Source organism: Rhodopseudomonas palustris (genome assembly GCF_003591005.1).
Classification (GTDB): Bacteria; Pseudomonadota; Alphaproteobacteria; order Rhizobiales; family Xanthobacteraceae; genus Rhodopseudomonas; species Rhodopseudomonas palustris_K.
Window position 1 is genome coordinate 1 of the sequence record NZ_QYYD01000011.1, and the last position, 115,343, is coordinate 115,343.

The 115,343-nt window shown below is 65.5% G+C and carries 98 protein-coding genes and 1 pseudogene (1 of these 99 running past the window's edge); 55 read left to right on the forward strand and 44 right to left on the reverse strand.

Annotated elements, in window-relative coordinates:
- Positions 1-236: 236 nt before the first annotated feature.
- Together D4Q52_RS12015 and D4Q52_RS12020 are read right to left on the reverse strand one after the other, a co-directional pair.
- Entirely contained in the window at positions 237-1,376 is a 1,140-nt protein-coding gene (locus D4Q52_RS12015; RefSeq protein WP_119856808.1) for a thiolase C-terminal domain-containing protein, read from the reverse strand.
- Positions 1,377-1,381: 5 nt separating this feature from the next.
- A complete protein-coding gene (locus D4Q52_RS12020; protein ID WP_119856809.1) occupies positions 1,382-1,789 on the reverse strand; it encodes a Zn-ribbon domain-containing OB-fold protein in 408 nt (135 codons plus the stop codon).
- Between the two features lie 247 nt (positions 1,790-2,036).
- Here D4Q52_RS12020 and D4Q52_RS12025 point away from each other — a divergent pair, with 247 nt between their 5' ends.
- Positions 2,037-3,386 carry an amidase gene (locus D4Q52_RS12025; RefSeq protein WP_119856810.1) on the forward strand — a complete coding sequence of 450 codons (1,350 nt, stop codon included), beginning with the start codon at positions 2,037-2,039 and terminating at the stop codon, positions 3,384-3,386.
- A gap of 326 nt (positions 3,387-3,712) precedes the next feature.
- Here the strand turns inward: D4Q52_RS12025 and pobA are convergent, their stop codons facing one another.
- Positions 3,713-4,882, reverse strand: coding sequence for a 4-hydroxybenzoate 3-monooxygenase (gene pobA, locus D4Q52_RS12030; protein WP_119856811.1), 1,170 nt, complete (start codon positions 4,880-4,882; stop codon positions 3,713-3,715).
- A 186-nt stretch (positions 4,883-5,068) separates the two neighbouring features.
- Here pobA and D4Q52_RS12035 point away from each other — a divergent pair, with 186 nt between their 5' ends.
- From D4Q52_RS12035 to D4Q52_RS12080, 9 genes are all read left to right on the forward strand, one after another.
- Positions 5,069-6,094: a TRAP transporter substrate-binding protein gene (locus D4Q52_RS12035; protein WP_119856812.1), complete on the forward strand. Its 1,026-nt coding sequence runs from the start codon at positions 5,069-5,071 to the stop codon at positions 6,092-6,094.
- 290 nt (positions 6,095-6,384) lie between these two features.
- Entirely contained in the window at positions 6,385-6,879 is a 495-nt protein-coding gene (locus D4Q52_RS12040) for a TRAP transporter small permease (protein WP_119856950.1), read from the forward strand.
- 6 nt (positions 6,880-6,885) lie between these two features.
- Positions 6,886-8,190 (forward strand): TRAP transporter large permease, encoded by a 1,305-nt coding sequence (locus tag D4Q52_RS12045; RefSeq protein WP_119856813.1) that lies wholly within the window; start codon positions 6,886-6,888, stop codon positions 8,188-8,190.
- A 125-nt stretch (positions 8,191-8,315) separates the two neighbouring features.
- Entirely contained in the window at positions 8,316-8,777 is a 462-nt protein-coding gene (locus tag D4Q52_RS12050) for a DUF3237 domain-containing protein (protein ID WP_119856814.1), read from the forward strand.
- A 512-nt stretch (positions 8,778-9,289) separates the two neighbouring features.
- Complete coding sequence (locus D4Q52_RS12060; RefSeq protein ID WP_119856816.1) at positions 9,290-10,096, forward strand: crotonase/enoyl-CoA hydratase family protein; 807 nt, start codon at positions 9,290-9,292, stop codon at positions 10,094-10,096.
- 13 nt (positions 10,097-10,109) lie between these two features.
- Positions 10,110-11,993: a feruloyl-CoA synthase gene (locus D4Q52_RS12065; protein WP_119856951.1), complete on the forward strand. Its 1,884-nt coding sequence runs from the start codon at positions 10,110-10,112 to the stop codon at positions 11,991-11,993.
- A gap of 321 nt (positions 11,994-12,314) precedes the next feature.
- Positions 12,315-12,734, forward strand: a complete 420-nt coding sequence (locus tag D4Q52_RS12070) for an acyl-CoA thioesterase (RefSeq protein WP_119856817.1) — start codon at positions 12,315-12,317, stop codon at positions 12,732-12,734.
- Positions 12,735-12,811: 77 nt separating this feature from the next.
- On the forward strand, positions 12,812-13,969 hold the full coding sequence (locus D4Q52_RS12075) for an ABC transporter substrate-binding protein (RefSeq protein WP_119856818.1): 1,158 nt from the start codon (positions 12,812-12,814) through the stop codon (positions 13,967-13,969).
- Between the two features lie 309 nt (positions 13,970-14,278).
- Positions 14,279-15,064: a GGDEF domain-containing protein gene (locus tag D4Q52_RS12080; protein ID WP_119856819.1), complete on the forward strand. Its 786-nt coding sequence runs from the start codon at positions 14,279-14,281 to the stop codon at positions 15,062-15,064.
- A 14-nt stretch (positions 15,065-15,078) separates the two neighbouring features.
- Here D4Q52_RS12080 and D4Q52_RS12085 read toward each other — a convergent pair whose 3' ends face one another.
- The 3 genes from D4Q52_RS12085 to D4Q52_RS12095 are packed head-to-tail and all read right to left on the reverse strand — an operon-like array spanning position 15,079 to position 18,607.
- Complete coding sequence (locus tag D4Q52_RS12085; RefSeq protein ID WP_119856820.1) at positions 15,079-15,795, reverse strand: ABC transporter ATP-binding protein; 717 nt, start codon at positions 15,793-15,795, stop codon at positions 15,079-15,081.
- The gene (locus tag D4Q52_RS12090) at positions 15,792-17,561 is read right to left on the reverse strand and encodes an ABC transporter permease subunit (RefSeq protein WP_119856821.1); all 1,770 of its coding nucleotides are present in this window, start codon (positions 17,559-17,561) and stop codon (positions 15,792-15,794) included. Before D4Q52_RS12090 ends, D4Q52_RS12085 begins: the two co-directional genes overlap by 4 nt.
- 5 nt (positions 17,562-17,566) lie before the next feature.
- Positions 17,567-18,607: a branched-chain amino acid ABC transporter permease gene (locus D4Q52_RS12095; protein WP_182915296.1), complete on the reverse strand. Its 1,041-nt coding sequence runs from the start codon at positions 18,605-18,607 to the stop codon at positions 17,567-17,569.
- Between the two features lie 161 nt (positions 18,608-18,768).
- Between D4Q52_RS12095 and D4Q52_RS12100 the strand changes: the two genes are divergently transcribed.
- Positions 18,769-19,281, forward strand: coding sequence for a MarR family winged helix-turn-helix transcriptional regulator (locus D4Q52_RS12100; protein WP_119856822.1), 513 nt, complete (start codon positions 18,769-18,771; stop codon positions 19,279-19,281).
- 179 nt (positions 19,282-19,460) lie between these two features.
- The gene (locus tag D4Q52_RS12105) at positions 19,461-21,878 is read left to right on the forward strand and encodes a bifunctional diguanylate cyclase/phosphodiesterase (RefSeq protein ID WP_119856823.1); all 2,418 of its coding nucleotides are present in this window, start codon (positions 19,461-19,463) and stop codon (positions 21,876-21,878) included.
- A 228-nt stretch (positions 21,879-22,106) separates the two neighbouring features.
- Here the strand turns inward: D4Q52_RS12105 and D4Q52_RS12110 are convergent, their stop codons facing one another.
- From D4Q52_RS12110 to D4Q52_RS12130, 5 genes are all read right to left on the reverse strand, one after another.
- Entirely contained in the window at positions 22,107-23,831 is a 1,725-nt protein-coding gene (locus D4Q52_RS12110) for a cation:proton antiporter (protein WP_119856824.1), read from the reverse strand.
- 262 nt (positions 23,832-24,093) lie between these two features.
- Positions 24,094-25,371: a glycerate kinase type-2 family protein gene (locus tag D4Q52_RS12115; RefSeq protein ID WP_119856825.1), complete on the reverse strand. Its 1,278-nt coding sequence runs from the start codon at positions 25,369-25,371 to the stop codon at positions 24,094-24,096.
- Positions 25,372-25,672: 301 nt separating this feature from the next.
- Complete coding sequence (locus D4Q52_RS12120) at positions 25,673-26,908, reverse strand: ABC transporter substrate-binding protein (protein ID WP_119856826.1); 1,236 nt, start codon at positions 26,906-26,908, stop codon at positions 25,673-25,675.
- Positions 26,909-27,110: 202 nt separating this feature from the next.
- On the reverse strand, positions 27,111-28,616 hold the full coding sequence (locus D4Q52_RS12125) for a UdgX family uracil-DNA binding protein (protein WP_119856827.1): 1,506 nt from the start codon (positions 28,614-28,616) through the stop codon (positions 27,111-27,113).
- A 167-nt stretch (positions 28,617-28,783) separates the two neighbouring features.
- Positions 28,784-30,034 (reverse strand): putative DNA modification/repair radical SAM protein, encoded by a 1,251-nt coding sequence (locus D4Q52_RS12130; RefSeq protein ID WP_119856828.1) that lies wholly within the window; start codon positions 30,032-30,034, stop codon positions 28,784-28,786.
- 167 nt (positions 30,035-30,201) lie between these two features.
- On the opposite strand from D4Q52_RS12130, the gene D4Q52_RS12135 reads away from it, so the two are divergent.
- The 9 genes from D4Q52_RS12135 to D4Q52_RS12175 all read left to right on the forward strand — a co-directional run bounded on the left by D4Q52_RS12135 (position 30,202) and on the right by D4Q52_RS12175 (position 40,734).
- Positions 30,202-30,987 (forward strand): ImuA family protein, encoded by a 786-nt coding sequence (locus D4Q52_RS12135; protein WP_119856829.1) that lies wholly within the window; start codon positions 30,202-30,204, stop codon positions 30,985-30,987.
- Positions 30,875-32,473: a Y-family DNA polymerase gene (locus tag D4Q52_RS12140; RefSeq protein ID WP_119856830.1), complete on the forward strand. Its 1,599-nt coding sequence runs from the start codon at positions 30,875-30,877 to the stop codon at positions 32,471-32,473. Before D4Q52_RS12135 ends, D4Q52_RS12140 begins: the two co-directional genes overlap by 113 nt.
- Positions 32,474-32,592: 119 nt before the next feature.
- Positions 32,593-36,129, forward strand: a complete 3,537-nt coding sequence (locus D4Q52_RS12145) for an error-prone DNA polymerase (RefSeq protein ID WP_119856831.1) — start codon at positions 32,593-32,595, stop codon at positions 36,127-36,129.
- A 180-nt stretch (positions 36,130-36,309) separates the two neighbouring features.
- Entirely contained in the window at positions 36,310-36,918 is a 609-nt protein-coding gene (locus D4Q52_RS12150) for a TetR/AcrR family transcriptional regulator (RefSeq protein ID WP_119856832.1), read from the forward strand.
- A 172-nt stretch (positions 36,919-37,090) separates the two neighbouring features.
- Complete coding sequence (locus tag D4Q52_RS12155) at positions 37,091-37,759, forward strand: L,D-transpeptidase (RefSeq protein ID WP_234831180.1); 669 nt, start codon at positions 37,091-37,093, stop codon at positions 37,757-37,759.
- A gap of 104 nt (positions 37,760-37,863) precedes the next feature.
- Positions 37,864-38,688, forward strand: coding sequence for an oxidoreductase (locus D4Q52_RS12160; RefSeq protein ID WP_119856834.1), 825 nt, complete (start codon positions 37,864-37,866; stop codon positions 38,686-38,688).
- A 53-nt stretch (positions 38,689-38,741) separates the two neighbouring features.
- Positions 38,742-39,590, forward strand: a complete 849-nt coding sequence (locus D4Q52_RS12165; protein ID WP_119856953.1) for an alpha/beta fold hydrolase — start codon at positions 38,742-38,744, stop codon at positions 39,588-39,590.
- A gap of 106 nt (positions 39,591-39,696) precedes the next feature.
- Positions 39,697-40,227 carry a VOC family protein gene (locus D4Q52_RS12170; RefSeq protein ID WP_119856835.1) on the forward strand — a complete coding sequence of 177 codons (531 nt, stop codon included), beginning with the start codon at positions 39,697-39,699 and terminating at the stop codon, positions 40,225-40,227.
- Positions 40,228-40,449: 222 nt separating this feature from the next.
- Positions 40,450-40,734 (forward strand): hypothetical protein, encoded by a 285-nt coding sequence (locus D4Q52_RS12175; protein WP_119856836.1) that lies wholly within the window; start codon positions 40,450-40,452, stop codon positions 40,732-40,734.
- Between the two features lie 368 nt (positions 40,735-41,102).
- Here D4Q52_RS12175 and D4Q52_RS12180 read toward each other — a convergent pair whose 3' ends face one another.
- Both D4Q52_RS12180 and D4Q52_RS12185 read right to left on the reverse strand, forming a co-directional pair.
- Entirely contained in the window at positions 41,103-42,020 is a 918-nt protein-coding gene (locus tag D4Q52_RS12180; RefSeq protein ID WP_119856837.1) for a hypothetical protein, read from the reverse strand.
- A 139-nt stretch (positions 42,021-42,159) separates the two neighbouring features.
- Complete coding sequence (locus D4Q52_RS12185; protein ID WP_119856838.1) at positions 42,160-42,669, reverse strand: GIY-YIG nuclease family protein; 510 nt, start codon at positions 42,667-42,669, stop codon at positions 42,160-42,162.
- 265 nt (positions 42,670-42,934) lie between these two features.
- Between D4Q52_RS12185 and D4Q52_RS12190 the strand changes: the two genes are divergently transcribed.
- Positions 42,935-43,690 carry a response regulator gene (locus D4Q52_RS12190; protein ID WP_119856839.1) on the forward strand — a complete coding sequence of 252 codons (756 nt, stop codon included), beginning with the start codon at positions 42,935-42,937 and terminating at the stop codon, positions 43,688-43,690.
- Between the two features lie 827 nt (positions 43,691-44,517).
- A complete protein-coding gene (locus D4Q52_RS12195) occupies positions 44,518-45,915 on the forward strand; it encodes a CoA transferase (RefSeq protein WP_119856954.1) in 1,398 nt (465 codons plus the stop codon).
- A gap of 97 nt (positions 45,916-46,012) precedes the next feature.
- Here D4Q52_RS12195 and D4Q52_RS27000 read toward each other — a convergent pair.
- Positions 46,013-46,255 (reverse strand): annotated as a pseudogene (locus D4Q52_RS27000) (PilZ domain-containing protein); the annotation flags it as partial.
- 398 nt (positions 46,256-46,653) lie between these two features.
- Between D4Q52_RS27000 and D4Q52_RS12205 the strand changes: the two are divergent.
- From D4Q52_RS12205 to D4Q52_RS12215, 3 genes are all read left to right on the forward strand, one after another.
- The gene (locus tag D4Q52_RS12205) at positions 46,654-47,796 is read left to right on the forward strand and encodes an efflux RND transporter periplasmic adaptor subunit (protein WP_425328483.1); all 1,143 of its coding nucleotides are present in this window, start codon (positions 46,654-46,656) and stop codon (positions 47,794-47,796) included.
- A gap of 199 nt (positions 47,797-47,995) precedes the next feature.
- A complete protein-coding gene (locus D4Q52_RS12210) occupies positions 47,996-51,118 on the forward strand; it encodes an efflux RND transporter permease subunit (protein ID WP_119856842.1) in 3,123 nt (1,040 codons plus the stop codon).
- A 227-nt stretch (positions 51,119-51,345) separates the two neighbouring features.
- Positions 51,346-51,624: a hypothetical protein gene (locus D4Q52_RS12215; RefSeq protein ID WP_234831162.1), complete on the forward strand. Its 279-nt coding sequence runs from the start codon at positions 51,346-51,348 to the stop codon at positions 51,622-51,624.
- 124 nt (positions 51,625-51,748) lie between these two features.
- Here the strand turns inward: D4Q52_RS12215 and D4Q52_RS12220 are convergent, their stop codons facing one another.
- From D4Q52_RS12220 to D4Q52_RS12230, 3 genes are all read right to left on the reverse strand, one after another.
- Complete coding sequence (locus tag D4Q52_RS12220) at positions 51,749-53,191, reverse strand: TolC family outer membrane protein (protein WP_234831163.1); 1,443 nt, start codon at positions 53,189-53,191, stop codon at positions 51,749-51,751.
- A 174-nt stretch (positions 53,192-53,365) separates the two neighbouring features.
- Positions 53,366-54,145, reverse strand: coding sequence for an enoyl-CoA hydratase (locus tag D4Q52_RS12225; protein WP_119856844.1), 780 nt, complete (start codon positions 54,143-54,145; stop codon positions 53,366-53,368).
- 76 nt (positions 54,146-54,221) lie between these two features.
- Positions 54,222-54,899, reverse strand: coding sequence for a hypothetical protein (locus D4Q52_RS12230; protein WP_234831164.1), 678 nt, complete (start codon positions 54,897-54,899; stop codon positions 54,222-54,224).
- A gap of 305 nt (positions 54,900-55,204) precedes the next feature.
- Between D4Q52_RS12230 and D4Q52_RS12235 the strand changes: the two genes are divergently transcribed.
- Genes D4Q52_RS12235 through D4Q52_RS12245 form a run of 3 tightly spaced genes read left to right on the forward strand, consistent with a single transcriptional unit; the run spans position 55,205 to position 60,101 of the window.
- Positions 55,205-55,582: a DUF2946 family protein gene (locus D4Q52_RS12235; protein WP_119856846.1), complete on the forward strand. Its 378-nt coding sequence runs from the start codon at positions 55,205-55,207 to the stop codon at positions 55,580-55,582.
- Between the two features lie 59 nt (positions 55,583-55,641).
- Complete coding sequence (locus D4Q52_RS12240) at positions 55,642-57,873, forward strand: TonB-dependent receptor family protein (protein ID WP_119856847.1); 2,232 nt, start codon at positions 55,642-55,644, stop codon at positions 57,871-57,873.
- Positions 57,873-60,101, forward strand: coding sequence for a TonB-dependent receptor family protein (locus D4Q52_RS12245; RefSeq protein WP_119856848.1), 2,229 nt, complete (start codon positions 57,873-57,875; stop codon positions 60,099-60,101). Before D4Q52_RS12240 ends, D4Q52_RS12245 begins: the two co-directional genes overlap by 1 nt.
- A 32-nt stretch (positions 60,102-60,133) precedes the next feature.
- On the opposite strand, the gene D4Q52_RS12250 is transcribed toward D4Q52_RS12245, so the two are convergent.
- Both D4Q52_RS12250 and D4Q52_RS12255 read right to left on the reverse strand, forming a co-directional pair.
- Complete coding sequence (locus tag D4Q52_RS12250; protein WP_119856849.1) at positions 60,134-61,249, reverse strand: DUF2336 domain-containing protein; 1,116 nt, start codon at positions 61,247-61,249, stop codon at positions 60,134-60,136.
- Between the two features lie 35 nt (positions 61,250-61,284).
- Entirely contained in the window at positions 61,285-62,430 is a 1,146-nt protein-coding gene (locus tag D4Q52_RS12255) for a GGDEF domain-containing protein (protein WP_119856850.1), read from the reverse strand.
- 415 nt (positions 62,431-62,845) lie between these two features.
- Here D4Q52_RS12255 and D4Q52_RS12260 point away from each other — a divergent pair, with 415 nt between their 5' ends.
- The 3 genes from D4Q52_RS12260 (at position 62,846) to D4Q52_RS12270 (ending at position 65,510) form a co-directional block, all read left to right on the forward strand.
- A complete protein-coding gene (locus D4Q52_RS12260; RefSeq protein WP_119856851.1) occupies positions 62,846-63,415 on the forward strand; it encodes a sigma-70 family RNA polymerase sigma factor in 570 nt (189 codons plus the stop codon).
- Entirely contained in the window at positions 63,412-64,284 is an 873-nt protein-coding gene (locus tag D4Q52_RS12265; protein ID WP_119856852.1) for a hypothetical protein, read from the forward strand. The genes D4Q52_RS12260 and D4Q52_RS12265 overlap by 4 nt, the downstream gene beginning before the upstream one ends.
- Positions 64,285-64,931: 647 nt before the next feature.
- Positions 64,932-65,510 (forward strand): TIGR03809 family protein, encoded by a 579-nt coding sequence (locus D4Q52_RS12270; protein ID WP_119856956.1) that lies wholly within the window; start codon positions 64,932-64,934, stop codon positions 65,508-65,510.
- Positions 65,511-65,518: 8 nt separating this feature from the next.
- On the opposite strand, the gene D4Q52_RS12275 is transcribed toward D4Q52_RS12270, so the two are convergent.
- Positions 65,519-66,523 carry an alpha/beta fold hydrolase gene (locus D4Q52_RS12275; protein WP_119856853.1) on the reverse strand — a complete coding sequence of 335 codons (1,005 nt, stop codon included), beginning with the start codon at positions 66,521-66,523 and terminating at the stop codon, positions 65,519-65,521.
- 482 nt (positions 66,524-67,005) lie between these two features.
- On the opposite strand from D4Q52_RS12275, the gene D4Q52_RS12280 reads away from it, so the two are divergent.
- The 5 genes from D4Q52_RS12280 (at position 67,006) to D4Q52_RS26225 (ending at position 74,628) form a co-directional block, all read left to right on the forward strand.
- Positions 67,006-69,069, forward strand: coding sequence for a methyl-accepting chemotaxis protein (locus D4Q52_RS12280; protein ID WP_119856854.1), 2,064 nt, complete (start codon positions 67,006-67,008; stop codon positions 69,067-69,069).
- 187 nt (positions 69,070-69,256) lie between these two features.
- Positions 69,257-70,201 (forward strand): endonuclease domain-containing protein, encoded by a 945-nt coding sequence (locus tag D4Q52_RS12285; RefSeq protein ID WP_234831167.1) that lies wholly within the window; start codon positions 69,257-69,259, stop codon positions 70,199-70,201.
- A gap of 2 nt (positions 70,202-70,203) precedes the next feature.
- Positions 70,204-70,887 (forward strand): hypothetical protein, encoded by a 684-nt coding sequence (locus tag D4Q52_RS12290; RefSeq protein ID WP_119856856.1) that lies wholly within the window; start codon positions 70,204-70,206, stop codon positions 70,885-70,887.
- Entirely contained in the window at positions 70,884-74,084 is a 3,201-nt protein-coding gene (locus D4Q52_RS26905) for a helicase HerA domain-containing protein (protein ID WP_119856857.1), read from the forward strand. The genes D4Q52_RS12290 and D4Q52_RS26905 overlap by 4 nt, the downstream gene beginning before the upstream one ends.
- A gap of 193 nt (positions 74,085-74,277) precedes the next feature.
- Positions 74,278-74,628, forward strand: a complete 351-nt coding sequence (locus tag D4Q52_RS26225; RefSeq protein WP_147407783.1) for a hypothetical protein — start codon at positions 74,278-74,280, stop codon at positions 74,626-74,628.
- Between the two features lie 7 nt (positions 74,629-74,635).
- Here D4Q52_RS26225 and D4Q52_RS12300 read toward each other — a convergent pair whose 3' ends face one another.
- From D4Q52_RS12300 to folP, 13 genes are all read right to left on the reverse strand, one after another.
- Complete coding sequence (locus tag D4Q52_RS12300; protein WP_119856858.1) at positions 74,636-75,991, reverse strand: TIGR03808 family TAT-translocated repetitive protein; 1,356 nt, start codon at positions 75,989-75,991, stop codon at positions 74,636-74,638.
- 105 nt (positions 75,992-76,096) lie between these two features.
- Positions 76,097-76,354, reverse strand: coding sequence for a hypothetical protein (locus tag D4Q52_RS12305; RefSeq protein ID WP_119856859.1), 258 nt, complete (start codon positions 76,352-76,354; stop codon positions 76,097-76,099).
- A 66-nt stretch (positions 76,355-76,420) separates the two neighbouring features.
- On the reverse strand, positions 76,421-77,167 hold the full coding sequence (locus tag D4Q52_RS12310) for a pyroglutamyl-peptidase I (protein ID WP_425328480.1): 747 nt from the start codon (positions 77,165-77,167) through the stop codon (positions 76,421-76,423).
- A gap of 138 nt (positions 77,168-77,305) precedes the next feature.
- Positions 77,306-78,298, reverse strand: coding sequence for a methylmalonyl Co-A mutase-associated GTPase MeaB (meaB, locus tag D4Q52_RS12315; RefSeq protein WP_119856957.1), 993 nt, complete (start codon positions 78,296-78,298; stop codon positions 77,306-77,308).
- Positions 78,282-79,025 (reverse strand): DUF3298 and DUF4163 domain-containing protein, encoded by a 744-nt coding sequence (locus tag D4Q52_RS12320; protein ID WP_234831168.1) that lies wholly within the window; start codon positions 79,023-79,025, stop codon positions 78,282-78,284. Before D4Q52_RS12320 ends, meaB begins: the two co-directional genes overlap by 17 nt.
- Before the next feature lie 58 nt (positions 79,026-79,083).
- The gene (locus D4Q52_RS12325; RefSeq protein ID WP_119856862.1) at positions 79,084-79,428 is read right to left on the reverse strand and encodes a HepT-like ribonuclease domain-containing protein; all 345 of its coding nucleotides are present in this window, start codon (positions 79,426-79,428) and stop codon (positions 79,084-79,086) included.
- Entirely contained in the window at positions 79,428-79,745 is a 318-nt protein-coding gene (locus D4Q52_RS12330; RefSeq protein ID WP_119856958.1) for a nucleotidyltransferase family protein, read from the reverse strand. Before D4Q52_RS12330 ends, D4Q52_RS12325 begins: the two co-directional genes overlap by 1 nt.
- Before the next feature lie 35 nt (positions 79,746-79,780).
- Complete coding sequence (scpA, locus tag D4Q52_RS12335; protein WP_119856863.1) at positions 79,781-81,940, reverse strand: methylmalonyl-CoA mutase; 2,160 nt, start codon at positions 81,938-81,940, stop codon at positions 79,781-79,783.
- Positions 81,941-82,000: 60 nt separating this feature from the next.
- Positions 82,001-82,465 carry a GFA family protein gene (locus D4Q52_RS12340; RefSeq protein ID WP_119856864.1) on the reverse strand — a complete coding sequence of 155 codons (465 nt, stop codon included), beginning with the start codon at positions 82,463-82,465 and terminating at the stop codon, positions 82,001-82,003.
- On the reverse strand, positions 82,462-84,333 hold the full coding sequence (locus tag D4Q52_RS12345) for a methylmalonyl-CoA mutase subunit beta (protein ID WP_119856865.1): 1,872 nt from the start codon (positions 84,331-84,333) through the stop codon (positions 82,462-82,464). The genes D4Q52_RS12340 and D4Q52_RS12345 overlap by 4 nt, the downstream gene beginning before the upstream one ends.
- A gap of 105 nt (positions 84,334-84,438) precedes the next feature.
- Complete coding sequence (gene folK / locus D4Q52_RS12350; RefSeq protein WP_119856866.1) at positions 84,439-84,942, reverse strand: 2-amino-4-hydroxy-6-hydroxymethyldihydropteridine diphosphokinase; 504 nt, start codon at positions 84,940-84,942, stop codon at positions 84,439-84,441.
- Positions 84,935-85,312, reverse strand: coding sequence for a dihydroneopterin aldolase (folB, locus tag D4Q52_RS12355; RefSeq protein WP_119856867.1), 378 nt, complete (start codon positions 85,310-85,312; stop codon positions 84,935-84,937). Before folB ends, folK begins: the two co-directional genes overlap by 8 nt.
- On the reverse strand, positions 85,309-86,178 hold the full coding sequence (folP, locus tag D4Q52_RS12360) for a dihydropteroate synthase (RefSeq protein ID WP_119856868.1): 870 nt from the start codon (positions 86,176-86,178) through the stop codon (positions 85,309-85,311). The genes folB and folP overlap by 4 nt, the downstream gene beginning before the upstream one ends.
- A 182-nt stretch (positions 86,179-86,360) precedes the next feature.
- Here folP and D4Q52_RS12365 point away from each other — a divergent pair, with 182 nt between their 5' ends.
- Together D4Q52_RS12365 and D4Q52_RS12370 are read left to right on the forward strand one after the other, a co-directional pair.
- Entirely contained in the window at positions 86,361-87,620 is a 1,260-nt protein-coding gene (locus tag D4Q52_RS12365) for an MFS transporter (RefSeq protein ID WP_234831169.1), read from the forward strand.
- 187 nt (positions 87,621-87,807) lie between these two features.
- A complete protein-coding gene (locus D4Q52_RS12370; protein ID WP_119856870.1) occupies positions 87,808-88,056 on the forward strand; it encodes a hypothetical protein in 249 nt (82 codons plus the stop codon).
- A gap of 165 nt (positions 88,057-88,221) precedes the next feature.
- On the opposite strand, the gene D4Q52_RS12375 is transcribed toward D4Q52_RS12370, so the two are convergent.
- Complete coding sequence (locus tag D4Q52_RS12375) at positions 88,222-88,629, reverse strand: DUF4332 domain-containing protein (RefSeq protein ID WP_119856871.1); 408 nt, start codon at positions 88,627-88,629, stop codon at positions 88,222-88,224.
- A gap of 19 nt (positions 88,630-88,648) precedes the next feature.
- Positions 88,649-89,017, reverse strand: coding sequence for a DUF2267 domain-containing protein (locus tag D4Q52_RS12380; protein WP_119856872.1), 369 nt, complete (start codon positions 89,015-89,017; stop codon positions 88,649-88,651).
- Positions 89,018-89,332: 315 nt separating this feature from the next.
- Between D4Q52_RS12380 and D4Q52_RS12385 the strand changes: the two genes are divergently transcribed.
- The 7 genes from D4Q52_RS12385 (at position 89,333) to D4Q52_RS12415 (ending at position 98,378) form a co-directional block, all read left to right on the forward strand.
- Complete coding sequence (locus tag D4Q52_RS12385; RefSeq protein ID WP_119856959.1) at positions 89,333-90,940, forward strand: helicase HerA-like domain-containing protein; 1,608 nt, start codon at positions 89,333-89,335, stop codon at positions 90,938-90,940.
- Between the two features lie 232 nt (positions 90,941-91,172).
- Positions 91,173-92,579 (forward strand): M20/M25/M40 family metallo-hydrolase, encoded by a 1,407-nt coding sequence (locus D4Q52_RS12390; RefSeq protein WP_119856873.1) that lies wholly within the window; start codon positions 91,173-91,175, stop codon positions 92,577-92,579.
- 325 nt (positions 92,580-92,904) lie between these two features.
- Complete coding sequence (locus D4Q52_RS12395; protein ID WP_119856960.1) at positions 92,905-95,217, forward strand: TonB-dependent receptor; 2,313 nt, start codon at positions 92,905-92,907, stop codon at positions 95,215-95,217.
- A gap of 23 nt (positions 95,218-95,240) precedes the next feature.
- Complete coding sequence (locus tag D4Q52_RS12400) at positions 95,241-95,963, forward strand: cobalt ABC transporter substrate-binding protein (RefSeq protein WP_119856874.1); 723 nt, start codon at positions 95,241-95,243, stop codon at positions 95,961-95,963.
- Complete coding sequence (locus D4Q52_RS12405) at positions 95,960-96,241, forward strand: DUF3649 domain-containing protein (protein ID WP_119856875.1); 282 nt, start codon at positions 95,960-95,962, stop codon at positions 96,239-96,241. The genes D4Q52_RS12400 and D4Q52_RS12405 overlap by 4 nt, the downstream gene beginning before the upstream one ends.
- Before the next feature lie 272 nt (positions 96,242-96,513).
- Complete coding sequence (locus D4Q52_RS12410; protein WP_119856961.1) at positions 96,514-98,085, forward strand: PepSY-associated TM helix domain-containing protein; 1,572 nt, start codon at positions 96,514-96,516, stop codon at positions 98,083-98,085.
- Positions 98,082-98,378 carry a DUF3325 domain-containing protein gene (locus D4Q52_RS12415; RefSeq protein WP_119856876.1) on the forward strand — a complete coding sequence of 99 codons (297 nt, stop codon included), beginning with the start codon at positions 98,082-98,084 and terminating at the stop codon, positions 98,376-98,378. The genes D4Q52_RS12410 and D4Q52_RS12415 overlap by 4 nt, the downstream gene beginning before the upstream one ends.
- Before the next feature lie 248 nt (positions 98,379-98,626).
- Here D4Q52_RS12415 and D4Q52_RS12420 read toward each other — a convergent pair whose 3' ends face one another.
- Positions 98,627-99,406 carry a class II aldolase/adducin family protein gene (locus D4Q52_RS12420; RefSeq protein ID WP_119856877.1) on the reverse strand — a complete coding sequence of 260 codons (780 nt, stop codon included), beginning with the start codon at positions 99,404-99,406 and terminating at the stop codon, positions 98,627-98,629.
- Positions 99,407-99,661: 255 nt separating this feature from the next.
- Between D4Q52_RS12420 and D4Q52_RS12425 the strand changes: the two genes are divergently transcribed.
- The 3 genes from D4Q52_RS12425 (at position 99,662) to D4Q52_RS12435 (ending at position 101,964) form a co-directional block, all read left to right on the forward strand.
- Positions 99,662-100,522, forward strand: a complete 861-nt coding sequence (locus D4Q52_RS12425) for a hypothetical protein (RefSeq protein ID WP_119856878.1) — start codon at positions 99,662-99,664, stop codon at positions 100,520-100,522.
- 165 nt (positions 100,523-100,687) lie between these two features.
- The gene (locus D4Q52_RS12430; protein WP_119856879.1) at positions 100,688-101,107 is read left to right on the forward strand and encodes a MucR family transcriptional regulator; all 420 of its coding nucleotides are present in this window, start codon (positions 100,688-100,690) and stop codon (positions 101,105-101,107) included.
- Positions 101,108-101,367: 260 nt separating this feature from the next.
- Positions 101,368-101,964 carry a DUF6456 domain-containing protein gene (locus D4Q52_RS12435; protein ID WP_119856880.1) on the forward strand — a complete coding sequence of 199 codons (597 nt, stop codon included), beginning with the start codon at positions 101,368-101,370 and terminating at the stop codon, positions 101,962-101,964.
- Between the two features lie 134 nt (positions 101,965-102,098).
- On the opposite strand, the gene D4Q52_RS12440 is transcribed toward D4Q52_RS12435, so the two are convergent.
- Both D4Q52_RS12440 and D4Q52_RS12445 read right to left on the reverse strand, forming a co-directional pair.
- Positions 102,099-102,527 (reverse strand): SufE family protein, encoded by a 429-nt coding sequence (locus D4Q52_RS12440; protein WP_119856881.1) that lies wholly within the window; start codon positions 102,525-102,527, stop codon positions 102,099-102,101.
- Positions 102,528-102,647: 120 nt separating this feature from the next.
- Positions 102,648-103,049, reverse strand: coding sequence for a DUF5330 domain-containing protein (locus D4Q52_RS12445; protein ID WP_119856882.1), 402 nt, complete (start codon positions 103,047-103,049; stop codon positions 102,648-102,650).
- A 401-nt stretch (positions 103,050-103,450) separates the two neighbouring features.
- On the opposite strand from D4Q52_RS12445, the gene D4Q52_RS12450 reads away from it, so the two are divergent.
- Genes D4Q52_RS12450 through D4Q52_RS12460 form a run of 3 tightly spaced genes read left to right on the forward strand, consistent with a single transcriptional unit; the run spans position 103,451 to position 106,460 of the window.
- Positions 103,451-105,268, forward strand: coding sequence for a sensor histidine kinase (locus D4Q52_RS12450; protein WP_119856883.1), 1,818 nt, complete (start codon positions 103,451-103,453; stop codon positions 105,266-105,268).
- Positions 105,261-106,079: a peptidoglycan-binding domain-containing protein gene (locus tag D4Q52_RS12455; protein ID WP_234831170.1), complete on the forward strand. Its 819-nt coding sequence runs from the start codon at positions 105,261-105,263 to the stop codon at positions 106,077-106,079. The genes D4Q52_RS12450 and D4Q52_RS12455 overlap by 8 nt, the downstream gene beginning before the upstream one ends.
- Before the next feature lie 33 nt (positions 106,080-106,112).
- On the forward strand, positions 106,113-106,460 hold the full coding sequence (locus D4Q52_RS12460; RefSeq protein WP_119856884.1) for a DUF1491 family protein: 348 nt from the start codon (positions 106,113-106,115) through the stop codon (positions 106,458-106,460).
- 444 nt (positions 106,461-106,904) lie between these two features.
- On the opposite strand, the gene D4Q52_RS12465 is transcribed toward D4Q52_RS12460, so the two are convergent.
- The 3 genes from D4Q52_RS12465 to D4Q52_RS12475 all read right to left on the reverse strand — a co-directional run bounded on the left by D4Q52_RS12465 (position 106,905) and on the right by D4Q52_RS12475 (position 109,660).
- Positions 106,905-107,873, reverse strand: coding sequence for a DUF2336 domain-containing protein (locus tag D4Q52_RS12465; RefSeq protein ID WP_119856885.1), 969 nt, complete (start codon positions 107,871-107,873; stop codon positions 106,905-106,907).
- A 145-nt stretch (positions 107,874-108,018) separates the two neighbouring features.
- Positions 108,019-109,068 (reverse strand): polysaccharide deacetylase family protein, encoded by a 1,050-nt coding sequence (locus D4Q52_RS12470; protein WP_119856886.1) that lies wholly within the window; start codon positions 109,066-109,068, stop codon positions 108,019-108,021.
- A 79-nt stretch (positions 109,069-109,147) separates the two neighbouring features.
- Positions 109,148-109,660 (reverse strand): hypothetical protein, encoded by a 513-nt coding sequence (locus D4Q52_RS12475; protein ID WP_119856887.1) that lies wholly within the window; start codon positions 109,658-109,660, stop codon positions 109,148-109,150.
- 172 nt (positions 109,661-109,832) lie between these two features.
- Here D4Q52_RS12475 and D4Q52_RS26750 point away from each other — a divergent pair, with 172 nt between their 5' ends.
- Both D4Q52_RS26750 and D4Q52_RS12485 read left to right on the forward strand, forming a co-directional pair.
- On the forward strand, positions 109,833-110,033 hold the full coding sequence (locus D4Q52_RS26750) for a hypothetical protein (protein ID WP_119856888.1): 201 nt from the start codon (positions 109,833-109,835) through the stop codon (positions 110,031-110,033).
- Positions 110,034-110,046: 13 nt separating this feature from the next.
- On the forward strand, positions 110,047-110,823 hold the full coding sequence (locus D4Q52_RS12485) for a hypothetical protein (RefSeq protein ID WP_182915297.1): 777 nt from the start codon (positions 110,047-110,049) through the stop codon (positions 110,821-110,823).
- Between the two features lie 350 nt (positions 110,824-111,173).
- Here the strand turns inward: D4Q52_RS12485 and D4Q52_RS12490 are convergent, their stop codons facing one another.
- Genes D4Q52_RS12490 through D4Q52_RS12500 form a run of 3 tightly spaced genes read right to left on the reverse strand, consistent with a single transcriptional unit; the run spans position 111,174 to position 114,575 of the window.
- Positions 111,174-111,719, reverse strand: coding sequence for a DUF1254 domain-containing protein (locus D4Q52_RS12490; protein WP_119856890.1), 546 nt, complete (start codon positions 111,717-111,719; stop codon positions 111,174-111,176).
- Positions 111,716-112,294 (reverse strand): DUF1214 domain-containing protein, encoded by a 579-nt coding sequence (locus tag D4Q52_RS12495; RefSeq protein ID WP_119856963.1) that lies wholly within the window; start codon positions 112,292-112,294, stop codon positions 111,716-111,718. Before D4Q52_RS12495 ends, D4Q52_RS12490 begins: the two co-directional genes overlap by 4 nt.
- A 31-nt stretch (positions 112,295-112,325) precedes the next feature.
- Positions 112,326-114,575, reverse strand: coding sequence for a transglycosylase domain-containing protein (locus D4Q52_RS12500; protein ID WP_119856891.1), 2,250 nt, complete (start codon positions 114,573-114,575; stop codon positions 112,326-112,328).
- Between the two features lie 273 nt (positions 114,576-114,848).
- Between D4Q52_RS12500 and D4Q52_RS12505 the strand changes: the two genes are divergently transcribed.
- A protein-coding gene (locus D4Q52_RS12505; protein ID WP_119856892.1) for a YcgN family cysteine cluster protein crosses the window boundary here: on the forward strand, positions 114,849-115,343 show its 5' portion. Its footprint extends 18 nt past the window's final position; 495 of the gene's 513 nt are visible here — the first part of the coding sequence; the start codon lies at positions 114,849-114,851; its stop codon lies beyond the right edge, outside the window.

Genomic DNA, 115,343 nt, shown 5'->3' on the forward strand with positions numbered 1-115,343 from the left:
GCGCGCCCCCGCGCCGCGGCGCGCCGCGGGGCGGGGCGCCCCCCCCCCCCCCCGCCGCCCGCCCCCCCCCCGCCCCCCCCCCCCCCCCCCCCCCCCCCCCCCCCCCCCCCCCCCCCCCCCCCCCCCCCCGTCTCCACGTCGCCGAGCCTCTCGGCCTCGTAGAGGCGCCCCCTCACCCCAGCCCTCTCCCCGCAGGCGGGGAGAGGGAGTGCGCCTCGCGGCGCGGAGAGGTTGAACTACTTCTCGTTCGTGAAAATGATCGTGCCCGACGCGGCGAACATGCCGCCGACGCCGTGGCAGACCGAGATCTTGGCGCCTTCCACCTGCGCGGGCGCGATGCCGCGCATCTGGCGGACGCTCTCCTGCAGCGCGTACATGCCGTACATGCCGGAGTGCATGTAGCTAAGGCCGCCGCCATTGGTGTTGAGCGGCAGCTTGCCGCCGGGGCGGGTGTTACCGTCGGCGATGAACTTGCCGGTCTCCTCATAGGGCATGAAGCCGAGGTCGCCGAGGCCGAACAGCGGCAGATGCGCGAACGCGTCGTAGATCATCAGGTGATCGACGTCGCTGTGGCTGATACCAGCCTCGCGGAACGCGGTCGGGCCCGCCACCTTGAAGGCGCGCGAGGAGTTGAAGCTCTCCATCTGGCTGACCATCGGCGTCTCGACGCTCTCGCCGGTGCCGAGCACATAGACCGGCTTGTGCGGGAAGTCCTTGGCGCGATCGGCCGAGGTCATGATCAGCGCGCCGCCGCCGTCGGTGACAAGGCAGCACTGCAACAGCCGGAACGGATAGGCGATCATCCGCGAGTTGAGCACGTCCGCGACGGTGATCGGGTCCTTCATCATAGCGCGCGGATTCTTCGCCGCCCACTCGCGCTGCACCACCGCCACGGAGGCGATCTGCTCGTGGGTGATGCCGTGGGTCTTCATGAAGCGCAGCACCGGAATCGGAAACTGGCTCGGCGGCCCGTAGATGCCGTAGGGCGCTTCGAACTGGCCCTGCAGGCTGTCGGCGGGAATCGAGCGCGGCAGCTTGCCGATCATCGACTTGCCGCTCTCGGCGTGGGTGATCAGCACGGTCTTGCACAGCCCGGCCTCGATCGCCGCGGCGGCGTGGCGAACGTGCAGCATGAACGAGCAGCCGCCGACCGAGGTGCCGTCGACCCAGGTCGGGGTGATGCCGAGATAGTGGGCGATCTGCTGCGGCGTCTCCACCGCGGTGGCGATGCCGTCGATGTCCGACAGCTTCAGCCCGGCGTCGGCGATGGCGTTGAGCGCGGCATCGGCGTGCAGCTGGATCTGCGACATGTCGGGAATGACGCCGAGCTTGGTGGTCTCGGCGGCGCCGACGATAGCAACCTGATTGCGACGCATGGTGCTTACCCCTTCGCCGGACGGAATTGCGGAAGGGTGAGGTTGTCGTCGATCTGCTGAAAGGTGACTTCCAGCTTCATGTCGAGCTCGAGCGCCTCAGGGGTCTGCGGACACTCCAGGATGTTACTCATCATCCGCGGGCCCTCTTCGAGCTCGACCACGGCGATCGCGTAGGGTTCGGTGAAGCCGGCCGCCAGCGGGCGGTGATTGATCACGTAGGAATACAGCGTGCCGTTGCCGGAGGCCTTGAACACGCTGACCTCGCGCGAGCCGCATTTCGGGCAGAACGGGCGGGGCGGGAAGTACGCATGGGCGCAGGAATCGCAGCGCTGCAGCCGCAATTCGCCCTGCTTGGCGCCGTCCCAGTAATGCTGGGTTTCGGGAGTGATCTTGGGACGTGCGCGTTCAGCCATGTGTTGGTTTTCTCCCTGAGCTGGCTCGGTGGCCCATTGGTTGTGTGTCTTGATGCGATATCGCCCGGCCAGCGTCAACACGCGGCCGGCGCGTGGGGATGTGCGCCAAACGTATTCCGGCGGGCGAACAATCAGCAGCGTCCGCATGGTCAAACGCCGCCTTGCGCGCTACAGGAGACGCCGATCCTCAATTCAGCGATCGGCGCTCCGACTGCGCGCCGATCGCCCCTCCAGCGGAACGAACGCCATGACCCATCAACCTACGCTTGCCGCGCTCGCGGCGGATCTCGACGCCGGCCGCACCACGGCGCGCAAGCTCGTCGAACAGTGCCTGGCGCGGATCGACGATGCGGCCGGCGAGGGCGCGCGCGCCTTCATCCGTGTCGACCGGGAGGCGGCGCTGAAGGCCGCGGACGCCATGGACGCGCTGCGCGCCATCAAGGCGGCGCCGTCGCCTTATGCGGGCATTCCGGTGTCGATCAAGGATCTGTTCGACATCAAGGGCCAGGTCACCCGCGCCGGCTCGCGCGCGCTCGACGACAATCCGCCGGCGGAGAGCGACGCGCCCACGGTCGAGCGGCTGCGGCGCGCCGGCTTCGTGGTGATCGGCCGCACCAATATGACCGAATTCGCCTATTCGGGCATCGGCATCAATCCGCATTACGGCACGCCGAAATCGGTCTATGGCCGCGATGTCGGCTACGTCCCCGGCGGCTCGTCTTCGGGCGCCGCGGTGTCGGTGGTCGACGGCATGGCGCATGTCGGGCTCGGCACCGACACTGGTGGCTCGTGCCGCATCCCGGCGGCGTTCAACGGCATCGTCGGCTACAAGCCGTCGCAGAAGCGCGTGCCGCGCGACGGCGCGGTGCCGCTGTCGTTCTCGCTGGATTCGATCGGCCCGCTGGCGCGCAGCGTCGCCTGCTGCGCGGTGGTCGACGCCGTGCTGGCCGACGAAGAGGTCGTACCGCTGACGCCGCGCCCGGTGAAGGGCCTGCGCATCGCGGTGCCGACCACGGTGGCGCTCGACGAGCTGGACGAAACGGTGCGCACCGCGTTCGAACGCGCGCTGAAGACGCTGGCGAGCCACGGCGCCATCGTCGAGAAGATCGAGGTGCCGGAATTCAACGACGTCGCGCCGCTCGGCGCCAAGGGCGGCCTGACCGCGGCGGAGAGCTATGCCTGGCATCGCTATCTGATCGTTGCGCAGGGCGACGTCTACGATCCGCGGGTGCGCGAGCGCATCCTGCGCGGCGAAACCCAGAGCGCGGCGGAATACATCGACACGGTCGATGCCCGCAAATCGCTGATTACCCGCGCCACCGCGCGGCTCGCGCCCTACGACGCCGTGGCGCTGCCGACCGCCGCGATCACCCCACCGAAGATCGCCGACTTGGCCGATGACAAGGCGTTCACCAAAGCGAACCTACTGGCGCTGCGCAACTGCACGCTGATCAACATGATCGACGGCTGCGCCATCTCGCTGCCGTGCCACCAGGCCGGCGAAGCGCCGGTCGGCCTGATGCTGGCGGGCGTCAACGGTGCCGACCGCAAGCTGTTCGAGGTGGCCGCGGGCGTGGAGGCTGTGATCTGCGGCTGAACTAACTTCGCCCTGCCTCTGTTCCTCATGGTGCGGAGGCGCGCAGCGCCGTCTTGAACCATAAGGCGACGGGCGCCAGCCGCGTGCGTCGCGCGGCCCATCCTTCGAGACGTCCGGCTTTGCTCTTCGAGCTACGCCGGGCTCCTCAGGATGAGGGTGTGCAGGTGGAAAAGTCTGATTCGGCGCTGGAAAGACAAACTCTCCCCGTCATTGCGAGGAGCGAAGCGACGAAGCAATCCAGCTCAGTGCACGGCGCTCTGGATTGCTTCGCTGCGCTCGCAATGACGGGGCAGATTCATCACAGCCAAACAGCTGCTACACGTAGTTCAGTACGGCAACCCCACATAGTTCTCCGCCAGCGAGGTCATCGCGGCTTGCGAGCTGATCAAATAGTCGAGCTCGGCGGTCTGGATGCGTTGGGAGAAGGCGTCGCTGTCGGGGAAGCGGTGCAGCATCGAGGTCATCCACCACGAGAACCGCTCGGCCTTCCACACCCCGCGCAGCGCGTTGGCCGAATAGGCGTCGATGCCGGCCTTCGATTTTTCGCCGTAATACTCGCGTAGCGCACGCGACAAATAATAGATGTCGCTGGCGGCGAGGTTGAGCCCCTTGGCGCCGGTCGGCGGCACGATATGGGCGGCGTCGCCGGCGAGGAACAGCCGGCCGAACCGCATCGGCTCCGCCACGAAGGAGCGCAGCGGCGCGATGCTCTTTTCGATCGACGGGCCGGTGACCAGCTTATGGGCGGTCTCCGGATCGAGCCGGCTCTTCAACTCGTCCCAGAACCGCTGATCGCTCCATTCGGAAACGTCGTCGCTGAGCGGGCACTGCACGTAATAGCGGCTGCGATGCGCCGAGCGCATCGAGCACAGCGCGAAGCCGCGGTCGTGGTTGACGTAGATCAGCTCATGCGACACCGGCGGGGTATCGGACAGCACGCCGAGCCAGCCGAACGGATATACCCGCTCGAAAGTTTTGACCGCGCCCGCTGCGCTCTGCCGCGACACGCCGTGGAAGCCGTCGCAGCCGGCGATGTAATCGCAGGTCAGTTCGTGGCTGGTGCCGTCCTTGGTCCAGCGCACCTTCGGCGCCTCGCCGTCGAAATCGTGCAGCGTGACGTCGGCGGCGTCGTAGATCGTGGTCAGTCCCGCGCTGGTGCGCGCCTCCATCAGGTCGCGAGTCACCTCGGTCTGGCCGTAGACGGTGACGACCTTGCCACCGGTCGAGCCCTTGAGGTCGATGCGGTTGCGCTGGCCCGAGAACGCGATCTCGAAGCCGTCATGCACCAGCGCTTCCTGATGCAGCCGCGTCGCGACGCCGGCCTCTTCGAGCAGGCCGACCATGCCCTGTTCCAGCACGCCGGCGCGGATGCGCGACAGCACGTAGTCAGGGTCCTTGCGCTCGAGGATCACCGCGTCGATGCCGTAGCTGTGCAGCAACTGGCCGAGCAGCAGGCCCGAAGGCCCGGCACCGATAATGGCAACTTGAGTGCGCATGGGCTTTCCCCCGGCAGATTGGTGTGCAGGCTGGTTTGGGGGACTCGTTACGAGACGCGGCCGTCGCCGTCCAGTTGCGGTCCGCCGTCTACCAGCTATTACACAGCCGTCACTTGCTTTAATGGTTATGTTCTATAACAATACAACCAAAGGCCGCTTGAAGCCATCCACCAGGGAGAGACCTCGATGAGGAAAACGATGCTCGCGCTGCTGCTCGCAGCCAGCGTGACGCCCGCTTGCGTGACCGCCGCGTCGGCGCAGGACAAGACCGTCAATTGGAAGGTCTCGCTGTGGGTGCCGCCGGCGCATCCGCTGGTGCCCGCCACCAAGGAGTGGGCGGCCGACATCGAGAAGGCCTCGGGCGGCACCATCAAGATGGCCGTCTTCCCCTCCGAGCAACTCGGCAAAGCGTTCGACCATTACGACATGGCGCGCGACGGCATCGCCGACGTCACCTATGTCAATCCCGGCTATCAGCCCGGCCGTTTCCCGATCGTCTCTGCCGGCCAGCTGCCGTTCACCTTCAAGGACGGCAAGAAGGGCACGCAGGCGTTCAACGAGTGGTACCACAAATACGCGCCGACCGAGATGAAGGACACCAAGCTGTGCTTCGCCTTCATCCACGATCCGGGGGCGCTGCACGGCAAGAAGAAGGTGGTGCTGCCGGCCGACATGAAGGGCCTCAAGGTGCGCCCGGCGCAGTCGACCATCGGCGAAATGGTCAAGCTGTTCGGCGGCACCAACGTGCAGGCCTCGGCGCCGGAATCGCGTGACGCGCTGGAGCGCGGCGTCGCCGACGAGATCACCTTCCCATGGGGTTCGATCTTCCTGTTCGGCATCGACAAGGTGGTCAAGTATCACATGGACGTGCCGCTGTACTCGACCGTGTTCACCTACAATATCGGCCTCAAGGCCTACAACGCGCTGTCGCCGAACCAGAAGAAGGTCATCGACGATCACTGCACGCCGGAATGGGCCTCCAAGGTCACCGATCCGTGGGTCGACTTCGAAGCCAACGGGCGCACCAAAATGAAGGCGCTGGAAGGCCACGAGGTGTATCCGCTCACCGACGAGCAACTCGCCGAATGGAAGAAGGCCACCCAGCCGCTGCGCGACTCCTGGGCCGAAGGCGTCAAGAAGGCCGGCGGCGACGCGGCTGCGATCGACGCCGAACTGAAAGCCGCGCTGAAGAAGTACGACGCGGGGCTTTAATCAGTGCCTCGTCATTCCGGGATGCACCGCGGCGGGCGAAGCCCGACGGGGTGCAGGCCCGGAATCCATATCCCCTGCAGGGCTTATGGATTCCGGGCTCGCGCGGAGCCTGTCATCGGGCCGGCCGAAGGCCGGACCCGGTGGCGCGCCCCGGAATGACGATACGTTTATGGTGATGACGGTACCAACTCTCCAAGCCAGAACCTCCAGGCCCCATGACCTCCGACCTCGACAAGCTGGCCGATCGGCTGCCCGGTGCGCTGGAGACCAAGCGCGTCGCCAAGAACCGGATGGATCGGTTCATCGACGTGATCGAATGGATCGCGGCGTTCTTCGTCGGCATCGTCGCGCTCAACACCTTCCTCGCGGTGTTCATGCGAAAATTCTTCGCGGTGACGATCCCGGACTACTACAATTTCGGTCAGTTCATGCTCGGCGTGCTGATCTTCTGGGGCATCGCGGCGACCTCGTATCGCGGCTCGCACATCACAGTCGATCTGGTGTGGGCCGCAGCGTCGCCGCGCTGGCAGCGCATCATCGACATCTTCGCGACGCTTGTGCTGCTGTTTGTCGTTTCGGTGCAGACCTACACGCTGTTCGACAAGGTGGTGACCACCCGCGCCGACCACATCGTCACCATGGACCTGCAGGTGCCGATCTGGCCGTTCTATCTGGTGTCGTGGATCGGCGACGTCTCCGCCGTGCTGCTGATCGCAATTCGAACCTTCCGGCTGATCTTCCATCCGGAGCAGATGCGCGAGCAGCGCATGAAGCCGGTGGAGTAGGCCGCGATGTCCAACGAAATGGTTGCGCTGATCGGCTTCATCAGCCTGTTCGTGCTGATGCTGCTGCGGGTGCCGGTCGGCATGGCGATGGGCCTCGTCGGCGCCACCGGCTTCGGCTATCTCACCGGGCTTGATCCGGCGCTCAAGCTGGTCGGCCAGACCACGATGCGCACCGTCACCGACTACTCGTTCGGCGTGATCCCGATGTTCCTCTTGATGGGCGCCTTCGTGTCGGCGTCGGGCATCAGCCGCGAGCTGTTCCGCGCCGGCAACACCTTTGTCGGGCACTGGAAGGGCGGGCTCGGCATCGCCACGATCGGCGCCTGTGGCGGCTTTGCGGCGATCTCCGGCTCGTCGGTCGCGACCGCCGCGACGTTCTCGGCGGTGGCCTATCCGGAGATGCGGCGGTTCGGCTATCCGCAGTCGTTCTCGACCGGCGTGATCGCGGTCGGCGGCACGCTTGGCGCGATGCTGCCGCCATCGACGGTGCTGGCCGTCTACGGCATCATCACCCAGCAGGACATCGGCAAACTGTTTATCGCCGGCATCGTGCCGGGCCTGCTGGCGATCGTGATGCACATGATCACCATCTGGATCATCGGCGTCGCCAAGCCGGGCTTCCTGCCAGCCGGCCCGAAGGCGTCGTGGAGCGAGCGCCTGTCGGCGTTTCGCGACGTGTGGTCGCCGCTGCTGCTGTTCGTGTTCGTCATCGGCGGTCTCTACGGCGGCTTCTTCATTCCGACCGAGGCCGGCGCGGTCGGCGCCGTCGGGGCGTTCCTGATCGGCGTCCTGCGCGGCAAGCTGACCCGCGACGGCATCCTGCAGTCGCTGCTCCAGGCGACCCGCACCGCCGCGGCTGTGTTCACCGTGCTGATCGGCGCGCTGTGCTTCGGCTATTTTCTCACCATCACCCAGACGCCGCAGCTGATCACCGAATTCCTCACCGGCCTCGGCATCGGCCCCTACGGCGTGCTGGCGCTGATCCTCTTGATGTATCTGGTGCTCGGCTGCCTGATGGACGCGATGGCGATGGTGATCCTCACCGTGCCGATCGTGTTCCCGGTGATCATGGCGCTCGGCTTCGATCCGATCTGGTTCGGCATCATCATCGTCATGACGGTCGAACTCGGTCTGATCCATCCGCCGGTCGGCATGAACGTGTTCGTCATCAAGAGCGTGATCAAGGACGTCAGCATGGCGACGATCTTCAAGGGCGTGCTGCCGTTCGTCGCCACCGACCTGATCCGCCTCGCCATCCTGGTCGCCTTCCCGGTGATCGCCACCTGGCTGCCGATGCGGATGATCGGGTGACCAGCTAACAAAGCCCGTCATGCCCGGGCTCGTCCCGGGCATCCACGCCTTGCTGACGTAAACGCAGGAAAGGCGTGGATGGCCGGGACAAGCCCGGCCATGACGAAGGACAGAGGACTTCGCTCATGACACCCACACTCGAGACCCGCTACGTCTTCACCATCACGGCGCATATCGGCGAGGTGATCTCGGCGGGCGACACCGGGGCCGGCGTACGCCGCGTGATTCCCGTGATCGGCGGCACCGTGAAAGGCGAGGGAGTGAACGGCCGGATACTGCCGTCCGGTGCCGACTTCCAGATTATCCGGCCGAATGAACTGATCGAGCTCGAAGCCAAATACGCGTTCGAGACCGACGACGGCGCGGTGGTCTATGTCGAGAATTTCGGTATCCGGTTCGGGCCGATCGAACTGCTGCAGAAGCTGAAGCGCGGCGAGCCGGTCGATCCCAAGCTGATCTACTTCCGCACCCGCCCACGCTTCGAGACCGGGCATCGCAACTATCAGTGGCTGACCCAATATCTGTTCATCGGCTCCGCCGCCCGCCACGCCGATCGCGTCGTCGTCGACGTGCATCAGGTGTTGTAGGCCGAGCAAAGCCGCCGCCTTCACCTCTCCCCGCGCGCGGGGAGAGGTCGGCTTGCATCGCCAGATGCAAGCCGGGTGAGGGGGCGCCTCCGCGAAGCCGAGACTCAGTGCCCGCGGCGCCCCTCACCCCAACCCTCTCCCCGCAAGAGCGGGGCGAGGGAGCGCGCTGTGCTCGCAGTGAGGCTGTCGTTGAGAGACGCTTCTCCACGGGCACAGCGCAACCCTCTCCCCTCGTGGGAGAGAGTGGCTTCGCGCGGCGAAGCCCGGTGAGGGGGCGCCTCCGCGCGGCCGCGAGTCAGTGCTCGGGGCTCCCTCACCCCAACCCTCTCCCGCAAGCGGGAGAGGGAGCGCGCCGTGCTAGCGGAGACTCCGACGTTACAAAGCGCCTTGCCACGCGCACAGCGCCACCGTCTCCCACGAGAAGGGAAGAAGTTCGCCGGCGGTCGCAACAGCCGCATTGACTCCCGCCGCATTCGTTATAGTCTATAACTATTCTGCACAGGACCTAATAAGTGCTCACAGGAAACGCCTCTGCCGCGACGCTCGCGGACTCATCGACCCTCGTGGTCGAAACCGTTGGCTCGGTGCTGACGATCGGCCTCAATCGTCCGAAGAAGCGCAACGCGCTGAACGACGGGCTGATGGCGGCGCTGAAAGACTGCTTCACCGATATCCCAGACGACATCCGCGCGGTGGTAATTCATGGCATCGGCGATCACTTCTCCGCCGGCCTCGATCTGTCCGAACTGCGCGAACGCGACGCCACCGAAGGGCTGGTGCATTCGCAGACCTGGCACCGGGTGTTCGACAAGGTTCAGTATTGCCGGGTGCCGGTGATCGCGGCGCTGAAGGGCGCGGTGATCGGCGGCGGGCTCGAGCTCGCCTGCGCGGCGCATATCCGCGTCGCCGAGAGCTCCGCTTACTACGCGTTGCCGGAAGGCAGCCGCGGCATCTTCGTCGGGGGCGGCGGCTCGGTGCGGCTGCCGCGGCTGATCGGCGTGGCGCGGATGGCCGACATGATGCTGACCGGCCGGGTGTACTCGGCGGCGGACGGCGTGGTGCACGGCTTCTCGCAATATCTCGTCGAGGGCGGTTCGGCCTACGACAAGGCGCTCGAACTCGGCAACCGCGTCGCGCAGAACGCGCCACTGACCAATTTCGCCGTGCTGCAGGCGCTGCCGATGATCGCCGAGGCCAATCCGCAGACCGGCCTGTTGATGGAATCGCTGATGGCCACCGTCGCGCAGAGCGATCAGGAAGCCAAGAACCGGATCCGCGCCTTCCTCGATCACAAGACCGCCAAGGTCAAACCCACCTGAGGTGGATGTCATGATGAACGCGACTGCACGCGCCGACACGGCCGGGAGCGACGGCGGGCTGCATCCGCTGCGCGACATCTCGTTCGGCCAGATCGGCATTACCACCGATCGCGCCGCGGACGGCACGATCTATGTGCGCTCGACCACGACCCTGGCCGACTATCCGGTGCGCATCACCGACCGCCTGCATCATTTCGCCGAACAGAGCCCCGACCGGGTGTTCATGGCGGAGCGCGACAAGACCGGCGGCTGGCGTACGATCAGCTACGCGCAGATGCTGAGCGCGGCGCAGAAGATCGCCTCGGCGCTGCTGGCGCGCAGGCTGTCGGCCGAACGGCCGGTGATGATCCTGTCGGGCAATTCGATCGACCACGCCCAAGTGATGTTCGGTGCGCTGTATGCCGGCATCGCGATGTGTCCGGTGTCGCCGCCGTATTCGCTGGTGTCGAAGGATTTCGGCAAGCTGCGCTACATCGTCGGGCTGCTGACGCCCGGCCTGATCTTCGCCGACGACGTCACGCCGTTCGCGCCGGCGATCCTCGCCACCGTGGCGGAGGGCGTCGAGATCGCCGCGAGCCGCGGCGAGGTGGCGGGCCGCAAGGTGACGTCACTCGATGAGCTCTTGAACGCCCCCGAGCATCCCGAGCTGTCGGCCAGGCACGACGCGATCGGCCACGACACCATCGCGAAGTTCCTGCTGACTTCCGGTTCGACCGGCAATCCCAAGGCGGTGATCAACACCCAGCGGATGATCTGCGCCAATCAGGTGATGATCCGCGAGGCGATGGCGTTCCTCAAGGACGAGCCGCCGGTGATCGTCGACTGGCTGCCGTGGAATCACACGTTTGGCGGCAATCACAATATCGGCCTGACGCTGTTCAACGGCGGCTCGATGTATATCGACGACGGCAAGCCGACGCCGGCCGGCATCGCGGCGACCATCCGCAATCTGCGCGAGATCGCTCCCACGGTGTATTTCAACGTGCCGAAGGGTTACGAGTCGCTGCTGCCGGTGCTGCGCGAGGATACAGCGTTGCGGAAGCTGTTCTTCAGCAAGCTGCACGCGATGTTCTTCTCCGGGGCAAGTCTCGCGCGCCATGTCTGGGACGGGCTCGACGAGGTCGCCGTGCAGGAGACCGGCGCGCGCGTGCCGATGCTCACCGGCCTCGGCGCCACCGAGACCGCGCCGTTCTTCATGTCGGTGACGCCGCAGACCTCGCGCTCGGGTCACGTCGGCCTGCCGGTGCCCGGCAACGAAGCCAAGCTGGTGCCGAACAACGGCAAGCTCGAAGTTCGCGCCAAGGGCCCGAATATCACGCCGGGCTACTGGCGCGCGCCCGAACTCACCGCGAAGGCGTTCGACGAGGAGGGCTACTACAAGCTTAACGATGCGCTGAAGCCGGTCGATCCGAACAATCTGTCTGCCGGCTTCGATTTCGACGGCCGCATCTCCGAGGATTTCAAGCTGGCATCGGGCACCTGGGTCAGCGTCGGCCCGCTGCGCGCCAGGTTCATCGCCGCCTGCGCGCCGCTGGTGCGCGACGTGGTGATCGCCGGGCTCGACCGCGACAGCGTGTCGGCGGTGGTGATCCTCGATGGCGACGGTTGCAAGCTGGTCAATCCGGCGCTGGCGCTCGACGATCTCGCCGCCATGGCGAAAGACGAGGGCATCCGCGACACGCTCCGCGAGCGTCTGCGCAAGCTGCTGGAGCAGGCGACCGGCTCGTCCAACCGCATCACCCGCGCCGTGCTGCTCGGCGAGCCGCTGTCGATCGACGCCGGCGAAGTCACCGACAAGGGCTCGGTCAACCAGCGCGCCGTGCTCGAACATCGCGCCGCCCTGATCGCCGACCTCTACACCGACCCGCCGCCGCCGCACGTCATCGCGGTGGATTAGGCCATGTCTTCGCGATCGTCATTCCGGGGCGCGCGTAGCGCGAGCCCGGAATCCATAACCACCGTCGGGGAATATGGATTCCGGGCCCGCGCCAAGAGGCGCGTCCCGGAATGACGAACTTGAATGTTTTCGGATTGGATTAGCGCCTATGCTCACCAACTGCCGCGCCGTGCACAGTCTTAACGTTCGTCATTCCGGGGCGCCGCGTAGCGGCGAGCCCGGAATCCATAACCACCGCCAGGGGATATGGATTCCGGGCCCGCGCCAAGGGGCGCGTCCCGGAATGACGAACTTTGATGTAGCCATACTGGATTAGCCTCGATGCTTACCAACCGCCGTGACGTGCAGATCCAGTGGGGCGATTGCGATCCCGCCAATATTGTTTACTACCCGCGCTATTTCGCGATGTTCGACGACTCCACCTCGGCGCTGTTCGCCGCAGCGGGGTGCTCCAAGCAAGATCTCGTGAGGGTCTACGGACTGGTCGGCATCCCGATGGTCGACACCCGTGCCAAGTTCTACATCCCCTCGACCTACGGCGACGTGATCACGATCGAGAGCCGGATCGAGAAATTCAATCGTTCGAGCTTCGAGGTGAGCCACCGCGTGCTGAAGGGCGAGGCGCTGGCGATCGAGGCCTCCGAGACGCGGGTGCTGGTCGGCCGCGATCCGGCCGACCCGGACAAGTTGAAGTCGACGCCGGTCCCGGCGGAGATCGTCGAGAAGTTTAAGCGGGGCTGACTTGCGGCCGCGCATGACGTAAGAACACGACACCACAATCAGGCCGAACGGCCGCCAGCATTACGAGGGAGGAGCAGATGAGACACTTCAAGCTGTCCGTTACCGCGATGGCCGTGGCGATCGCACTGCCGGCGTTGTCCGGCGCCGCGCTTGCGGAAACCAATGAAATCACGGTGGGCATCAGCATCACCACGACCGGTCCGGCCGCCGCGCTCGGCATTCCGGAGCGCAACGCGCTGGAGTTCGTGTCGAAGGAGATCGCCGGTCACCCGATCAAGATGATCGTGCTCGACGACGGCGGCGACCCGACGGCCGCGACCACCAATGCGCGTCGTTTCGTCACGGAATCGAAGGCCGATGTGATCATGGGTTCGTCGGTGACGCCGCCGAGCGTGGCGATCTCCAATGTCGCCAACGAGGCCCAGGTGCCGCACTTCGCGCTGTCGCCGCTGCCGATCACGCCGGAGCGCGCCAAATGGTCGGTGGCGATGCCGCAGCCGATCCCGATCATGGGCAAGGTGCTGTACGAGCACATGAAGAAGAACAACATCAAGACCGTCGGCTACATCGGTTACTCCGACAGCTATGGCGATCTATGGTTCAACGATCTGAAGAAGCAGGGCGAGGCGATGGGCCTCAAGATCGTGGCCGAGGAACGCTTCGCGCGTCCCGACACCTCGGTCGCCGGCCAGGTGCTGAAGCTGGTCGCCGCCAATCCGGACGCCATCCTGGTCGGCGCCTCGGGCACCGCCGCGGCGTTGCCGCAGACGGCGCTGCGCGAGCGCGGTTACGCCGGCCTGATCTACCAGACCCATGGCGCCGCCTCGATGGACTTCATCCGCATCGCCGGCAAGTCGGCCGAAGGCGTGCTGATGGCGTCGGGACCGGTGATGGATCCGGAAGGTCAGGACGACAGCGTGCTGACCAAGAAGCCGGGCCTCGAACTCAACACCGCCTATGAGGCCAAGTACGGCCCGAACAGCCGCAGCCAGTTTGCCGGGCATTCGTTCGATGCCTTCAAGGTGCTGGAGCGCGTGGTTCCGGTCGCGCTGAAGACCGCCAAGCCCGGCACGCAGGAGTTCCGCGAAGCGATCCGCAAGGCGCTGATGACCGAGAAGGACATCGCCGCCAGCCAGGGTGTCTACAGCTTCACCGAAACCGATCGCTACGGTCTCGACGACCGCTCGCGCATTCTGCTGACGGTGAAGGGCGGCAAGTACGTCATGGTGAAGTAAGCACCGCGGGGCGGACGCCCCGCATCGCGCCGCCTAGTCTATGCCGGCCTCGCTGATGCGGGGCCGGCCTTTTTCTTGGACGCCAGCGTAGCAGCGCACACGGGGAGAGCCATTGGTTCCGCCGCGGCCGCGCCGATCGTTCAATTGCGTTATCAATCCGTTAAGTCTGATCAAGCGGATTGATCGAATTTAACGTGTTTGCAGAGCCGAGGCTGGTAATACTACGCGCATTCGAACAACTCGCCGACGAGCGAGGGGGGAGCGGCTCCTCAATTCGAGGCAAGCCGTTGCTCCGAAAGATTGCAGAGCATGCCGCATTCAATCGTCACGCGTCGCGACGTGATCCGCTACACCGCAGGCCGGGTGGCCATTGCCGGTGGTTTGACGGGTTTGGTGACGATGGCGTTCCTGGTCTCCGATCTCGGCACCAATGAAAGCGCGCTGGTGCCGGTCGGCACCGTGACGCACGCCTCGATGATCCTGGCGCTGTCGGTCTCGATCCTGCTGTCGGGGGTGATGAGCTATCGCTCGGCCAGACTGATGCAACAGCTCGCGCTCACGCGCGCCGAGCTGCTGCGGGTATCGCGGACCGACCCGCTCACCGGCCTGCTCAACCGCCGCGGCTTCGACGAAGCCGCCACCGCGCTGCTGGCGCAGGCCGCTGCGGCCGGGCAGCGCGTCGTGGGGTTGATGTGCGACATCGATCGCTTCAAGGCGATCAACGATCGTTACGGCCACGACGCCGGCGACCGCGTGCTGGCGCGGATCGGCGATATTCTCCGGGATTTCGGCGCGCGCAACGACGTGCTGATCGCCCGCCACGGCGGCGAGGAGTTCACCGGACTGATGATCGACGTCGGCGACGAGCAGGCGACGCGTGCGATGCAGACGCTGTGCCGGCTGTGTTCGACCAAGGTCAGCGGCGGCGGCGTCGATGTGCCGGTGACGATGAGCTTCGGGCTTGCAACTCACAACGCCGGCTGCGATCTGCCGTCGCTGATGCGGCGAGCCGATCAGGCGCTGTATCGCGCCAAGGATCTTGGCCGCAATTGCGTGGTGCAGATCAACGACCTCGAAGTCGCGATCGCCTGCTGATCGCGGTCCCGCGCTCAGGCGTGCGAAAAGCCCAGATAGCTCGCCACCACCTGCTCGTTCTCCGCGACCTCCGACGCCTTGCCGTCGAGCACGAACTCGCCGAGCTCCATGACGTAAGCGCGGTCGGCGATCGCCAGCGCCGCCTTGGCGTTCTGCTCGACCAGCAGCACCGAGACGCCGGCCTCGCGCAGTTCGCCGACGATGCGGAAGATATCGGCGACGATAATCGGGGCGAGGCCGAGGCTCGGCTCGTCGAGCATCAACAGTTTCGGCGCGCCCATTAGCGCCCGCCCCATCGCCAGCATCTGCTGCTCGCCGCCCGATAGTGTGCCGGCGAGCTGCTTGCGCCGTTCCTTGAGCCGCGGAAACAGCCCGTAGACGCGCTCCTGGGATTGCGCCGCGACCGACTTGGCGATGCGGAAGGCACCGAGTTCGAGATTGTCCTCCACCGTCATGGTGGCGAACAGCTCGCGATGCTCGGGCACCAGCGACAGACCGACGGCGACGCGGTCCTCGATGTCGAGGCGGGAGATGTCGACGCCGTCGAACATGACGCGGCCCTTGAGCGGGAAGATGCCCATGGTGGCGCTCAGCAGCGTGGTCTTGCCGGCGCCGTTGGCGCCGACCACGGTCACGATCTCGCGCGAGCGCACCTCGAGATTGACGGAGCGGACCGCCTCGACTTTGCCGTACGACACCGACACGTCGGAGATCTGCAGCAGCGCGCTCATGCCGACGCTCCGAGATAGGCCTTGATCACTTCGGGATTGGTCTTGATCGTCTCCGGCGTGCCCTCGGCGATCCGTGTGCCGAAATCCAGCACGACGATGCGGTCGGCCAGATCCATCACGAAGCCCATGTCGTGTTCGACCAGCAGCACCGACATGCCGCCGTCGCGCAGTTGCCGCAGCAGCGCGGCGAGGCGCTGCTTTTCCATATGGCGCAGGCCCGCCGCGGGCTCGTCCAGCAGCAGCAGCACCGGATCGGCGCACAGCGCACGCGCGATCTCGACGATGCGCTGTTGGCCAAGCGAGAGCGAGCCCGCGAGCTGATCGATCTCGGCGCCGAGCCCGACGCGCTCGATCTGCCGGGTCGCCTCGGCGAGGATCTTGGTTTCCTCGGCGCGGTCGAACCGCAGCATGCTGCTGATAGCGCCGGCGGTGCCGCGAAGATGCGCGCCGATCGCGACGTTCTCCAGTACGGTCATATCCGGCACCAGCTTGACGTGCTGGAAGGTGCGGGCGATGCCGAGTTGCACCACGTCCTGCGGCGGCGCGTTGTCGATCGGCTTGCCGTGCAGTTCGATGCGCCCGCCCGTAGTGGTGAGGATGCCGGTGATCAGGTTGAAGGTGGTCGACTTGCCGGCGCCGTTCGGGCCGATCAGCGCGACGATCTCGCGGGCGTGGACCTCGAACGACACGTCGTTGACCGCGACCACGCCGCCGAATTGTTTGCGCGCGCGTTCGACCTTGAGCAGCGTGCCGGTCTCGGCCAGCGTGCGTTCGCGCGGCGGCGGCGCGGCGCCCGGATCGATCCGCGCGCGGCGCGTCTTGATCGGAACGAGATTGCTCAGCCACGGCCAGACGCCGCCCGGCGCGAGCTGCAGCAGGATCACCAAGAGGATGCCGAACACGATGATCTCGAGCTGGCCCTGGCCGCCGAACAGCAGCGGCAGATAGCTCTGCAGAACTTCCTTCAGCACGATCACGATCGCCGCGCCGAGCACGCCGCCCCAGACATATCCGGCGCCGCCGACTACGGCGATGAACAGATATTCGATGCCGGCCTGCGGACCGAACGGCGTCGGGTTCACGTTGCGCTGGAAGTGCGCGTAGAGCCAGCCGGACAGGCCCGCCAGCACCGCGGCGTAGATGAAGACGAGCAGCTTCGCCCGCGCGGTGCGCACGCCGAACGCTTCGGCGGCGATGTGGCCGCGGCGCAGCGCGCGGATGGCTCGGCCGGTGCGGCTGTCGAGCAGGTTCATGGTGAGGAGGGCGCTGATCAGCACCATCGCCCAGATCACGAAATAGATCGACTGCGGCGACCACATCTCCAGCGAGCCGACCGACAGCGGCGGTATTCGCGAGATGCCGTCGTTGCGGCCGAGGAAGTCGAGCTTGCTGAACAGATAGAACAGCGCAATGCCCCAGGCGATAGTGCCGAGCGGCAGATAATGGCCGCTGAGCCGCACCGTCATCAGCCCCAGGATCACCGCGGCGCCGCCCGCGACCAGCAGCGACAGCGGCAGGGTCAGCCACGGCGACAGGCCGTACACCGTGGTCAGATAGGCGGTGGTGTAGGCGCCGAAGCCGCAGAACGCGGCTTGGCCGAACGAGGTGAGGCCGCCGACGCCGGTCAGCAGCACCAGGCCCATCGCCACCAGCGCGGCGAGGCCGATATTGTCGAGCAGCACGATCCAGAACGGCGGCATGCCGGGGATCAGCGGCAGCGCCGCCATCACGATGCCGAACACCAGAACAGGGAGCCAACGCGGCATCGCGCTCAATCCTTCTCTTCTTCGACCGCGGGAGCCGCGAGCGAGCGCAGCACCAGCACCGGCAGGATCAGCGTGAAGACGATGACCTCCTTGTAGTTCGAGGCGTAGAACGAGGAGAACGCCTCGACCACGCCGACCACGATCGCCGCCACCGCGGTGAGCGGATAACTGATCAGGCCGCCGATGATCGCGGCGACGAAGCCCTTGAGACCGATCAGGAAACCGGTGTCGTAATAGAGCGTAGTGATCGGCACGATCAGGATGCCGGAGATCGCGCCGATGACGGAGGCGAGCAGGAAGGCGAGCTGGCCCGACAACGAGGTGCGGATGCCGACCAGTCGGGCGCCGAGACGGTTGACCGCGGTGGCGCGCAGCGCCTTGCCGTAGCGGGTGTAGCCGAAGAACAGCCACAAACCGATCATCACCACGATGGTGATGGCGTAGACGGCGAGGCTCTGGCCGGTGAAGCGCAGCGGCCCGAGCGTCACCGCCGCATCCGACAGCGGCGGACCGCGCAGGCCTTCGGCGCCAAAGAACACCAGACCAAAGCCTTGCAGCGCCAGATGGGTGCCGACCGAGGCGATCAGCAGCACCAGTACGGATGTATGCGCCAGCGGCTGGAAGGCGATGCGATACAGAAACAGCCCGATCGCGGCGACGATCAGCAGCGACAGCGCGATGTTCACCGCGACGCCGGGCTTGGTGGCGGGCAGGGCCATCGTCAGCCCGAGCACGATCGCCGGAAACACCAGATAAATCAGCAAGGCGCGGACCACTTTGCCGGCCTGCAGCGACTTGCGGATGCCGAACATTTCGAACGCGAAGGCGACGACGCCCATCACCATCGCCAGATACGCCGTGCCGGGCGAGCCGCCGGTCGACAACGTCGCGTAGGTCAGTGCGCCGAAGGTGATGAATTCGCCCTGTGGGATCAGGATCACCCGCGTCACCGCGAAGACCAGCACCAGCGCCAACCCGAGCAGCGCGTAGATCGCGCCGTTGGTGATGCCGTCCTGCAGCAGAAATAGCAGAATCGTGGTGTTCAAGCGGACGCTCCCCTCCCGCGGAGTGCGGCCCCCGCCGCGACCCGCCGGCTGCCAGTTGAATTCTGCGCAGCCAATTTGATATGATGCATAACAATTATCGATTATAAGCTCAAGGCCCCGCGCGAGGGTCGCACAATCGATCAGCACCAGGGGCCGAGGCAATGACCGTTTCTAAACCTGCCGCCGGCAAGTCGATCTCAGACCGCAAACAGCATCCCGCCGGCGTCGTCCACGAGTCCGGCGAACTGGCGATGGGCGAGCTCGCCGGGCTGCTCGGCTACGCGCTGAAGCGGGCGCAGCTGCGCGTGTTCGAAGACTTCCTGCACTGCGTCGCGCCGGTGCAGCTGACCCCGGCGCAATTCTCGGTGCTGCTGCTGCTCGACGCCAATCCCGGCCGCAACCAGACCGAGATCGCCACCACGCTCGGCATCCTGCGACCGAACTTCGTGGCGATGCTCGACGCGCTGGAGGGGCGCGGCTTGTGCGTGCGCACCCGCTCGCCGAACGATCGCCGCTCGCACATCCTGATGCTGACCGACAAGGGCCGCGCGACGCTGGCCCGTGCCAAGAAGCTGGTCGAGACCCAGCACGAAGCGCGGTTGATCGAGCTGATCGGCGAGGACAACCGCACGGCGCTGCTGGCGATGCTGGCGAAGATCGCGCGCGAGTTCTGATTGCGCGATCGGATCATTTGATGTCGCGCTGTGCGGTTAGTTGGCCGCGTGACGGTTTCCCCGAGTTCCCGTTCATGTCCCGCTAACGCTGAATCCAGCCCCAGCGACCGGTTACCCTGACGTTAAAGCCTGAGTTAGCTGTGGGCGGTACGCAAGTGCCGTCGCTCAGCAGGTTTGGAATGTTCAGGGTTTGGAATTGTCTCGAAACGCAGCATGACTGGAGACTTGTTCTCGTTGCTGGCGTCGTCTGCTTTCTCACCAGCCTTGCGGCCGTCAACCTGTATCAGCGCGCGCGCGTCGGTGACGAGCGCGCCGGCACATTCTGGTTGCTGACTGCCGGCGCGGTCACAGGCGGCGGCATCTGGGCCACGCACTTCATCGCGATGCTGGCCTACACGCCGGGTGTGGAGGTCGATTACGATCTGAAGCTGACCGTGGCGTCGTTGATCCTCGCGACAGTGATGACGACGCTCGGCTTCGTGGCCGCCGCACATGGCGGCCGGCGGTGGAGCGTTGTGGCCGGCGGCGGTTTGATCGGCATCGGCATCGCAGCGATGCACTACACCGGCATGGCCTCGCTCAATCTGATGCTGGTCTGGAACAACAGCATCGTCGTCACCTCGATCCTGTTCGGCATCCTTCTGGCGATCGGCGCTGTCGCGCTGGCCCAGGGCGGTGACTCGAAGTGGAAGCTGACAGGCGCCGGCGTGCTGCTGACGCTGGCGATCACCTCGCACCATTTCATCGCCATGGGCGCGATCGAACTGCTGCCCGCCGTCCAGGTCGATCCGCTGTCGCCGCGGTTGTCGCCGCTGGCGCTGTGTTTCACGGTCGCGCTCGCCACCTGCGCGATCGTCGGCGCCGGTCTGTTCGCGGCACTGATCGATCGCAGCAGCCATCGGCGCGTCACCGAACGCAGCCTGCAGCTCGACGCCGCTCTCAACAACATGGGCCAGGGCCTGTGCATGTATGATGCGGACGGCAAGCTGCAGCTCTGCAACGCCCAGTATCTCGAGCTGTATCGCCTGACGGATGGAGACGTCGTTTACGGCCGCGACTACAGCTATCAGCTGCAGTTGAAGGCGGCCGCAGGCACGATGTTCGCCGATGTCGACACCCATCGCAGCAAGCTGGCCGCAGCGATCGCGGATCGCAAGGCGACGGACTGGATGGCATCGCTGACCGATGGCCGCGACATCCACATCACCTATCAGCCGATGCCGAATGGCGGCTGGGTGATCACCTACGAAGACTACACCGAGCGCATGCAGAGCCGCGCGCGGATCGAGTTTCTGGCGCATCACGATGCGCTGACGCAGCTGCCGAACCGCATCACCTTCGACAAGCAGCTCGCCGACTTGACCGCGCGCGCGAGCGCCGGCGAGACCAGCTTCGCGGCGATTTGCGTCGACCTCGATCACTTCAAGGAAATCAACGACGTCTACGGCCATGCCGCCGGTGATGAGTTCCTGCGCGAAGTGGCGCGGCGGCTGACCGAGGCGGGGACCGGCGCGTTCGTCGCCCGGATCGGCGGTGATGAGTTCGTGGTCCTGACCAAAGAGGGCACTCAGCCCGAAGATGCGGAGACGTTGTGCGAGCGCATTGTCGCCGCGTTTGCGCGCGACTTCCAGCTCAAGGGCGGAGCGATCCGCGCCAGCTGCTCGATGGGCGTGGCGATGTTTCCGGATAACGGTCGCACCGCTGAAGAATTGCTCGTCAACGCTGACGCGGCCCTGTACCGGGTCAAGGGCGACCAGCGCGGCTCGTTCCGGTTTTTCGAGACCTCGCTCGACAACAGCCTGCGCGAGAAGCGCACCTTGCATCGCGACCTGCTCGAGGCGGTCGAGAGGAAATCGTTCGAGCCGTACTTCCAACCGCAGGTCTCCGCGTCCGGCGAGATCATCGGCTTCGAGGTGCTCGGCCGCTGGCGGCATCCAACGCGCGGCCTGGTGCCTCCGGCGGTTTTCATTCCACTGGCCGAGGAGACCGGCCTGATCAGCGAGATCGATGAACAGATCCTGCGCGCCGCGTGCCGCGAGGCCGCCGGCTGGGACAAGCCGCTGTCGATCGCCGTCAATCTGTCGCCGATCGATTTCAAGCGTGGCGACGTCCCGTCGATGCTGCTGTCGATCCTGTTCGAGACCGGGCTGCAGCCCGACCGGCTGCACATCGAGATCACCGAAGGCGTGCTGATGCAGGACGACGGCCGCGCCATCGGCCAGCTCCGCCGCATCAAGGATCTCGGCGCGCATCTGGCGATGGACGATTTCGGTACCGGCTATTCGTCGCTGTCCTATCTGCAGTCGTTCCCGTTCGACAAGATCAAGATCGACCGCGGCTTCGTCGCGCAGCTGATGTCGAATCCGCAGTCGCGCGCCATCGTCAACGCCATCATAGGCCTCGGCCACAGCCTCGGCCTGTCGGTGATCGCCGAAGGCGTCGAGCAGGACGATCAGCTCGACTTTCTGATCCAGCAGGGCTGCGACGAGTTTCAGGGCTTCCTCACCGGGCGGCCTCAACCGGCCGATCAGTATCGCGCCTGGACCGGGGGCTCGATGATTGCGGCAGGGCGGGAAACGGCTGCCGGCGCGAAGTGATCGGCGTGATCTAGAACTGAGTGCCACAAGGCTGGCCGAAATTGCGTCCAGAGTTCAGGCTAATCCTCTCCACACGTCATGCCCGGGCTCGTCCCGGGCATCCACGCCTCGCGGAAGTAGTAACAAGAAAAGGGCGTAGATGGCCGGGACAAGCCTGGCCATGACGAAGGCATGGTGCGCACGACAGGCTTGAGCGGAAGCGGTGTCGAGACGCTTTGCCTTTAGGGTCTACGGCAGCACTTCTTTGCGCGTCGCCAGCAACGCATCGAGCGCTGCGCGCTTCTCGCCGAGCAGCCCGTTGTCGGCGGCTTCGATCACGCTGTACAGCTGCTCGGCTTCGCTGAGCCTTGGGACGGTGACGTAGTCGGCGCCGGCGGCGTACATCGCCTGGACGTCGGCGAGCAGATCCGCGGTTGCGACGATCTTGGCGGTCGGGTTAAGGCCGCGGACGTGGCGCACCAGGCGCTCGTTGGTTGCCCCCTTGAGCAGCGAGTCCGGAATGCTGAGGATGATGATCTCGGCGTTGCCGACGCCGGCGTGCAGCAGCGTGTCGACGTTGCTGATGTCGCCATAGACGACGTGCATGCCGCGCTCCGCGAGTGCGCGATACACATTGGGATTGAAGTCGATCACGGTGATCTGCTGCAGCAGATCCTTGTTGCGGCGCTCGATCTCGCTGACCAGCGCACTGGCGGCGCGAAAGAAGCCCAGGATGACGATGCGCCGCGCGGCGCCGTGGCCGCCGCCGTGCTCGGCGGCTTCGGCTTGCTGATCGAGGTCGCGCAGCCCGAGCCGCTTGAGCAAAGGTATTGCGCGCCGGGTAATCTGGTCGCTACGGACCATCACGAAGGTCGACAGCACCGCCAGCAGAACGAAGGCGAACGACGCCGCGCTCGACGTCTCGGTGCGCAGATGGCCTGCCGGGATGCCGGTCTGGATCACCACCAGCGAGAACTCGCTGATCTGCGCCAGGTTGAGCGCCGGCAGCAGACTGGCGCGCAATCCCTGGCGCATCAGATACAGCGGCACGAAGGTGGTCAGCACGCGGCTGACGACGGTGAACACCGCGATCGCCAGCGCCATCGAGATGATCGAGCCGTTCGGGATCGGAATGGTCATGCCGAGGCCGACGAAGAACAGCGTGATGAAGAAGTCGCGCAGCGTCGTCACCTTGGCGGTGACGTCGAGCGCGTAAGGGAAGGTCGACAGCGACACGCCGGCCACCAGCGAGCCCATCTCGCGCGACAGATGCAGGCGCTCGGCGATCTCGCCGATCAGGAAACACCACGCCAGCGCGCCGAGCAGCACCAGCTCTGGCGTGCGGGCGATGTGGTGAAACAGCCAGGGCAGCACATAGCGCGACAGCACCAGAGCGGTCGCGACCAGTGCTCCGACTCGGGCGATCGAGAGCACCAGCACGCCGATTTGCAGATCGGCCAGGCTGGGCTGCACGGCGAGAAACAGGATCGCGAAGATGTCCTGCAGCACCAGAATGCCGAGCGTGATGCGGCCGGGCAGGGTGTCGAGCTCACGCTTCTCGTACAGCACCTTGACGATGATCACGGTTGAGGACAGCGCGCAGGCGACCATCAGATACACGGCGTCGAACTGGCCGCCGCCGATCGCCAGCCCGATGGTGGCGAAGAAGGCAATGCCGAGCAGGCAGCCGCCGATCAGCTGCACGCCGGCGGCGACAAGGATCACGCTGCCGGCGCGGATGATCTTCTTCAGGTCGATCTCCAGCCCGATCATGAACAGCATGAAGATCAGGCCGAGCTCGGAAATCACCGCAATCGAGTCTTTCGACTGCACCAGACCGAGGCCGAATGGGCCGATCACGAAGCCGGCGACGAGATAAGCGAGGATCAGCGGCTGACGGAAAAAATGCGCCGAGAGGCCGAGCATCCAGGCGAACAGGATACACAGCGTGATGTCGCGGATCAGTTCGTGCATGCCCTCGGCCGCCGTTGGATGAGTTGTCGCACAATAAGGGTAATGCCATGCGACCGGAAGACATAACTCGGAGCGACAGCCGGACTGCCCAAATCGGCGGCGGCTCCCGATTTGCGCTAGCGATCGCCTGGTTGCTGCTCGCGGCGGTCCCGGCCGGCGCGCAGAGCGGGACGCAGCCGCCGAGCCTCAAGCAGAGCTTTGCGGCGTCGCTGACGGCATTGCCCGCCGAGCCGCTGCCGACCGCGGGACGGAGCCCTAACATTCACACCAGGATTACCCGGACATCGTTGACGTTGGTCAGCGTCGGGCCGGTCAGCAGCAGGTCGCCGGTCTGTTCGAAAAACGTGGTGGCGTCGTTAGCGGCGAGCGTCGCGGCGGGGTCGAGCTTCAGTTCGTCGATCTTGGCGAAGGTGCGGACATCGATCAGCGCGCCGGCCGGGTCGTCGGGGTTGCCGGCGCCGCCATCGGCGCCGTCGGTGTCGCCGGCGAGCGCGGCGATGTCCGGCAGATCCTTCAGATGCTGCGCCAACGCCAGCGCGTATTCCTGATTGGGCCCGCCGCGGCCATTGCCGCGCACCGTGACGGTGAGTTCGCCGCCGGACAAGATCGCCAGCTTCTTGCCCGCCGCCCGGGCTTCGCGCGCCAGCTTGGCATGGGCGGCGGCGACCTCGCGGGCTTCGCCTTCGAGATCGCCGAGATCGACCACCTCGTAGCCGGCATCGCGCGCGACCTTGATGGCGGCATCGAGTGATTGCCGCGGCGTCGCGATGATCTCGAAACGGGCGCGGGCGAACGCGCCATCGCCGGCCTTGACGCTCTCGTTGCGCGGATCGTTCAGCGCCGCGCCGACGGCGTCGTCGAGCTCGAGCTGATAGCGCGCGACGATCGCCCGCGCGGCGGCCAGCGTGGTCGGATCCGGCACGGTGGGTCCCGACGCAATCGCGGACGGCTCGTCGCGCGGCACATCGGAGATCGCCAGCGTGACGATCTCGGCGGCGGCCTGGCCGGCGCGGGCGAGGCGGCCACCCTTGATCCGCGACAGATGCTTGCGCACCGCATTGACCTCGCCGATCGGCGCGCCGGAGCGCAGCAGCGCGCGGGTCGTCTGCTGCTTCTGCGCCAGCGTGATGTCCTCGGCGGGCAGGATCCAGTTCGCCGAGCCGCCCCCAGATAGCAGCACGAGCAGCAGATCATCGGGCGTTGCAGTGGCGGCCAGCGCCAGGCTGGCTTCGGCGCCGCGCAGGCCTTCGGCGTCCGGCATCGGATGCCCGGCCTCGATCACTTCGATCACGCGGGTCGGCACGCGATGGCCGTGGCGCGTGGTGGCGATGCCGACGAGCTTCGTCGGATCGAGCCCGAGCGCGTCGAGATAATGCCGCTCGGCGGCAGCAGCCATTGCGGCCGCGCCTTTGCCTGCGGCCAGGCAGATGATCCGGCCTCGCGGCGCGGGGGGCAGATGGGCGGCGAGGATGCTGTCGGGATGGGCCGCCGCGACAGCGGCGTCGAAGATGGCGTGAAGCAGCGGACGATGGTCGGTCATGCCGCCGTTGTGGCAGGCGCCAGGCGAGGCGGCAAGAGCGGGAGGCACGGCACTGCGAGCCTCTCCCCTTGTGGGAGAGGGTGCCGTCGGGCAGCGACGGCGGGTGAGGGGGCGCGGCGCGGAACGACCTGTCTTTGCAGCACGAGCGCCTGCCGCGTGGCGCCCCCTCATCCGGCATGGACTTACGTCCGTGCCACCTTCTCCCACGAGGGGGGAAGGAAAGAGCGGCGGCATGCGCTCAACGAAAAGGCCCTCCGCGGGGATCGCGGAGGGCCTTTTGCCGGAGAGGTCGGGCAGCGAACTAGCCGCCGGTCGGCGCGGCGACTTCGCCTTCGATGACGTCGCCGAACAGCTTCCAGTTCTCGCCTTCAAACTTCATCATCTGCAGCTGCTCGATCGGCGCGAAGTCGGTGGCCGAGGTGTTCAGCGTCACGCCCGGCAGCAGGCCGCCGAGTTGCACGGCCTTGAGGCTCGCCGCCTGCTTCATGACGTTCTCGCGGGTGAGGTCGTCACCGCACTGCTTGATCAGCACCGCGACGGTTTCGGCGATGTTGTAGCCGGTCATGAACGAGCTATCGGCGCGGCTGGCGTCCGGCGCGTACTTCGCCATGAACTCGTAATACGCCTTCATGCCGGGATCCTCCGCCCACTGCTTGTCGGTGGCGTCCTTGGCGTAGGAGGCGGAGATGATGCCCTGCGCGTTCTCGAAGCCGGCCGGCTTCATCACGCTGCCGGTCGAGGCCGAGACGTTCGGCACGATCATCATTGGTTTCCACGCCAGCTCGGCGACCTTTTTGATGGTCTGCGCGGCGAATTTCGGCGTCGCGAAGATCACCAGCACGTCCGGATTGGCCGCCTTGATCTTGACGATATGCGAGTCGACGGTCGGCTCGGTCAGCTCGTAGCTGTCCTCGACCACGACCTGCGAGGCCTTGGCGCCGAGGCCGTCCTTGAGGCCCTTGAGATAGTCCTTGCCGAAATCGTCGCCCTGATACAGCACGGCGATCTTGGCGTCCGGCTTCTCCTTCATCAGGTACTTGGCGTAGATCCGGCCTTCGCTCTGGTAGCTCGGCAGCCAGCCCATCGTCCACGGAAACTTCTTCGGATCGTTCCACTTGGTGGCGCCCGACGCCAGGAAAAGATGCGGCACCTTCTTGGCATTGAGATACTTCTGGATCGCGGTGTTCGACGGCGTGCCGAGCGGCGAGAACATGAACAGCACTTCGTCGCTCTCAACCAGCTTGCGGGTCTGCTCGACCGCCTTCGGCGGTGAATAGGCGTCGTCGTAAGAGATGTAGACAATCTTGCGGCCGTTGATGCCGCCCTTGTCGTTGATCATCTTGAAATAGGCGTCCTGCGCGCGGCCGACGCTGCCATAGGCCGAGGCCGGGCCGGAATACGGCACGATGTTGCCGATCTTGACTTCGGTATCGCTGGCGCCGGGGCCGTATTTCTTCTGCGCCATGGCCTGGCCGCCAGCGGCGGACAGCACGGCGGCGGTCGCCAGGGTGGCGATCGTGCGGGAAAGAACGGACATCAAATTCCTCGCGATTGTTGTTGTTGGTCTTGCTGCAGGCGCTGCTCTGCAGTGCAGCAGTGGGCGCAGCGTTAGCCGGTTCGGCGGGGCGGCTCAACCCGTGGCCCGGCATGGCGGCGCGAATTTGGAAAAAACGAAAGTGCCAAGGCCTGTGCGCAATTGTCGCGGGAGACGGTGGCGGTGCTCGCATGGCGCGAGAAGGTTAGGCGGCGTGCGCCTTTTTCAGATGCGCGGCGACGAGTTTGAGGTCGTCGACGAAGCGTGCGTATTCGCGCTCCTTGGCGTCCGCATCGGGCAGCCGCAGCAGATACGACGGATGCACCGTCACCAGCACCTGCGGGCCGTCCTCGCGGTCGATCAGATGGCCGCGATTGGCGTTGATCGGCGTCACCTTGCCGAGCACGCTCTGCGCCGCGGTCGCGCCCATCGCCACCACCAGCAGCGGCTTGATGGTGGCGAGCTCGCGCTCGTACCATTGCCGGCAGGCCTTGATCTCCGGCGTGTTCGGCTTCTGGTGCAGGCGGATCTTGCCGCGCGGCACGAATTTGAAATGCTTCACCGCATTGGTGACGTAGGTTTTGTCGCGATCGACGCCGGCTTCGGCGAGTGCGCGGTCGAGCATCTGCCCGGCGGGGCCGACGAACGGCTTGCCGGCGAGGTCCTCCTTGTCGCCGGGCTGCTCGCCGACCAGCATGACAGTGGCATGCGACGGGCCTTCGCCGAACACGGTCTGGGTCGCTGGCTTCCACAGGTCGCAGTCGCGGCACTCGCGTGCCTGCTCGCGCAGCGCCTCGAGCGTATCACCGCTGTGCTTCGCCTTGGTCATCGGCTGCTCCTGTCGCTGCGGCTTCTTCGGCGCGGTGGCCTCGGCCGCAACCATCGCGTGGGTCTTGCGCTCGGCGTCCTCGATCAGCGGCTTGATCAGCGCTGCCTCGGGCAGATTGCGCCAATATTTCTTCGGCATCTCGGCCTGCATCGCCTTGGTCTTCAGCCGCGCCGGGTTGAAGATGCTGGCGTAGTAGGTGAGCCAGGTCTCCTCGAGCCGATCCTCCGACGGCGCCATCGATTTCGCCACGCCCGGCGTGAACGCCACCTTGTGGCCGTCCCAATGCGCGCACAGATCCGGCGTCAGGATCGACCACTCCATATCGGCGAAGCGGTGCGCGAAAAACGGTGCGGCGAGTTCGACGATGTGGTGCTCGGGTTCGAACCAGGCGACGTAGCGCGACTTCGGCTCGCGGCCGATCTCGCGGAAGCGGACGAAGGCGTGCATCTTGTGCTCGTCGCGCCGGATCGCCTTGGCCATCGCCTGCAGCCGCACGACGTCCGGATCGGTCGCGATGTGCATCAGTTCCGGATTGGCACGCAGCCGCCACAGCAGCTGATACAGATACGCAAAGCGCTGCGGATCGCGGTGCAGGATCGCGGTCTTGGCGAGCTCGACGAAGCGGGCGGGGACGTTGAAGGTCTGATTGGGAATAGGCGAGGCGGCGGACGGCAATGAAGGCTGCGTGGGCGAGGCCGGCTGTGCGAACGGCGCCTGAGCCTCGGCGAACGCCCCTGCGCCCGGCGCATCGAACAATTCCGGCTCGTCGCCCGCGACCGTCCAGGTGACATCCGCCGACGCCACATCCGCCAGCACCAACTCCCGCGCCGCCTTGCGCCAGCCATCGAAGTCGGTGTCGCTGTCGAGGCGAATGTGATGCATGGCGGTGATTAGTTCGTCTCCCTCTAAAATTAGTAAGCGACCACCTCTCAACCCGTCATGGCCGGGCTTGTCCCGGCCATCCACGCCTTCTCTTGCGGTTGCGCTTAAAGGCGTGGATGCCCGGCACAAGGCCGGGCATGACGAAGGTTGTTAGTGTAGCGCGGACCTCAAAACCCAAATCCCAATTGCTGCGCCTTCGGCTTGAAGCGCTCTGCCAGCCGCGCGCCGTCGAGCAAGTACGTCGGCGGGCGATGGTCGGGGAGAACGATGAAGGGGAGCGCCTTGTTCCTTGGGATGTGGAGTTTCGCCAGATCCGCCGCGCGGATCGCGCTGTGGCGCCGTGTATCGATGATGCGGTCGACCGCTTTGCGGCCGAAGCCCGGCACGCGCAGCAGGTCCTCGCGGCTGGCGCGGTTGACGTCGAGCGGGAAGCGGTCGCGGTGGCGCAGTGCCCAGGCCAGCTTCGGGTCCATTTCCAGCGACAGCATGCCGACCGAGGGATCGATGATCTCCTGCGCGCCGAAGCCGTAGAAGCGCATCAGCCAGTCGGCCTGATACAGCCGATGCTCGCGCACCAGCGGCGGCGCCTGTAGCGGCAAAGCGCGGCTGGAATCCGGGATCGGGCTGAACGCCGAGTAGTACACCCGCTTGAGATTGTACGAACCATACAGATTGGCGCTGGTGTCGAGGATGGTCTGATCGGTGGCGGCGTCGGCGCCGATGATCATCTGCGTGCTCTGTCCGGCCGGCGCAAAGCGCGGCGGCTTGGCGCGGCTCGGCTGCTTGCGCGCCTCGGCCTTGGCCTCGGTCGCCTCGTCCAGCCGCAGCCGCAGCCGGCCCATGGTGCGGCGGATGGCGCGGACGTCCTTCTCCGGCGCCAGCTTGGCCAGGCTGTTTTCCTCCGGCACCTCGATGTTGATGCTGAGCCGGTCGGCATAGCGGCCGGCCTTGGCGATTAGCGCCTCGTCGGCTTCGGGAATGGTCTTCAGATGGATATAGCCGCGGAAGTGATGCTCTTCCCGCAGCCGCCGTGCCACTTCGACGACCTGCTCCATGGTGTAGTCGGCGCTGCGGATAATGCCCGAGGACAGGAACAGCCCCTCGATGTAGTTGCGGCGATAGAAGTCGAGCGTCAGCTGCACCACCTCGTCAACGGTGAAGCGGGCGCGAGCGACGTTCGACGAGGCGCGGTTGACGCAATACAGGCAATCGTAGTTACAGGCATTGGTCATCAGCACCTTCAAGAGCGAGATGCAGCGGCCATCCGGCGCGTAGGAATGGCAGATGCCCATGCCGGGCGCGGTCGAGCCCACCCCCTTGCCGTCGCGGCTGTCGCGTTTCTCCGTCCCGCTGGAGGCGCAGGAGGCGTCGTACTTCGCCGCATCAGCCAGGATGGCCAGCTTACGCTGCACGTCCATAGGGGAATCTCCTTGATTCAACTGCCGAAAAAATTTTGCTCCGGAGACTCGGGCTGAACCCGATTGACTCTCTCCCAGGGCAGGGATTTATTAGAACATATCATGAACAAATGAGCCGGCAACGGGTTCATCGACTCTTCGTGTTGGCAAAGAAAAAGGAGCGGCGCATGGACGGCGCGCGCCACAGCATGCTTGCGCGCCTGAAAGGCGAAATCGACCGGCTTGAAAGCGGGACGGCCGAGACGCTGCGCCGCGTGTCGCTCGGTCATGCCGAAGCCGACGCCGTGTTGCAAGGCGGGCTGGTGCAGGGCGCCCTGCATGAAGTGTTTTGCGACGGGCATCACAGCGCGGCGGCGACCGGTTTCACCGCGGGCGTGGCGCGGCGGCTGGCCGAGCAGAGGTTCCTGCTGTGGATCCGCCAGGATTTTTCCGCACGTGAGAACGGCGAGCTGGCGATGGAAGGCTTTGCCGAACTCGGCCTCGACCCGCGCCGCCTGGTGATGGTGCGGGCTCATGATGCCGACAGCGCGCTGCGCGCCGCCGCCGATGCGCTGGCGTGTAACGGCCTCGGCGCGGTGATCACCGAGCTGTGGGGCGAGACCCGCGGCTTCGATCAAGTCGCCTCGCGAAAGCTGACTCTGGCGGCGCAGGACAGCGGCGTCACCGCGCTGATGCTGCGCATCGCCGCCGCGCCGCAGGCCTCGACTGCGGAGACGCGCTGGATGGTGCGCGCGGCGCATTCGCCGCCCAGCGAGGACTGGGGCGCGCCGGTACTGGAGACTTCGCTTATCCGCAATCGTCACGGCCAGACCGGCCATTGGATCATGGAATGGAACTGTGATGCGTGCCACTTCCGTGAACCGCAGACGCATCCTCGGCCTGTGGCTGCCGAGGTTGCCGACCGATCGGTTCGAACGTCAGTTACTTCTACCGGGCAGCGGCTCGCCGGCTGAGACGCCGCGCCCCCCGCGTGTCGTCGCCGCCAAGCGTGACAACGCGCTGGTGGTGGTTGCCTGCGACGCGCGCGCCAGTCAGGGCGGGGTGATGCCGGGGATGCCGCTCGCCACCGTGCGGGCGATGCATCCGGCGCTCGACGTCATCGATCACGATCCGCACGCCGATGCGGTGTTGCTGAATGCGGTCGCCGACTGGTGCGACCGCTTCACCCCGCTGGTGGCGCTCGACGGCGCCGACGGCTTGTTACTTGATATCACCGGCTGTGCGCATCTGTTCGGCGACGAAGCGGCGTTGCTCGATACGTTGACGGCGTCGCTGACCCGACAGGGTTTCGCCACCAGCGCGGCGATCGCCGGCACCGCGGTGGCGGCGCGGGCGCTGACCCGCGGCGCGTCGCGGACCATCGTGGCGCCGGGTGAGGAGAGGCGCGCGGTGGCGCCGCTGCCGGTGGCGGCGCTCGGCGTCGATGATGCCATCGTGCGCGGACTGCGCCGCGCCGGGCTCAAGACCATCGGCGAGGTGCTGGCGCGGCAATCGTCCGAACTCGCGGCGCGGTTCGGCGAAGGGTTTGTCGCGGTGCTGCGCCAGGCGACCGGCGACGACGACGCGCCGATCTCGCCGCGCCGGCCGGCGCCGGACTACGTGATCGACAAGCGGTTCCCTGAACCGGTCGCCACCATCGAGGTGATCCTGCCGACGCTGCTTGGGCTGGCCAAGCTCTTGATCGGCGCGATGGAGAAGAGCGGCAAGGGCGCGCGGCAGCTGGTCGCCAGCTTCTTCCGCAGCGACGGCGCGGTGCGCAGCATCAGCGTCGAAACCGGCCAGCCGGTGACGCGGGTCGAGGTGGTGCAGCGGCTGTTCGCCGAGAAGCTGGATGCGCTCGCCGATCCGCTCGATCCCGGCTTCGGCTACGATCTGATCCGGCTCGCCGCCAGCGTCAGCGTGACCACCACCGAGGCGCAGCGCGGCTTCGACACCCAGGCGCATCAGGCCGAGGACGTCGCTTTGCTGGCCGATACGCTGGCGGCGCGGCTCGGCGCCCGGCGCGTGGTGCGCTATTTGCCGCAGGACACGCATATTCCCGAACGCGCGGCGCTCGCCGTGCCGGTGCAGCACTGTCCGCCGGATGCCGGCGATGCACCGTGGCCGGCCCGCGCCGACGAGCCGCCGCTGCGTCCGCTGCGGCTGCTGCTGCAGCCCGAGCCGATCGAGGTGCTGGCCGGCGTGCCGGACGGCCCGCCCGCGCAGTTCATCTGGCGCCGCGTTACCCACCGCGTCGCCCGCGCCGAAGGCCCGGAGCGCATCGCCGCCGAATGGTGGCGCGCCGCCGAACCCGGCCTGACCCGCGATTACTTCCGCATCGAGGACGAAGCCGGCGCGCGGTTCTGGCTGTATCGCGACGGCCTCTACGCAGTCGAGGTGATGCCGCAGCAAGGCGGCACCGGCCAGCCGCGCTGGTACATGCACGGGCTGTTCGCGTGAGGTCGGCACATGCCTCTCCCCGTCATTGCGAGCGCAGCGAAGCAATCCAGACGCCGTGCCCGGCGCTCCTGGATTGCTTCGTCGGCTTCGCCTCCTCGCAATGACGAGGGGAGAAGCCCATGACCCCCCCGCGCTACGCCGAGATCGGCGTCACCACCAATTTCTCGTTCCTGGAGGGCGGCTCGCATCCGCAGGACTATGTGCATCAGGCGGGCGCGCTCGGGCTCGACGCCATCGGCATCGCCGACCGCAACACGCTGGCCGGCGTGGTCCGCGCCTATAGCGAGCTCGACAATGAGGAGGTGGTGCACAAGCCAAAACTGCTGATCGGCACCCGGCTGTGCTTCATCGACGGCACGCCGGACCTCTTGGCCTATCCGACCGACCGCGCCGCCTACGGCCGGCTCTGCCGCCTGCTCAGCGCCGGCAAGCTGCGCGCCGACAAGGGTGAGTGCCACCTGACGTTCGCCGATCTGGAAGCGTTCATCCACGAAGCTCCGACGACTTTCCATCAGCCTTCCGCCTCCATCCACCACTTCTCCCCGCCGTCAGGACCGGGCTCGTCCCGGCCATCCACGCCCGTGCTGCAGTTCCGCACGCAAGGCGTGGATGCCCGGCACAAGGCCGGGCATGACGGGGGGAGGGGCACGGCTGAAAGCTCGAAGATCTTGCTGGTGGTGATGCCGTCGTACCGCTTCCAGACCAAGGCGATCGCCCACGCCCTCACACGCCTCACCACCCTCACACCCGCCGTCTGGCTCGGCCTCGCGCCGTATTATCGCGGCGACGACAAGCGGCGGCTCGATCGGCTGCGCCGCATCGCGGCGGCGGCTCAGGTCCCGGGCATTGCCACCAACGACGTGCTGTATCACCACCCCGCGCGCCGCGCGCTGCAGGACGTGCTCACCTGTGTGCGCGACAAGACCACGATCGACAAGGCCGGCCGCCGGCTCGAGGGCAACGCCGAGCGGCATCTCAAGCCTGCCATCGAGATGGCGCGGCTGTTCCGGACCGATCCGGACGCCATAGCCGAAACGCTGCGGTTCGCGGACCGCATCAGCTTCACGCTGGACGAGCTGAAGTATCACTATCCCGACGAGCCGGTGCCGCCGGGCAAGACCGCGCAGCAGCATCTCGAAGACCTGACCTGGCAGGGCGTGAAGGATTACTTCCCGGACGGCCTCGGCGAAAAGCTGGAAGCGACGCTGCACAAAGAGCTCGCGATCATCAAGAAGCGCGGCTACGCGCATTACTTCCTCACCGTGCACGACATCGTCCGCTATGCGCGCTCGCAGGACATCCTGTGCCAGGGGCGCGGCTCGGCGGCGAATTCCTCGGTGTGCTACGTGCTCGGCATCACCTGCGTCGATCCGACCGAGATCGACCTGTTGTTCGAGCGCTTCGTCTCCGAGGAGCGTAACGAGCCGCCGGATATCGACGTCGATTTCGAGCATTCGCGCCGCGAAGAGGTGATGCAATACATCTATCGCCGCTACGGCCGGCATCGCGCCGCGATCGTCGCCACCGTGATCCACTATCGGCCGCGCTCGGCGATCCGCGACGTCGGCAAGGCGCTGGGCCTCAGCGAAGACGTCACCGCCGCGCTCGCCGACACGGTGTGGGGCTCGTGGGGCAAGGGCCTCAACGAAATGCAGGTGCGCCAGGCCGGGCTCGATCCGCAAAATCCCATGATCGTGCGCGCGGTCGAGCTCGCCACCGAGCTGATCGGCTTTCCGCGGCATCTGTCGCAGCATGTCGGCGGCTATGTGCTGACCCAGGACCGGCTTGATACGTACGTGCCGATCGGCAATGCGGCGATGGAAGGTCGCACCTTCATCGAGTGGGACAAGGACGACATCGACGCGGTGCAGATGATGAAGGTCGACGTGCTGGCACTCGGCATGCTGACCTGCCTGCGCAAGGGCTTTCATCTGATCGAGCAGCACAAGGGCGTGCGCTTCCAGCTGTCCGATATCAAGTCGGAGGACGACAACAGCGTGTACCAGATGCTGCAGCGTGGCGAGTCGCTCGGCGTGTTCCAGGTTGAGAGCCGGGCGCAGATGAACATGCTGCCGCGGCTCAAGCCGCGCTGCTTCTACGACCTCGTCATCGAAGTCGCGATCGTGCGGCCGGGGCCGATCCAGGGCGACATGGTGCATCCATACTTGCGGCGTCGGAACGGCCAGGAGCCGGTGGTGTATCCGCAGCCGTCCGGCGACGCCGGCGCTACCAACGAGTTGCAGCAGATCCTCGGCAAGACGCTCGGCGTGCCGCTGTTCCAGGAGCAGGCGATGCGCATCGCCATCGAGGCCGCGCACTTCACGCCCGACGAGGCCAATCAGCTGCGCCGTGCCATGGCGACGTTCCGCAACGTCGGCACCATCGGCAAGTTCGAGAGCAAGATGATCGGCAATCTGGTGGCGCGCGGCTATCCGAAGGAGTTCGCCGAGAACTGCTTCAACCAGATCAAGGGATTCGGCACCTACGGCTTTCCCGAAAGCCACGCCGCCAGCTTCGCTAAGCTGGTCTACGTCTCGTCCTGGATGAAGCATTTTCATCCCGACGCGTTCTGCTGCGCGCTGCTGAATTCGCAGCCGATGGGCTTCTACGCGCCGGCGCAGATCGTCGGCGATGCACGGACTAACAAAGTCGAGGTGCGGCCGGTCGACGTGTCGCACAGCGACGGCCAGTGCACGCTCGAAGAACCAACCGGCCCATATCACGCGGTGCGGCTCGGCTTCCGGATGATCGACGGCTTCCGCTGGGCCGATCCGGACGAGGAGCGGGTGCGGCGCGAAGCCGGCGAAGCGCCGAGCGACGACTGGGCGGCGCGCATCGTCGCGGCGCGGGCGCGGGGGCCGTTCGGCTCGCTCGAACACTTCGCCCGCATCACCGCGTTGCCGAAGCGCGCGCTGATCCTGCTGGCTGATGCCGACGCGTTCCGCTCGCTCGGGCTCGATCGCCGCGCCGCGCTGTGGGCGGTGCGGCGTTTGCCCGATGATGTGCCGCTGCCGCTGTTCGAGGCCGCCCAGGCGCGCGAGCAGCAGGACGAGCAGGCGGCGCCGCTGCCGCAGATGCCGATGGCCGAGCACGTCGTCGCCGATTATCAGACAGTGCGGCTGTCCCTGAAGGGGCATCCGTTGGAATTTCTGCGCGCGACGTTTGCGGCTGAGCGGGTCGTGACTTGCCGCGAGGTCTCGGACACCCGCCGCAACGGCCGCCGCGCGCGCTGCGCCGGCGTCGTGCTGGTGCGGCAGCGGCCGGGCAGCGCCAAGGGCGTGATCTTCATGACGATCGAGGACGAGACCGGCATCGCCAACATCGTGGTGTGGCCGGCGGTGATGGAGAAGTTTCGCAAGGAGGTGATGGGCGCCCGGCTGGTCTTGGTCGAAGGCCGGATCCAGGCGAGCCCGGAAGGCGTCGTGCATCTCGTCGCCGAGCGGCTGGTCGATCGCAGCTACGAGATGGGGCGCCTCGCCGACGGTCTGGTCCGCCCGGCGCTGCCGTCCGGATTGGAGCGCTACGAGCAATTGACCTCGGAGCGCAATCACGACGGCCTCAACAACGACCGCCGCGATCTGCCCGATGCGCCCGCGCAGAAAACCCGCCACCCCCGCGACGTCCGCATCCTGCCGCCGTCGCGGGATTTTCATTGAGGAGGGCGGCTTGCCGCTTAGGCCCCAAGCGGACGTTCAACGAGGATCGAGACCTTCCGAACCAAGAGTTAAGCGCTGCCGCCTTGCGCCGACGTCTCGTGCCAGCGCCGCCGGCGCGCCCAAGCGGCGCCGCAATACGGGCCTCTTGCAATTCGGGACCGATTGGTCCATATTGCGTGCATGATGGCTGTCAATTCGCAACTCCCCGTCGGTCGCCCCCGAGAGTTCGATGTCGACGAGGCGGTGCGGCGCGCCATGCAGATCTTCTGGAATCGTGGGTTTCACGACGCGTCGTTGCCTGATCTGCTCGCCGGGATGAAGCTTTCGAAGGGCAGTTTCTACAAAGCCTTCGGTGACAAGAAGTCGATCTTTCTGCGCGCTCTCGAACTCTACACCGAGGATGGCGTGCGAAACGTCAGCGAGGTTCTGCAATCGGATCCGTCGCCGAAGGCGGCCATCCGCAACGCACTCATCAGGTATGCGGACCTGTCGTCTGGAAGCAAGGGCGTCCGCGGATGCTTCGGCGTCTTGACCGCTGCTGAGTTGTTACCGGCAGATCCGGACGTTGCAGACCTGATCAAGCGCCTCTTCACTCGACTTCAAAGCTTGTTCGCCGCCACGGTCGCGAACGGGCAGGCTGCCGGCGAAATCAAGAATACGTCCGCCCCCGAGGTGATCGCCCACTTCATCGTCTCCCATGCACAAGGCATGCGGGTTCTCGGAAAAGTCGGATCACGTCGCGACGAGATGCTGAAGCATGTTGATCTCCTCATGGAGATCCTTTTTTAAAACCGCATTAGGAACCAAACGGTTCCTAATGCGGTTGTGTCGAAGTCGCGCTTGGCCCTTCGGAGGTTCGATGTTCGGTTATCCAGCAAGACAAACGCCGGCCCGGCGGCGGCATTGGATGGGGCGCTTGGGCTCCTGCCGCGTGCGTATTTGCCGCCCAACATCCGCCCGTGTGGTTTCCGCATTCCCCTTTGCGCGCCTCTCGGCGATCGGTGCACTTGCGATCTTGCTATCAGGTTGCGCCAGCAGCAGCGACCTGATCGAGACGGCGATCATCAGCCCGCCCACGGAGTACTCCGAACTCGTCGACGGGCTTCATACGATCCCGGCAGTCGACACCTCCGACATCGATCCAGCGATGTTGCGCCAGCGCGTCGACTACACCACGCGTGAGCCCGTCGGCACGATCGTCATCGATACGGCTGCTCGCCATCTCTACCTCGTGGAGGGTGACGGAAAGGCCATGCGCTACGGCATCGGAGTCGGCAAAGAAGGCCTGGCTTTCGCCGGCACCGCGATTATCAAGCGAAAGGCTGAATGGCCGCATTGGACCCCGACCAGGAACATGATGGAGCGGGAGCCTGCGCGCTACGGACATCTCGCCGGCGGGATGGTCGGCGGGCTCGCCAATCCGCTCGGCCCTCGCGCGCTGTACCTCTATCAGGGCGAGCGAGACACGATGTTCCGTATTCATGGAACGACCGAGCCCGAAACGATCGGTGGCGCCGTTTCGAGCGGATGCATTCGGCTGATCAATCAGGACATCATTGATCTCTATAGCCGGGTCAAAATCGGAAGCCGTGTCGTCGTCATCCAGGGCAGTCGAGCGATGAGTTCGTGAGGCTGGCCTTTGAGAGCAGAGAGTTGGTCGATCATGGCCGATAGGACGGTTCGCAGCGGCGGCGTCAGTGTGGCGCCGTCTGACAACAACCCGGAGAGAAACTCATGAAAACCTGGCTCATCACCGGCTGCTCGAGCGGCTTCGGCCGGCGGCTCGCAATCGCAGCCGCGCAGCGCGGCGATCAGGTCGTCGCGACGGCCCGCAATGTGGAGACGATCGTGGACATGGCCGAGCCTTTCGAAGGCCGCATGATCACCGTGCCGCTCGACGTGACCGATGCGGCGGCCGCCAAGGCCGCGGTCGCACAGGCGGTCGAGACTTTTGGCGGGTTCGACGTGCTGGTCAACAATGCCGGTTACGGATTGTTCGGCGCGATCGAGGAAGGCACGCCCGAGGAATATCGGCCGATGTTCGAGGTCAACGTCTTCGGCCTGATCGAAACTACCAGAGCCGCCCTTCCTGTGCTGCGACGTGCGGGCGGAACGATCGTCAACATGTCGTCGGGCGCCGGCATCGCCGGCGGCGGCGGGGGCGGTTACTACAACGCAGCCAAGTTCGCCGTGGAAGGGATCTCCGAAGCGCTCGCCGGCGAGCTCAAGCCGTTCGGCATCCGTGTGTTGATCGTCGAGCCCGGGCCGTTTCGCACCGATTTCCTCGGCCGCTCGATCACGGTCGCGGCCCACGAGATGCCGGAATATGCCGGGAGCTCGCGCCGGCACTATCGCGAAACCAACAATGGCAATCAGGCGGGCGATCCCGACAAGGCGATCGCGGTGATCCTGCAGGCGGTCGACGCCGATGACGCTCCGCTGCATCTGCCGCTCGGTCCGGTCGCGCACGCGATCGCCGAGCGCAAGCTGGCGGCCTTCCGCAGCGATATCGACGCCTGGCGCGCCATCACGATCGCCACGGATTTCGACCAGCGCTGAGCACTGGCCGCGCGCTCTGATTGAACGTCGCCAACATCGATTGGACAGCTATCATGATCGCAGCTTTGAAAGGCTTTACGCAGCAGCTGGTGCCGGTGAACGGCATCAGGATCAACGCCGTCACGGGCGGGTCCGGCCCGCCGATCCTGCTGCTACACGGCTGGCCGGAGACATGGTGGGAATGGCATCATGTGATGCCGCTGCTCGCCCCACATTTCAGCGTCGTTGCGATCGATCTGCGCGGCGCTGGGTTTTCCGACTGCCCGCAGGGCGGCTATGACAAGGCGACCATGGCGCGCGACGCACACGAAGTCATGATCGCCCTCGGGCATAACCGCTACGCCGTGTGCGGCCATGACATCGGCGGCATGGTGGCGCTGCCGCAGGCAGCGCTCTATCGCGACGCCGTGACCCACCTGGCCGTCCTCGACGTTCCGCTGCCCGGCTGGAGCGGATGGGTGGCGACGTCCGCAAGGCTGTGGCACTTCGGCTTCCACGCGAGCCGGGATCTGCCCGAGCGTCTGCTCCACGGCCGCGAATACGACTACGTATCGACCTTCATGGCCGAGCGGTTCTACGATCACAACAGCTTCAATCCGGCCGACATCGAGATCTACGCCAAAGCGATGGCGCTGCCGGGCCGCACCCGCGGCGGCATGGAATGGTATCGCAGCTTCGCCGCCGATCACGCGGCTGCGCTCGACTACAAGAAGCAACCGCTCGAAATCCCGGTGCTTGGCCTCGGCGGCGATCAGCGCTTCGGCCCGCAGATGGTCCCGATGCTCCAGGAGTTCGCCGGCAACGTCAGCGGCGGCTCGATCCCGCGATGCAGTCACTACGTCGCCGACGAACGGCCGGATGAAGTCGCGGCTGCTCTGATCGAGTTCGTCAGGCCCAACTGAACACTCTGCGCCCGCGCCGGTGTCCGCCGCGCGGATCGCGACGCTGCGGCCGCATTGCGCCCGTTCTCATCCCGAACAAACGAGACCATCAGAAAGGACGACTGTCATGACCACACCCGTCATTCGCGGCGTCAACCACATCGGCATCACGGTGCCCGACATCGAAGCCGCCAAATCGTTCCTGGTCGAAGCGTTCGGCGGCCAGGTGATCTATCAGTCCTTCGGACCGCAGGATCCGCCGCGGCGGGGCCCCGAGTTCGAACGGGCCGTCGGCGCTTTCCCCGGGACGGTCGTGCGCGGGCAGGCGATGGTCAAGCTCGGCACCGGCGCCGACATCGAGCTGTTCGAGATGCACGGCCCTGAGCAAGCCCAGCCGGTCCGCGCCAGCGACTTCGGCATCACCCACTTCGCGCTCTACACCGACGATATCGATGCCGCGGTCGCGCGGTTCGAAAAGGCCGGAGGCACTTCGCTCACCGCACCGCGCGAGATCCCCTATGCCACGGAGAAAGGCCCTGGCAACAGAGTCTGCTACTGCCGCATGCCCTGGGGCACGACGATCGAGTTTATCACCACGCCCGCCCGCATGGCCTATCACGACCAGACCGATCTGCGCAGATGGCAGGACGAGGAGTGAGGCGGGTGAGGGCGCCGAGTCGAGCAGTCGATATGCCTGCACTCGGTTCGGCTCGGCATTCGCCCCGTCGCCTGTCGTTGCCAAGCAGTGATCCACCGGCGCTGCTGTCTCGACCGTGATCTGCGCCCGAACCGATCGCGCGAGCTGCCTCCGGACGATTTCACATCCTGTCGTGACCATCGAATAGCGCAATCAGAAAGTCCTCTCATGGCAAACGCAACAATGGTCGTCACCTGCAGCGGCGGCACATACTTCGATCGGGACTACTATGTCGATGTGCACCTGCCGCTCGCCCTCGCACACTGGCAAAAGCACGGCCTCGAAAGCGCCGCCGCCTTCTTCCCCCGATCCGTCGATGCGGAAGACGTGTCGGTCGGAGTCTACCAGTTTCGTGACGAAGCGGCGCTCCGCGCTGCGCTCGCATCGGCCGACGCCAAAGCAGTCATGGACGATGTCCCCCGATTCACCGACGCTAACGTGTCCCGGATGATCGGAGCGCCGCTGTGATGGGGGGGCTAAGCAGAGATGGGATACGTCCGCCGCAACCGATGCGGATCACACCGCATCATCGGCGAAATTGTTGCTGTTGGCGCTTGTCCAGCGGAGTGTCGCCCGTCGACGTCCGCTTATGACCCAAAGGGGACCTCGGGCGGCTACGGCGCAAGAACGGCTGTCGCCAGCAGACAAAAGGCACCGCCTGTCTACTCCCAGTTCCAGCAATGCCTGCGCGTTCTAGTATTGCGTTTCGTTGAATTGCCGCGCTTCAGACCAACAGGAAGAAACCCGTCCACTTCCGATTGGAAGGGAGGGTTTCCTATACGACGTTGGGTTCTCCAGGTATGCCGAAAAGGACGACCTGGACCTTAATGGACCGGCTATGGCGGCAGCGCGGGAAGCTCGCCATCTATGAGGACGCGCTCGAAGACGCAGCGCGCAAGGGAGGCTGATTGCATGAAGGCCTCTGGGTCGAGTTGCCGGGCAGCATGCACGACCTTACTTCGCCACCGATACATCTCGTCCACTACTTCATAGGCCTGTGCCTTGTCCTCAGTTGAAGCGCCGACGTAGTCTGAAAGAGCGGTCGCGATCGACTTCGTCTTTTGTGAAACGGAGCTGATACCGAAGAGAACCTCCATCGCGGTCCAAATGAGCGTCATCGCTTGTTCTATGCTCGGGCTCCAAGAAGCCGCATCGAAGAGGCTGAAGGCGCGGTAGAAGCGGTCCTGATGATAGAGGCGTCCTGCCGGGGGAAGCAGGTCGCGGACGAAAGACAGGTCGTCCTCAGTAGCCGTCCACGATTCAGTTTTGAATACGCCAAGGTGCTGCTGTGCGTCCTCGAAGGCGTGCGCCAGAGCCGTCCGCCACTGTGCGCCCATTTCCATGAATGGCATGCTGCCGACCACTGCCATACGTACCGGCGCGTACACTCTTAATCGGAAGAGAGCCGCGACAAGCCACGCCGTCAGGGTAGGGGTCAGAGAACTGACGACGCCGTTCCCATTAATTGTCAGCTCTACCCGACTTTTGAATGAAAACCCGCCATTCACCGCTACCCAAGGCGTAGGATGAGCCGTACCCATTTTGATCGGGGGAGCGAAGGCCATCATCGGGGCGTCGAAGATGTCGACGTATACGCGGCGTAAGAGCAGTCCCGGGCCGAGGTCGTAAGTTTCTCCTGGCAACTCTAAAGCGGTCAGGCACCCGTACAGAGGCGCGCTGTCGGGATTCCATGCCCGACGCGTCGCCGCACGCTTCATGATTTCAAAGGGGTCATATCCCATCGACTGGCCCATATCGCGAAGGTTCCGAGTGTTGCTGTTGAGAGCAAGCTGCGTAGAAAGGGGCGTGCATTGGAGCCGACGGTCTAATCCGCCCTAGCTCGACAAATTCTCGACCACGGCAAAGATAGTGTCCAGCACTGCTAGTTGATAGCTACTTAAACTCGTAGGCAGACTTGTCGCGCCGGTTGATCGTTAGATAGTAGTCCTTGCCCTTTATCTCGGCGTTCATGGCTTCCATGGCCTGGCTGATGGTGCAGCGGCGAAGCTCAATCGACTGCTGAAGCACGCCGTCTTTCCAGTAGTCGGAATCGATAGAATGATGGCCCAACCTGCTGAGCACTCGGTCCTCGATTTCGCCTGCTCGCTCGATTTCTACGGCATAGATGACTTCCCAGTCGCGTGCGGCTCCATGTCCCTCGGCGCAGATTTGGCGAATGCGCTGCCCTAGGTCTTTGCAGACACCAATCTTGATAAGACGGGCGTGCAAAGATCCCGCAATGTAGAGGTGCTGCTTAAGTCTGAACCGGTTGGCGAAAGCGAGGATCTTTGTGTCGCACTGTACGCAATGGCCCTTTGTGGACCTGAGCCTGTGCCCCGCTTTTCGGCATCTGGTGCCGAGCGCAATCGTCTTGCCTCTCTCTTTGATCTCCTGAAACCACATTCGCTGGGCATATGCCGAACGTCCATGACGTCATTCGGTCCGAGGCCCTGGCTCGTCAGAAACTTCAGCTCGCTTGCGGTAAGAAGGTCTTCCATTTTCGGCCCTCGACAGAAGCGTCGCAGTATACGACAGTCAGCCGGATAGCTTAATAAGCATGTGGTGCTCTAACCCTTCGCTGCTTGACTTCGGAAGTGTGCCCCGCAGCAGCGCGGAAATCCTGCGAAGCCTCTTTGAGTGTGGTCAAATCAGTTCGGGGAGGCTTTAGTTGGTCGATAATTTCGTCAAGATCATCACCGCCATCGCAACACTCATCAATTCCCTAGCATGGCCACTTGTCGTCGCCTGGCTCATTTGGAGATTTGCGCCGGTAGTCCGTGACTTTCTTGCAAATATATCCGAAGGTTCTGTAAAGGCTTTTGGTGTCGAGGCGTCAGCAAAGCGGAGGGCGGCCGAGGCCATTGCGATAGCCGACCTCAAGCAAGAACTGCCTTCGTCGCCTGCCACCCTGAAGTTTCTTGCGCAGGCTCAAAACCGCATTCGCTACACGGAAAACATCACCCAAATTTTTCCGGTAGAATCTCTGCGCGGAAAGCGGATCTTGTGGGTCGACGATGAACCAGAAAGCAATTGGTTCGAACGCAGTGCGTTGACCGAACTTGGTTTAGACCTTCACATCGTCACAGATCTGGACGCCGCGCTGCGATCACTAGCAGAAAGAAGGTTCGATGCAGCCATAATCGTTCCAAGGCATATCGTGGTGGCTGAGGCTTGGAAGCAACTTGAACGTCAGCTCTACCAGCGAAGTATCCCTGTTGTCGTTTATGACCCTGAACGTCCGCACAATTGGCCCGAGGCCCTTCTAAGCCCAGCGGTGTACTCAGTTGCTACCGACGCTTCGGACCTGCTTGTAACCGTTTCAGGAGCCTTGCAAGGCCTTCACGCATCATCTGACCGAATGCTCTATTGGGTTGAGAATATCGAGCGTATTAGAAGCGTCTTGGGACATCGGATCAAAAAATAGGCTCTTTGCTCTTTTAACGACAAGGTGATCTGCCGGTGCATGGCTGATTTGAGTGTGTTGCCCATGTCGCGACTCTCTAGATCAGCCCAACGTCTGTGCCAAAGGTATTCACCACGCTTCGACCGGATTCATTGTCCTCTAAGCGCTGCAGTTGCTCACGTCCGCTCCTGGCCCGTTGCAGACAAGATGAGTTTGCCTCATCCGCTCCGACCCATCAAATTTTCCCGTCCCGATATATTGACAAAATTCCTACCATGACTATATTCCCTTCCGTCCTGTCCGGCGAGGGGCGCATCATGAGGCGTCTTGGTGTGGGGCAGATCGGTCGGCTGGGCAACCAGCCGGGCGAGCCTGGCGAAGCCAGCACTGGCTGGCGAAGTCGGGTCGACGCGGCGTCCTGCGCGCGGGTCTCGCAAGCCTGCGTCCGGGAGGCATCGGGTCTCCGTCCGAGCCTACTACGAGGCTCCGCGACTTATTAGCTCGCTGGACGAGGGACGGGTGAAGGCGGGGAAAGCCCGTCGGATGAAACGATGCAAAACATCGAGCCCGTCGCCGGAAGCACGGACCTGATCGCCCAAAACCGCCGCCGGTGGCGCGCCGCAAGGCGACGCGCGGGCGTGGCGTTGCTCTCGCAAGGCGACGACATGACCGCGAACCACTACCTGTTTGCGCCGCGCGGCGCGCCGCCTCCCCTCGGGGAGGAGCTTCCCTGCAACACTCGGGCGCAGCGCGCCGCGAGGCCGAAAACGCTTGGCTGCGATGCGCGACACGCCGAGCCGAAGCCTGCTAATCAGATCGCCATTCCGCGACGGCAAGGATTCGACGTCATGCAATCTTCCCGCGATCTACTCACCGAGCTGTGGACCTCTGTTGGCGGCGATGCCGCTGCGCTCTCGCGCGTCACGCTGACCGGCGACGAGCCGCAGCTGCCGTCGTCGTTTCGCGTCGATGCCGCCGCGCAGGTGTCGATCGCGGCGAGCGCGATGGCGGCGGCCCAGATCTGGCAGATGCGCAGCGGGCAGGCGCAGAGCATCGGCGTCGACATCCGCCACGCCGCGATCGAGTGCCGGTCCGAGCGTTACTTGCGGCGTGACGGCGAACCGCCGCCGCCGATGTGGGATCCGATCGCCGGCGTGTACCAGGTCAAGGGCGGCCGTTACGTTCGCCTGCATACGAACTTCCCGCATCACCGCGACGCGATCTGCAAGGTGCTGAACTGCGATGCGACCCGAGACGCCGTGCAGGGCGCGCTAACGAGCTGGGACGGCGAGGCGCTCGAGACCGCGGCCTACGCGGCCGGCGGCGTGGTGGCGCTGATGCGCTCGCGCGACGAATGGCAGGCGCTGCCGCAGGCCATGGCGCTGGCCGGGCTGCCGCTGGTGGAAATCAGCAGGATCGGCGAGTCGGCGCCGAAGCCGTGGCCGGCGGGTGATCGGCCGCTGGCCGGGCTGCGGGTGCTGGATCTGTCGCGGGTGATCGCCGGCCCGGTCGCCGGCCGCACGCTGGCGGCGCACGGCGCGGACGTGATGCTGGTGTCGAGTCCGAAGCTCCCGTCGATCCCGTGGCTGGTGATCGACACCGGCCGCGGCAAGCTGTCGAGCTACGCCGATCTGACGACGCCCGAGGGGCACGGCGCGCTGCGCGAGTTGCTGAGTGAGGCCGATATCTTCAGCCAGGGCTATCGGCCGCGCTCGCTCGCCGCGCTCGGTTTCTCGCCTGAAGAGGCGGCCGCGATCAATCCGGGCATCGTCTACGTGTCGCTGTCGGCCTATGGCCGCAGTGGACCGTGGGCGGAGCGGCGCGGCTTCGATTCCCTGGTGCAATGCGCCACCGGCTTCAATCATGCCGAAGGGCAGGCGGCCGGCGTGAGTGGACCGAAGGAATTGCCGATGCAGATCCTCGATCACGCCACCGGCTATCTGATGGCGTTCGGCGCGATGATCGCCAGGGCGCGGCAGGCGCGCGAGGGCGGCAGCTGGCACGTCGAGGTGTCGTTGGCCCGGACCGGGCAATGGCTGTGGCAGATGGGGCGGCTGCCCGAGGGACTCGCGACGCCGGACATCACTCCAGCAGCAGCGGCTCCTCATCTTGCATCGCTGCCGTCCGGCTTCGGGATGCTGACGGCGGTGCGGCACGCGGCGGAGATGTCGAAAACGCCGGCGCACTGGGCCTTGCCGTCGGTGCCGCTCGGCGCGAGCCCGCCGCATTGGCCGGTGCACGGTTGAAGGTCTCGCCGAGCTCAGCGGCGCAGCGCGGGCAGAAGCCGTCGCCATGGGCTTGATGCGGCACGGCGTCGGACATCTTGGCGGCGACGAACCGCACGCCGGCGAGCTCGCCGTCGCGCCAGATCGGCTTGCACACGCGATACACCGATCCGGACGGCGTCAGCCGCAGCACGAAGCAGTCGCTCAGCTGCTGAGAGCCGAGCCAGAGGCAGGCCCCGCCTTCCGACACGTCGACCAGATAGCAGTCGACAGGTTGAGTATCGGGCGCCAGCACCACCGACGCTGGCCGGTTCAGCATGACCCTTTTGTGCCCATGTCGCCGCCTGTCAGCTTCGACCATCACCACGACCGACCCCCCGGTTGTATGATCCGAATTAGACAATCGGCACTCTAGGACAGCGGTTTCATAGTAAGGTAGAAAAGCGCGGCCGAGGGTTAACGAGAAATTGACCCGGTTAATCGGCCATTCAGGTTTCTTTCGTTACGAACATCCATCCGGGCGTGTTCAGCCAGGGTGGTGCGCTGCAGTGCTGGAAATTCGATGTGATCGGCGCTTTTTTGATTGGCCCGTCACATGAACTCGGCATGATGAGCCGCCGGGAGGCAACGCGGCGATCAAGCCGGATCTCGAGCTGGGCCATGCTGAACGATTTCACTCAACGTCTGCGGACATCGCCGCGCAAATGGCTGGTGCTGGCCGGCTGCTTGACGGCAGGCGCGGCCGTTGCCGGCTACGGCATGATCCAGAGCTTCGAAGCCCCCGAAGTGCATTCGGAGATTTCCAGCCAGTCGCGCCGCAGCGCCGATCGCTACACGCCGAGCCCGTCCGAATGGGCCAGCCTGACGATCGAGCCGGTGAGTGATTTCAGCTTCCGTGCCGAACACATCACCGAAGGCAAGATCGCCATCGACGAGGATCGCTCGACGCCGGTATTCTCGCCGTATGCCGGGCGAGTGACCAAGCTGCTGGCGCGCCCCGGTGATCACGTCCAGCAGGGCCAGCCGCTGTTCACCATCGAGGCGCCCGATACGGTGCAGGCGCAGAACGATTTCATCGTCGCCTCGACCGCGCTCAACAAAGCCAAATCGCAACTCGAACTGGCGCAGCTGCAGGACAAGCGGGCCCGCGATCTGTTCGAAGGCAAGGCGGTGCCGCTGAAGGATTATCAGCAGGCGCAGACCACGCTGATCGGCGCGCAGAACGACATGCAGTCGGCCACCACGGCGCTCGAAGCGGCGCGCAACCGGCTGCGCATCCTCGGCCTCACCGAGGCGGCGATCGCTGCCTTCCAGGACAAGGGCAAGATCAATCCCGAGACCACGATCTACGCGCCGATCGCCGGCACGGTCGTGCAGCGCAAGATCGGCCCCGGCCAATACGTCAACGCCGGCGCCAGCGATCCGGTGTTCGTGATCGGCGATTTGTCGACGGTGTGGCTCACCGCTTTCGTTCGCGAGTCGGAGGCGGCCGCGGTCGAGATCGGCCAGGACGTCAGCTTCAAGGTGCTGGCGCTGCCGAACCGCACGCTGACGGCCCGGGTCAACTACGTCGCCACGGCGATCGACCCGAACACGCGCCGACTGATGGTCCGCGCCACGCTGGACAATCCGGACGGCGCGCTGAAGCCGGAAATGTTCGCCAACGTCACGATCTATTCGGCGTCCGACCACCCAGCGGTCGGCGTGCCGCGCACCGCGCTGATCTATGAAGGCGACCAGGTCCGCGTCTGGGTCGCCCGCGACGATCGCTCGATCGAGCTGCGGACCATCAAGCCGGGTCTCACCGCGGGCAATCTGGTCGAAGTGATCGGCAACCTGAAGCCCGGCGAGAAGATCGTCACCAAGGGCAGCCTGTTCATCGACCGCGCTGCCACCGGCTGATGGCCGCCCGCGCGTGCTGCGTACTTCTCCTTCCTGATCTCCTCTCTTGCTCTCATCTGATCGTATCCTGCCCGAGAACGGCGGCCTCCGCACAACCTGTCGCAGAGTTCATTTGACGGCGCGGGACGATGACCGAGAGAACATACCGGACGCCTGATCGCGGCTCCCGCCGCTCGCCTGCCTGAAAGGTTCGATCCGGATGGGTCGCCTCGTCGCTCTTGCCGTCAACCGACGCTATCTGATGCTCCTGATGTTCGTGCTGGTGATGGCCGGCGGCGTCATCGCCTTCAAGCAACTCAACATCGAGGCCTATCCCGATCCGACGCCGCCGATGGTCGACATCGTGACCCAGGGGCCGGGCCTCTCGGCTGAGGAGATCGAGCGCTACATCACCATCCCGATCGAGACCCAGGTCTCCGGCATCAAGAACCTGAAGACGATCCGCACGATATCGCTGTACGGCCTGTCCGACGTCAAACTGCAGTTCTCGTTCGACTACACCTACGACGAAGCGCTGCAGCAGGTGCTCAACCGGCTGTCGCAATTGCCGCCGCTGCCGGGCGGCGCGCAGCCGGGCATCTCGCCGCTCAGCCCGATCGGCGAGATCTTCCGCTATCGGCTGGTCGGCCCGCCGGGCTACAGCGTGCTCGACCTCAAGACCCTGCAGGACTGGGTGCTGCAGCGCCGCTTCCGCGCGGTGCCTGGCGTCATCGACGTCACCGGGTGGGGCGGCAAGACCAAGACCTATGAGGTTCAGGTCGACTTCAACAAGCTGGTCGCCAATTCCCTGACTTTGCCGCAAGTGCTGCAGGCGGTTTCCAATTCGAACATCAATGTCGGCGGCAACACCGTCGACATCGGTGCCCAGTCGGCGGTGGTGCGCGGCGTTGGTTTGATCCGATCGATCGACGATCTCGCTAACACCATGGTGACTTCGAGCAACGGCAACCCCGTGCTGGTCAAGGACATCGCCACCGTCAGTGTTGGTGAAAAGCCGCGGCTCGGCATTGCCGGCATGAACAACGACGACGACATCGTGCAAGGCATCGTGCTGATGCGGCGCGGCGAGAAGAGCTCGCCGACCATTGCGCGGGTCGAGCAGACCGTGAAGGCGATCAACGCTTCAGGCGTGCTGCCGCCCGGGGTACGGATTGAGCGCATCTACGACCGCAAGGACCTGATCGACACCACCACCCACACCGTTTTGCACAATATGGTCGTCGGCATCCTGCTGATCGTCGTGCTGCAATGGGTCTTCCTCGGCGACCTGCGCAGCGCGCTGATCGTCGGCGCCACGATTCCGTTCGCGCTGTTTTTCGCCGTGATCATCATGGTGCTGCGCGGCGAGTCGGCGAATTTGCTGTCGGTGGGAGCGATCGATTTCGGCCTGATTGTCGACGCCACCGTGATCATGGTCGAGGCGATCTTCAGGCGCTTGTCGCACACCACCGCATTGTCGCCCGAAGAGCGCAGCCAGATCTCGCCCGAGACCGTGATGGGCATGAAGAGCCACGCGATTCTGTCGGCCGCCGCCGACGTGTCGCGTTCGATCTTCTTCGCCGCGGCCATCATCATCGCGGCGTTTCTGCCGCTGTTCACGCTGTCCGGCGTCGAGGGCAACATCTTCGGCCCGATGGCAAAAACCTATGCTTACGCGCTCGCCGGTGGTCTGCTCGCCACATTCACGGTGACGCCGGCGCTGTCGGCCATCATCCTGCCGTCGCATGTGCAGGAGACCGAAACCTTCCTGATGCGCTGGCTGCATCGCCTGTACATGCCGCTGCTCGGCTGGGCGGTGCGCAACCGCCGCCTGGTGATGGCGGGCGCCGTCGGCCTGGTGCTGATGACCGCGCTGGCGACGCGCTTCCTCGGCCTGGAATTCCTGCCCAAGCTGGAGGAGGGCAACCTCTGGGTGCGCGCGACGCTGCCGCCGACGATTTCGCTGGCCGAGGGCAACACCTACGTCAATCAGATGCGCAAGCTGATCCAGAGCTTCCCTGAAGTCGAGTCGGTGGTCTCGCAACACGGCCGGCCGGATGACGGCACCGATGCCGCAGGCCTGTTCAATGCCGAATTCTTCGCGCCGCTGAAGCCCGTCTCACAATGGCCCGGAGATAAGGACAAGGACGATCTCACCGCGCGAATGCTGAAGCAGCTGCAGCAGAAATTCCCGGGCGTCGAGTTCAACTTCTCGCAATATCTCCAGGACAACGTCTCCGAAGCGGTCTCTGGCGTGAAGGGTGAAAACTCGATCAAGCTATTCGGCAACGATCTGCAGGCACTCACCGACACCGCTAACAAGATCAAGGCGGTGCTGGCGACGGTGCAGGGCGTGCAGGACCTCGCGGTGTTCACCTCGCTGGGGCAGCCGACGATCCAGATCGATGTCGACCGGGCCCGCGCGGCACGCTACGGCCTGACACCGGGCGACATCAATTCGACCATTCGTGTGGCGATCGGCGGCGACAGCGCCGGCGACCTTTACGAGCCCGGCAGCGACCGCCATTTCCCGATCATCATCCGGCTGGCTCCGGAGTATCGCAAGAGCGCCGAGGCGATCCACAATCTGCGGATCGGCGTCCAGGGGGCCAACGGCATCACGCAGATCCCGCTGAGCGAAGTGGCGTCGATCCAGTTGGTGTCGGGCGCCGCCTATATCTATCGCGAGCAGCAGGAGCGCTATCTGCCGATCAAGTTCTCGGTGCGCGAGCGCGACCTCGGCAGCGCGATCCAGGAGGCGCAGCAGAAGGTCGCCGAGCAGGTGCAACTGCCGCCCGGCTCGCGGGCCGAGTGGGTCGGCGAATTCGGCAATCTGCAGGATGCGATCAAGCGGCTGTCGATCGTCGTGCCGATCAGCTTGCTGTTGATCGGCGTGCTGTTGTTCTTCAACTTCGGCTCGTTCACCGATACGCTGCTGGCGATGAGCGTGATCCCGATGGCGATCTTCGGGGGCGTGATGGGGCTGCTGGTCAGCGGCATTCCGTTCAGCGTCTCGGCGGCGATCGGCTTCATCGCGCTGTTCGGCATCGCGGTGATGGACGGCATCATCATTCTGTCGCAGTACAACCAGCTCATTGATCAGGGCTTCGATCGCATCAAGGCGGTGATCCGGACCGGCGAGTTGCAGTTGCGACCGGTGCTGATGACCTGTGTCATCGCCGGCGTCGGCCTGTTGCCGGCGGCCATGTCGCACGGCATCGGTTCGCAGGTGCAAAAGCCGCTGGCGGTTGTCGTCGTCACCGGGATGATGCTCGCACCCCTCGTGATTCTGATCACCCTTCCGATTCTGATCTCCTACTTCTCTCGCCGTCGCCTCGGATGATTACTTAGGGCGGACGTAGCTCTGCGAAGATGCGAAATTGACTTCAAGAAAGCCCTGCAAAATAGCAGGAAATGCTATGTTGCAGCGCGATGACGGCGGCCCGGGCGGGCGTCGCGTCATTTGTTCGCAGCGATCCATTGACTTGCATCAAGCGTCATGCGCTCACGCCGTGCCAGCATGCGCTTATGGCTAGGCTCTTGGTATATCGATGTCCGCAAAGCGGTCTGATGGCTCAGACCTGGCTGGCCGATGACACGTCGGGGCTCGATCGGCTGACCTACGAGCCCGTGTTTTGCCTGGCCTGTTCGCAACAACATTTCATCTGCACAGAGACCGGCCGGGCTCTCGGCGATCGGGTTGAAGCCGCCACCGTGACGCATGGCCCGACGTTTCCGCCGGACCAGAGCCGCCCGCAGAGTCCTCGTGCCGCAGTGCAGCCTCAAGCCGACTCGCTGGGACGGTCAGGCGTCGGCGCGCCGCATCGCAATCACGCCAAGGCCTGCTGATGAACGGGGCCTGATCATCGAAAAGGCCAGATAATCGAAGAGCGATTAGTAAAGAGGCTCAAGGTTTATTGATCGCATCAGCGATTGTCGGGCCTATCTGCCGGGTCTCGCACCGGTGCTACGCTTATTGTCCGGACGGCGTGCGCAGGCCATGCCAAGCGTCGCGCACCTGGTGATAGTGGACCTCGGGCAGGTAGTCAGGCGTGTTCAACCCGAGCGTTTGCACGTCGAGACGGCCGATGGCGCTGAGCAGGGTATAGGAGGCGACGACGCGGTCGCGCTGTGCGCCGATCAGACGGGCCCGTGCCAGGATCAGGTCCTGCTGCGAGTTGAGCACGTCGACTGTGGTGCGCTGCCCGCCTTGCGCTTCGCGGCTCACGCCCTTGAGGGCGATTTCGGCGGCCCGGACTTCCGCCTCTGAGGCGCTGACGGCGATCTTCGCGCCTTCGTTGCTGACCCAAGCGGCAATCGCGGCGGTGCGCGACTGATTGCGGACTTGATCGAGCACCAACCGGCTTTGCGCGGCGATTTCCTTTGACTGCCGGGTCTGCGCGGCGGCAAGGCCGCCATCGTAGATCGGCGCATTGATCTGGCCGAGGATCGAAGCCTGATCGGTCCCGGCGCTGCCGAGCGTCTGGTCGGAGCCGCGGCTGCGGCTCGCACTGCCCTGCACGGTGACGGTGGGCAACAATGCGCCTTCGGCGACCTTGATCGTCGTGGTCGCGACGTCGACATCGTAGCTGGCCGCCAGCACGGCCGGATTACCTTGCATCGCGAGCGACATCGCATCCTCGCGGCTGCGCGGCAGCAGACGGTCGACGGGCGAGGCGGGACCAAGCCGCGAGGGTGCGTTACCGATCACTTCGGCATACGTCGCTTGGCTGACCGCGAGATTGACTTCTGCAGAATTGAGATCGGCGCGACCGCGACTAAGACGCGCTTCGGCTTGCGCGGTATCGGTCGGCGTTACATCGCCTGCTGCGAGCCTCTTCTGGGTGATATCCAAAGTCTGGCTGAGGAAGTCGACGTTGGCTTTCTGTGCTGCTACCAGCGCCTGATTGGCGAGAACGTTGGTGTAGGCGGTGACCGCGTCGAGCAGCACGCCCTGGCCGACATTGCGCAGCGCTTCGCGACCGGATTTCACCTGGAGTTCGGCAACGCGCACGCTGTTGGCGGTGCGGAAACCGTTGAACAGCGTCTGCGTCACGGTGACGCCGATGGTCCAGGGCTTCAGGTTCGCGGTCTGCACCGTATTGTCCGGGAGCAAATTGCGGATCGCCTGCATTCCGGCGCCGAGGCTGGCAATGATCTGCGGCCGGTAGCCGGACAGTTGAGCGGGCACGTTCTCGTCCGTGGCGCGCTGTCGGGCGCGCTCGGCGTTCAACTGCGGATTGCTCTGATAGGCTTTGGCCAATGCATCAACGAGGCTCTCGGCACTTGCCGGAGTGATCAGCAGCAGGGCGATAGCCGTGGCGGCGTAGAAGCTGCGCCGCGCCAGGCGCAGGCGATTTTCAACACCGTTGATGTGGGCGTATTCGTCCATTCCGTCCCGCTGCAGTTTGAGCATCCGCGCCCCCGCCGATGTGCTGCATGTTTAGAACGCGGGGCGACGAGAGGCAAACCGCACGGGCCGCTGTGTCGATGTGCCGGACGCACTGTGGTGATGCGGCAACGCTGCGACGATGCAGCGCGCGACAAATGCGGCGATCGCCCGGCGGTCACCGCATTTGTCAGCGGGACGTCAGCGGTTCTTGATGTTCGGCTTGCGCTTCTCGATGAACGCCGCCATGCCTTCCGAGCGATCCTCCAACGCGAAGGTGGCGTGGAAGAGATCGCGCTCGACCGCGAGGCCTTCGGCCAGAGTGCTCTCCAGCGCACGGTTGACGGCGTTCTTGGCCATCGCCGCAGCCGGACGCGACATCGACGCGATCTTCTCGGCGGCAGCCAGTGCTTCTTCCATCAGCTTGTCGGCCGGAACGATACGGCTGACCAGACCGGAGCGTTCGGCCTCCTGCGCGTCCATCATACGGCCGGTGAGGCATAGGTCCATCGCCTTGGCCTTGCCGATTGCGCGCGTGAGGCGCTGCGTTCCCCCGATGCCCGGAATGGTGCCGAGGGTGATCTCCGGCTGCCCGAACTTTGCGGTATCTGCGGCGATGATGAAATCGGCCATCATCGCCAGCTCGCAGCCGCCGCCAAGCGCGTAGCCCGAGACGGCCGCAATTGTCGGCTTGCGGCAGCGCGCCAGTCGGTCGCCGCCAATCGCGGTGAAGTCCTCGTTGAACATGTCGATGAAGCTCTTCGGCTGCATCTCCTTGATGTCGGCACCGGCCGCGAATGCCTTCTCGCTGCCGGTGATCAGGATGCAACCGATCGCGTCGTCAGCCTCGAGGTCCTCGACCGCGGCTCCGATCTCGCCAAACACGCCAAACGACAGCGCATTCAGCATTTTCGGCCGATTGAGCTTGATGATGCCGACCGCGTTTTGGCGCTCGACTATGATGAATTCGAATGTGCTCATGTTGCATTCCCGTTGAGGGCCGGTCGCGGCCGCGGGCAATCTGCCCGCTGGCGCGGGGCGCTTCAAGGGGAGGGGGTCAGGCCATGAACATCCGCGCGGCCGAGGCCAGCGTCAGTAAACCACCGGCGGCAATGAAGATTTTGCCGACCAGCGACGCCTTGTCCCAGGCGCCGTCGTTGCTGGTGGCCGACTCGACCTGCGCGGTGCCGACCGTGGGCGGCTGCGCGGCCGTGGTGGGCGCGGCGGCGTTGGCGGCCGTCGTGGCCGGCTGAGGCTCGGCCTCGGCTGCGCGGTCGAGTTCGTTCACCTCGTCAGGCGCCATCACCGGGACATCGGCCGCGGGCTTGGCGGCAGGGTCGGAGCCGGCAGGCTGAGACGCCGCAGGCATCCCGCCAGGCGTCGCGCCATCGGCGGCAGCGACCTCCGGGAACTGCGCATTGGCATTGGCGACGGACGCCGGCAAAGCGGCTGACGCCGGCGCATCTGCGGCGGCCTGAGCTTCGTCCTGGGGTGTCGCCTCAGGCACGGGCTTGGCGGCGAGCTTGCTCTGGTCCTTGGTTTTGACGCCGTCACCGGCATTTTCAGCGGTCGGCTTGGCCTGTTTGGCGGGAGCGGGCTTTTTCTTCACCTGCTTGGCGTGCGGCCTTGCCACCTTCTTCTTGGCGACGGGCGCGGTGCTCTGCTGAGTCGCGCTGTCCTGCGGCGCGGCGGCGGCCGGTGCCGCCTGAAGCGGCCCCCCCAGCAACGCCAGCAATCCTGCTGCGACGATCAATGCGAAGCGCCCACTGGCTTCGTGGCTCATAACGGTCTCCCCAGTTGCCAACCCTGGGGCAGAATGTCCCCGCGGCAATGGCGTGACCGGGGCCAAAACGTGAGAAATCCTCGGCGGCGCGCGGCAATATTTTGGCAACCTCTATGGCAGCCCGCCTCATTCGTGCGGCGAGCGCAAAACGGGAATGTTCTCCATGCCCGTGCGGCAGACGCTTCCGGTGTGTCACGGATGGCCAATGAAATTGACTTGGGCTTGCACTGTGCTAGCAAAACAGCGGGGGTATTATTGTGGGCCATCTCGCACGAAAGCGCAGGATTGCATGGGGCGCCGCTTGGGCGGCTGTCTATGCGCTGGTGCTGAATGTGCTGCTCACCAGTGCGCTGCTTGCGGCCCAATCGCCCGTGCAGCTTCAGGCCGGCCACGAACTCTGCCTGCCGAGCGGCGACGCAGCCGGACCTGCGGAGCCCGGCAAGGCCAAACCCGCGCCTGTGCATTGCCCGCTATGCATCGGCCATCATGTCAGCGCTGCGCCACCGCCGGTCGCGCCCGCGGTCGCCATTCGGCTGGCGTTCGGCACTGCGTATGATCCGCCGCGCGACACCCCCTTCGTCGCCTTCACCCAAAGCCGGGATCACCAGCCGCGCGGACCTCCGGCCCTGAGCTGACGACCTGCGCCGCTTGCGGCGCGCCCATACTCGTCACCTCAGCTTTCGGAGTCGTATCCATGCCGTCCGCATCTGTGCGGCCGCGCCGCCGCGTGCTCGCGCACGCCGCCGCGCTCGTCACCACGTCTATCGTCACGACCTCTTTGTTCAGCACGGCTGCCTCGGCCCAAAGCCGCGACGCTGTGCTGCCTGCGGTCACCGTCCAGGCTCCCGACCAGGCGCGTCCGGCGACACCGCGTCCGCAACGACGCAGTGCCACCGCCGGCAATGCGCGCGTACGGATCACCGCTCCGACTCCTTCCGCCGCGCCCCAGGCCGCGCCGGCCGCGGCGCGAGGGCCCGCTCTGACGGTGCTCACCGTGCAGCAGGCGCTCGCCGACATCCAGCAGACGCCAGGCGGCGTCGCATTGGTGCCGGCGAACGCCTATCGCAACTCGACCGTGTCCAACACCATCAAGGATATTCTGGATTACGTGCCCGGCGTGTTTGCCCAGCCGAAATGGGGCGACGATACGCGGCTGTCGATCCGCGGTTCTGGTCTGTCACGCAACTTCCACCTGCGCGGCGTGCAGCTCTACATGGACGGCATTCCGATCAACACCGCCGATGGCTACGGCGATTTTCAGGAGATCGACCCGACGGCCTACAAGTACGTCGCGGTCTACAAGGGCGCCAACGCGCTGCAATTCGGCGCCAATTCGCTCGGCGGCGCCATCAATTTTGTGACCAAGACCGGGCGCGATCCGTTCCCGAACGGTGTCAGCGTCGACGCCGGTGCGTTTGGCTATCGCCGGCTGCAGGCCAATGCCGGCGGCGCCAACGGCGTCTGGGATGGTTACGTCACCGCGTCGGCGCAAGCCGCGGACGGCTTCCGCGACCACAGCAACGGCCAGGCCTATCGGCTGAGCGCCAATATCGGCTATCAGATTACGCCGGACATCGAGACGCGGTTCTATCTCAACGCCAACAGCGTCCGCCAGCGGATACCCGGCACGGTCAGCAAGGACGTCGCGCTGAACTCACCGCAGACCGCGGCGCCGAACAACGTCGCGCTTGATCAGCAGCGCAACATCGACACCGTGCGGCTCGCCAACAAGACCACGATCCGCTTCGACAATACGGTGGTGGATTTCGGCGCGTTCGGTGTCGATCGCCATCTGATGCATCCGATCTTCCAATGGCTGGACTATCGCTATCAGGACTACGGCGGCTTCGCCAAAGTCACCGACGACCGCGAGATCGGCGGCTATCGCAATCGCCTGGTCGCTGGCGTCAACATCCTCAACGGCCGTCTCGACAACAAACAATATGTCAACATCGCCGGGCAGAAGGGCGCGCTGGCGTCGTCGTCGCTCGACAGCTCGACCAACACCTCGGTGTATATCGAGGATTCGTTCTACGTTCTGCGCAACGTCGCGCTGGTCGCCGGCACGCAGTTCCTGCACGCGACCCGCGACCGCCGCGATCGCTTCCTGTCCGATGGCAATCAGTCGGGCTCGACGGAGTTCAATCTGTGGAGCCCGAAGGGCGGCCTGTTATGGCAGATCGATCCGACATGGCAGGCCTACGCCAACATTTCGCGCAGCGCCGAAGTGCCGAGCTTCGGCGAGAGCTCGTCGGGCGTCGGCATTCCGACCATCCCGTTCACCAGTATCCGGCCGCAGCGCGCGACGACCTACGAGATCGGCACGCGTGGCAACCGACCCGATCTGACCTGGGAGCTGACCGGCTACCGCGCCGAGATCAAGGACGAACTGCTGTGCCTGTACAGCGCGTTCGGCAATTGCAACGTCACCAACGCCGACCGCACCGTGCACCAGGGCATCGAGGCCGGGCTCGGTGTCGCGTTGTTCAAAAATCTGTTCGAGCACGGACCGGCCGCGGATCGGCTGTGGCTCAACATGGCCTACACGCTGAACGACTTCCGTTTCGACAACGACGCCAAGTTCGGCACCAACCTACTGCCAGGCGCCCCCCGGCACTATCTGCGTGCCGAGCTGCTCTACAAGAACCCGAACGGCTTTTACGTCGGCCCGAACGTCGAGTGGGTGCCGCAGGCTTACTACGTCGACAGCGCCAACACCCAGCAGACCGAGCCCTACGCGCTGCTCGGCCTCAAGGCCGGCATCGACAATGGCGGACCGTACTCGATCTACATCGAAGGCCGCAACATCCTCAACAAGACCTACATCGCCTCCGCCAGCATCATCGACAAGGCGACCGCGTCCTCGCCGCTGTTCGAGCCGGGCACCGGCCGTGCGGTCTATGCCGGATTGAAGGTCCGGTGGTGATGGAGCGTTCAAAGTCATTGTTATCCGTGTCGGTCCGCTGTGCGCTGCTGGCCTCTGCCGCTGTCGTTGCGTCCACGGCGTTGTCGAGCCGGTCCGCGCTGGCGCAGAGCCCGTCCAGTTCGCTGCCGCCAGTGACTGTTCAGGCGCCGGACGAGGCTCCGCGTCCAGCGGCTCGGCCGAAGCCCCGCGCTGTCTCAATCGGCGCTCGTGCTGTGAGAGCGAGCAGCATCGGTGCAACCGCCGCGCCGCCGGTCGCGGGCGGCGTGCAGTCACCAGGAGCCCGCGCACCAGCGAGCCTGACCGTGCCGACCACCGAACAGGCCCGCCGAGAGATAGAGCGTGTTCCCGGCGGCGTCGCGCTTGTGCCCGACACCGAATTCAAGAATACGCCGGCCAACACCATCAAGGACGCGCTCGGCTGGGTTCCGGGCGTCCTGATCCAACAGCGCTGGGGGCCGGATGCGCGGATTTCGATCCGCGGTTCGGGCCTGTCGCGCGCTTACGGCAACCGCGGCATCAACCCGTTGATGGACGGCATTCCGATCAGCACCGCCGACGGCCTGTTCGACTTGTTCGAGATCGATCCGACCGCGTATCGCTACATCGAAGTCTACAAGGGCGCCAATGCGCTACGTTACGGCGCCAATTCGCTAGGCGGTGCGATCAATTTCGTGATGCCGACCGGGCGCAATTCGCCGGAGTTCGAGGCGCGGATCGACGGCGGCAGCTTCGGCTATCTGAAGTCCGCCACGAGCGTCGGCGGCTTCGCCGGGCCATTCGACTGGTACATGACGATGTCGGCGCAGCGCGAGGAGGGCTATCGTGAGCACAGCAAGACCGACGCCGAACGCCTCAATGCAAATTTCGGCTACCAGTTTTCGCCGGACGCCGAAACCAGGTTCTATCTCACTGCCGGGCGCTGGCGTTCTGAGATCCCCGGCGAAGTAACCAAGGATGCGGCGCTGACAACGCCGCGCGCCGCCAATCCGGTCTGGGTGCAGCAGGACCAGCAGCGCAACATCGATTCGGTGCGGGTTGCCAACAAAACCACGTTGCGATTCGACGAGACGACCGTGGATTTCGGTGCCTTCGTGCTCGAACGCCACGTCATGCATCCGATCTATCAGTGGCTCGATTTCCACGTCCACGACTATGGCGGCTTCGCGCGCGCCACCGACGACCGGCTGATCGGTGGCTTCCGCAATCGCCTGATCACCGGCGTCAACATCCAGAACGGGACGATCGACATCAATCAGTACTGGAACGTCGGAGCGGCGGTGAAGGGACCGCTGGCGGCTTCCTATTTGTGGAAATCGCAGAACGTCTCCGCCTATGCGGACAACTCGTTCTACGTCTTGCCTAACGTCGCACTGGTCGCCGGCGCGCAATTCCTCCATGCGGTGCGCGACCAGCAGGATCGCTTTCTGACAAATGGCGATCAGTCCGGGCGGCGCACCTACAACCCCTTCAGTCCCAAGATGGGGCTGCTGTGGGACGTCGATTCAACCTGGCAGGTGTATGGCAATATCTCGCGCAGCGCCGAGGTGCCGACCTACGACGTCACCACCTTCGCGTCGCCTGCGAGTACGGACATCAACGCCCAAACCGCCACAACCTATGAAATCGGTACCCGTGGTCGGCGTCCGGACCTCACCTGGGACATCTCGCTGTATCGCGCCGACATCCGCAACGAGCTGCAATGTCTGACCAGCCCATCGACGCCGGGGGCCTGCACGATCCGCAATGCCGATCGCACCGTGCATCAGGGCGTCGAAGCCGGGCTGGGCGTCGCGTTCCTGAAGTCGATTTTCGCGCAGGAGGACCGGTTCTGGTTCAACGTCGCCTACACCTACAGCGACTTCCGCTTCGACGGCGACGTCACCTGGGGCAACAACCAATTGCCGGCGGTGCCGGCACATTGGGTCCGGGCCGAGGTGCTATACAAGCACGCCAACGGCTTTTACGCCGGTCCCAATGTCGAATGGATGCCGCAAGCGTTCTTCGCCGACAACGCCAATACTTTGACGGTCGATCCTTACGCGCTGTTGAACTTCAAGCTCGGCTACGACCGCGGCACCGGCTGGTCCGGTTATATTGAAGCCCGCAATCTGTTGGACAAGCGCTACATCTCGACCGCGATCGCGGTGGAAGCGGCTACGGCCGCGTCGGCGCTGTTCAATCCGGGCATGGGGCGGGCGGTCTATGCCGGCTTGCGGACGCGGTGGTGACGAGCTGCTGCTGACTGAAACGCGCCGGTCGCTCAGGCGGCCGGCGGCTTGGCGACCGCTGCGGATTGCTGCATGCGGTGGAAGCGTAGCACCTGCTGGGCGGTCGAGGTGCGCAGCCGTTCATATGTGAAGCGACACTCATCGAGGTCGGCGGATTTGATACCGGTCAGCTCGTCGCGCATATGGATGATTGCCTTGACGGTGTTCCAGCTCAGCTTGCACACCTTGGCGAGGATCAGCAGGCCTTCGTCGCGCGACTCGACCATCAACGCCTCGACGGTTTCCACCGACGTGCCGGCCAGGCAGGCGATGGCCTGATTGATTTCGTCGAATTTGCGATCGTCCGCAAAGGCGCTGATCTGCTCTTCGTTGAGGCGACCGTCTTCGTAGAGCGCTCTCACCAGACCATGAGCGATGTTGGTCTGCCGACTGATCGCCGCAGGCGCGGAACGCGCCAGCCGGGTCGCTGTCTTCACGGCGTTGCTGACCTCTGCGGCGGCATCGGGATTGGCAGCCTTCAGCTTGGCACGGACGGAGGCCGAAGCGAGCGCGATCATCTTGAGAACTTGCGCACGCGGAATCGAACGCTGGCTCAGCGCGGTCGCCAGCGCCTCATCCAGCTCGGCGCGCTTGACCAGGATCGAGTAGCCGTTGTCGGAGAACTCCGCGCCTGGGTTGCGCACGGTGCTGTGCACCACATCCTGACTGCCGAGCTCGACCAGGACATCGGTGACGGCACCGCTCAGCGAGCGCCGGGTCGAGATTGCCAGCATGTGGCGCTGCCCCTTGGTCCGGGCATTTGCGATCAGCGTCGCGTCATCAAGCTGTTCGGATTGCGACAGCACCGGCGCGGCGATCTCGATCATGTCTTCGAAGGCGAGGTGGTGGATGATCCGCGGTGGCGCCTTCACCTGGGCCAACCGCTGCGCCAGCAGCACCTTGGCGTTGCATTCAATGTTCCTGACGAGGCAGGTGAAGACGTCGTCGAACACGGCAACCTGATCGTCGCTGTAGTCGACCTCGCCATCGAGATAAAGGTCGGTGACGCGGCGCAGGGTTTCGACCCGGCGTGCCACCGTTCCGTGCATCAGCGTGGCCTGCAATTCATCGAGGAGATTGGCCGCGGTAAGGGCCGGCTGAGAGCTCATCGTCCATCCTGGCGTCGCGTTCAAATCTGAATTCTTCAGATTGTAAAGATCCGGTTGCGTCCCATTTCCTTGGCGGTGTAGAGCGCGCCGTCGGCGCGGGCGAGAGCGGCGTCCGCAGTCTCGCCGAGCGTCATCGTGGCGATGCCGGCGGAAAGCGTTACCCGCATGCCCGGCGAAAATGCCGTCCAGTCAAGCTCCGCCACGATCTCCCGCAATCGCTCGAGCATGGCATGGGATTGCTCGCGGGACGTGTTCGGTAGCAGCAGCAGGAATTCCTCGCCGCCGTAGCGGCCGAACCGGTCGAAGCTGCGAATGTTGGCGAAGATGGTGATGGCGAAGGTGCGCAGCACCTCGTCGCCGATCGGATGGCCGAAGCCGTCGTTGATGCGCTTGAACCAGTCGAGGTCGATCAGCGCCAGCGACAGCGGCGTGGCGTTGCGCTCGGCACGCGCGATCTCTTCGTTGAGCATCCGCATGATGCAGCGGCGGTTGAACGCGCCGGTGAGTTCGTCGAGCTCGGCGAGCTCCTCGATGCGCTGATAGGCTTCGCGCAACTCCACGCCGCGCTTGTACAGCGTCTCCCGCAGGCTGGCGGAGTACATGCTCACGAACATGCAGCGGCCGATCGTCAGAACCAGCACCAGCAGCGTGGTCAGACGCTCCAACAGCGATCCGCCCGGCACCGAAATCGGATGGTCAGTGAACAGGAAGAGCACCGCCAGTGCGATCGTCAGCACGCTCCAGCCGACCACACACTCTTTGCGGCTGGCGTGCAGCGACGCGACGCTGAAGATGATCAGGAGCGTACCCGTGAACACCAAGGCGGCCTGCGGCACGCACGCCATGAAGCCGAGCGCCAGTCCGATGAGGACCGCCGAGGTCGGCAGGACCAGAAAATAGTCCTTGTAGCGGTCGTGGAAGCCGTGCTCGGACAACGTGACGGTTGCAACCAGGATCAGCAGCACACAGCCGAGGTAGGCCGGCACGGCACCAAACGGGATGGTGTCGGCGAACGCGTACATCAGCAACAGCGTCGCATCGATCAGATAGCTGACGGCGATGAGGTCGAAGATCTGCCGCCGTTGCTTGACCCGCTTGGCACGCACCGCGAGCGTCCGGGCCCAATCGACCTCGTCCGCTGGCGCTGCTGAAAGGGCAGGAATTGCGGCAGTTGAATTCATCGCTTGCTTCGATGCGCCTGAGTTGAGGGAACTTACGAGGAAAGCCTTTAGGTTTCGTATCCTTTGAGATTCGTCATTTTTCGAGGTGCGGTGTCTATGCGCTTGCTCAAATTGATCTTTTTTCTCACTCCGAGCCGCTGGGACAGCTTGCCGCGGGGACGGGTCAAGATTTGGAGCAGAGCGGATATGGCCGCCAAGGTGTCGCGACGCCGGCCGGCCCCTCGGCCAAGCCGCCGGAGACGAATCGGTCTAAACATCGGACTGTGGGGGGCAGCGGACGCGGGGCGCCGGTGAGAGGTAACTGCTTCCGTGGTCGACGTCACAGAGGCGCTGCGCAGCCGGGCAGGATGATAAATTTGCCTTTTACTATCGAACCTTCCGCAGGTTTCGGCCGACCTATGTTGCGAGGCGGCCAGTGATTACCAGGCAGGGGACTGCGGACGAGGATCTGATCGCTCGGATCGCCCAGGGCGACCGAATGGCGATGCAAGTCCTCTATGGCAGGCATCACGTGCGGGTCTTTCGCTTCGGGCTGAGGCTGGTGCGGAACGAACAGATCGCTGAAGAACTTATCAGCGAGGTTTTTCTGGACGTCTGGCGCCAGGCGGGGAAGTTCGAGGGGCGGTCATCTGTTTCCACCTGGCTGCTGGCGATCACGCGGTTCAAGGCGCTGTCGGCGCTGCGACGCCGCAAGGACGCCGAACTCGACGATGAAGCCGCTGCCGCGATCGAAGACCCTTCCGACGATCCGGAAGTGACTGTCCAGAAGAAGGACACGGGCGATGTTTTGCGGAAGTGCCTTGAAGGTCTTTCGCCCGACCATCGGGAAATCATCGATCTCGTCTACTACCACGAGAAGTCGGTGGAAGAGGTCGCCACTATCGTCGGCATTCCGGAGAACACCGTGAAGACCCGATTGTTTTATGCGCGCAAGAAACTGGCCGATCTGCTTCAGGCAGCCGGCGTGCAGCGAGGCTGGCCATGATGGCGATGAGCAAATCGATGCTTGAGCATCGGGAGCCGGGCGACATCGAGGCGCTGTTGCCGTGGTATGCGGCCGGCACGTTGAGCGCTCGCGACATGCGCCTGGTCGGCGAGGCACTGGACCGCGATCCTGAACTCGCCAAGCAATACGCAGCGGTGCTGGAAGAATATGCCGCGACCATTGAGCTGAACGAGAGCCTCGGCGCGCCGTCGTCGAAGGCGATGCACAAGCTGTTCGCAGCGATCGATGCCGAGCCGGCGCAGGCGGCGCGGGCAGGCATGAAGCCGGCCGGGCCGGGTTTCGGCACTCGCTTCGCGGGCTTCGTGAAGGGGCTCTCGCCGAAGGTGCTGACCTGGTCGGCTTCCGTGGCAAGCATGGCGCTGGTCCTGCAGGCTGGGCTGATCGGCGCGATGCTGGTGTGGTCACCGGGCGGAGTGCTGGAAACCGGCACCTATCAGCCACAATTTGATCGCGCACCGGCGCCGCGCGGCGAGGAGCGCCTACCGGCGCCAGCGGCTCCCGCGCCGTCGTCACCGCCTGCTGCGACACCGCCGCCCGCTGCTGCACCGCCTACGGCGGACACGTCACGCTCGACCGCGGTACCGCCCGCAACGCAGCGGGCCGCGCCGCTCACTCGCAGCCTCGGCGGTGAGGTCAGTCAGCGGGCTTTCGTGCGCTTCGCTCCGGATGCACGTATCTCCGATATCACGGCGCTGCTCGACAGCTATCAGGCGTCTGTGATCGACAGCAGCAAGGGTGGCGTGTTCCGGCTGCAGTTCAGTGGGGCCAAGTCGCAGCAGGACCAGGCGCGGCTGATCGCCAGGCTGGAGAAAGAGCCGCTTGTCACCATGGCGCTGCCGGCACCGTAGCGGAATGCCACAGTCGTTCGTCATGGCCTGGCTTGCTCCGGCCATTTATGCCTTTTTCTGCATTTCCGGCAGCGAAGCGTGGATGTCCGGCACGAGGCCGGGCATGACGCGTCGAGATGGGGGGCCCCAACCTAAACGGGCATTCACCGGCCAGCCTCGCAGGATGAGGACTAGTCCCTGTGGAGAGGGCGATAGACCAGCGCTTCAGTGTATCAACGGATGGCCTTGTACCTGACACGACGGAGACAGAGGTACGAGCATCGATCTGCTGGCCGTTCTCCCCGCCAGCTTCTGAGAAAAATTCGCTACCCGCATTGAACGTTTGCCGCGGTCGTTTTGACTAATCATCGTGGGAGCGCAAAGCCCCATTGAGGCTGTATTCGGCGCGAGCGCCCATCCACCCCAGCGCCAATATGGCTTGTGACCCGCCCGGCTGTCCCCCCGGGCGGGTCCTTTCTTTGGATCAGCACAAGACTGTCATTCTCGTGTCATCCAGGCGATCCCGATTCGCGGCGGCCCTATCTTCGTGGCGACACGGGGGCACCGCCGGCTGGACATGGTAAATTTTTGTTAACAAAATGCTCCATATGCTTGCGTTGATTCGTAAGTAGCGTCGCGTTCGTCTCCCCCCTTTCGGCGGAATGATCATGGAAGTCACCGACGCGATGCGCGGTCGCGCGATCGTTGAGCGCTGGTGTGTGCTCGCAGAACAGCGACTGGAATACCTCACTGACTTGTTCGAGACCGGCCGCTGGCGGCGTTTCTTTACCGAGACGGCGTTTCTGGAGAACATCCAGGAGGCTAAGGCAGCGGTCGATACCTGGCAGGACCTATTGTATCGCGAGGCGACGGTCGACAATCATCCGATCGACCTGTCATGGCTGGGCCACAACAAGGATCTGGCGCCGCGGCCGATCTTCTATCTCAGCGATGAGACCGCCATCGAGCCGACGCGGGTGTTCAACGTTATTCCCCCGCCTGCCGCACCAGAGCCGGTGCAGATTTACAGCGCAACCTTGCCCGCTTCGCCCGAGTGCGATCGTTCGGACTTTGATCCCATCGAGGCCGCTGCGCCGCATCTGTGCATCGTGCCACCTGCGGAGCCCGAGCTCGCCATCGAGCCACCGATCCTCGACGAAAGCAAAGACGCGCCACCGGCTTGGCAGCACGCCCTCGACGTCGCGGTGTTGGCCGAGCGTTACCCGCTGCTACGCCGCGCCGGCTGAGCGGCGCTTTACTTGGCAAGAAAGTCGAGCACCAGCTCGCGATAGCGATCGGGCGCTTCGAGAAACACCAGATGCCCGGTATTCGGCAGCACCTCGGCGCGCGCGCTCGGCATTTCGGCGGCAAGCTTCCTGGCCAATTCGGCGTTCTGTCCCATCCTGGCGCGCAGCGGCTCCGGGGCGCTGGGCTTGCCCGGCGCGTTGTGATCGTCGGCGCCCATGATGAACAGCGTCGGGCGGGTGATCAGCGGGATCTCGTGCGCCACCGGCTCGCGATAGATCAGTTGCGCCGACGCCACGAACGAACGCAGCCATCGCGGATAGTCCGGGCTGCCCTTGATATTGAAGCGGGCATCGATGAACGGCGTGACCTGCTCGGGCGGCAGCTTCAACGCGTAGTTGGTTTCGAGCTGCTTGCGATAGCCGTCGGCAGTCAGCTTGTCCTCGCTCGCGACGATCTTGTCGGTCGGTGTCGGCGGCACGTAGAGCCGATAGTCTTCCAGCCCGATCGGCGCGGTCAGCACCAGATGGTCGACGCGGTCCGGATAGGCGCGGGCGATGCGAACGCCCAGCATGCCGCCGAGCGAATGTGCGACGACATCGGCCCTGGCAATGCCGAGCTTGTCCAAGAGAGCGATGGTGTTGCGGGCGAGATCGTCGAAATGCAGATCGCCGCTCGGCTTCGAGGATTTGCCGAAGCCGACTTGGTCCGGCGCCACCACGCGGTACCCGGCGTCGCTTAGCATCCTGATCACCGGCGCCCAATAGCTCGACGGGAAATTGCGACCGTGCAGCAGCACCACGGTGCGGCCGTTCGGCTGCGCCGGCACGACGTCCATATAGGCCATGGTGAGCTGCTCGCCGCCCGACACCACGGCAAATGACTGCACCGGATACGGATAGGCGTAGCCTTCCAGGTTGATCCCGTAGGGCTCGCGCGGCGCGCCGTCGGCGAGCGCGAAGGACGGCGTCGTCACGACAGCAGCAGCGAACAACATCTTCAGAAAATCAGGCATGAGCGTCCATCGAGGCGAGGAGATCCAACCACGACGCGCAACCGTGCAACTCGTTCCGGCGGTCCAGCGACGCAGCGAATGATACGGAAGGATAGACTAGACTTTCGGCGAAGACATGGCGGCCGGTAGCTCCGGCTTGTTGCTGGGCCGGTCGACGCCGCGGCCGCAAGACGGCCGAGAAACCCAACATCGTCAGGCGTCGGCGCGATCGGTTTGACCCATGTCAAGCTCTCAGCGTCGCTCGGCAGCGTGCAATTGCGACGCTTATTTGAACGGTTGTGCGGCTTGCCTCTTTAAACTTTCCAAATGATTCCGGGTGCACCTGAGGCCAGCGGACGGTGCCGTCCGCCGCAGATATCATCAGCACGCCGGGGGAGATCCGACGCGACGATCGTGTCGACGCTGCGACGCGGATCGCTGCCTGCCGTGCACCGGAAGGTCGCAGCCGCGCGCGTATTCGCGCCCGCAGTGAAAGTCGGATCATGACCCACACACCAACGCCGATCACACCTCGTTCCTTCAGCCCGCTGGCGCTGTTCACCAATCGCAAGATCAGCGCCAAAATTGCAATCGGCTTTGCCGCCATTCAGGTGCTGATGGCCATCCTCGCGGTGATGAACTACACCAGCTTCGGCAGCTTGGGAGCGGCGGTCACGTCGTTCGGTCAGCGCGTCGAAGTCGTCGACCTCGCGCACAAGATCGAGACCAGCTTCGCGGACGTACGAAATCTCGTTCGCGAGTACGGGCTCACGGGCGACGAGCCATTGGTCGGCGACGCCGAGCAGGCTGGTCGGAAACTCGCGGCCAGCATCGCCCAGGGCATGCACCAGATCCAGAATCCCGAGATACATACGCTGCTGACCGAGATCGATCAGCAGTTCGGTCAGTACAGCGGCAAGTTCGCCGAGGTGGTCAAGCTGCGCCGCGATCAGAACCGGATCACGACGGACGTTCTCGGTCCGGTGGGGCAGCGCCTGATGGCGAAGTTCGAACAGCTGCAGAGCGCGACCATGACCGGCGACGGCGACGGCCGCAATGCGCTGCTGGTCGGGCAGGGCCTGAAGAGCTTCATGATGTTGCGGCTCGCCGCCAGCAAGATGCTGGGCGTCCGACTCGAGAAGGATGGGCTCGGCACGGCCGAGAAGTCGCTGGCCGATCTGAAGACCGCGCTGTCGGCGCTGAAGAATTCGGTCGACACCGGCTCGGAGCAGAAGCAGATCGCCGCGATCGAAGCGGACCTGGCGGTCTATGTGGACGGCTTTCGGCAGGCGGCGGCGGATGTCGCCGGCGTCGATGCCAAGATCGCCGAGATGGGCAAGGTGGCGGGCACGCTGGCGGCCGCGGCGGGGCGCATCAACCAGATCGGTACCACCGAGCAGCAGCAGATCAGCCACGCCACCCAGGCGCAGGTGTTCGATACCAGGTCGCAGACGCTGATCATCACCATCTCGGCGCAGCTACTCGGCATCGTGCTGGCGTGGCTGATCGGCCGTGCGGTGTCGCGTCCGATCGTGCAGATTTCCGATACGATGCGCGAACTCGCCGCGGGCAACCTCGAGGTCAAAGTCGCCGGCTCCGGCCGGCTCGACGAGATCGGGCTGATGGCCTGCACGGTCGAAGTGTTCAAGTCCAACGCGCTCGACGTCAAGCGGCTCAAGGAAGAGCAGGAAGAAGCCGAGCGCCGCGTCGCCGAACAGCACAAGGCCGAGATGCGGCGGTTGGCCGACGATTTCGAGGGCGCCGTCGGCGAGATCATCCACACCGTATCGGCGGCCTCGACCGAATTGGAATCGTCGGCCGGCACGCTGACGTCGACCGCGGATCGCTCACAGGAGCTGGCGACCTCGGTCGCCGCGGCGTCGGAGCAGGCTTCCGCTAATGTGCAGTCGGTCGCTTCGGCCACTGAACAGATGGCTTCGTCGATCTCCGAAATCGGCCGGCAGGTTCAGGAAGCCGCGCGCATCGCCGGCGAAGCCGTCGACCAGGCCCGCAAGACCAACACGCGCATCGGTCAGCTGTCGGAGGCCGCCAACCGCATCGGCGACGTCGTCGACCTGATCAACACCATCGCCGGGCAGACCAATCTGTTGGCGCTCAACGCCACGATCGAAGCGGCGCGGGCGGGCGATGCCGGCCGCGGCTTCGCCGTGGTGGCGCAGGAGGTCAAGGCGCTGGCCGAACAGACCGCCAAGGCGACCGGCGAGATCAGCCAGCAGATCACCGGCATGCAGGCGGCGACGCAGGACTCGGTCGGGGCGATCCGCGAGATCGGCGGCACCATCGAGCGGATGTCCGAGATCGCCTCGACCATCGCTTCCGCGGTGGAAGAGCAGGGCGCGGCGACGCAGGAGATCTCCCGCAACGTTCAGCAGGCTGCGCGCGGCACCCAGCAGGTATCGTCGAACATCACCGACGTGCAGCGAGGCGCCACCGAAACCGGCACCGCCTCGACGCAAGTGCTATCCGCCGCGCAGTCGCTCTCGCGCGACAGCAGCCGGCTGCGCGACGAGGTCGGGCGGTTCGTCGAGACGGTGCGGGCGGCGTGAGGGGCTGACTGTGTGAGATGATCAAACAAGCGGTCTTGGCGCAAAGCGCTGCGCCGAGCCCGCTTGTTGAACTACGCAACATCGCTGTTGCGCGCCGCGGACGAGTTTGCCATCCTGCGGTTGCATGGAAGTCAGGCTGCAATCTCGATCGTCCGCCGTCATCGGGTTGAGCGAGCTGGGCGAACGGGTGACCCGCCTCGCTGCTGGCGAGCGGCTGACAATTACCGGCATCGGCGTCGATGAGATCCGGCAGGCCCTGACGACCTCGCAAGCCGAGCGGCCGGCGCTGATCCTGCCGACTGGACGCAGCACGGAAGTCATTCTGAGGCAATTGATCGATGACCTGGCTGAGCTGGCGCTCGGCTGTTGGCCGCGTTGGTATGGTCAGGACTGCGTCAAGCCGGACGGCCTGCCTGTGCTGCCGACCGGCCGATCCGATGTGTCGGCGCCGTGGTTTCGTGCGGCGTCGAAACGCGCCGCCGCCGGCTACGCGCCGGTGTTCCGGCGGATCGCGCGGTCGATCGCGTTCACGCAACTGATGCGGGCGATCGGGCCGCACGATCCGATTCTGGTGGCGCTGATCGATCCGGTCGACGCCGCGCGCGCGGCTCCGCTCATTCAGGTGCTGGAATGGTGCGCCGGGCAAGGCGCATCGGTGGTGGCGCTGTTCCCCAGCCGGCCCGCAGCAGTCCCCCCGTTCGAGCGCTTGCTGTACGGAGCTATCGCGGTCGTAGCCACCGCCGAGCCGCTGCTGACACGCTTCATCGCTCCGACCGGCCAAGCGCATCACGCCAGTCTGATCGAGCAGCGCGTCGCCGCCGCCCTGCAGCAGGACGGCGAACTCGGGCCGCTGTTTGCCTGTAACCAGACCGTTGCACTGGGCGGCTATGGCAATCCGCGCGTTGATCTGTTGTGGCGCGACGGACGGATCGTGGTCGAACTCGACGGTCCGGAGCACCAAGCTGATCCGAATTTCGCCAACGACCGCCACCGCGACTACGAGCTGTTAGTCGCCGGCCATCTGGTGCTGCGGATCACCAATCAACAGGTCAGCACCGACCTGCAGGCCGCCGTCGAGAAGATCCGAATGGTGGTGCGCTTCCGTCAATCAACGCTCAACATCCAGTCGTGACCATGACCCCCAAACAAACTCTGATCATGTGGTGCCTGCTCGGCCGCCAGGGCCAGGCGATGCAAGGCGAGATCGTTCCCAAAGTCGAGAAGACGGACCGCGAGGCCCTGGTGGCCGAGCGGCTGATCTCCAGCACCAAGATCGGCCGCTCGATCGGCCTCAAGCTCGAGGACAAGGGCTGGGCCTGGGCCGGCCAGCATCTCGGCGACGAACTGCCGAAGAACTATCAGGTGCTACAGCAATGGCTGGCGCTGCTGCAGCAGCATCTCGACAAGAACGGCGAGACGCTCGCCGACTTCATCGGACAGGCGCCGGACTGGCCGCCCGCTGCGTCCGCGAAAGACAAGGCACCGAAGCGTAAGAGAACTCCGGCGCCGCCGCGGCCGCGCGAGCCGAAGCCTGCATCCCCGCCGACGCCGGAGCAGGTGCGGGCGCGGATCGAGCAGGCTTATTTGACGATTACCAATGGCCGCCGGGGCGAGCCCGTCGCTTTAGGCAAGCTCCGCGCCGAGCTGCCCGACCTCGACAGCGCAACGGTCGATGCCGCATTGCTGCGGATCCACAAGACCGAACGCGGCGCCGGGTTCGGCCGCAACGACGATCCCAAAGATATTTCAACTGACGAGGCCCACGCCGCTTTCAGCGCCGGCGGCGATCCATATCACTTCATTTGGTTTCAGGCATGACTCAAGCACTGCAGGCACTCCGCGTCGCCGATTTCAATTGGGTTCGCTCTCTCGACAGCATCTGGATCGACGACGGCACCAGCGACAATCTCGGTCCCAACGGCGACATCATCGAGCAGGTCGTCCAAGAATTTTTGCGGGAGACGTTGGGGCCGGCCTCGCACGGCCGCGGCGTGCCGCTGACCGGCCACGCCGGCATCGGTAAGACGCATTTCGTCGGCCAGCTGCGTCGCCAGGTGTGGGAGAATGGCGGCTGGTTCGTGCTGCTCGAAGTGATGGGACTGACGGATTTTTGGCGCAATGCCGCGCTGAGCTACATCACCTCGTTGCTGCAGCCGATGGCTGATGGGCGCCGCCAGCTCGAAGCCGTTTTGGCGGGCGTGGCCAGGCGCTTCAAGGTGGAGAAGGAGGTCGAGACCGCGTTCAGCATTCCGAACATCGAAGCGCGCAAGATCGTCGACGTGCTGGTCAAGGGCCTGATGCGGCACGACATGCCGAACACGCTGAAGCACCAGGACGTGTTCCGCGCGATGTGCCTGCTGCGCTCCAACGATATCGACAGCGCGGGGCTCGCCCATGCCTGGCTGCAGGGCTACGACGCCGACGAACAGGCCCGCGCCGCGCTCGGCTTCTTGCGGCCGCCGCCGCCGCCGGTCGATCTGGTGCGGGGCATGTCATGGATCATGAGTATCGCCGGGCCGACAATGGTGGCGATCGATCAGATCGACGGCGTCGTCAATCCGAGCATCGTCAGCGCGCGCGTCGACGATGATACGCTCAATCCCGGCCTTGGCGAAGCTCTCGCGGCCGGATTGCTCGAGCTGTACGACGTCGGCTATCGCACCATGACTGTGGTGACCTGTCTGTTCAACTCTTGGCAGGCTCTGCAAAGAACCGGACTGACACCATTCGCGCAGCGCTATCGCGAGCCGCTCAATCTGCGCGAGATGAAGGATCCGGCCGATATTCGCAGCCTGATCGTCAGCCGGCTTGCGCCCGCCTACGAGTCGCTGAATTTCACACCACCTTATCCAAGCTGGCCGTTCACCGATAAGGCGATCGAGGCCGCCGCCGGCGTGATTACGACGCCGCGGACCATCCTGATGCGCTGCGACGCGCTGCGCCGCCGCTGGATCGAGGCCGGCACGGTGACCGAATGCGATGAGCTCGGCGAGGTCGTCGCTCGGCCGGAGGGCGCGAGCCCCCGCAACGGCTTCGCACAGGACTTGCAGCGCCACATCGCCGCTGCCGAGGTGGACGACCTGATCGTTGCTGACGACGACGGCAAGCTGGCGGGGCTGCTGCGCGAAGTATTCGAACTCTACGCCCGTGAGTTCGAGCCCGATGAATCGAGCGACCTGGAGAGCCGCGGCGACCCGGCGCAGAAGGTGCCGCCGCTGCACGGCCGGCTGACGTTCACCTATCATGCCGAGAACGATCGGGAGCGGCACTTCTGCTTTCGCGCGCTCGAACATACTCACGCGATCTCGTTCCAGGCGCGGCTGCGCGCGGCGCTCACCGCGTCGGGCATCAACGCCAAGATCGCCGACCGCCATCTGGTGCTGGTGCGCCGCAGCCCGATTCCCGGCGGCGCCAAGACCCGGCAGCTGTTCGAGCTGTTCGAGAAGTCGGGCGGCGTCGTGATCGATCCTGCAGATGCGGATCTGCGCGTGTTCGTGGCGCTGCGCCAGATGAGCCAGCAGGCTTTGGCGGATGGCCGAAGCGCCGAATTCGAGTCCTGGCTGCGCGCCGACAAACCGTTGTTCGCGACGCAATTCTTCAAACAGGCCGGCCTGAGCCCGCCGCCTGCGACACCGACGGTGACAGGCGCGCAGAGCAGCGCTGCGACCGACAAGGCCGCTGCGCCGCCAGCGCCGCCGCCCGAGGCTGCACCGCCGCCCGCAACGACTGTGCGAGATCCTGCGCCGGCGCCGCCGCGCCCGTCGGCGGCCGCGGCGCCAGCCTCGACGGGCTCGGACTCGATCCCGGTCGGCCGACGCATCGCGGTCGGCGGCGAAGCCGTCGCCGTGCCGCTACGCCTGTTGCCGCGGCATACCGCGATTATCGCCGGCTCCGGCTCGGGCAAGACCGTCCTGCTGCGGCGGATTGTCGAGGAGGCGGCGCTCGCCGGAATACCGGCGATCGTGATCGATCCGAACAACGATCTGTCGCGGCTGGGCGACCCATGGCCGTCAAGGCCGGACTCCTTCACCGACGAGGATGACGCCAAGGCGCAGCGCTACGCCGACAAGGTCGAAGTGGTGGTATGGACGCCAGGCGTGCACGGGGGCAATCCGCTGTTTCTGCCGGTGATGCCGGATTTCGCCGGCCTCGGCCCCGACAAGGACGAACGCCAGCAGGCGACCGAAATGGCCGCCGAAACGCTCGGCCCGCTCGCTGGCGCAAAGAACGCGTTGCAGCGGGGTGTGCTCGCCGAAGCCCTGCGGCATTTCGCGGCCGGCGGCGGCGGCGAATTGCAGGATTTCATCGCCTTGCTGAGCGAGTTGCCGGACGGGCTAAGCCCGATCGGCAATGCCGCCAAGCTCGCGGCCGGAATGGCCGATCAGCTGCATGCCGCCGTCGCGACCAATCCGCTGCTCCGCGCCGACGGCCCGGTGCTTGATCCGAAGCTGCTGTTCTTCGGCAAGGATCCGGCGCGGGTGCGGCTCTCGGTGATCAATCTGTCCGGCCTCGCCACCGACGCGGCGCGCGAAGATTTCGTCAACCGGCTGCAGATGGCGCTGTTCAGCTGGATCAAGCGCCATCCTTCGAAGACCGGTCTGCTCTACGTGATCGACGAGGCGCAGACTTTCCTGCCGTCGCAGAAGCCGGCGCTCAGCCTCGGCAGCGGCATCAAGCTGGTCGCGCAGGCGCGCAAATACGGACTCGGCATGATCGTCGCGAGCCAGGTACCGCGCGGCATTCACAACCAGATCGTGTCGAACTGCACCACGCAGTTCAACGGCAAGCAGAGCGCGCCGGCGACCATCGCGGCCGCCCAGGAGATCATCGAGGCCAGCGGCGGCCGCGCCGATGACATCGGCAAGCTGAAGGCGGGCGAGTTCTATTTCGCCACCGAAGGCTCCGGCAAACCGGGCAAGATCAAAACCCCAATCTGCCTCAGTTATCATCCCGCCAATCCACCGACGCCAGACGAAGTGGTGCGACTGGCCAGACGAGTGAACGCGACCGCGTAGGCAAAGCGTCCGTCGCATCGCTTGGACCCATCGCTCAGGCGGGCTGGGCGATGTTGATAGCGCGTCGCGGTCGCGGCAGCGCTGCGACCGGTCGCGGGCTCGCTTGCCAGCCTCCTGTCAGCTTCACCCGCCTATCTTCGTCAGGATCGACCAAGGCGCGCTGCGAGTTGCGCCGCAACTGACGAGGGATGCCATGATCTCACGAGCCGTGATGACGAGCATGGCGCTGATCGCGCTGGGTGGGACCTCTGATGCAGCTTCCGCGCTGGCACCAAAAGACCCGCTTTGGAATTCGGATCACTTAGCGCTTCTGCCTCATGATGTTCAGCGTGCAGTTTCCGCACGATGCCCCAGCGGCGCGATCGCGGGACATTATTTTGCAACCTACGCACCGACGACCATCGTGCTGCATTTCGAACATTTGCGATGCCGTGACGGTTCGACGGCCTTGTGCAACGGCCGGAAGTGCCTGCGACAAGTGTATCGCGATGTCGGCGGTCGCTATAGGCTGGAGCGCAGCTACTTCGCGGCGGCGTATCAGTAAACGCGGATCAGCGCACCGAATTGCTGCCGAGTGCGATTTGGGCGAACCGCGCGGCATTCGGCTTCGTCAGATCCGGCGTCACCGGCTTGGCGTGATCGAGCCCGACCACGGCGCCGCGTTGGGCGTCGGCGATGACGTTGCCGCTGATCGCCGCGGTGCCGGCGCCATCCGCGACGGAGACCCCGATGCCGACAAACGCCTTGCGCACGACATTGCCGGTGATCGCGACGTCGCGCAGATAGCGGCCCCAGCCGGCGACGATGCCGAACGACGGCGCGTTCTCGATCACGTTGCCCGTGACTGCGGTGTCGGCCTCGACATAGATGCCGATGCCGGCGTCGTCATCCGGCGCGGTGCCGATCGGGCGCTTCGGCCTCAGATTGCGGATGATGTTGCCCTGTACGATGCTGAGCCGGCCGCCTTCGTTGAAGTTGCAGACCGAAACGCCGAGCGCTGCGCCGTCGACGGTGTTGTTGGCGATGACGGCGCCTTCGAAGGCGAATTCCGAATACAGCGCGACTTCGCGGACATCGCTGACGCTGTTGCCGGTGATCTGAATATTCGACGCCGAATTGCCGCGGACCGCGGAGTAATCGCAGTTCCTGATGCGGTTGCCGCTGACGATGACATTGCCGGCGCGAAACGCATTGATGGCGTTGCCGTACTGCCCGGAGCCACCGGGCCCGGCCGTGATGTTCTCGATGCGGTTGCCGGTGACCAGCGTGCCGTCGTCGCCGACCGACGTGCGGAGGATTTCGATGCCGTTGTGGCTGGCGCCGAGAATGGTGTTGCCGTCGACGCGCAGGCCGCGCGCATCGAACGACACGACGCCGGTCACGGCGATCGCCGTCAGGATATTGTCGCTGATCGTCCCGGAGGTCGTTTCCAGCCAGATGCCGCTGGCGCCACTCGCCGTGATCGAGCATTGCTCGATGCGCAGCGCTCGGGCGCCGACGCAATGTACCAGACCGCGCCGCGCCGGCAGGGGAATGCTGGCACCGTCGAGGATCAGCCCGGATAGCGTCGGCGCGTCGGCGCCGGCGCTGTCGAACAGCGAGGGACCGCCCGTCAGCACCAGCCGCGTCGCGCCGCGCACGCCGCTGAGCTGCGCACCGGAGGGCAGCCGCAATGTGCCGGTGCGGTAGGTTCCGGGCGGCAATGCGAGGGGGACGCGGCGCTCCGCAGCGTCGTCGATGGCGCGTTGCAGCGCGGCGGTTTGATCCTCTGAACTATCAGGCCGAACGTCGAGCTGCGTCGCATCGCGGCCGCGTTTGGAGGTCAACGGTGCGGCGGCCAGCGGCGTCGTCGCCAGAGTGAGGCCGCCGGCGATCGCGCCGAGCATTTCGCGCCGATGGATCGTCATGTCTGCGCCCCTGCGTGAGCCATGCGATCTCGTAACGCAAAAGCCGCCGCCCAGTGACGGACGACGGTGTCGCAGCAACGCGATGTTTGGCGCTAGGGTTAATCGTCAGGCGGCGCTGCGTGAGAGTTGATAGTCGCGCCCGGCGTGCGCCTCGGCGTCGTTGTGCTCGGGATTCTCGCCGGCTTCGGGCGCGCAGGCGCGGATCTCGTAGCCGTTGTCGAGAATGCGGCGGGGCCTTGGCGATTCGTCGCCCGGGTCGACGTCGACGACCAGGCCGCTCTCCAGCGCGTGTTTCCATACACTCGCCTCGGTCGGATAAGCCTTGCTGATCTTGGCGTCGTCGCAATACAGCGCATAAGGCATCGCGGTCCTCCTCGATCCCAACGCGGAGCAAGGAGGCTGGTTCTCGCCGGGGCCCGCGGGCTGGAATCACGCCGTCGTGAGCAGGAGCCGGCCGCGCCGGGCTTCCCGGATCAATTCCAGCAGGATCGCTTCGCCCGCGTCGACCAGATGCTCGGCACCGATGCTGCCGCCGGGCCAAGGTCGCCCGTCGCGGGACAGCAGCGGGACGTGGATGAAGGCGGCGAGGCGGGGGCCCTGCGGCCCGTGCGTCGCGTCGATCGCCCGCCAGCTCAGATAGTTGCAGAGATATCGGCCGGCGTCGCGGGAGAGGCGGGCATCAATCCCAGTGGCGAGGGCAGCGCGCCGCAGCTTGGCGGCATGCGGGCCAAAATGTTGCGCGTCCTGACCCGGCTCGATCGAAGCAGTGCGTAGCGTCGTCCGCTCCGCGTCCGGCCACAGCATGGTCACCGCATTGCGGGCGCGCGTTTCGATGCGCAAATGCCTTGTGCGTGCGGCGAGCCCGAACATCAGCAGCACGTCGGGCCGGTGTGTGGCGAGCAGTTGCTGCAACTCGCGGTCGACGGCGCGATAGCTCACTGGGAAGACATGGCCGATACGCTCGACCGCATCGAATGCTGGCCGCCGCAGCTTCACCAGCCGATCCACCAGCGTCGGCGTCGGATTATACGGCGCGCCCGGGAACGGGCCGAAGCCGGTGATCAGGATGCGAAGGGGAGCCGTCATGGTCCAACTAACACCAGATTCGTCATGGCCGGGCTTGTCCCGCCTGCGGGGCCGTAGCCCCTTCGGCGCGGCGAAGGCCCGGCCATCCACGCCTTTTTCGTGACTTCTGCCGCAGGGCGTGGATGCCCGGCACAAGGCCGGGCATGACGGGCGGAGAGATGGTACCTAAATTCGTCGGGCTTTCGCGCTGGGCGCCGCGGGCGTCCGACGGATGTGCGTGCCGATCGATCACGCCAGCAATTCCGCGATCGCATCGGCGCCGATCGCCGGGGTGAGGCGGCCGGCGGCGACGTCGGCTTCGGTATGTTTCACCTTGGCGCGGATCGCGGGGTCGCTCTTGAGCCGCGCTTTCCAGCGGTCCTCGAGCATGGTCCACATCCACTTGACCTGCTGCTCGCGGCGGCGGGCATCGAGCTCGCCGGAGGGCGTCGTCGCGTCGCGATGCGCCAGCACGCTGTGCCACAGTTCGGCGATGCCGGCGCCGGTCATCGCCGAATAAGTCTGCACCGGCGGCTGCCAATGCACCGAGCGCGGCGTCAGGATATGCAGCGCCGCGCGATACTCGCCGGCCGCCAGATTGGCGCGGGCGATGTTGTCGCCGTCGGCCTTGTTGATCGCGATCATGTCGGCGAGTTCGACCAGGCCCTTCTTGATGCCCTGCAGTTCGTCGCCGGCGCCCGGCAGCATCAGCGCCAGGAAGAAATCGGTCATATCGCAGACCGCGGTTTCGGATTGGCCGATGCCGACGGTTTCCACCAGCACGACGTCGAAGCCGGCGGCCTCGCACAGCAGCATCGCTTCGCGCGTCTTCGCCGCAACGCCGCCAAGCGTGCCGGAGGAGGGCGAGGGGCGGATGAAGGCGCCCGTTTCGGCGGACAGCCGCGCCATTCGGGTCTTGTCGCCGAGGATCGAGCCGCCGGTGCGCGCCGACGATGGATCGACCGCCAGCACCGCGACCTTGTGGCCCTGCTCGATCAGATACATGCCGAGCGCGTCGATCGTGGTCGACTTGCCGACACCGGGCGAGCCGGTGATGCCGACTCGGATCGCGCGGCCGGTCAGCGGCAACAGCTCCTGCACCAGCGCGCGTGCGGACGCCTGATGATCGCCGCGGCGGCTTTCGATCAGCGTGATCGCGCGCGCCAGCGCCGCGCGGTGCCCATCGCGCACCTCGCTGGCCAGCGACGGCAGATCGAGCGGCTTCTTACTTGTTGCGGTCATCATCGCCTTTCGGGCGATCGCCGCCGAAAATCGCGTTGCCTTCCGCGGACAAATAAGGCTTCAAGCTTTGCCACGGCACGTAGGCGTCGTAGCTGCCTTCCGCATAGGCGCCGACCGCGTAGGGCGCGTAGTGGAACACGAGGCCCGAGCTTTTGCCGGCCTCGGTCGATCGGGCGAGCGTCACCGGGCCGATCTTCAGCAGCTTCGGCTCGATGCTCTTGACGTAGTCGTCGCCGTCATCCTCGGTGCCGCGGGCCTTCTTCTCGGCTTTCAGCGACGCCAGCACGCCCTTGACCATCGCCTGCATCGCCGGGCCGCCATCGGCAAGCTCGGTGAAGAAGGGCCGGATGCTGATGCGTTTGGCCTGCTGCTTGTCCCACAGGATCGTATCGATCTCGGTGTTGGGATGCGCGCCGCCGGTGTAGCTGTAGTCCATGCGCAGCACGCTGACATAGCGGTTAGCGACCAGCGAGTCCTGCGTGTAGCTGCGCTCGTAGGTCCACGGCCCGTTGCGGAACAGTTCGGGATCGCTCTTGTATTCCGGCTCGGCTTCGGCGCGCTGCGCGGCGATGTACTTCTTGCCTTCGGCGAGGCAGTTCTCCGCCAGCTTCGCATCAGCCTTGATGGCCGCATCGAGCAGCACCGTGCCGTCGATCGCCTTGGTCTTCACCGCATAGTCGGGCTTAGGCTTGGCCGGCTCGGCGAGGGCGGGGGAGAGGAGCGACATCACGCTGACGAGAAGCGCGATCGTTGTCCTGCGTATGGGGGCTATCATCCGCGTACCATTAGTTACTGCCGTCCCGAATGCGGGTCTCGACGAAAGATCTGAGCGGCGGAAGGTGAAGATTGATGATCCCCCAGACGACGCCAACCTCGGTCTCGTGGTAGGCATGTCGAAGCCGATTGGCGAAGTCTACCATCTTGCGCCAATCGATGTGAGCAGCCTGCTGCTTAAGGTCCTCGGGAAGTCGGCGCGCTGCCTCGCAAACGATCTCAAGATAACGCTCGGTTGCCATCCGCCGAATGATGTCAGCCTCGAATTCGGCCTGGCTGCAGTTCGTCAGCATCTTTTCGATGCGATCGATCGCCTCAATGATGTCGCGAAGGCGGTCTTCGGCGGAAGGCGGCATCAAAGCGCCTCGACCAGGTCGTCGGCAATGCGTTCGAGAAAACGGGGCTTGAGGTGATCGCCGCGTAGCGTCACTTGGGTTGATATACCGGTGGCCTCTTCGCAGAGGTACCCGATCTCAAGCGGCGTCTTCCAGCCTATCGCGAAGTCGGACCTCAATTCCACCAACACATCTAGATCACTGTCCGGCCGCGCGTCGCCGCGCGAACGCGAACCGAACACGTACAGCTTGGCGACGCCCTCTGCCCTCAGAGCATCCGCCTTCTCGCGAAGGCGGGCGAGGATGGTCGCCAGCGGCATGTCGAGAACGGTTGTCATGCCGTCATCGTACCACATCGCCGGTCGTCCCGCAGCTACTCCGCCGCCTGGCTCGTGTGCCCCAGCCTCGCGTTGAGCTTGTGGATCAGCTCTTCGGCGGCGTCGGCGATCACGGTGCCGGGCGGGAAGATCGCCTCGGCGCCGGACTTCTTCAGCGCGTCGTAGTCCTGCGGCGGGACGACGCCGCCGATGATGATCATGATGTCCTCGCGGCCCTGCTTCTTCAGCGCGGCCTTGAGCTCCGGCACCGCGGTGAGATGCGCGGCGGCGAGCGACGACACCCCGAGAATATGGACGTCGTTCTCCACCGCCTGGCGCGCCGCCTCGTCGGCGGTGGCGAACAGCGGCCCGATATCGACGTCGAAGCCGATGTCGGCGAACGCCGAGGCGATCACCTTCTGGCCGCGGTCGTGGCCGTCCTGGCCGATCTTGGCGACCAGGATGCGCGGCCGCCGGCCCTCGGCGTCCTCGAACGCATCGATCAGCGCCTGCACCTTCTCCACGCGGTCCGACATGGTCGAAGCCTCCCGTTTGTAGACGCCGGTCAGCGACCGGATCTCGGCGCGGTGCCGGCCGTAGACGGTCTCCAGCGCGTCGGAAATCTCGCCGACGGTGGCCTTGGCGCGTGCCGCGTCGATCGCCAGGGCCAGCAGATTGCCGGTGCCATCGGACGCAGCGTTGGTCAGCGCGGCGAGGGCGGCATCGACGTCGGCCTGCTTGCGCTCCTTGCGCAGGCGGCCGAGCTTGTCGATCTGCAGCCGCCGCACGGTGGAATTCTCGACCTTGAGCACATCGAGCGGCGCTTCCTCGGTCGGCTTGTACTTGTTGACGCCGATCACCGACTGGCGGCCAGTGTCGATCCGCGCCTGGGTCTTGGCGGCGGCTTCTTCGATACGCAGCTTCGGCACGCCGGCTTCGATCGCCTTGGCCATGCCGCCGAGCGCCTCGACTTCCTGGATGTGGCCCCAGGCCTTGACGGCGAGGTCGTGGGTCAGCCGCTCGACGTAGTAACTGCCGCCCCACGGATCGATGATGCGCGTGGTGCCGCTCTCCTGCTGCAGGAACAGCTGGGTGTTGCGGGCGATGCGGGCCGAGAAGTCGGTCGGCAACGCCAGCGCTTCGTCGAGCGCGTTGGTGTGCAGCGACTGGGTGTGGCCCTGGGTCGCCGCCATCGCCTCGATCGTGGTGCGCATCACGTTGTTGTAGACGTCCTGCGCGGTCAGCGACCAGCCGGACGTCTGGCAATGCGTGCGCAGCGACAGCGACTTGTCGTTCTTCGGATCGAACTGCGTGAGCAGCTTGGCCCACAGCAGCCGCGCCGCGCGCATCTTGGCGACTTCCATGAAGAAGTTCATGCCGATCGCCCAGAAGAATGACAGCCGCGGCGCAAACTTGTCGACGTCGAGCCCGGCCGCGATGCCGGCGCGGACGTATTCGACGCCGTCGGCCAGCGTGTAGGCGAGCTCGAGATCCTGCGTCGCGCCGGCTTCCTGCATGTGATAGCCGGAGATCGAAATCGAGTTGAACTTCGGCATCTTCTGCGACGTGTAGGCGAAGATGTCGGAGATGATCCGCATCGAAGGCGTCGGCGGATAGATGTACGTGTTGCGCACCATGAACTCTTTCAGAATATCATTCTGAATGGTGCCCGACAGCTTCTCCGGCGGCACGCCCTGTTCTTCGGCGGCGGCGACGAATAGCGCGAGGATAGGCAGCACCGCGCCGTTCATGGTCATCGACACGCTCATCTGGTCGAGCGGGATGCCGGCGAACAGCGTGCGCATGTCGTAGATACTATCGATCGCCACGCCCGCCATGCCGACGTCGCCGGCGACGCGCGGATGATCGGAGTCGTAGCCACGATGGGTGGCGAGGTCGAACGCCACCGACAGGCCCTTCTGGCCGGCGGCGAGATTGCGGCGATAGAACGCGTTGGAATCCTCGGCGGTGGAGAAGCCGGCATATTGCCGGATCGTCCACGGCTGGTTGACGTACATGGTCGGGTAGGGGCCGCGCAAGAACGGCGCGGTGCCCGGCCAAGTGTCGAGGAAATCGATGCCGGCGACATCCGCTTCGGAGTAACCCGGCTTGACCAGGATGCCTTCGGGCGTCAGCCACGGCTGCGCCTCGCCTGCGGGCGCAGGGGCGTCGGTGGGCTGGAAGGCGAGGTCGGCGAAGTTCGGAATCTTGCTCATGTTCTTCGTTCTCTGTTCCCGCCGAGATTAGCACGGCCGGTTTGACGCGTCATGCGAGGCTCAGTCGTGGTCCGGCTGCTGATAGCTGAACACGTCGGCCAGCTTCTCGGGTCCGTAGTTCTGCTTGGTGGTTTTGCTCGGCAGGGCTGCGATCGTGCCGACCCAGCCGAGACGAGACTCGGTGCCGAACTGCGAGGTCGGCACCAGCCGGTCCGGCCGGTCGAAGGTTCCGGTCATGATCTCGATACTGGTGCCTTCGATCCGCCGATAGCTCATCGGTGTACCGCAGGCCTTGCAGAAGTCGCGCTCGGCGATCGAGGAGGAGCGGAACGACGCCGGCTTGCCGCGGGTCCAGGCGAAGCTGTCCTTGGCAATGTCGGCGAACGAGGCGAACGGAGCCCCGCTCGCCTTCTGGCACATCCGGCAGTGGCACAGCGTCACGCGCAGCGGAGCGGCCGACAGCGCGAAGCGGAGCGCGCCGCACTGGCAGCCGCCGGTCAGCACGGGTCTGCCGGTCGCGGTCATGCCGCCTCGATCTCGGTCCAGGCGTCGGTGAGGAGCGCGAGAGCGTCGCCGCCGGCGAAGATGAATTCCTGCACACCCGCCGCGCGCAGGCTGGCTTCCAGCTCGCCCGGGCGGCCGGCGAGATAGATCCGCTTGCAGCCGGCCTGGCGCAGCGCCTGGGCAGCCGGCGCCGCGTGCGCCGGGTAGGCCTTGTCGGACGAGCACAGGCAGGCGAATGCCGCGCCGGACGCCTTGAAGGCGGCGGCGAGCGCGGCCGGATCGGTAAAGCCTTCGCTGTCGATCGCCTCGATGCCGCCGGTCTCGAAGAAGCTCTTGGCAAAAGTCGCGCGCGCGGTGAAGTCGGCTGGTGTGCCGAGATTGGCGAGGAAGACCTTTGGCCGGGCACTCTTGGCGGCGAGCATGGCGTCGGACTTGTCGCGCAATGACTCAAACGGCGTGGCGAGCCGGACCGGGCTCAGCGGAGCGAAGCTGATCGTCACGCCTCCGGCGGGCGGCACGGCAGCGGGCGTCAGCTTCAGCACCGTCGGCGGGGCTTCGTGCAGGTTCGGGAATTCGCTGGCGCCGGTGAGCACGTCGCGGCGTTTACCGATCGCCTTGTCGCGCGCCGCGCGGGTGGCGGCGACCTTCGGCTGGATGAGGCCGGCGGCGAGCGCGGCGAACGCCCCGCCGGCTTTCTCGATCTCCTGGAACTGCGTCCAGGCTGAGGCGCAGAGCTCCTGCGTCAGCGCCTCGATGCCGCCGGCGCCGGCGGCCGGATCGGCAACCTTGTCGAGGTTGGACTCCTCGAGAAGGATCAACTGCGTGTTGCGGGCGACGCGGCGCGCGAAGGCGTCGGGCAGGCCGAGCGCCAGCGTATGCGGCAGCACCACCAGCGAATTGGCGCCGCCGGTTGCGGCCGCGAAGGTCGCCACGGTGGCGCGCAGCATGTTCACCGACGGGTCGCGCTGCGTCAGCATCCGCCACGCGCTCTCGGCGGCGACGAACAGCGGCTTCGGGGCCAGCCCGCAACTCTCCTCGACGCGCGCCCAGAGCAGCCGCAAGGCGCGGAACTTCGCCAGCGTCAGGAACTGATCGGCATCCGACGACAGCCGCGCATAGATCATGCTGCGCGCCTGGTCGAGCGGCATACCGGCGCCGTCGAGCGCGCGCAGATAGGCCGTGGCGGAGGCGAGCACAAACGCCAGCTCCTGGGCTTCTGATCCGCCGGCGTCGTGGATGACGCGGCCGTCGGCGGCGAGCAGGTTGGAGTTAAACCCAAGCTTGGCGAGGCCGGTGGCGACTTGCGCGACGCCGCCGGCGATCTCGGCCCAACCGGACGCGCTCGATCCCTGCACGGCGCGGGCGCCGAGCGGATCGATGCCGAAGCGGATGTTGCAGGCGGCCGGATCGGTGCCGCGGTGCTTGATCAGGTCGGCGAGATGACGAACGAGGTCGCAGGATTGCGGCGCGAACTGCAACTCGATTGCGATGCCGGCGTCGAGATGAATGCCCTCGAGGACCGTCTCGAGCGCGTCCTTGGTCGGCGGCAGCCCGAAGCCGCGGGCGCCGACGCTGCCGGCGAACACCAGCACCAGTCCGGTCGCGCCGTTCTCGAGATCGTGCAGTGCCTGCTTGTTGGCCTCGCGCGCGTCCGGATGATCGATCCGCTGGGTGATGATCCACGGCGCTGCGGGCGCGCGGCCGGCGACCGGCGCGGCCGCTTTGGCGCGCGGATAGATCGGCTGAATGGTCAGGCCGTCATGCGTCTTGCTGACCAGCTTTTCGAACGGGGCGCCTTTCAGCACGCCATCGACCAGCTTGCGCCATTGGTCGTGGTCGGCCTGCGGGAAATCAGCGGCGAGCGTGAGCTCGTTGTTTGCAGAAGACATTTTGAAAACCGGACTCCGACACAAAACTTGGTTGCACCGGAAAATGCCACGCGGGGCGCGGCATGCCAAACGGTTGTTTTGGGCCAAAAGGCGCAGTCGGCAGAATTATATGCTGCATTGCCCGCGTGGCGGTAATCGCTCGATTCCACCGGTGGGGAGCGCCGCCAAGGCGTCCTTGAGCGACCGTCCGCCGATGGTCCCGTCAGGCCGGATCTCGACCAGCGGCACCAGCACGAAGGCGCGCTCGAACAGCCGCGGATGCGGCAGCGTGAGATCGGGGCGGTTGATGACCCCGTCGTCGTACGACAATAAGTCGAGATCGAGCGTGCGCGGACCCCAGCGACGCTCATTGGCACGGTCGCGGCCGAACTTCTTCTCGATCTTGTGCAGCGTGAACAGCAGCGCGTGCGGATCGAGCGAGGTGTCTATCGCGATGCAGGCGTTGATGAAACGATCCTGCTGCTCGTCGCCCCATGGCGGCGTGGTGTAGTCCGAGGAACGCGCCAGCAATTCGGCCTGGGTCATGCCGCAGATGTTGGCGATCGCCTTGTCGAACGTCGCGCGGACGTCGCCGACATTGCCGCCCAGCGCGATCAGGGCCTCAGCCATGCGTCGCCTGGCGCGAGCGAGTGATGATCACGCCGACATCGTCGAAAATCGCAGGGATCGGCGCGTGAGGTTTGTGCACCTTGATCTTGACCGCGCTGATTTTGGGGAAGGCCGACAGGATCGCTTCGGCCACGGCGCCGGCGGCGCGTTCGAGGAGTTTGTAGTTGGCATCCTTGAACGCGGCGGTCGCGCAGGCGACCACGTTGGAATAGGACACGGTGTCGGACAGCCGGTCGGTCCGCGAGGACTCGGCAAGATCGATCGCGAGTTCGAGGTCGATGACGAAGCGCTGACCGACTTCGGTCTCGTGATCCATCACGCCGTGCCGCGCATGCAGCACCAGGCCGGTGATGAAGATGATGTCGCTCATCGGCTGTCCTCGATGCTGGTGGTGATCGCGTGCGCGACCTTCAGCGCCTGTGCGGTGGCGGCGACGTCGTGGGCGCGGATGATCCGCGCGCCGTTCTGCACCGCGATCAGATGCGCCGCAAGCGAGCCGCCGAGGCGGTCCTTCGGCTCCGACGGCACGACCGTGCTGATAAAACGTTTGCGCGAGGCGCCGACCAGGATCGGCAGACCGAAATGCTTGAACTCGGCGAGCCGCGCCAGCGCCATCATGCTCTGCCGCGGCGTCTTGCCGAAGCCGATGCCGGGATCGAGCACAATGTGAGTGTCGGCGATGCCGGCACGCGCGGCGAGCGCCAGCGAGCGCGCAAAGAAGGCGTCGATATCCGCGATGATGTCGATCGCCTCATCGACCGCTTCGCGGTTGTGCATCACCACGAGGGGCGCGCCGTGCGCGGCGACGACGGCCGCCATCTTCGGATCGCGCTGCAGGCCCCAGACGTCGTTGGCAATCGACGCGCCGTTGGCGAGCGCCCAGTCGACCACCTCGGCCTTCATGCTGTCGATCGACACTGGCGCGCCGAGCGCCGCAACAGCCGCAAGCACCGGACGCAGCCGCTGCAACTCCTGTTCGGCCGAGACCGGCTGCGAGCCATAGGGCCGCGTCGACTCCGCCCCAATGTCGATGATATCGGCACCCTCGGCAATCATCCGCGCGGCATGCTCGCGCGCGCGCTCCGGCGAGATGAAGTCTCCGCCATCGGAGAACGAATCCGGGGTGATGTTGAGCACGCCCATCACGGCCGGCACCGGGCGCGCCAGCAACGCGCGCAGCGGATGGGACCGCGCCGCTGCGGTCGGTGTCGCCGGAATGTGCTGCGCCGCGCTCATGCCAGCGCTTTGCGCGGGAAGCGGCGGACTGTCAAGCGGGGCAGCGTGGGGCCGTTTGCCGGTGGCCATTCGACGGCCGACGTGTGGTTGCGACCAGAAAACAGCAGCAACGAACCACACGCGGACATCGGCCGCCGGACGTGATATGCGCAGCCAGCGCTCCAATAAGAAGAGGCAGATTCGTGGAAGCAGGTCGAAAAGCTCCGGGCGAGCGCTGGTCATCCTGGACCATCATGCTGTGCGCGGCGGCGATCCTGATGATCACGATGGGCATCCGGCAGACCTCCGGCCTGTTCATCGATCCCATCAACAGCAGCACGGGCCTCGGCATCGTTGCGATCTCGTTCGCGCTGGCGATCGCGCAGTTCGTCTGGGGACTGGTGCAGCCGCTGTTCGGCGCCATCGCCGACAAGCACGGCCCGCGCGCCACGCTTGTGAGCGGAGCGCTGCTGCTGGTCGCAGGCCTCGCGCTGACGCCGTTCACGGTCCACTCCGAATGGGGCCTGGTGCTGACCATGGGGATTCTGACCGCGGCAGGCGCGGGCGCCGGCAGCTTTTCGGTGCTGATCGGCGCCAGCGCGCAGCGGCTGTCGCCGGATCGGCGCTCGTTCGCAGCGGGCTTTATCAACGCCGGCGGTTCGTTCGGCCAGTTCGTGTTCGCTCCGTTTGTCCAGGCCGTGATCAGTTCGTTCGGCTGGGTCGTCGCCATGTTCGCACTGGCGGCGAGTGCGCTCGTCACCATTCCGCTGAGCTGGCTGGTCAGCCGCGATGTCCCGGCACAGCCGGCCGCCGATCCGCTGCCCTCGTCAGACCTGATGGCGCAGATCCGCACGTCGATGCGTGATCGCAGCTATCTGTGCCTGCACGCGGGCTTCTTCACCTGCGGCTTTCACATCGCTTTCCTGGTCACGCATCTCCCCGGCGAGGTGGCGCTATGCGGACAGTCGGCGGCGGTCTCGGCCACGTCGATCGGTCTCATCGGCCTGTTCAACATCGCCGGCAGCCTGTGCGCCGGCTGGCTCGGCAACTTTTGTCGGATGAAGTACATCCTGGCCGTGATGTACGCGAGCCGGGCGGTGATCATCGCGATCTATCTGGTGTCGCCCAAAGACCCGATCACGTTCTACGTGTTCGCAGCGGCGCTCGGCTTCACCTGGCTCGCCACCGTGCCGCCGACGGCCGGGCTCGTCGCCAAGCTGTTCGGGACGCGCTATCTGGCTACACTGTTCGGCCTGACGCTGTTGTCCCACCAGATCGGCGGTTTCTTCGGCGCTTGGCTGGGCGGACTGGCGGTGGCGCGCAATGGCGATTATCAGTTGATGTGGTACGCCGATATCCTGCTCGCCTTGTTGGCGGCTTTGATCAATCTTCCGATCCTCGAGGCCAAAGTGCGAATGAGCGCGAGCGACAGCACCCACCGTGCGGGCGCGTCCTCCTCCTGACGAAGCTCGCATCTGCGCTGGCCGCCGCGAACGTCATGCTGACCGGCAATCGCCAACTCATGTTCAGCGTCGGGATTCAGATTGCCGTCGTTAACGACTGTGGCGGCCAGGCTCCTCGAAACGTTGCTTGACTTGCGAAGAACATAATGTGAACATTCTTCGCAGTTCGAAGCTTGGAGGTGGTTAGATGGCGGATGTGACTTACTACGTCGCGCTGCCGTTTCGGGCGTCGGACGACGGCGTCGTGGCGGGTGAGCCGGCGGAGTGTCAGAGCGCCAGCGGGGCGATCAGGCGGGCGGAAGCGCTGGCACGGCTGGCCGAGAATGCCGGGGCCGTAGCGTTCAGCCGAACCGGTGATCCGTTGATCGGCGAGTTTCAGGATGCGGTGTTGATCAAGGCGTTTGGCGAGGTGCCGAGCGAGTTCGCGGGATTCTGAGAGGCGAAGTCGCGAACGAGCGATTTCAATCTGTGGCGAGTTGAAGGACGTCGCCGCTTCCACACGCCGTCATGGCGAGCGTAGCGAAGCCATCCAGCTTCGTGCACGGCGCGTCTGGATTGCTTCGCTGCGCTCGCAATGACCGCAATGACGATGCCCGGGCGATTAGTAGCTGATCTTCAGCGGCAGCTTCCGGGCCTGCTCGATCAGCTGTCCGACTTCCTTTTCGGACGGCAGGGCGCGCAGCAATTTGCGCTGCAGGTTGGCTTCTTTCATGTTCTGCGCCAGCCGCGCCGGGTTGCGGTGGGTGAATTCGCGCAGCGTGTTGACACCGGCGGCGCGCAGCAATTCGGCTTTGGCCTTGCCCATGCCGGGGATGCGCATGCAGTCGGCGATGTTGGCCCATTCCAGCAACTGCTGCTCGCTGAGGCCGGTCTTGGCGGCGAGTGCCTTACGTCCGCGCGTCGTTTTGGCGGCTTCGAGCAGGGCTTCGGTGGTGCGGATGCCGACGGATTTCAGCTTGGCGGCTGCTGCTGTGGAGATGCCGTCAATCTGGGAGATAGGGTATGTCATGATACTCGGGAACTGGGAGTCAGGTGAACTGGCGGAGGCCTGGCGTGCCGGCGATGATCTCGTTCATCCGCTCGACGCCAATCTTCTCACGGCCGATATGGAACAGCTCGCGCGCGAGCTTCTGAATGTCTCCCATGCCGAGGCCGAGCCCCATCAGCTTGGTGCCGACCGCCATCACGCCGCCGCCCATCAGCCGGCCGAGCGTGCTGCGCGAACTGTCGGCGGACGCGATCGCCGCGTCGGCGCCGGGGATGCTGTCGATCAGAGCCTGGACATGGGCTGTGGGACCCTCGCTGCGGAGGAAGCTGAGAATGATGCCGACGCTTTTGCCGGCAACAGCTTTCTCCAGGCCGGCCTTGTCGGCCAACCGCTCAATCAACTCATCCATTACGCCCCCGCCGCCGGTTTTCCGCCGGATTTGTACTTGTCCGATCATCCTGATCTCCCGCGCTTCGAAACACAAGCAACGCACGCAGGAGAAGCCGCCGCGAGGCGGGGATTCGAATCGAGTGTTGCAACATTGCAAGTGCGTTCTTGCCCAGAGCTGGCTACCAACAGATTAAAGCTGGACGATTTGCGACGTGTTCGCCGCGGCAATTGGTCTGCGATGCAGCAGCGTTGAGAAGTTGTCTTCATTATGCAGGATATGCAGCGCACGGAGACGATGATGATGCTCCGGCGTCTGCGCGAGGAACACGACACGATGGCGAGCGAAACCGGTAACGGCGATACCGACGGCAGGATCTTTATCGGCAAGGGCGAGCAGCCGGCGTGGCTGACGCTCGGCCTCGCCAATCGCCACGGCCTCGTCACCGGCGCAACCGGCACCGGCAAGACGGTGTCGCTGCAGGTGATGGCAGAAGGTTTTGCGCGCGCCGGCGTGCCGGTATTCGCCGCCGACATCAAAGGCGATCTGTCGGGCATCGCCGAAACCGGCGAGGCCAAGGACTTCATCCTGAAACGCGCCAAGGAGATCGGGCTGACGTTCCAGCCCGATCAGTTCAGCACCGTGTTCTGGGACGTGTTCGGCGAACAGGGGCACCCGGTGCGCGCCACGGTGTCGGAGATGGGGCCGCTGCTGCTGTCGCGGATGCTCGATCTCAATGACGTGCAGGAAGGCGTGCTCAACGTCGCGTTCCGCGTCGCCGACGACATGGGCCTGCCGCTGGTCGACATGAAGGATCTGCGCGCGATGCTCGACGCGATCGCGCCGATCGCCGCCAAGGTCGCCGAGAACGGCGACGTCAATGCCGACATCCGCCAGGCCGCGCAGGCGCTCGGCAACGTCACCAAGCAGACCGTCGGAACCATCCAGCGGCAGTTGCTCGTGCTGGAGAACCAGGGCGGCGAAAGCTTCTTCGGCGAGCCGGCGCTGCAGCTGAAGGATTTCATCCGCACCGACAATCAGGGCCGCGGCCTCGTCAACATCCTCGTTGCCGACAAGCTGATGAGCAATCCAAGATTGTACGCGACCTTCCTGCTGTGGATGCTGTCCGAACTGTTCGAGGAACTGCCCGAGGTCGGCGATCCCGACAAGCCGAAGCTGGTGTTCTTCTTCGACGAGGCGCATCTGCTGTTCAACGATGCGCCGAAACCGCTGATGGACAAGATCGAGCAGGTGGTGCGGCTGATCCGCTCCAAGGGCGTCGGCGTGTACTTCGTGACGCAGAACCCGATCGACGTGCCGGACCGTGTGCTGGCGCAGCTCGGCAATCGCGTGCAGCACGCGCTGCGCGCCTTCACGCCGCGCGATCAGAAATCGGTGGCGGCGGCGGCCGAGACGTTCCGCCCCAATCCGAGGCTCGACACCGCCAAGGCGATCACCGAGCTCGGCAAGGGCGAAGCGCTGGGGTCGTTCCTCGAAGGCAACGGAACGCCGGCCATGGTCGAACGGGTCATGATCCGTCCGCCGGCAGCGCGGATCGGGCCGATCACGCCAGAGGAGCGCAAGGCGATCATCGCCGCTAGCCCGGTGAAGGGAAAATACGACACCGCGATAGATTCCGAATCCGCCTACGAAAAGCTGCGCGACCGGCTCGAAGGCAAAGCCTCCGGCGCCGACGCTGCTCCGAATGAAGGCGGGCTGTTCGGCCAACTCGGCAGCCTGATGTCGACCGTATTCGGCACCAATACGCCGCGCGGCAAGCTGACGACCGGCCAGGTCGTGGCACGCAGCGTCGCCCGCACCGTCGCCACCACGGTGGTCGGCGGCCTCGCCGCCGAACTCGGCAAGAAAGTCGGCGGCTCTCTCGGCAGCACCGTCGGCCGCTCGATCGTGCGCGGGACGCTGGGCGGGATGCTGCGGAAGTGAGCGAAAGTGAAAGGGCTTGTCTGACTGCAGTCGTGTGCTGCAATCACACAGCTTCATAGATCAAACAATTTGCCTATGATCCGTCATGGCCGGGCTTGTCCCGGCCATCCACGCCTTCGCGAGCGGCACGGCCGAAAGGCGTGGATGCCCGGGACGAGCCCGGGCATGACGAGTTGATATCACAGTGCCTGACGTCGCTCGCCTGTCCCGCGAATAATGCAAGGAAAGCCTCATGTCCGCCCTCTCGCAGCTTCAATCCGTTCTCGCCCACGCCGATGCCGATTTTGATGGCGCGCTGGAGCGATTGTTCGCGTTGCTGCGGATCAAGTCGATCTCGGCCGATCCGGCTTACGCGGCTGAATGCAGCAAGGCGGCGCTGCATCTGTGCGCCGACATCGCCTCGCTCGGCTTCGACGCCGAGGTGCGCGAGACCGCGGGGCACCCGGCGATCGTCGCCACGTCCAAGGGCAACTCCGGCGCGCGGCCGCATGCGCTGTTCTACGGCCACTACGATGTGCAGCCGGTCGATCCGCTCGAGCTGTGGCACCGGCCGCCGTTCGAGCCGGTGGTGACCGACCACGCCGACGGCCGCAAGATCATCGTCGGGCGCGGCGCACAGGACGACAAGGGCCAGCTGTCGACTTTCATCGAAGCCTGCCGTGCCTGGAAGCAGGTGACCGGCGAACTGCCGATCGACCTGACGATCGTGATCGAAGGCGAGGAGGAGGTCGGCTCGAAGAATTTCGTGCCGTTCCTCGAAGCCAACAAGGCCGATCTCGCCGCCGACTTCGCGCTGGTCTGCGATACCGGAATGTGGGACCCGCAGACGCCGGCGATCACCACCGCGCTCCGCGGGCTGGTCTATGAAGAGGTGAAGATCAAGGCCGCCAATCGCGATCTGCATTCCGGCGTCTACGGCGGCGGCGCGCAGAATCCGATCCGCGTGCTGACGCGCATCCTCGGCGGCCTGCACGACGAGCACGGCCGCATCACCATCCCCGGCTTCTACGATGGCGTGAAGGATCTGCCGCCGGAGATTCTGGCGCAGTGGAAGAGTCTCAATCTGACGGCAGAGAGTTTCCTTGGGCCGATCGGACTGTCGATCCCCGCCGGCGAGGACGATCGTCTGCTGATCGAGCAGCTGATCTCACGGCCGACCTGCGACATCAACGGCATCGTCGGCGGTTACACCGGCGAGGGTTCGAAAACGGTGATCGCCGCCGAGGCGTCGGCGAAGGTGTCGTTCCGTATCGTCGAAGGCCAGGACCCGCTGAAGATCCGCGACGCGTTCCGCGCCTTCGTGACGGCGCAGCTGCCGGGCGATTGCCGCGCCGAATTCCTCGACCATTCCAACGGCGCGGCGATCGCGCTGGACTGGAACATGAAGCCGCTCGCCGCGGCGAAGCGTGCGTTGACGGACGAATGGGGCAAGGACGCTGTGCTGATCGGCTCCGGCGCCTCGATCCCGATCGTCGCCGACTTCAAGCGGACGCTCGGCCTCGACAGCGTCCTGATCGGCTTCGGGCTCGACGACGACAACATTCACTCACCGAACGAGAAATACGACCTCAACAGCTTCCAGAAGGGCATCCGGTCCTGGGTGCGGATCCTCGGCGCGCTCGCCGAGACGCCGCGCTGACGCAGCGCGGCAGAACGCCACAGGTAAAAGGCGACCGCGTGCGATCCGGTCGGTGCCCTTCGCGCGACAGGTCTGCTGCAGCGATCGTGCTGGACAGCGCCGTCGATCGGAAGGCGCTGTCATACCGTCGGAATCTCCCGCTTCCGAAAAATCGCGCGGCTCGGCGCCACTACGCACGTCCGCGCATACGTTAGAGGTCTTCTAATGTTTGATGGCCGCGCGGTATCGGGCGCTCTCGCAACCTGAAGGCATTCTAAATTCGCCGCGTTGTTTCGTAGGCGCCGATCTCCTAGTCACGTCGAAGAATGTGAACTGGGGGCATCCGGTGAGTTACTTCAACAACAACAAGAATCGTTGGTACTTCGGCGTCGCGACGGGGGTGATGTCGATCTGCCTGACTGGTGTGGGCGCGTCGGAAAGCGCGGCGCAGAGCTCGGAATCGCGGGTGCTGCCGCCGGTCTCGGTCGATGCGCCGCAGCAGCGCGCACGCGTCGCGCCGGCCGCGCGGCCGCGCGTAGCGCCGCAGCGCGCGGCCCGCGTGGTGCCGCGTCCCGCACCGGAGCGTGCGCCGGTGCCGGTGGCGCCGCCGACCACAATGGGAAGCACGCGCACGATCGGCGCACCGGCGCCGGCCTATGCGGGCGGCCAGGTCGCGCAGGGCAGCACGCTGGGCCTGCTCGGTTCCACCAGCGTGATGAATACGCCCTTCAGCACGGTGAGCTACACGTCGCAGCTGATCGCCGATCAGCAGGCGCGCACCGCGGCCGACACGCTGATCAATGACGCCTCTGTGCGGGCCAGCACCGGCCCGAACGGTTTTGACGACACCTTCCAGATCCGCGGCTTCTCGGTGCCGTCGGGCGACGTCGGCTTCAACGGCCTGTACGGCCTGATCTCCTCCAGCCGCGTGCCGGCGCCGATCATTGAGCGCATCGAGCTGCTGAAAGGGCCGGGTGCGCTGATCAACGGCATCGCGCCGAGCGGCAGCGTCGGCGGCGCCATCAACATCGTCAGCAAGCGCGCCACCGAAATCCCATTCGCGCGTGTGACGCCGTATTTCATGAGCGCCGGCAATTACGGTGTGCAGCTCGACTCCAGCCAGCGCTTCGGCGCCAACAAGGAGTGGGGCGTCCGCTTCAACGGCGTTGCGCGCAATGGCGAGGCCTCGATCGACGATGGCAACTGGCGCAGCGGCGTCGCGGCGCTGTCGCTGGACTATCGGGGCGATCGGCTGCGTTGGACGCTCGATGCGATCACTCAGAACGATGACACCAAGAACTTCCGGCCACAAATCGGCATCAACCCCGCCGTGCCGTTCCTGCCGGCGCCGCCAGATGCGCGGTCCAACTGGTACCCTGGAACAACGCTCAATCAACGCGACCATACTATCGCGTCGGGCATCGAATACGACATCACAGACTGGCTGACCGCCTATGGTGGCCTCGGCTATCGCCAGGGGGAGAACTATCAGACCTTCCCGGATTCCCGCGTCCCTGGCTTCCCGAGTGGCGTCGATCAGTTCGGCAACTTCCGCGCGGTCAACGGCTTCTATGACTCTTACACGCAGACCGTGAGCGGCAATGCCGGCCTGCGCTCGAAGTTCAGCACCGGCTTCATCGGCCATTCGGTGAACATCGCGTATACCGGCTTCAACCAGGAGGCTGGCAACGCCTATGTCGCATCGAGCACGTCGGTGCCTTCGAACATTTACTACCCGTCGCCGCTGCCGCCGGTGACATCGCCGCGCAATGCGCCGCGGCTGTCGTCGGACACCACGCTCACCAGCGTCGCGATCGCCGACACGATGTCGTTCCTCAACGACGCTGTGCTGCTCACGCTCGGCGCGCGCCAGCAGCACGTCAAGGTCGACAGCTTCAACACCACGACCGGTGCGCGGACCAGCGGTTACGACGCCAGCGCCACGACGCCGCTCGCCGGCATTGTCGTCAAGCCGTGGCACAACGTGTCGCTGTATGCTAACTACGCCGAAGGCCTCAGCCAGGGCACCATCGTCGGGCCGGGCTTCGCCAACGTTGGCGCCGTGCTGGCGCCGTACAAATCGAAGCAACAGGAAGCAGGCGTCAAGGTCGACTGGGGCACCATCACCACCACGGTGGCAGTGTTTCAGATCACCCGGCCGAGCCTGATCACCACTGCCGCCAATGTCCGCGCTTACGACGGCGAGCAGCGCAACCGCGGCATCGAGCTCAACGCTTATGGCGAGATCCTGCCCGGCCTGCGTGGTCTGGCGAGCGCGACGTTCCTGAAGCCCGAGTTGACCAATCCGACCAATCCGCTGGAGCGTGGCAATGACGCGCCCGGCGTGCCGGACAAGACGTTCTCCGGTGGTCTCGATTGGGACACGCCTTGGGTGCGCGGCCTCGCGCTCAACGGGCGCGTCATCTACACGTCGGGGTCGTATCTGACGACCGCCAATCTGGCGTGGCAGAAGTTTTCCGACTGGACCCGGCTCGACATCGGCGCGCGCTACACCACGACTGCGCTCACCGGCAAGCCGGTGACCTTCCGTGCCAATATCGAGAACCTCACCGGCGAGACCTATTGGCTCACCACCGGCGGATTCCAGACGGTCGGCGCGCCGCGCACTTACATTCTCTCCGCGGCGTTCGATTTCTGATCGCGTAACTCACAGGTGACGAGATGAACAAACTTTCGCTCACGATCGTCGCCTTGCTCGGCAGCATGCTGCCGGCGCAGGCGCACCAGATCTGGATCGAGCAGGCCGACGGTCAGAACGCGGTGGTGCGGTTCGGCGAGTTTGGCGAGAATCTGCGCGAAGCCTCGCCGGGTCTGCTCGACAAGTTCGGCAAGGTGACGGCGACACTGCTCTCCGCCAAGGGCGAGCAGAAGGCCGATGCCAGCAAGACCGCGGACGGCTTCACATTGCCGTTCTCGGCTTCGGCCGGCGACTCGATCGTCGCCGAAGACGCGAACTATCCGCTGTATACGTGGAAGCAGCAGGACAAGGACGTCCGCAACTGGTTCTACCCGGCCGCACGCTTCGTCACCAACTCGGCGGCGCAGCAGCCCAAACTGCTACTCGATCTGGTGCCGACCGGGCAGGCGGGCCAGTTCAAGCTGGTGTTCAAGGATCAGCCGAAGCCGAAGACCAAGGTGACGCTGACCACGCAGTCGGGCTGGGCCAAGGAAGAACACACCGACGCACAGGGCCTGGTCAGCTTCGAGATGCCGTGGAAGGGCGTTTACGTTGCCGAGGTCAGCGTCAACGACAAGACAGCGGGCGAACGCGGCGGGGAGAAGTACGACGCGGTGAGCTACGCCACCTCCGTCACTTTCGTGCAGGCCGACGGCCTGCCGCCGATCCCGGCGGGTGCGCCGGCGAAGCCGGCCGCGCCGAAATGACAGCGGTGGCCGAGCGGGTGCGGCGCACCGGTCCGCTGATCTCGCGGATCGTCGCGGCGCTGCTCGGCGGATACGGCATCGCGGCGCTGTTCAGCCTCGCCGTGCTGGCGCTGCCGATCAGCAAACCGCAGGCGGTGCTCACCGGGCAGCTGGCGAGCTTTGCGATCTATGCCGGCGCGGTGATCTGGGTGTTCGCCGTGCGTCGCGCGCTGACGGCGTGGATCGGCCTGCTGATCGTCGCCGCGGCGCTGGCGCCGCTGACCTGGTTGGCGTCCTGAAAGTGTCATTGAGAATGCAGGCAGCAGAACTGACAGCTCCTGTGCGTTTTCCAACAGCGCCAAGTTTCGTCATGGCCGGGCTTGTCCCGGCCATCCACGCCTTTTCGTGGCTGGTGTTACGAGGCGCGGATGCCGGCACAAGGCCGGGCATGACGCGTGGAGAGGGACGTGCCTGATTTGATCGACCAGACTCGCGGTCAACGTCCAAAGAAAGGCGCGCGGTGAAAGCGGACAGCACTCAGCGCGAAGCCGGTCGGGGCATCCGGCAGAGCATGTCCGGCCTGCACACCTGGACCGGGCTGCTGCTCGGCTGGGTGCTGTACGCGATGTTTCTCACCGGCACGGTGTCGTTCTTCAAGGACGAGCTGTCGCAGTGGATGCGGCCGGAACTGCCGCGGCTGGTTCAGCCGGTCGATCCGGCGGTGGTGGCGCAGCGCGTTGCCGACGAACTCGGCCGCATCGCACCCGGCGCGACGCAATGGAGCCTGAAGCTTCCGGATGGGCGGAGCAACAGCGTTTATGCGTTCTGGCGACTTCCCGGCGGCGGGCAGGGCGCGCGGGCGTTCGGCGAGGGGCATTTCGACCCGGTGACCGGCCATCGCGTCGAGGCCCGCGGCACGCTCGGCGGCGATTTCTTCTATCGCTTCCATTTCCAGTTCTACTACATGTCGCCGTTCTGGGGACGCTGGCTCGCCGGGCTCGCGGCGATGTCGATGCTGGTCGCGATCATCGCCGGCGTGATCACTCACAAGAAGATCTTCACCGACTTCTTCACGTTCCGCTGGGGCAAGGGCCAGCGCTCCTGGCTCGACGCGCACAATGCGCTTTCGGTATTCGGCCTGCCGTTCCACGTGATGATCACCTACACCGGGCTGGTGACGCTGATGGCGCTGTACATGCCGTGGGGCGAGCGCGCCGCGATCAAGACCCCCGCGGAGCGCCAGCAACTCAGCGCGCAGCTCAGTGCCTTCATTCCGGCCGGCAAGCCGAGCGGCGCGCAGGCGCCGCTGGCATCGATCGAGCCGATGGTGCGCCAGGCGCAGGAGCGTTGGGGCGCGGCGAATATCGGCCGCGTCAACGCCGCCAATCCGGGCGACGCCACGGCGCGCATTGCCGTGACGCGCGGCGATGCCGGGCGGGTATCGATGAGCCCGGACTATCTCGAATTCGACGGCGTCAGCGGCAGGCTGCTCGCGGCGCACGACCGGGTCGGCGCCGCAGCAGAGACGCGCGGCGTGTTGTATGCGCTGCATCTGGGCCGCTTCAGCGATGTCGAGACGCGCTGGCTGTACTTCATCGCCAGCCTGATGGGCACCGCGATGGTCGGCACCGGGCTGGTGATGTGGACGGTGAAGCGCCGGCAGAAGCTTCCCGACCCTGCGCATCCGTATTTCGGCTTTCGTCTGGTCGAGCGACTGAACATCGCCAGCATCGCCGGACTGTCGATCGCCATGACGGCCTTCCTGTGGGCGAACCGGCTGCTGCCGCTGCCGATGCCGGATCGGGCGTTCTGGGAGATCCACGTCTTCTTCATCGTCTGGGGCGTGACGCTGCTGCACGCGCTGCTACGTCCGGCAAAGGCCGCCTGGCGCGAGCAACTCTGGGCGGCCACCGTGCTGCTGGCGCTGGTGCCGGTGCTCAACGCTGCGACGACGCAGCGCCCGCTGTGGCGCAGCCTCGCGGATGGTGACTGGGCGTTCGCGGGCGTTGAGTTGATGTGCTGTGCTCTGGCGCTGCTGCATGCCGTGCTGGCGATCCGCACGGCGCGGCATGGCACACGCAGCCGCGACGAAGCGCCGCCGCGCGGAGTTGGCGCGATTGCGACCAGCGAGGCGGCGCGATGATCCATCCGTTCGCGCTGACACTCAGCCTGGCGGGGTTTGGCGCGCTCGCGCTGGCGACGCGGCGGCCGCAGCGTGAAATCCTGCGCGGATCACTGCCGCACCGAACCGTCCTGGCGCTGCGCATCGCCGGCAGCATCGCGCTGCTGATCGCACTGACGATGCTGGTGACAGTGCGCGGCTGGGGGCTCGGACTGGTGATGTTCAGCGGACATACCACGCTGGCCGCGGCACTGGTCTATGTGGCGCTGATCATCGTCGGACGAAACGCGCAGGGCGCGTCCGCGCGGCGCTGACTCTCACGCAAAAACGCCGCCCGGAATTGGGCGGCGTTTGAGATCCGAAAAGCGTAGAGGGTGATGCGACGAAGATAGCGTCGCTTCGGTGAATTTCAACCGGGACCTTTGCCGTCATTGCGAGGAGCGAAGCGACGAAGCAATCCAGGCTTCACCTCGTGACGCTGGATTGCTTCGCGGAGCCTGTCATCGGGCGGCGCTTTGCGCCGACCCGGTGGCTCACAATGACGAGGCGGTGGTAGTGCCGCTCAGGTCCGGTAGCTCGGGTCGATGCGGTCGAGCTTGCGCAGCAGCGGCGGCCAAACCAGCTTGGTCGAGCGCAGTTCCATCGCGTCGCGGTTGGTCATCAGCGCGTGGTTCTTGTCGACCGCGAGCTCTTCGATCGGGTAGGCGGTCGGGCCGAGCATCCGGGTGCGGACCTGCATCGTGCAGGCGCGCTCGAGGTGATACATCCGCTCGAACGCCGAGGCGACGCTGCGGCCGACCGTCAGCGTGCCATGATTGCGCAGCAGCATGTGGTTCTTGTCGCCCAGGTCGCGCTGCAGCCGGGGGCGCTCGTCGTGGTCCAGCGCGACGCCTTCGTAGTCGTGGTAGGCGAGGTCGCCGGTGACGAAATGCGCGGTCTGGTTCAGCGGCAGCAGCCCGTCCATGCAGCTCGACACCGCGGTACCGTCCGGTGTGTGCAGATGCAGCACGCAGCCGGCGTCCTCGCGCACCTCGTGGATCGCCGAATGGATGGTGAAGCCGGCGGGATTGATCTTATACGGGCTGTCGCTGAGCTGATTGCCGTCGAGGTCGACCTTGACCAGGCTCGACGCCGTGATCTCGTCGAACATCAGGCCATAGGGATTGATCAGGAAGTGATGCTCCGGGCCGGGCACGCGCGCCGAAATGTGCGTGTCGACCAGATCGTCCCAGCCGTAATAGGCGACGAGGCGATAGCAGGCGGCAAGATTGACGCGCTGCTCCCATTCCGCCTCGGTCATCTGCGACGGCACTTCCTTAAGACGGGCTTCGGCTGGCGACATGGCGTTCTCTCCCGGGTTGTTCGATGATGGTTGCCGTCACGGTAACGCTGCGATTGTTTCGCAGCAAGCGGCCCAGCGCGCGGCAGTCATGAACGGTCACGGGCAGTCGGACGTATCCAACGGCGTCGCCGTCTGACGTCGAAAGCCCGCCAACAAGTTGTTTGCAAACGGGAACGATGATTGCCGATCACGTTCATATGACGTTATCGTGGCTTGGCGACCGCCGCGCTTGCTGCGGCGGCACGGGAGTTTGGAATGGTTTTTCTGCTGGGCGCGGGGATTGTGTTCCTGTTGGCCGGGCTGGCGTCGATCGTTTACGGCGTTCCGGTCAAGGAATTCAGCTTCGGCAACACCTTGATCCTGTCCGGCGTCATCGGGGGATGCACCGGCGCGATCCTGGTCGGGCTGTATGCGGTCGGCCGCCAGATCCGTGCCCTTGCAGCTGTCACCGCGGCAGCGGGCGCATCCACACCACGTCCGTCGCTCCCGCTCGCGACTTCCTCGGAACGTGAAGCTGGCGATGCCCTGCTGTTCCCGGGCGACCGCTCCGAGCCCGAGATCGCGCCACCCGCCGAGCCCAAGACCGGCCGCGAGTCGGTGGCCAGCCCATCCGCGCCGCCGTGGCAAGACGATGCCGCCCGCGACCAATCCCGCGTGCGTGCGCCCGAGCCTCCGGCCGCTGAGGCGTCGCCGAAGAAGCGCAATCTGCTGTTCGCATCGACCACGCGCCGCGAGCGTGCCGCTCAGGCGGGCGGCGACGGCGACGCCTCGCCGCCGACCACCACCGTGCGCAACTTCGAGGAAGCCTGGCCGCAGCCGGATCGGTCGCGCGACGAAGCCGGGCCGCGTAAGCGCCGCTCGCTGCTGGGCGGAGCCGACGCCGCCGCCGAGCCGGCGCCGACAGACCAGCCGGAGCGGCTGCGGCGAGAGCCGACGCCGACGCCGGCGCCGCGCAGCGAAGAGATGACCGAAGTCACCGTGCTGAAATCGGGCGTGGTCGATGGCATGGCGTATTCGCTGTATTCGGACGGGTCGATCGAGGCGCAGATGCCGGAGGGCATGATGCGGTTCGAATCGATCGACGCGCTGCGCGAGCATCTCGAGCAGCGCAGCTAAGCTGTTGGTCTACCTTGCGCCGACAGAACGGCGCGCCCTACAAGCTGGCTCGCAGCAAGGTCCCGGTTGCGTTTCGCGCCGGCCGTGCTGATCATCGTTTAAGCAACCGACGAGATTCGACTGGGGGCGGGATCCGTCGCCGGTCCCGAGACGATTGGATTTCCCATGAGTGACCCCGCGGGCAAGAGCTTCATCGAACTGACCGCGACCATCGTCTCCGCCTATGTCAGCAACAATCCGACTCCCGCCGGCGATCTTCCCGGCTTGATCGGCCAGGTGCACACGGCGCTGCAGCGACTATCCGCCGGACGGCCCGAGGTGCCGGTTGCGGAGCCGTCAAAGCCCGCGGTGCCGCTGAAAAAATCGGTGACGCCGGAATATCTGATCTGCCTGGAAGACGGCAAACGCTTCAAATCGCTGAAGCGGCATCTGCGCACGCAGTACAAGATGACCCCCGAGCAATACCGCGAGAAGTGGGGTCTGCCACCGGACTATCCGATGGTGGCGCCAAACTATGCAGTGGAGCGCTCGCAGCTCGCGAAGAAAATGGGCCTCGGCCAGCAGCGTCGCCGCCGCGGCAAATAAATGGTCGGCGGGCAGGTGGCCGCTCCGCAACCAGTCTTGCACTTCGAGGAAAAAAATCCGAAGATTGGCATCTAGGGGTTGACTTGCCGTCATCATCTGAGAATATATTCCCTATTGAGGATCTCAGGTGAGGCGCGAGCGATGCCGATGTCAGCCTGGCGGCGCAGAGCCGCTCGTTTTGGTGAAGGTCGCGATCAAGCACGGGCAGCGAACGGGTGCCATGCTGTCGATCGCGCTACCCCTGCGGCGGGAGGCGGCCGATGAAGCGCCGCAAGACTCCGGCCAAAGCCGTGCAGGACGTCGCCGAAATCGGCGGGTTTCGTGCGCAGCATTTGTCTGTGGCGGAATGCCAGATCATGACCGAGCAGGGCTTGGCCCGCGTTACGGTGGACGAGCGCGAGAGCCCGCTCGCCTGGCTGGCGCGGCGCAAGGGGCGGGACGGGCGCAGCCTGATCAGCGCACATCAGTTCGTCGCCGGCGAGCGGCTGCGCGCCGACTTCACCCGCGGCAACCTGACACCCCGCGTAACCTCAAACTGGGGCGCCCCCACGGGGCGCTCGGGCAGTGGCGGGGCAGGCGAGATGACCGATTTGGTGGTGGCGTCACGGCAGCGGGTGCAGAATGCGGTTGCGGCCTGCGGGCCGGAATTCTCCGGCATCCTGCTCGACGTGTGTTGCTTCCTGCGCGGGCTGGAAGATGTCGAGCGCGAGCGCGGCTGGCCGACCCGATCCGCCAAGGTGGTGCTGCAACTGGCGCTCGAGCGGCTGGCGCGGCATTACGGGCTGGCGCCGACCTCCGGCGCCGTCAACCCAAAGCTGCGCAGTTGGCTCGCCGAAGAGCAGTTCGTGGTCGGGTGAGCCGACCACGTTATCCGTCATTGCGAGCGCAGCGAAGCAATCCAGCGCCGCGCTCGGAACTGGATTGCTTCGCTGCGCTCGCAATGACGCCGTTCCAAGAGCGATTTCAGCGATCGAACTCTCGGCCGAGTTTCTCAGGCCGATGCCGCCAGCGCCTGCTGGGCGTCGGCCTTGATGCGCTCGATCATCGAGCGCAGCCCGTTGGAGCGCTGCGGCGTCAGATGTTCGCGGAAGCCGAGTTCGTCGAACACCGCGATCGGCTCGGCCGCCAGGATTTCCTTCGGCGTACGGCCCGACACCAGCGTGAGCAAGATCGCGATCAGCCCGCGCACGATATGCGCGTCGCTGTCACCAAGATAGCTGAGCACCGGCTCGTCGGCGCCGTTGCGGCCGGTCCTGCGCGACAGCCAGACCTGACTGGCGCAGCCATTGACCTTGTTGGCGGAGGAATGTTCCTCCTCGGGCATCGGGTCAAGGGTGCGGCCGAGTTCGATCACATAGCGATAACGATCGTCCCAATCGTCCAGCAGTGCGAAATTGTCCCTGATTTCGTCGATCGTCATGATGGCCCGTATCTGCTCGTCGCGGCTCCCAAGGTGGAACCTCTCCGTACCAGATATATGGGATTGCCGCGCCTCGAAAGCGAGATCGCAGCCTCATCGGAAAGTCGGAATGCGGCCGGCTCAGTTGCTGCGGACGGCGACCTGTTCGAGTCGCCATTCGATGGCGAGATCGGCGGGCACGAGCGTGTCGCGCGGGGCAAAGCCGAGGCGTGCGTCGTCGGAATCGTCGCCGCCGATCGAACTGGTCTGGTCGCTGCTGCGCTTGTCGATGATCATCTTATAGACCTTGCGCGCGCCTTCCTGCGCGCGATGGCCGATCACAGTGGCGGCGTGTTCGCCGACTTCGCAGGCCGCGGGCTGACGCTTGCAGAATTGCGTGAAGTCGGAGACCGCAGCGGATGCGGCTGACACGGCTTCGGACGCACCGACCTGCGGCAGCTTCTCGGACTCCGGAGTCTGGTCCCGAGGAAGTAGCACCAGGACCAGCCCGAGCCAGAACGTCAATCGAAGCAGGAAAAACATCTCGCGACCCCGTCGTCCAATCCGCGTTTGATTGGTCTTGCAGCTCGACCCTTGCCTAACTCCTCTTCAATGAACCGAGCGTGTTTTGGTTACTTACAATTCGAGCAAAATCCGTCTCAACACCGCGGTGAAACGATTCGGCGTAAACATTCGATTGATGAAGCACGGCCTTCCGGATCATGCGCGGCGAACGGCTATGAATTCGAAACCATAGCGCATCAGCATTGAAACCAAGTGTTCACCATCCTTCGCCGAATGCGGCGCCGATCCCGGGTCATTCCCGCACGCATCGCTCTGTCGCTGAACGCCTTAGCGTTCGTTTAAGGTGGCTCTGACACGGTGAGCCAACCAGAAACGGGGGTACCGTCCCCCGTCACGAGGCGACAGCGAGCGCGGACCGCGTGGCAATATCCAAGATCATCAGCGAGTGTCTCGATACACTGCTGCATCCGTCGGCGCGGTTCGATGCGCTGGCGAGTGCGCGGCATCGTGCCTTCATCGCGCCGCGTCTTCTGGGCAGCCTCGCGGCGCTCGCCGCGTTTCCCGTGTATCTCGTGGTGCGCGGCGCGCCGAGCGCGCTCGAAGCGCTCGCGTTCGTCTGGCTGATCGCGCCGATCCTGCTGTCCTGGTTCCTGTCGCGCACCGGGCGCTACGAAAGCGCGCATGTGCTGTCGTCGCTGTCACTCGCCAGCCTAGTGATGGTGATCGCGGCGTTGACCGGCGGTATCGAATCCTTCGCGGCGATCTGGCTGGTATTGGTGCCGCTCGAAGCCGCGCTGTCGGCGTCCCGCCGCGTCGTCGGCTTTGCCACCGCGCTGGCGCTGAGTTGCGCCACGGTGCTGATCGCCGCCGGACAAATCGGCTGGCTGCCGGCGCCCGATGTCGCCGATCTCTCGCATGGCGCCGTGATGGCGATCAGCGTCGCCGCTGCCACGCTGTATGCGGCCGGGCTGGCGTTCGGCGCCGAATCGCTGGCCCGCACCAGCGATACGCTGCTGAGCGTCGAGGAAGAACGCTACCGGTTGCTGGCGCTGCATATGAGCGACGTGATCTCGCGCCACGCCCGCAGCGGCGACGTACAGTTCATCTCGCCCGCGGTTGAAGCGCTGATCGGTCAGCCGGCGCAGCGGCTGCTCGGGCACGGCTTGTTCGATCGCGTGCACGTGGCCGACCGGCCGGCCTATCTGAAGGCATTGTCCGACGCCGCGCGCGGCGAAGCTCGCAGCGTCGAGTTCCGCGTCCGCCGCGACGTGCCCCGCGACGACCGCGGTCGGCCGGTGGCGTCGGAATTCGTCTGGCTCGAGATGCGCTGCAGGCCGTTCGAAGCCGGTGCGGCGGCGAAGCCTGGCGACAACGGCGTGGTCGCAGTGATGCGCGACGTCACCGACCGCAAGCTGCAGGAGGAGGCCCTCGAACAGGCGCGCGCCGAGGCGATCCGCGCCGACGCCGCGAAGGCGCGCTTCCTCGCGACCATGAGCCACGAGCTGCGCACACCGCTCAACGCGATCATCGGCTTCTCGGACATGATCCTGCACGAGGACGAACTGATGCTGGCGCCGGAGCGGCGCAAGGAATACGCGCAGCTGATCAACGATTCCGGTCAGCATTTGCTGTCGGTCGTCAACGGCATCCTCGATATGTCGAAGATGGAGTCGGGCAATTTCGAGATTGCGCCGGAGCCGTTCGCACCGCGACCGGCGCTGCTGAACTGCTGCAATCTGCTGGCGCTGAAAGCCCGCGAAAACGGCATTGATCTGGTGACGCGCGCGCCGGAGAACCTGCCCGAAATCGTCGGCGACCCGCGGGCGTTCAAGCAGATCCTGCTCAATCTGGTGTCGAACGCCATCAAGTTCACCGAGCGCGGCGGCGTCGTGTCGGTCGAAGCGGTGGTCGAGGGGGCGCGGCTGGTGCTGCGCGTCAGCGATACCGGGGTCGGGATCGCGGCCGAGGATCTCAAGCGGCTCGGCGATCCGTTCTTCCAGGCCGGCACGATCTATCAGCGTCGCCACGAAGGCACCGGTCTCGGCCTGTCGATCGTCAAAAGCCTGGTCGGCCTGCATGGCGGCACTATCGAGGTGAGCAGCGAAGTCGACCGCGGCACCATCGTGACGGTGTCGCTGCCGCTGGCGCAGCCGATCATCAGCAACGTGACCACGCTAGCGCCGGTTCAGCCGGCCGGACCGAAACTGCAGGACTATCAGGTGAAGAAGAGTGCCTAAAAGACGGAAGGACGACGAAGCGCCGCGCCGTCGCGGTGCAGCTGTGGCAGCCGTCGCGGACAGCGACGAACGCGGCTTCGCGATGCGGCTGCTAATGAGCAGTCCGCGCGACGTCGTCGCCGGGATGTTCGCCTCCGCGGCGGTGGTGGCGATCATCACCAACGCGATCTTCATGCAAGCGGGCCAGCATCCGTCGCCGATGTTCGGCCGCAGCGCCGCGTCCGCCTCCATCTCGGTGGTGACGCTGCCGCGTCCGCGGCCGGCGGAGCCGCGCCAGGAAAGCAAGACGCTGGATCCCGCGCTGCTCGAGCCGAGTCCGACCGAACTGAAGCCGTCCGAGTCCAAAACCGCCGACGCCAAGCCGACCGAGTCCCGCGCGGCCGAGCCGAAGCACGTCGACAGCAAGCCCGACACTCGCCGTGTCGATCGCACCCGCACGGCCGATGCCGACGCCGGCGATCCGCTCGGCAGCCTGGTTCAGCGCACCACCCAGCCGCGCGCCGCGGCGCCGGCGCCCGCGGCGGCTTCGTCGACCGCATCGAATGCGCCGCGCCCTCCGGCGGCAATTCCAGCTGCGGCGTCGCGTGACCAGGTCGGCGATATGATCAGCTCGTCGCGCCGCATTGCCGCCGTGCAGCGCGCACTGACGGAGTATGGCTACGGCCAGCTCAAGCCGACCGGAAATGTCGGCTCCGACACCCAGGCCGCGATCCAGCGCTTCGAGCGCGCCCGGCGGATGCCGGTCACCGGGCAGGTCTCGGACCGGCTGGTGCGGGAGCTCGGTATGGTGACCGGGCGAGCGATCGACTAGCGCTGTGCCGCGCTTCGGCCTAAACCTCACGCCATGCGACTGAAAAGCTCGATCTGGGTATCCGCCTATCTGCGCCGCTGCCAAAGCGAGGGCGTGTTCGGCGCGGTGAGCCGGCGTGGCGCCGAAGAGGCCGGCGCGGTGTTCGTCAAAGTGGTGCTGCCCGACCGCACGGCGATGCTTTACGCACCGGCGCCGCAGACCGCCTACGATGACAGCCGTCCGTTCGAGCGGGTGTTCGCGCCGGTGTCGCCGCAGCCGCAGGCTGAGGCCGCGGTGGACGAGCGACTCGCCAAGGAGATCCGGTTCGATCCGGATGTCTGGATCATCGAAACCGAAGATCGCGCCGGCCGACACTTCCTGGATCTGGCCAAGCAGGGCTGACGGACGGAAGTGGATCGGTTCAGTTCTGATGCAGAACGAGCCGTGAGCTTTGCTGCCACAAGCACAACCTCATGGTGAGGAGGCGCGAAGCGCCGTCTCGAACCATGGCTGCTGGTCCAGCGTGGCCCCAGCCTTCGAGACGCCCGGCTTCGCCGTGCTCCTCAGAGCCTGGCCGAAAATGCGGCCTTTAAAATTAGGCACTTTCCTATCCGCGCGTCATGCCCGGCCTTGTGCCGGGCATCCACGCCTTGCTGAAGGAAATGCTGCAAAGGCGTGGATGGCCGGGACAAGCCCGGCCATGACGGAGTTTGTGAGCAAATTAGCGGACCGCAAAGTGTGGCTGATATGTCGACTTTAGTTTTGAGTCAGGCTCTCAGGATGAAGACTCAGTACAGCGCGGATAGCGCGGATTGTGAATCCCGGGTTGCGCTGGGCTTACGAGCGTCAGCGGCTGGTGCCGGTGCGCGAGGGCAGGGTGCCGGGCTGAGCTGCCGGGCGGGCGCTGTGGGACGTGCCGGCGCGGGCGCGGTGGCGCTCGTCGTCGTGCAGCAGCGCGCGATACTTGGCGCGGGCGTTTGCGACGGTGGCGCCGCGCCAGGCCGCGATCATCACCAGCGCAGTGCGCTCGTCGAGCCGGTCGTACAGGCGCGACAGCCGGTACACCCAATCGACCGAGCTGCCGTGCTCCGGATCGAGGAACATCAGCACCTGTTCGAACACCGCGCCGCTCATGCCGAGCGCCTTCAGGGCGCAGGCCAGCGGCTCGCCACCGGGGTCGCGTACGACGCGATCGGCCGTCGCCGTGGCCAGGATCAGCGCGTCGCCCAGTTCGGCGGTGAAGTTCTCGGCATCCTGCGCGTAGGCCGCCATGTGCAGCGTCTCGATCGCCCGCTTGGCGCGCGGCGCGGGAATCCGCACAGCAGGACGAAGCGGCGCCTCGGCGAGATTGTGCAGGATCAGGGCGCGCTCACGCGGCGCGGCGGCGAAAAACATGTCGCTGATCTGCGCCGCATCGTCGGGCTGCATTGGCAGCGCGGCGACACGCTGCTCGGCCTCGGTCGCCGGACGCGCCGGGCGGTCAGCCGGTGTTGCCGCGTGGGTAGCGATCGTCGCGGCCTGAGCTGGTTGCTGCTCGGCCGCGCTACGAAGAGCGAGCCGCCGCGCGATGGCATCCGGCGTGTGCGGGTAGATCGACAGACGGGCGCGCACGGCGGCCAAGGTCGCGTCGTCAACCTCGTCGATCAGCCGCGATGTCAGCTCGACGAACTGCTGCTCTTCCTCTCGCGTGTGAGCGGCGCTCTGCACGTAGAGATCGGTCAGCACGCGCAGCAACGTCGGACGAATGTCGATGCCCTCGCGGCGCGAGAGCGACATCAGGCCGTCGAATCCTGGGAATGGTGCTGACTGGGTCATGACGTCGCAAATGAGGGCAACTACGCGGAATCTAGCCCAGCCTGTTTAATGCCGCGTTAAGCAAAACGCTTTGTTAATCAGCATCATCCGAGCAGGCGTTGACGCGGCGAGCGAACCGCCGCGTCCTCATCGCGAACGTTGAGAATTACTTCGCGCCGCTGACCGTGCGGATGACGCTGTTGATCGGCCGCGCATTGCTGGCGGTCGGCTGCTGCGCGGGCTGCACCTGCGCGTCGTATTCCGGCAGCGTCGTCACACGATCCTTGGCGGTAATGAACACCACCTTGTAGCCGCCGGCCTTGAGCTGGGAGAGCAGTTCGGGCAGCGCCTGTGCGGTCGACTTCTGGAAGTCGTGCATCAGGATGATGCCTTTGCCGGCCTTCTTCAGCTTGGTCATCACGCCGCTGATCAGCTGCTCCGGCTTGTGGATGCGGAAGTCCTCGGAGTCGATGTCGATCGAGAACGTCGCAATGTTGCGTTCGCCGAGATAGGCCTTCAGCTCCGGCGTCTGGCGCAACTGCGGGAAGCGAAAGAACGGCGAGGTCGGCTGGCCGGCGGCCAGCACGGTGCCGCTGATGCCCTTCTCGATCTCGGTCTTGGCCTCGGCGAACGGCTTGATCGCCAGATTGACGTGCGACCAGGTGTGCGAGCCGACAGTGTGGCCGGCGGCCACGACCTGCTTGAGAATCGCCGGATGCCAGCTCGAATGCTTGCCGATCGGGAAGAACACCGCCTTGACGCACTCGTTGGCGAGAGCAGTCAGCACCGCCGGCGTGTTCACCGGCCAAGGGCCGTCGTCGAACGTCAGCGCGACTTCGCCCGGCTCCAGGAAGTCGTAGTCGCGATACTGAGACAGACCGAGGCCCGGCCCGCCGGTGGTATCGATCTCGACGGTGCGCGAGATGCCGAGCGCATTGGGATTATTGCAAGCCTGCTGCGCCGGTCCGGGGACGGGCGCCGGCGCCGGCATCGTGGCGGGCTCCTTGGCGACGACCGGCTGGATCGGCGGCGCCGGCGACTTCGGCGCTTCTGAAGCGGGTGTCGGCCAGCGCGTTGCGATCGCTCCGGTGGTGAGCTCGGCGGATGCGGCCGCGGTCGGCGCGCTCGGAGCCGAGAAATAGGCGCGACCCGCGCCGAGGCCGACCAGAACGGCCAGCGCACTGCAGCCGGCCGTCAACACCGCAACCCTACGCATACTCAACTCCCGAACATGATTGCCGCCAACCAGCGTCAACTTGCTCGCGAAATGGTTAAGCCGGGGTTTTTATTGTCGCTCAGCGACGTGCTTTTGTTCGTTTTCGCGGTGACTTCGGCGCTTTGACACGTGCGGAGCGGGCCGAAGGCTTCGTCGCAGCGGGGCGTTCGGCGGTGTCGCCGGGCTGCGCGGAGGCGTAGGACTGCCGCAAAGTATCAAGGCTGCTGCCGATTTCCGCGACCTGATCGGACAGCTTCTTGGTCTCGTTGCGTTGCGCGGTGATCAGTTGCTCCAAGGTGCGGAGCTGATCCTGCACCGCCTGCAACTGATCGATCGACTCCTGCTGAGACATTTCGAGGCCCTTGGCCTTTTCCATGATCTGTTCGGACGTCTGTGCGACGCGGACCTGTATCTGCCGGCCGGCGGCGACGCGGTCAGTCTCCGGCGTCATGCCGGTGGCCACTCGCCACAAGAAGATCGCGCCGATGCCGGAAACGATCAGGACCAATGCAGCCGCAGTGATCGCAATCGGCTGGGCTCCGATCGTGGACAACGCACGCGACCGGAAGTCTGACGGTGGAATCTCGGTCATGGACGTCTAAAGCCTCGCGTCCGCGTGAAGTTCCCGCCCCACAGGGAACAAATAGCATTTCGCGCGCGGCAGTTGCAACTGCCCATTCCGGCGACATTAACAACGCATTAACCATAACGCGACTTAATGGCCCTGCATCACACCAAATCAGGAAGGGCTGTGAGAGGTCGATATGGGCACCATCCTTGAATTCCCGGCAGACGCGTCGGCGCGGCGGTCGGGCTCAACCATGGTCCCGCCCCCGGGCCACCGCGCGACAGTGGTGATCCTTCCGGTCGTGCGGATCGAGCGTCATGCTCCCTCGCAGGACGGCCGCGGACCGGAGCAGGGCGATACGCCGCCGCGCCGTCGCCGTCGCCGCGCCCGGTCCTGAACTGACCGAAGCGATGGGTGCGACTCGTCACGATACCCTGATCGGTGGCGATCGCGTCCTGCGTGCAGCAACGATGCTCGCGGCACTCTGTGTGACACTCGGCGGCTGCGCGGGCGGTGATTTCGGCCGGACCCGTGGGGACTTCGTCACCGACGACATGCACCGCTGGATCGGCATCGAGGCGACCGGCAGCGTCGGCGCCCGGCCGTCGGATTTCCAACTCACCGACGACGAGCGCACGCTGCGCGACATGGCCTATCCGCTGATCGAGCCGCCGCGCTCGCGGCCGGCGTGGAAGACCGTGTTCGGCGACTACCAGCCGATCGCCGCGCCGTGGCGGCAATCGCCGCCGTTCGACCGCAGCGCCTACGGCAAGATGCTGGTCGACGAGCCGCATCGCTCGCACGCCTCGCGCTACGCCGCGCTGAACGAAGACATCCGCAACGACCTCACCCGCTTCGAGCCGTTCAAGTTCACCGCGATGCGCGTCGTGGAGATGGACCGCAAGCGCGCGGCGGCGCTGAAATACGTCTCGGATCTGTCGCCCCGCGAACGCGCCGACGCGATCGGCCGGATGGAAGAGAACGCCCTGATCATTCAATGGGTGCAGCAATGCCTGCACCAGCGCGCCTCATCCTATCGCTGGGCGCTGGAGCGCCTGGTGATCATGGCGCCCGATGGGGTCGCGGCCGACGCCGATCGCCTGATCGCGGAGTTGGAAGTGCAGGCCGCGAACCTCGCGCTTCCGGCGGGGCCGGCGCGGGGGCATGTGCTGGTGTCGAAGGGGTAACGAGAGCGCACTGCGCGCGTTCTCCTCACACGAGCGTCAGCGCGCGTTGACGCAAGCACTCTCCGAGCGGCGAAGCGCTCATGAAATCGACTACATATCAACGCGTCATGCCCGGGCTTGTCCCGGGCATCCACGCCTTTGCAGTGGCGGCCTTCAGGAAAAGGCGTGGATGGCCGGGACAAGCCCGGCCATGACGGAGGCGGAGTTGTTAGTTAGGCGTGCCGGAGGGAGGGGCGGCGAAGACGCGCAAGGCCGTGTCGGCGCAAAGTCATAACAACGTAGTTCGTGTTCCGGCGGCCGTGGGCACGCTTCGCTTTGCCCACCCTACGACTAAGGCGATCATGACTTCGCTACCGGCTCCGGCTGCACCTTGCAGAATTCAGCGCCGCGCGGGCCTGGCTCATCATGCCGGGCTCCGACGCCAGCGCCTTCATCACGATCAGGCCGGTCGTCGTCGGCGAGTCGATGATCAGGCGGTCGGCGGCGGTGACGTCTTCGTCTTCCGGCAGATTGCCGTGCTGCTCGGCGGTCATCAGGTCGAGCTCGATCACCTTGCGACCGGCGGAACGATCGTTGATCGCATAGTAAGCGATCTCGCTGCGGGTGTAGAACGACACCGCGGTGTAGGCCGGGCTGACCGGCACCGTCAGCTTCAGCGGTCCGTTCGACAGATCGTAGCGGCAGACGGCGACCGCGAAGGCTGGATCGAGAAACGGCAGCGGTGCATTAGCGGGCGAGATCTCGGGAAGCTGCGAAACCTGGTTGACCTGGGTCAGCGGCATCAGCCGCGCATAGGCGTCCTGGCTGGCTATTCGCGGCAGCGCCAGAACGCTGACCAGATGCACGATGCCGCCCAGCACGAGTCCGGCGATGATCGTGGCGAGAAAACGGATCATGGGCAGCCGACCGTGGTGATCGCCGGCATCGGCGCGTCGCGCTGGGTGCGGGTGGCGACACCGACCGGGGTGTCGTACAGCCGCAGCATCAGGATGTAGCGATCGACGCCGCCGGTCGGCAGCCAATTGCCGGCGCGCGACCGCGCGGCAACGCGGATCTTGAATTCGCCGTCGGCGGAGCGGACGATTTCCTGGCTGGTGAAGCCGTAGCGCTCCACGCTGTTGGCGATCAGCGCGCCGCGCGGATCGTACAGCGTCAGCGTCCAGAACCGCGCCGGCGGCGTGACGCCGCTGACCTCGACGTCGCAGCGGCCGTCGAGCGCGCGCTTGTTGTCATCGGCGGTCGCAATGAAGGCGATGCCGTCGCCGGCGCCGATCGGCAGTTCGCCGCTGCGTGCGATCGAGGCGCGGGCATAGGGATCGATCTCGGCGGTGCCGGCGCGTGGCCGCGCGGTCCAGGCGCCGATCGTCAGCGTGCCGAAATCGGTGCCGCGGGTCGCCGTCATCCAGGTGGCGCCGACGCCGACGCCCGCGGCGATGATCAGCGCCAGCAAAGTGAAGAAGATCAGGCGCACGTTGCACTCGTCCTTGCGCTTGCCGCGGCCGTCAATTCTTGCGCGGCGCCGTCGCCGGCGCGCCATCGGTGGCCGAGGCGAAGCTGTCCGGATAGCCGACGGAGTTCGACGACACCGGCTTGCCGGGCTCGGCCTTGTCCATCTCCTTGGCGGCGTCGTCGAGCATTTTCTCGACCCGTACCAGGATGTCGGCGCCCTTTCGTGTCAAGACAGGCGGTGGCGCAGGCTTGTTATCGTCGTCGGATGCGCGGGCATTGGCCTGGGCCGGCGAGGCTGGCAGCTTGGTGCCCATGCCGACGCCGGCGAGTTCTTTCACCTCGACGCCCTGATGCGCCACCAGCATGATGTCGTGCCAGGTCTGCGCCGGCAGCGAACCGCCGGTCATGCGGTTGGTCGGCGAGTAGTCGTCGTTGCCATACCACACCGCGCAGCTGAAGTTGCCGGTGTAGCCGACGAACCAGGCGTCGCGATAGGCGTTGGTGGTACCGGTCTTGCCCGCGGTCGGAATGCCGTCGAGCGCGGCGCGGCGCGCGGTGCCCTCGCTGACCACGTGGCTCATCATGCCGGCCATGTCGGCCGCGACCGAAGCCGGAATTGCCTGCTTCTGCTTCGGGCCGTCGCGATCGAACCGCCACACCAGATCGCCGGCGCCGGTGCGGACTTCGAGCACGGCATGCGGCGTCGGCGCCTTGCCCTTGTTGGGGAAGGTCGCATAGGCGACGGCGTGTTCCAGCACGGTCACTTCGGTCGAGCCGATCGGCAGCGATGGCGTGTCGATCAGCGGCGCCTTGATGCCGAAGCGGCGCGCGACCTCGATGATCTTGGCGCGGCCGGCTTTCGGCCCGGCCTTGCCGCCGAGCGTGATCGACAGCTTCACCGGCACGACGTTGATCGAGCGGGTGATCGCCTGGGTCAGCGTCACCGAGCCGGAATAAGAGTGGCCGTAATTCTGCGGGCACCAATTGCCGATGCACACCGGACCATCGACCACGATCGAGGTCGGCTTGAAGCCGTTGAGCAGCGCGGTCGTGTACACATAGGGCTTGAATGACGAGCCGGGTTGGCGAAGGGCGTCGACCGCGCGGTTGAACTGGCTGGAGCCGTAGTCGCGGCCCCCGACCATCGCGCGCACGCCGCCGTCGAGATCCGACACCACGGTCGCCGCTTGCGTTGCATGATAATCGCGGCCGAACTGGCGGAGCTGGTTTTCGATCGCGCCTTCGGCGGCGCGCTGCACGTTCATGTCGATCGTGGTACGGACCACGAAGACTCGCTCGGTGTAGGACTTCGGAAACGTGTCGACGACCTTGCGGACTTCGTCGAACGCCCAGTCGAGATAGTAATTCGGCGAATTCTCGTCACGGCGGTCAACCACCGAAGCTGGATTGCGTCGGGCACCGAACACCTGACCTTCGGTCATGAACCCGGCGTCGACCAGATTGTCGAGCACGACGTTGGCGCGGGCGCGCGCGGCGGGCAGGTTGATGTGCGGGGCGAACTTGGTCGGCGCCTTGAACAGGCCGGCCAGCATCGCAGCCTCGGCGAGGTTCACGTCGCGCACCGACTTGTTGAAGTAGAAATGCGCCGCGCCGTCGGCGCCGAAGGTGCCGCCGCCCATATAGGCGCGGTCGAGATACAGCTTGAGGATCTCGTTCTTGCTCAACCGGGTCTCCAGCCAGATCGCCAGGAACGCCTCGTTGACCTTGCGCTCGAGCGTGCGCTCGTTCGACAGGAACAGATTCTTGGCGAGCTGCTGGGTGATCGACGAGCCGCCCTGGCGCACGCCGCCGGCCTGCGCGTTGGTCACCAGCGCGCGGGCGGTGCCGGCGACGTCGATGCCGAAATGGTCGTAGAAGCGGCGGTCTTCGGTGGCGAGCGTCGCCTTGATCAGGTTGTCGGGGAAGTCTTCGAGCGGAATCGAATCGTTATGCTTGATGCCGCGGCTGCCGATCGGGTTGCCGTAACGGTCGAGGAACGTCACCGCGAGGTCGGACTTCTTCAGCCAGTCCTCGTCGGTGGTCTCGCGGAACGCCGGCTGGGCCAGCGCCAGCAGCACGAGCAGGCCGCCGGCGCCCATGGTGGCGGCTTCCGACAGCGGCTCGATGAACACCCAGCGCTTCCAGTGACCGACATAGAACCGGTCCATGAAGGTGGCGAAGCGTTCCCACAATTCGCGAATGCCGGCCGCGGAGGAGAACAGCGTCGAGTCGAGCCGGGCGTCGAGGTCCAGAAACCAGTTCCGGATGCGCTGCATGAAGTTGTCTGGCAGAATCTTCGGCACCGGGTTTCGACCAATCACGTATGACGCCGGGCCGGCGCCTCAATCTGTCTTGCGGCAGGGTTGCGGCAAACCGAAGGCGCTTGAAGCCGTTCTGGAGAATCCTCGTTCTTGTAGCCGAGAGCCGGCCATAAACCAATGGTCGCGCAGGGATTTTTCAGCAAAGCGGCGGCCCGGCCACAGCTTTCAGACCAGCCACCCGGGCTAACCGCTTGCGCCGTCGGCGTTACTCCCCCTAGAACCATTTTTTGACAGCACGGAAGCACCCCGACCGGCATGACCGCAGCCCGCAAGAAGATCTCCGACCAGGACGGTTTCTTCTGGAAAACCAAAACCTTGGAAGAGATGTCCGCGGCCGAATGGGAGAGCCTGTGCGACGGCTGCGCGCGCTGCTGCCTGGAGAAACTCGAAGACGAGGAGACCGGGCGGATCTACTTTACCCATGTCGGCTGCCGGTTGCTCGATGGGCAGGCGTGCGCGTGTCACGACTACGCGAACCGGTCGGAGCGGGTGCCGGACTGCGTGCGGCTGACGCCGCAGACCGTGCGCGAGTTGACCTGGCTGCCGCCGAGCTGCGGCTACAAGCTGGTAGCCGAGGGGCGCGACCTGTACTGGTGGCATCCGCTGATCTCGGGTGATCCGAACACCGTGCACGACGCCGGCGTCTCGGTGCGCGGCCGCGTCGAGGCGAGCGAGACCGAGATTTCGGTCGAGCAACTCGAAGATCACATCGTGTCCTGGCCGGCCTTGCTGCCGAAACGGGCGAAGCTG

Bases quoted from the DNA above. Each gene is read 5' to 3' on its own strand.
- D4Q52_RS12015 (WP_119856808.1), bottom strand. From the start codon at position 1,376: ATGCGTCGCAATCAGGTTGCTATCGTCGGCGCCGCCGAGACCACCAAG.
- D4Q52_RS12020 (WP_119856809.1), bottom strand. From the start codon at position 1,789: ATGGCTGAACGCGCACGTCCCAAGATCACTCCCGAAACCCAGCATTAC.
- D4Q52_RS12025 (WP_119856810.1), top strand. From the start codon at position 2,037: ATGACCCATCAACCTACGCTTGCCGCGCTCGCGGCGGATCTCGACGCC.
- pobA (WP_119856811.1), bottom strand. From the start codon at position 4,882: ATGCGCACTCAAGTTGCCATTATCGGTGCCGGGCCTTCGGGCCTGCTG.
- D4Q52_RS12035 (WP_119856812.1), top strand. From the start codon at position 5,069: ATGAGGAAAACGATGCTCGCGCTGCTGCTCGCAGCCAGCGTGACGCCC.
- D4Q52_RS12040 (WP_119856950.1), top strand. From the start codon at position 6,385: ATGGATCGGTTCATCGACGTGATCGAATGGATCGCGGCGTTCTTCGTC.
- D4Q52_RS12045 (WP_119856813.1), top strand. From the start codon at position 6,886: ATGTCCAACGAAATGGTTGCGCTGATCGGCTTCATCAGCCTGTTCGTG.
- D4Q52_RS12050 (WP_119856814.1), top strand. From the start codon at position 8,316: ATGACACCCACACTCGAGACCCGCTACGTCTTCACCATCACGGCGCAT.
- D4Q52_RS12065 (WP_119856951.1), top strand. From the start codon at position 10,110: ATGAACGCGACTGCACGCGCCGACACGGCCGGGAGCGACGGCGGGCTG.
- D4Q52_RS12070 (WP_119856817.1), top strand. From the start codon at position 12,315: ATGCTTACCAACCGCCGTGACGTGCAGATCCAGTGGGGCGATTGCGAT.
- D4Q52_RS12075 (WP_119856818.1), top strand. From the start codon at position 12,812: ATGAGACACTTCAAGCTGTCCGTTACCGCGATGGCCGTGGCGATCGCA.
- D4Q52_RS12080 (WP_119856819.1), top strand. From the start codon at position 14,279: ATGCCGCATTCAATCGTCACGCGTCGCGACGTGATCCGCTACACCGCA.
- D4Q52_RS12085 (WP_119856820.1), bottom strand. From the start codon at position 15,795: ATGAGCGCGCTGCTGCAGATCTCCGACGTGTCGGTGTCGTACGGCAAA.
- D4Q52_RS12090 (WP_119856821.1), bottom strand. From the start codon at position 17,561: ATGCCGCGTTGGCTCCCTGTTCTGGTGTTCGGCATCGTGATGGCGGCG.
- D4Q52_RS12100 (WP_119856822.1), top strand. From the start codon at position 18,769: ATGACCGTTTCTAAACCTGCCGCCGGCAAGTCGATCTCAGACCGCAAA.
- D4Q52_RS12105 (WP_119856823.1), top strand. From the start codon at position 19,461: ATGTTCAGGGTTTGGAATTGTCTCGAAACGCAGCATGACTGGAGACTT.
- D4Q52_RS12110 (WP_119856824.1), bottom strand. From the start codon at position 23,831: ATGCACGAACTGATCCGCGACATCACGCTGTGTATCCTGTTCGCCTGG.
- D4Q52_RS12115 (WP_119856825.1), bottom strand. From the start codon at position 25,371: ATGACCGACCATCGTCCGCTGCTTCACGCCATCTTCGACGCCGCTGTC.
- D4Q52_RS12120 (WP_119856826.1), bottom strand. From the start codon at position 26,908: ATGTCCGTTCTTTCCCGCACGATCGCCACCCTGGCGACCGCCGCCGTG.
- D4Q52_RS12125 (WP_119856827.1), bottom strand. From the start codon at position 28,616: ATGCATCACATTCGCCTCGACAGCGACACCGACTTCGATGGCTGGCGC.
- D4Q52_RS12130 (WP_119856828.1), bottom strand. From the start codon at position 30,034: ATGGACGTGCAGCGTAAGCTGGCCATCCTGGCTGATGCGGCGAAGTAC.
- D4Q52_RS12135 (WP_119856829.1), top strand. From the start codon at position 30,202: ATGGACGGCGCGCGCCACAGCATGCTTGCGCGCCTGAAAGGCGAAATC.
- D4Q52_RS12140 (WP_119856830.1), top strand. From the start codon at position 30,875: ATGCGTGCCACTTCCGTGAACCGCAGACGCATCCTCGGCCTGTGGCTG.
- D4Q52_RS12145 (WP_119856831.1), top strand. From the start codon at position 32,593: ATGACCCCCCCGCGCTACGCCGAGATCGGCGTCACCACCAATTTCTCG.
- D4Q52_RS12150 (WP_119856832.1), top strand. From the start codon at position 36,310: ATGATGGCTGTCAATTCGCAACTCCCCGTCGGTCGCCCCCGAGAGTTC.
- D4Q52_RS12160 (WP_119856834.1), top strand. From the start codon at position 37,864: ATGAAAACCTGGCTCATCACCGGCTGCTCGAGCGGCTTCGGCCGGCGG.
- D4Q52_RS12165 (WP_119856953.1), top strand. From the start codon at position 38,742: ATGATCGCAGCTTTGAAAGGCTTTACGCAGCAGCTGGTGCCGGTGAAC.
- D4Q52_RS12170 (WP_119856835.1), top strand. From the start codon at position 39,697: ATGACCACACCCGTCATTCGCGGCGTCAACCACATCGGCATCACGGTG.
- D4Q52_RS12175 (WP_119856836.1), top strand. From the start codon at position 40,450: ATGGTCGTCACCTGCAGCGGCGGCACATACTTCGATCGGGACTACTAT.
- D4Q52_RS12180 (WP_119856837.1), bottom strand. From the start codon at position 42,020: ATGGGCCAGTCGATGGGATATGACCCCTTTGAAATCATGAAGCGTGCG.
- D4Q52_RS12185 (WP_119856838.1), bottom strand. From the start codon at position 42,669: ATGTGGTTTCAGGAGATCAAAGAGAGAGGCAAGACGATTGCGCTCGGC.
- D4Q52_RS12195 (WP_119856954.1), top strand. From the start codon at position 44,518: ATGCAATCTTCCCGCGATCTACTCACCGAGCTGTGGACCTCTGTTGGC.
- D4Q52_RS12205 (WP_425328483.1), top strand. From the start codon at position 46,654: ATGATCCAGAGCTTCGAAGCCCCCGAAGTGCATTCGGAGATTTCCAGC.
- D4Q52_RS12210 (WP_119856842.1), top strand. From the start codon at position 47,996: ATGGGTCGCCTCGTCGCTCTTGCCGTCAACCGACGCTATCTGATGCTC.
- D4Q52_RS12215 (WP_234831162.1), top strand. From the start codon at position 51,346: ATGGCTCAGACCTGGCTGGCCGATGACACGTCGGGGCTCGATCGGCTG.
- D4Q52_RS12220 (WP_234831163.1), bottom strand. From the start codon at position 53,191: ATGCTCAAACTGCAGCGGGACGGAATGGACGAATACGCCCACATCAAC.
- D4Q52_RS12225 (WP_119856844.1), bottom strand. From the start codon at position 54,145: ATGAGCACATTCGAATTCATCATAGTCGAGCGCCAAAACGCGGTCGGC.
- D4Q52_RS12240 (WP_119856847.1), top strand. From the start codon at position 55,642: ATGCCGTCCGCATCTGTGCGGCCGCGCCGCCGCGTGCTCGCGCACGCC.
- D4Q52_RS12245 (WP_119856848.1), top strand. From the start codon at position 57,873: ATGGAGCGTTCAAAGTCATTGTTATCCGTGTCGGTCCGCTGTGCGCTG.
- D4Q52_RS12250 (WP_119856849.1), bottom strand. From the start codon at position 61,249: ATGAGCTCTCAGCCGGCCCTTACCGCGGCCAATCTCCTCGATGAATTG.
- D4Q52_RS12255 (WP_119856850.1), bottom strand. From the start codon at position 62,430: ATGAATTCAACTGCCGCAATTCCTGCCCTTTCAGCAGCGCCAGCGGAC.
- D4Q52_RS12265 (WP_119856852.1), top strand. From the start codon at position 63,412: ATGATGGCGATGAGCAAATCGATGCTTGAGCATCGGGAGCCGGGCGAC.
- D4Q52_RS12270 (WP_119856956.1), top strand. From the start codon at position 64,932: ATGGAAGTCACCGACGCGATGCGCGGTCGCGCGATCGTTGAGCGCTGG.
- D4Q52_RS12275 (WP_119856853.1), bottom strand. From the start codon at position 66,523: ATGCCTGATTTTCTGAAGATGTTGTTCGCTGCTGCTGTCGTGACGACG.
- D4Q52_RS12280 (WP_119856854.1), top strand. From the start codon at position 67,006: ATGACCCACACACCAACGCCGATCACACCTCGTTCCTTCAGCCCGCTG.
- D4Q52_RS12290 (WP_119856856.1), top strand. From the start codon at position 70,204: ATGACCCCCAAACAAACTCTGATCATGTGGTGCCTGCTCGGCCGCCAG.
- D4Q52_RS26905 (WP_119856857.1), top strand. From the start codon at position 70,884: ATGACTCAAGCACTGCAGGCACTCCGCGTCGCCGATTTCAATTGGGTT.
- D4Q52_RS26225 (WP_147407783.1), top strand. From the start codon at position 74,278: ATGATCTCACGAGCCGTGATGACGAGCATGGCGCTGATCGCGCTGGGT.
- D4Q52_RS12300 (WP_119856858.1), bottom strand. From the start codon at position 75,991: ATGACGATCCATCGGCGCGAAATGCTCGGCGCGATCGCCGGCGGCCTC.
- D4Q52_RS12305 (WP_119856859.1), bottom strand. From the start codon at position 76,354: ATGCCTTATGCGCTGTATTGCGACGACGCCAAGATCAGCAAGGCTTAT.
- meaB (WP_119856957.1), bottom strand. From the start codon at position 78,298: ATGACCGCAACAAGTAAGAAGCCGCTCGATCTGCCGTCGCTGGCCAGC.
- D4Q52_RS12320 (WP_234831168.1), bottom strand. From the start codon at position 79,025: ATGTCGCTCCTCTCCCCCGCCCTCGCCGAGCCGGCCAAGCCTAAGCCC.
- D4Q52_RS12325 (WP_119856862.1), bottom strand. From the start codon at position 79,428: ATGCCGCCTTCCGCCGAAGACCGCCTTCGCGACATCATTGAGGCGATC.
- D4Q52_RS12330 (WP_119856958.1), bottom strand. From the start codon at position 79,745: ATGACAACCGTTCTCGACATGCCGCTGGCGACCATCCTCGCCCGCCTT.
- scpA (WP_119856863.1), bottom strand. From the start codon at position 81,940: ATGAGCAAGATTCCGAACTTCGCCGACCTCGCCTTCCAGCCCACCGAC.
- D4Q52_RS12340 (WP_119856864.1), bottom strand. From the start codon at position 82,465: ATGACCGCGACCGGCAGACCCGTGCTGACCGGCGGCTGCCAGTGCGGC.
- D4Q52_RS12345 (WP_119856865.1), bottom strand. From the start codon at position 84,333: ATGTCTTCTGCAAACAACGAGCTCACGCTCGCCGCTGATTTCCCGCAG.
- folK (WP_119856866.1), bottom strand. From the start codon at position 84,942: ATGGCTGAGGCCCTGATCGCGCTGGGCGGCAATGTCGGCGACGTCCGC.
- folB (WP_119856867.1), bottom strand. From the start codon at position 85,312: ATGAGCGACATCATCTTCATCACCGGCCTGGTGCTGCATGCGCGGCAC.
- folP (WP_119856868.1), bottom strand. From the start codon at position 86,178: ATGAGCGCGGCGCAGCACATTCCGGCGACACCGACCGCAGCGGCGCGG.
- D4Q52_RS12370 (WP_119856870.1), top strand. From the start codon at position 87,808: ATGGCGGATGTGACTTACTACGTCGCGCTGCCGTTTCGGGCGTCGGAC.
- D4Q52_RS12375 (WP_119856871.1), bottom strand. From the start codon at position 88,629: ATGACATACCCTATCTCCCAGATTGACGGCATCTCCACAGCAGCAGCC.
- D4Q52_RS12380 (WP_119856872.1), bottom strand. From the start codon at position 89,017: ATGGATGAGTTGATTGAGCGGTTGGCCGACAAGGCCGGCCTGGAGAAA.
- D4Q52_RS12385 (WP_119856959.1), top strand. From the start codon at position 89,333: ATGGCGAGCGAAACCGGTAACGGCGATACCGACGGCAGGATCTTTATC.
- D4Q52_RS12390 (WP_119856873.1), top strand. From the start codon at position 91,173: ATGTCCGCCCTCTCGCAGCTTCAATCCGTTCTCGCCCACGCCGATGCC.
- D4Q52_RS12400 (WP_119856874.1), top strand. From the start codon at position 95,241: ATGAACAAACTTTCGCTCACGATCGTCGCCTTGCTCGGCAGCATGCTG.
- D4Q52_RS12405 (WP_119856875.1), top strand. From the start codon at position 95,960: ATGACAGCGGTGGCCGAGCGGGTGCGGCGCACCGGTCCGCTGATCTCG.
- D4Q52_RS12410 (WP_119856961.1), top strand. From the start codon at position 96,514: ATGTCCGGCCTGCACACCTGGACCGGGCTGCTGCTCGGCTGGGTGCTG.
- D4Q52_RS12415 (WP_119856876.1), top strand. From the start codon at position 98,082: ATGATCCATCCGTTCGCGCTGACACTCAGCCTGGCGGGGTTTGGCGCG.
- D4Q52_RS12420 (WP_119856877.1), bottom strand. From the start codon at position 99,406: ATGTCGCCAGCCGAAGCCCGTCTTAAGGAAGTGCCGTCGCAGATGACC.
- D4Q52_RS12425 (WP_119856878.1), top strand. From the start codon at position 99,662: ATGGTTTTTCTGCTGGGCGCGGGGATTGTGTTCCTGTTGGCCGGGCTG.
- D4Q52_RS12430 (WP_119856879.1), top strand. From the start codon at position 100,688: ATGAGTGACCCCGCGGGCAAGAGCTTCATCGAACTGACCGCGACCATC.
- D4Q52_RS12435 (WP_119856880.1), top strand. From the start codon at position 101,368: ATGAAGCGCCGCAAGACTCCGGCCAAAGCCGTGCAGGACGTCGCCGAA.
- D4Q52_RS12440 (WP_119856881.1), bottom strand. From the start codon at position 102,527: ATGACGATCGACGAAATCAGGGACAATTTCGCACTGCTGGACGATTGG.
- D4Q52_RS12445 (WP_119856882.1), bottom strand. From the start codon at position 103,049: ATGTTTTTCCTGCTTCGATTGACGTTCTGGCTCGGGCTGGTCCTGGTG.
- D4Q52_RS12460 (WP_119856884.1), top strand. From the start codon at position 106,113: ATGCGACTGAAAAGCTCGATCTGGGTATCCGCCTATCTGCGCCGCTGC.
- D4Q52_RS12465 (WP_119856885.1), bottom strand. From the start codon at position 107,873: ATGACCCAGTCAGCACCATTCCCAGGATTCGACGGCCTGATGTCGCTC.
- D4Q52_RS12470 (WP_119856886.1), bottom strand. From the start codon at position 109,068: ATGCGTAGGGTTGCGGTGTTGACGGCCGGCTGCAGTGCGCTGGCCGTT.
- D4Q52_RS12475 (WP_119856887.1), bottom strand. From the start codon at position 109,660: ATGACCGAGATTCCACCGTCAGACTTCCGGTCGCGTGCGTTGTCCACG.
- D4Q52_RS26750 (WP_119856888.1), top strand. From the start codon at position 109,833: ATGGGCACCATCCTTGAATTCCCGGCAGACGCGTCGGCGCGGCGGTCG.
- D4Q52_RS12485 (WP_182915297.1), top strand. From the start codon at position 110,047: ATGGGTGCGACTCGTCACGATACCCTGATCGGTGGCGATCGCGTCCTG.
- D4Q52_RS12490 (WP_119856890.1), bottom strand. From the start codon at position 111,719: ATGATCCGTTTTCTCGCCACGATCATCGCCGGACTCGTGCTGGGCGGC.